Here is a 115343-nt window from a genome sequence, read left to right as displayed (position 1 = left end):
GTACGTACAGGAAGCGTCGATTTCTCTACCACAATCTTATCCGACTTGGCCACCGCAGCAATCTGACGCGCACACAACTCGATAAACTTCAAATCAGCCGCTTGCCCTTTACCTTTACCATAGGTTTTGGTAGGTGTATTTACTGAGATAAAGATCATATCTGCCTCATCAATGGCCTTATCCACATCGGTAGAGAAGAATAGATTGCGACCACGCGCTTCACCAACTACAGCGTCCAAGCCAGGCTCATATACGGGCAGTTTAGAAAGATCTGCATCATTCCATGCCGCAATCCGTTGCTCATTTAAATCAACAACGGTAATTTCTACGTTTGGGTTTTTCTGTGCAATCACAGACATGGTGGGTCCGCCTACGTAGCCGGCACCTATACAGGTTATTTTTTTGATATCTTTCATAATTATGATCGTTTACTTTAGTAAACCTAATTTTTGCTTCATTAATAAATATATGAACTTTGAATTTGTATAAGCGTATCGCTTAAATAAGCGCTTGGGCTCTTGCCCTAGGCGATATAACCATTCTAAACTCGCTTTTTGCATCCAAGCGGGTGCACGGTCTTGCATTCCAATCATGACAGGCAAGGCGCCTCCAATACCTAACATGCAGGCATGAATACGGCCTTTCATCTTCGCCATCCACTTTTCTTGTTTTGGACAACCCAATGCAACGAAGACTAAATGAGCACCAAAATTATTGATCCGATCACAGTCCGCTAGCTCCTCTTCGGTAGTTAAGGCACGAAAGGGGGGACTATGAAATCCACACTGCAAATTTGGATAGTGCTCTTGAATATAGGCTTCGCTGTTTGCTAGCATCTTTTCACTGCCACCATATACAAAGCATTTGAGATTCTCTTTTTCTGCTTCTGCCAGTAAATCCGGCAATAAATCCATCCCCGCTACTCGATCCTGCTCTACACCGTACAATAGTTTAATTGCTTTGGCCAAAGGCATACCATCTGGCGTAACCAAATCAGCTTGGTTTACAATCCTAGCGAAATCGGCATTATCATAGGCTTCAATACACATATGCACATTGGCTACGCAGACGTAGGAAGATATGCTATTCGTACCAAGCTTAATAGCATTATCGACAAAACCTTTATATTTTCCAGCAGAAATCGCCAAACTCACTACGCGATAATTCATATTTAATTAAATTTGAGTTTAACAGTTACAGACGAAAGTTCAAAATCATTATAAGCCATATTAAATTGTAAAATCACCAGCATAGATCATATTCAACTTTTTCACATAGGCTTTGATATCATACGATCCCACAATTGTCTTTACAGCGCTTAATCTAAGCTGAGTTAGATATTCGTGGTCTACGCTTAATAAAGCTGTAATCTTTTCTGCAATATCTTTACCACTTCTCTTATCAACCCGAATTCCATTTTGATTATGATGTACCAAGAATTTCATCGAGGCATCATCAGTCACAATAGGAATTAGACCGGATGCCATAGACTCAAGCAAAGCCATCGGCAAACCTTCTCCATAGCGTGAGGGTAGCAAAAAAAAAGTCACTATCTATAAATGCTGCTACTTTATCTTCCCCCGATACAACTCCTCGAAAATCAAAATCAGAACCCAATAACTTTTCAAATTTACTTTTTACTGATTCCATTAGCGGACCTGAACCGCATAACACAAAACGGAAACTTAATAACTGCTGTTTTAATACACAAAACGCATCGTAAATATCATCTAAACCTTTACTCTCGTGCAATCTTCCCAGGAACAAGAAGACTGGTGGTTCATTAATAGGCTGTCGAAGATTATACAAATAATCACTTACAGCGATGCTATTAGACAATACAATCGCACCGCCAAAATTGTGAAAGCTTAAAAGTGCTGCTTGCTCGAGCTCACTTAGAACCAGAACCTGACGACTATGTTTAAACAAAGCACTACTGAGAAATCTCCAAATTTTCTTTGGATTTTTCTGCATTAAAAATGCTCCCCCATGTATATGCAATACAACAGGAACATTAAAGAGGTAACACCAAAAATTTATAACAGATTCTCGCATTAATCCTTTAGGATCGAATGGCAGATTTTGATGCACAAGCTCTATTTTTTCTCTTTTTAATATAATCGGAAAGAACATCAATTGTCGGATAAACACAAAAAGATATGTCAGGCTATTTGACTGATCAGGTCGTCCCAGCAAATAATGTGTGTACTCATGATCTACATTATTCGCAATAATCGTGTTGACTACCGTCGATATTCCGCTAACATTTTTGGAAGTTTCTAAACTAGGTGCAGTTATTAAGATTTTCATTGAATGTAACTTGATCGTTGAGCGATTAATTGTTCTTTAGAAATACGTTGTTCAGCAGTATAAACGAGCTCTTCATGTTGGAGAATTTCCTCAACAGTAAATCTAAATTTTAAAACTTTAGCCGGAACTCCTCCGATAATAGAGTAAGGGGGACAAGATTTATTAACAACCGAACCAGCGGCAATAACACTTCCCCTGCCAATCTTGACACCAGAGAGAATACTTACGCGTATGCCTATCCACAAGTCATCCTCTAAAATCACATCTTGATCTTCGCCCTCTATCTTATCATCCACTGACTGTTCAAACATGATATGGCCGACCTTACCGACACTATGATTTCCTGAAATTATTGACAAGTACGGAGCAGCACCTACATTATTCCCTATGAAAACCTTTGCATTTGTAGAATATATTACTGCATATCGCGCAATCCGCACACCTGTACCTATATGAATATTCTCAAATCCTTTAAAGTTAGATGTACAAGGCTTAATCATCACAGAGGATCCGCAGGATCCAAATCGACTTTTGTAAAAAACAGAAAGTAATCTATCAGATAATCCCTGCAACCCGAGATGTATATAAACTATACTTCCCAACAATTTTCTTAACATAACAAATCAACATCAATTAAATATCTACTTCATCTTAATAACCTTTGCTGGGATACCGGACACAACACAATTGCTTGCAATATCTTTAACAACTACAGAATTCGCTCCCACAACAACATCATCTCCAATCTTGACTTTGCCAAAGACTCTAGCACCCAGGCCAAAGTATACGTTGTCCCCTATAAAAACCTGACTACCATCATCTTCCAAATTTTTATTGCCGATTACAACGCCGGGCAATAATGTGCAATTACGTCCAATTTTACACAGTTTCTTCACATGTATAAAGTCGCCAGCATGATATATCCTAAGACCAGGTCCTACGGTGTTCGGATATATAGTAAATCGCAGTTTGAATCCTAATCTCTTGTATTTAAAGAAATGATACAGAAAGAGCAATTTCGATTTATTAGTATTCATATAATATTCCACATATCTCAAATGACGTTGATAATGATATATATACCATATTTCATTTGACAATATATAATCCTTAAGATTTGGCTTCCGATCGAAACGCGAAAAATCCGACTTCAAATAAAAATCTAAATCTTGCTTTGAGTTAATCATATTTTCTTAGATTAAGTTTCTAAACAACAATATACCAGATATATATTTTTTTGAAAGAAGCCAATAGAACACTCGAAGCTTTAACTGCATTTCATTCACAGAATATCGACCTAATACTTCTTTCAAATATCCGTTTTTAGCAATGCTTCTTATAACTTCTTTCTCCTCGCCCTTTGGAATATGAGCCCGTAATAGATTTCGTCTCACATAGCCCAAAAACAAACGATCTACACTATCTCTATAATCCATAGGAACTTTCCAATCCATCTCACTAAATAGGCTTAACAGTTTTTTATGCAGATCAATATATCGGAGAAACCTGTCACTTCTATATGTCTTCGTTAACGAAGTTTCATTCAAGCAGTATTTATAAAAGGACGCATCCAATAGAGAAACTCTTTGCGAATAATACAAATACTGTACATGAAATAGCACATCCTCAGATAAGAACTCTCGTTCCGAAAAGAAAAGGATATTAGCCTTTTTGATCACGTCTACTGAATACAGAGCGTGCCAAACAGACATTGAGTACAAACGATCATTTGCCTCTGACGCTGGAGCACCAATCATATTTAATAGATACTGGGCTATCTCATTCTTTGAAGTTAACAAACGATTCTCCTTTATCTCATGGACTGTATCGAAATTTCCTGAATTCGTTTCCAAATCATGGTTACAAAAAACTGTATCCACATTATTCTTGATCGCCTCATTATACATAATGGATAAAGCAGTTGTATCAATCCAATCATCAGAATCTACAAATATGACAAACTCTCCAGTTGCGCTGGATAAGCCGCTATTTCTCGCAAATCCTAATCCTGCATTTTTTTTATGAATAACTTTTACTCTGGGGTCCTGGCTGGCATATTCGTCACACATTTTAGGACAGTTATCGGGAGACTCGTCATCTACCAAGATTATTTCAATATCCTTCAACGTCTGATTTTGTAACGACTGCATACACCTATCGAGATACTTTTCGACGTTGTAAATTGGAACTACCACACTAATTTTGGGGGTAATCATACCGTTTTATCTAAGCTGTACTTTAAATAATTTAGAGATTCTTTTCTAAGGAAATTTAACTGGTCCCACGCTACAATTTCATCATAGACAGGATTTAATCTGTCGAACTCGCTACCAATAGGCACTATACAATTCGTTAATTTTACTTTTGTTAAGAAACTCGACTGCCGATCATCTCCAGAGTTTGCTGATGATACAACTGATAACAGCGGTATTCCAAAATTCACGGCAAAAGCTGTTCCATGAAAGGATGATGTTACGACATAGTTAGCATGTTCGAAATAATGTAAATATTCAGGAATTCCAGAATCACCACAGTAGATATATCGTATTTCGTACTCAGCTGGAATTTTGGTAAATGACAAAACAATCAGACCAGTTTGCTCCTGCCAATATTTTAAAAGCTGATAAATATATGGCCTAGGTTCAAACGCATAGGATAGCATATAAAACAAAATATAGTTCTCTCTATGCAGTCTTGTAGATATTGATTTACTCAAGACTTTCCAATCTTCTTTTGTGAGTACTAAGGTCGGGTCTAAAGTAACTGGGGGCGTTCTGCTTGCAAGACTCTCCACTAGACGAACACCGTTATTCTCCCTTACTGAAATTGCATCGTATTCACTCAAAAGTTCTTTGAAAAGGTTTATATATTGTTCCTCAATTTTGTTGGAAGCTAAGCTGGAGGAGAAAGAGACTTTTCGTCCTCCATTTGAAACAAACCCCAAAAGAAAAGTGGGATCGCCCTTGGTAAAGCGTGCATTCCATGTCTGGTCACTTCCTGTCAAATAGATATCGTATTCAGGGGGGGCACTTTTAATTTCTTCTGGCGAATTATACGCGACTACTGATAAGTTATAATATCTATTCATCGCGTCTATTATTTTTTTTTCCTTCCTGTGTTCACTTATTAAACCAAAAGGTTTCACAAGCTGATGAATCAATCGTTTAAGCTTCCCTCTTCTAATTGAGCCTCGATCATGCTGCCACTGATTTGGATACTTATAATCAATTATTTCACAAACGTAACCTAAACTTCCAATGATTGTTTGTGTAGCGTAGGCCTGCAAAAACGATCCATAATTTATGACTTTATGCATAGTCAATAAACCAACTTTAGTAGTCTTCTTCATAGCGCATTAATTGATAAAATGTAGGATTTCGGTGTTTGCTCGACGTTTTGAAAGTGTAGTTTTAAAATTCTCCTTTGGAATACCAATAGGGACTACGCAGATAACTTTCTCTGCAGGATCAAGATCTAATAGCTGTTTAATCTCGATATCGTCATGCTTTTCCTTTGCCCAATGAGCTGGACAAGCTCCGATATTATAGTAATGCAAAGCATACAAAAGGTTCATTAAAAATAATCCTCCATCAATAAATAATTGATTTCGCTCTCCTACAGAGTAGAAAGTACTTCTATCACATGTTAAAATTAAAACCTGAGATATACCATCGGTAAACCCCTGTAAACCACCTTGTAGTCGAAATACTTCAGCCAATTTTTCTTTATTCTGTATGCAGTAAACTTTAGCTGGCTGCCTGTTACAGACTGAAGGACTAGTTTTTGCAATCTCAACAACTTTGTCAAGAGTTTCGGGACTAACCAATTCTCCAGAAAAATTTCTGACACTCCGTCGCGAACTAGCAAAGTCTTTAAAATCCAGACCTTTTTTAAAGAAAAGCTCTCTAACTTGCTCATGTACTATCTCCTCTTCCTTTTGATTGATATTCCTCAGGAAACCATAATCATCATCGGAAAAATAATCAGAAACATCAATGTTGTTTTTTTGATGTATTTCATAATATTTACACAGACACTCGCAAGCAATCAGCACTTGCGAACTAGTGAGGTACTCTTTCTCGAGATCCTTAATTAAAGACAACAAGATTTGGATACGAGGAATACCGAATCGAAAACGCAAAGAGCTATGCAAAAATGCCTTTTCAATCGCATGATAATGTAATATTATGGTTGCCTCTTTTTTCTTCCACGTATTTTTTTTCACCATGGAGGAGTGACTATGATACATCTTAGCATCATATACGTAATTGACGGACAATAATCTCCATTTATTAAAAAATGTGTACCAACCATTCAAATAAGTTGCTGACTTTTTACCCAAGAATCTGTAGAAATATCCTTTTAATGTTTTCATATACAATTGCTCTAACTTAAGACCGTCTTTCAACCTCTTTAATGAATTCTTCAAAATTTTTGAATTCCGACACATGATTCAATCGCCATAGTTCGAAATTATCTTTCAATCTTTGCTGAACTGGGAACATGGGATAATCTTTATAATTTTCACCATTAATAAAACTTGGAAAATCGTCGACGAAATCTTCTAAAACGGGTGCCCTTTTGTAACGATCCCTTATTGAGATGGCATAATCAATTACTTCCTCAACATACTGTTTCCTTCGCTTTTTGTAATAATCCCCTATAGAGCATATAACCCTAGCCGGGATTCCGACTGCCACAGAATTTGCAGGTATGTCTTTTGTAACCAAAGAACCATATCCAATGATGCAATTATCCCCGATTGAAACACTCTTTAACACTGTGCAATTCTCTCCAAACCAAACATTATTACCGATCGTAACTCGACCATGTGATGGCACAAATTCATGGTACAGGTTCAAAAAAACTCTAGACGAGTAATCGTGCGTCAATATTTTAATCCCCCTGTGCAACAGCACATTATCACCAATAGTAACAAGAGATGGTCTCGTAACATCTATCACTATCGATTTACTATCGATCGCCACCGTTCCTTTTCCAATTGAACATCCTTTCTTGCGATAGTAATTAAGAATAGTTTCGCTATTCCTACTTGCCATTTTTTTTTCGACGTATTTATATAATCTATTAAAGAACATAACTTGTTATTAACTATTGATCCCAAAAAAACACACCCTTTGGATTTAAAAAAATAAATCTTCCCCAGAACATGATTAGATACAACATTATACAGGCAAATATTGGCCAAAAAAACCTCTTCACTTTTAAAAAATTTTTTAGCTTGTTTTTGTCCAACTTCCGTCTGAGCGTCTTATATGGTACTTCTAAAAAAACAAACAAAGCATAGCCTAACACTACAAAATACAACATGACCAGAGGTTGAGCGAACCTTTTAAATATCTCAAAGAGGAAAACTGCTCTTAAAAAGATCAACCCAAAAACCACAGAATTATAGATGTAAACGATTTTGTGGTTTTTTTTAATATAGATACTCCAGTAGCCTAAGTATATAATTGCAACGTGGAATAAGGCAGATGTCACTAAGGCAAGATTACCTTGTTGAAATTGTTCATCCGCCGCATCTTCTCCAAACCAACGGTCCGAAGTATCAATATAACTCTGAAATTGATTGCCTAAGGACAACATTTGAATATAAGACGATAGTACTCCTACCTTACTAACGTCAAAAAAGAATGTAACAAACAAATAAATTGGCACTGTGATTTTCCAGTTGAAAGGACTCCTGAACAAGTATGCGAAAGCTCCCAACATAACTGCTGTTATAAGAGTTGAAGTATGAATAGATATTGCAATACATAGCGAGATTATAATCCCGGGCCAATTCCTTTTATTATAGAAATACAGTCCGAGAAAAATAAAGCTTAATGCTAAGCCTTGTCTGATAATTGAGGTCGGGAATAACAGAGTTGCTGGTATGATAAACGCATACATATACTTCGATGAGATACCATAACTGCGCACCAACAAAACCGAACAGGTGATGAAAATAAAACTATAAACAATATACCCACCGACGTAATTTAAACCAAAAATATCTATTCCTTGATTAAGCCATCTAAAACCAATTTGATCTTCTTTAAATGTAAACGCGTGCTCTAATCGAAATTTGTAAAACATATAGTCTGCTCCCCATCCAAATCTAGAGCCGACAATGACAGAAAATAGCGACACAGGGATTAATGCCAATGCCCAAAAATTTAAATCTGATTTAATTTTATATGCAAAGATTCCCCATAAATAGAATAGGAAAAATAAAAGTGCAAACAAAACTATGTGCTCAATTCCTGACATGCTCAACCTTTAGCTATCTTTGATTTGAAAAGCGACATTAAGGCTACTCGTTCCCCTATTGTTATTCCTATAAAAAATATGGCCGCAAGTAATGCTCCTCCAACTATCAAGAGCCTGATTATCGAATCACCAAAATCGAGTGTCGATTCCCAGCGCATAATATTTGGGATAATCGCAGTTATTAAACTTACTAAGAGAATTGGAAGTAGTACCCGTCTACCAAATTGCACGATCGGAAATCCATCAAGCTTCCTGAGTATTAATAGCCTGAAAAGTAAGCAAAGGATGGAACAACCGATATTAATTAAAAACACGATACTCGGTTGGCCTCCAAAACTCAATAAAATATATGCAATTGGCAAATTGCACAATTTTAGTACTCCAATTGAAGCACTAAAAAGCTTCACTTTTCCAGTAGCTTGAACATGAGCCATTAATGGATACGAAACCACATCAATCAATATTGCTACAAGAATCAATTTCGTGAATTCTACCACATAATCTGGAACATCTCCCAACCATAGTTGAAATAAAAGCTCTGCGTTTAAAAAAAAATGGAATCGTTACTACAGCTAACAGATAAAATGAAAACTTAGAACTACGAAAAACTAAACTTTGCATAGCAGCTAACTCATTTTGAGCATAATATTTGACTATTTGGGGCTTTGTAGCTGTTACAAAATTCAGAACAAACTGGTTTAATGTTACGCTTACCTGATATGCTACACCACGCCCGGCATTTACAAGCGGACCAAAAAAATATCCGAGAAAAATATTCATACCTTGCGTATTCATAACGTTAGCCATAGAATCAAACATATTCCAACCTGTAAAACTTAAAATCTTTTTTTGAACGGATTTGTCCCAAGTTCTAGAGTATTTTATATGTGGATAATTTTTTTGGCAATAAAAAAAGTACAATGAACCTACAATACTTGTTGATAGAAGTAAAATTATTGCATATAGTCTCAATTTATCTCCGACATATAATTGTAATAGAAAAACCGAAATCAGTTTAAAAACAACTTCGAATATTGATATGTAGGAGTAGACATTCATTTTTTCATTGGCAATAATCAAAGCATTGAACGGGACTGAAAGAAGTGATACAACAAGACTTATCATTGAACAATTGAAAACAAAATTTGCTGTGCTCACTCTATCTAATGGAATCGTCGTCAATTTTTCATTTAAAAACCACGAACCTAATAGTTGTCCGATTCCAAATATTATAATCGCCAGAAAAATGTAAGTCCATAATGTGGTGTTAACAATACTAGCTAACATACTACTATTATTTTTACCAATTTCTAAAGCAAAAAAACGTTGGGATGCAGAAGATAAAGATTGACTTAAAAAAGAGAACATTGCAACGACACCACCTACTAAGTTGTATATGCCGTAGTCTTCTGTTCCCAACTCTTGCAGCACAATTCTAACCGTATAAAGGTTTACAAATATTATCAGAAGCATCCTAATGTAGAGAAATAGCGTGTTTTTCGCTATTCTCTTATTATTTGCGTCAATCATTCGCCAATTCTGTTATGATAATACGTCTTATCTATCCTACGATATGTTCCCACTGTGTATTGTAATTGCCTTTCATTAGAGCAATATCAGAAACTACCATTTCGGACACCAAAGCAGCTAGATCGTACTGTGGTTTCCACCCTAGTTTTGTTTTTGATTTCGTAGGATCGCCTAACAATAAATCTACTTCAGTCGGTCTGTAATAGGTAGGATCTACGCGAACAACAACCTGTCCAATTTCAAATTGATACTCATCATTGCTTAGGCTCTTTACCATTGCAATTTCTTGCTCGGCCTCACCGCTAAACTCCAACTCTACGCCTACTTCTTGAAAGGCCAGACGCACAAAGTCTCTAACGGAAGTAGTTATTCCAGTTGCAATTACGTAATCCTCTGGTTCATCTTGCTGTAAGATTCGCCACATGGCTTCTACGTAATCTTTCGCGTGGCCCCAGTCGCGTAATGCATTCATATTCCCTAGATACAAACACTCTTGCTTTCCTAGAGCAATGGCTGCCGTGGCCATAGTGATCTTACGAGTCACAAACGTCTCGCCGCGACGAGGTGATTCATGATTAAACAAAATACCATTGCAAGCATACATATTGTACGCTTCACGGTAATTCTTCGTAATCCAAAACCCATAAATCTTGGCTACGCCGTAAGGTGACCGTGGGTAAAAAGGAGAACTTTCATCGTAAAAGCCTTCGGAGTTTTTATTCTCTTCCAAACCTCCATATAACTCTGAAGTGGATGCCTGATATATCCGTGTTTTATTTTCTAGCTTTAAGATGCGTACTGCTTCCAAAATACGTAAAGTACCTAAGCCATCAACATTACCAACATATTCGGGTGAATCGAAAGATACCTTGACGTGGGACATGGCACCTAAGTTGTAAATCTCATCTGGCTGTACTTCTTGAATAATGCGGATCAGATTAGTCGAATCTGTTAGATCGCCATAATGCAGTTTGAATCGCACGTGCTGTTCATGCTGATCGATGTATAAATGATCTATACGGTGTGTATTAAACGATGATGCTCTGCGTTTGACACCATGTACCATATATCCTTTTTCCAATAATAATTCGGCTAGATAAGAACCATCTTGCCCGGTAATGCCTGTAATTAATGCTGTTTTCATGTATTGTCGTACTTAGTTTCAAATAGGTAGATCGTACAGACTACCGAAAGTTGATATAAATTTTAATAGACTGCTTCGTCGATGCTTTTCTAGCAACGACGGTATCTTAAAGTTTAACTTGTTTATAATCCTTCTGATTCGCCAGAAACCAGTCGTAGGTTTCTGCAATACCGTGGCTCAACCCAATTTTGTGCTTCCAGCCAAGATTATGCATCTTTGAAATGTCCATTAGCTTGCGTGGTGTTCCATCAGGTTTACTGCTATCCCAGATAATATCACCTTGATGGCCAACAGCATTTTGTATAGTTTTGGCTAACGCTTTAATCGTCAGATCTTCTCCTGTACCAACATTGTATAAATACTCTGGCAATACATTCTCCAAGGCAAACAAAACAGCGTTGGCCAGATCATCGACAAATAGGAATTCGCGCATCGGTGTTCCTGACCCCCAAAGTGTCACAGGGACATGTCCATTCTCTTTCGCTTCATGGAACTTACGGATCATGGCGGGTAAAACGTGTGACGTATTCAAATCAAAATTGTCATTGGTACCGTATAGGTTGGTCGGCATTAGGCTAACATAGTCCTTTCCGAATTGCTGACGAATGGCTTGACATGCTTTTACTCCCGTAATTTTAGCAATGGCGTACCACTCGTTGGTTGGTTCCAAGGAGTCTGTTAATAGGTATGCTTCTTTGAGCGGTTGGGGCGCCAGTTTGGGATAAATACAAGATGAACCAAGAAATATAAATTTCTGAACCGCATGCTGATGTGCCGCATCAATCAGATTGTTCTGAATCTGCATATTCTCCATCAAGAACTGATAAGGATAATCATTGTTCGCTAGAATCCCGCCGACACGAGCCGCTGCATCAATAACCACATCCGGCTGCTCTTGCTCAAAAAAGTCCGAAACGGCTTGTTGATTTCGTAAATCCAACTCGAACGAGGTACGTACAATAAGGTTGTTATAGCCATTGCTTTCCAACATTCTTTTTACTGCTGAGCCTACCATGCCTCTGTGCCCAGCTAAGTATATTTTAGCCTGCTTTTCCATGTATTTTATTTACGTTTGAATAGTTGTTGCCAACATTTCTTGCTTTTATCTTCTTGACCATATTCACCGTAGCCGTATCCATAACCATAGCCGTAGTTACTATAATAGCTTCCGGTAGCTTTCACATCGTTCACGATTAATTGAATAGGTGAAATACGTTCTTTTGATACCAAATCATTTGGAATACGCAATTGCTCCTTAAAAGTATGACCATGTCGTACCAAATACAGGCACACGTCGGCATAGCGGTTTAGCAATTGTGCGTCGGTCACCATACCAACAGGTGGAGCATCCATTAGCACATAATCGTAATGTTCCTTTACTGTTTGCATTAATTGCTCTGCCCTTGCGCTCACTAATAATTCGGCCGGGTTAGGCGGGATAGCACCAGCCTGTATTAGATCCACATGCTCATGTACACCGGATGGCGTCAGGACATCCTCCAATCGCATTTCTGGTCGTACGACATAGTGAGAAAATCCTTTCCCAGCAGACAAATTTAGTTTAGTGGTTATGGAAGGCTTGCGTAAATCCAATTCCATAATCAACACCTTTTTACCTAATAAAGCGAGCGACACGGCCAAATTGAGCGCTACATACGACTTTCCTTCACCAGACATCGAGGAAGTAAATAGAATCGTTTTTTTGCTTTGCAAAGCAAACTCCAAGTTGGTACGTATCGCACGAAACTGCTCCGCAATAGGCGAACGCGAGGTTTTGGTGATAACGACTTGGCCTTGTTCATCGGAGTGCGAGACCGTACCGAGTATAGGCAACTTGTTCCCTCGCTCGATATCGTCCATACTCATCACTCGAACATTAAGCAATCCTTTGATGTACAAAATCCCCAAAGGCAGCAAAAGGCCAACAAAAAAACCTAGGACGTAAATGATTTTTTTCTTAGGTGAGATGGGTTCCTGACTTGATCGAGGAGCATCAATTACCTTGGAATTAGATACATTTGCAGTGCGGCTAATGGCGGTTTCTTCCCACTTCTCTTGCAAGAAAATATACTGCGCTTGCTTGATTTGTTGTAAACGCGCTAAATCAATGTATCCCCTTTCAATAGTAGGTACTCGCTGTATTTGAGAGGTTAATTGGTTAGACATTTGAGCCTGTTTGGATCTAGACAGTTCAAGATTACGCTTTGTGGAGGCCAAACTGCTAATCATGTCTTCACGCACACCAGCAATTTGAACGGTAATGTTTTTGACTAATGGATTATCTTCGGTATTTGCTAGCAATAGACGTTCCCTCTGTAACACCAATTCATTATAGCGATTGATTAAGGCATTAAATGCAGCGTCATGCAGCACCACAGAGGCTGGTACAACACGTGGATTACTTACATCCCGTAGATAGTTGGACATAGCGTCCAAGCTAGATAGTTGGACATCAATCTCAGCCAAACTCTTCGTATAACTCGCAGAATTCTCTAGCAAGATGCGACTCTGCTCCGTCATATCAGCCAGCTGTGTCCTCTGCTTGTAACCAGATATACGGTCTTCGACTCCCGCCAACTCTTGTGTTATCGCTGTAAGTCTCGCATTGATAAATGATAAAGTGGAGTCTGCAATGACGTTTTTGTCATCTAGGTTACGCTGCACGTATTTTTGAATCAGCATCTGCAATTGCTCTTCACCTCGTTTTGGCAGGCTACTCTTAAGCACCAGATCGATAGTGGAAACATTTTTATTGGTAACGGATACACTTAGAGCCTGCATAAGACCGGCAACAACCTTCCCTACTGGACGGATAGTAAAGCCATACGGCTGTTCCTTAAGGATCTGACCAACATTGTTGATTTGAAGTAATCCCACTTCATCAATTGCGAAAGGTTTGCCGATTGCTACCTGAAACGTAGTGTCAGGATTGGTTAAAACAAGTTGTCCACCTTCATCTTGTGCTATACCAAGACTTATAATCTCCCGAATAGAATCAGGGTCTGATAATATAGATACCTCAAATGGTGCAGAATATACGGATCTTGCTTTAAAAGTACCCTCAGCGAAGTAGCTTATATAGGAGCTATCAGCGTATACCATCTCTCGCATCAAATCATGTGTCAACAGTACTTCAACCTCGTTATCTACGGAACTCTTACCGCCCATTAATCCCGACAAGTCGCCCATTAGGGAACCTTCAAGAGAACTTCCACCTTTTTTATCATCGGAGACTAATAGTTTTGCCTCAACGGTATACACTGGAACAGTATAACGTAGATAGAAAAAGGCTAATAATATGCCTAATATTCCACACAAGAAAAACCAATACCAATTGGACAGAACCTGCCCCACAAACCTCATCAGTTCTTTATTGTCCGACTGTCTATCTTCAAATTCGAACTCATCATTCCAATCTTTTGCACTCATAAGTATAAATCGTGATTTGAAAACGTGTTTTTTAACTAAACAACTATCTCCATCTTGTTAATAAAACAATAAGCAAGGATAACGATGAACCAATGATCGCATAAGTCTGCGTTCTGGCAGCGTTATTCGCTGCAGCCTTGGCCTTGCCAGGCTCTACGTAGATCACGTCGTTTTGTCGCAAATAATAATAAGGAGATTGAAAGATGTCGCTATCGTTTAAGTTGAGTCTTACCATAGCTTTCTCTCCCTTTTCCTCCCGGATAAGTAAGACATTCTCCCGTTTACCGTAGATTGTTAGATCTCCAGCTAAACCTAGTGCATCTAAGACAGTAACTTTTTCGTTTGGTACGGTGTATGTCGCAGGTCTTAACACCTCCCCTAGTACCGTGATCTTATAATTAGCGAACCGCACCTGTACCGTTGGATTTCGATAAAATTCAGATGCTTTGTTTGTAATGAGTTCTCTCGCTTCGTAGGTGGTGAGGCCGAGCACGTTCACTTTTCCAAGTAACGTCATGTGCACATAACCATCTTTGTCTACTAGAAAACCGGATATAACCTGATTACCCACATTACTAGCGCTACTCGCGCCTACAGCTTGCACAGCTTCGGCCTGATTAACAACACTACTGGTGGTGGGATCTAATGTCTGGATAGTGATGCTCAGTATATCATCCGATTGGATAACGGGCTCTGTGAAGTCGGCAGCTGTTCTCATTATTTTTAACGAATCTGCCGGAAGATCATTGAAATATACAATATTTTTTACCGAGCAACTATCTAATAATAGTATACTTAGCAAGCCGCATAATAGATACCAAAAGGGTGTTCGTGGTAAAGATCTTTTTAAGTTATTAGTCATTGTAATTGTAGTTGTAGGTTTTTAGTATGATTTGTCAGACATCGACCGTGTCGAATAATGCCTGATTTTGTAATTTACATTGCTTCAAGTAGGGCCATAAATCCTCTTTTCCGATCCAGTGTTCGAGCGCTTTGATGTGTCGCATATGATGAACGTCGCTACCGACCAGATCCACCAAACCTTTCTCACTTAATTGCCGCGCTGCCTTTTTTTCATTAGAACCATAATAGCCGTAAAGTGATAGCAGGTTGAGTTGGAGCAAACAGCCTAATTCTCGTAGCCGCTTAATGGCATTTACATTGCCATGATAAAAGACATAGCGTTCAGGATGAGCCAATATGGGTTTATAGCCATTCACTTGTAAGTCAAAAATGGCTTTCTCAATCAGCGTGCTTTCCTGAATATATGACATCTCTATTAAGACATAGTTGTTAGGCAGTGTGATTAAACCTTCTCCATTCTGTATCAAACCAGCAAAATACGTATCGACCATATATTCAGCCGCGTATCCTCCAGCTAACTCGGCGTACTTACTCAGCACGATTTTTTCGTATGCATTTGCAATTGATTGTGCGGTATTGGGGTACATACCTTCGAAGATATGCGGAGTAAAAAAAAACTTCTGGATTCCCAATCCTGATAAACGCTGGATCAATTGTAAACTATCTTCCAATGTTGCAGCGCCATCGTCTAAACTTGGCAAGATGTGAGAATGCATATCAATCTGCATCCATTCTAAATTCTGAAACTTTCTTTTTGCTCGGAAGATGTTTAGCATAGTTTGTATTAGTAAGCCAAATAATTGTAGAAATACCCGGCCGGAGCGACCGTCCGGGATATTTCCCTACAATTACAAGCTAACACTTGTTTCTTTGGTAAACCATACAGATTTTGTTGTCTACGAATCGTATTCGGAGAATTTCTAAAAACCAGATGGAGTACACTATTTTTCACGTTGTATTAATTTTATAAATTCCCACACTCTTCGGTCAAAATAGCCAAGTTGGTGGCACCCGCCTTTTCACCCATGATATCTCCCGGTTGTATACCGACAGTATCAGTATTGTCTACACTAATAGTTTTCCCACCAACAACTTTCACTCGGTTGTTCCAGATTGCTTTAAAGTCATATTTAGTGCCATCAGTACGTAGTAAAGTTGTTCTTAAAAAACCATTGGTAACAGTACCTAAAAATTTGAATTCTCTTGTACCAGTAACACGATAAAATAGTTGGAATGTTGGCAGTAAAGTAATAGGGTCTACCTTATCTGGACAACGTACGTACAATTGCAATGTTGCTACAGCATTGGTAGGATCTCCTGGACTCGGTAGTACTATTTGAGTAATCTGCCCACAAGTAGCCAAAGTACTTTCTGCGATCACAGCGCCAGCAGCATTCTTCACTACGATCGATACATTGTTTGCAGGCAAATTTGCGATAGATATACTTGCATTATTGCTCGACACGGAGTACTGAGCAGATGCGATCACATTTCCACCCCACACGGCCTCAACTGTCACTGGATAAGTTGAACTATTAGACATCCATTCGCCAGAGAAATTAATGATCGACTCATCGGAACAAGCTTCAGCAAACTCACCCGCCAAGAAAAATGTCAAGTGGGTAATTGGGAAGCTAACCTCATAACCAGAGGCGGCCGAACCACCAACGGCAATACTTTGCTCAAATCTCCAAAGACCATCGTCACTGCTATTACTAAAGATGTCAAAATTGCTCCCAGTTGCGATCGTTTGGCCAGTAATCGGACTAATATAATCGTCACTTACTGGTAAACTGACGGTCAAAGGTTGGCTGAACTGTCGGATAGCCACGCCATTAATAACCATATTAATCTCCGTAATGGCTGCCGGACTAAAAGTTCCTGCCGCACTAGCACCTCCAGCTAAGATAACATTGTTACTTCTCAAGCTACCACCTGGAAGTACTGATTGTGCATTTTGGTCACGTCCATTGATGCTACCGACTACTACTTGAAGGTTAGTACCCACAATAATATTTCCTGCAGCATCTCTAAACTGCGTACCCGCCGGAATACTCAATGCTACTCGACCTCCTTCACCATCGGCAGAAGGTAATGAAACAGTAATCGCTTCTGTAGTGGCGCCATTTGCTCCTAGTGCTATATTTTGAGTAACCTGCTCTACACCTCCTGGAACTTGCGTTGGTTTTCTTAAGATAATGGTTTCGATACCTGCAGATGCATCTGTAATAGAAACGGGAACAATTTGCGTGGTGTATCCGCTGGCAGCGATTGAAACCATAAAACGCACCGGATTGGACGCAGAAACAGTTCGTTTAGGATCTAGACCAAAGATTACGAGGTTTTCAGTTGGTTTGAAGTCACGAAAACCATTCATGTTGTAGATGTCTTGAGTATCGCCAGATTCAAGTGTGACAGAAACGCCATTGATAGTATTTCCGTTTTGATCAACGATGCGCAAAGTCGCCGAATGTTTGATCACCTCCGTACTGATGATTAAATCAAAATCCTTTAGTGGGTTTTCACATGCCCCAGTCACACTCAGTAAAATAAGTGCGCATATATAAGTAGCTATTTTTTTCATGTTTGTCAATTGCTAATGGTTGAATAGTGTTTACCAGAAACGGTAACTGAATCCAATTTCAACACGTGGTAGATAACGATAGTTGCGAATGTTATTTTCGATCCGCGACGCATTAGCCACATTTTCTTCCAATAAACCGCTTGCTTCCATACGAACTGACGGCTTCGATAAATAATAAGCTCCTAAATCAATATTCATAGAGAATCGACTATCGATCACAATATTACTCCAACCTATACCTGCATAGGGATTGACAGTCTCTTTCCAATTCACGCGCGTCGTAATTGTACCTACATATTCTGGATCTACCGCAATCTCCCCGTAACGGTATGGATCAGCTAAGCGTGTTTCCAATCTGCCATCTAATTTGAAAAAGTAGGCTCCACCCAATTGCACATTGAAAGAACGAAAAAATCCTGTTCTTGAAGCAAAGGGAGTCCAGCCGAACAATAAGGAAACATTGTGCGCATTAGCAAAAACGTTTGTTCTGGTATCGCGATTACTGTAGTTTCCTTTAATCTTAGTATTAAACGGCATAAAACTACCGGCCAATCGCGCTCCGAAGTGAGTGCCCAACGGCTGATAGTAGTGTACGCCTACGCCGGTTGTTCCGACGTGCACACCTAATCCTACTGGATACGGATAACCGTACTCATAGGCCGATGCAGGGATACTGTCTCGATCGCCACCATTTGCGAGCACGCTTGTGCTGGCGAAAAGGCTGCACAAAGCGAACAGCATCATCACGACTAATGTGAATTTAAATTTCATAAAGGTTGATTTGATATTATAAATAGATGTTAATAAGCGTTTTCTTCCCCTTTTATCATATTAATAGCCGTCATGCATACGATCTTAAAGTCAAGCATGGCTGACCAGTTTCTTAAGTATTCAATATCGTATTCTACCCGTTTGGCCATTAATGCCGGATCTTTAGTTTCTCCTCTGAATCCGTTTACTTGCGCCCAACCTGTAATTCCCGGTTTCACGAAGTGGCGAACCATATAATGTTGAATCAGTTGACTATAATGCTCTGTGTGCGACAACATGTGTGGCCTTGGGCCTACGACACTCATTTGTCCTAGAAACACATTAATAAATTGTGGAAATTCATCCAGATTCGTTTTTCGCAGAAAATGTCCAATCGATGTAATTCGCTTATCACCTTTGCTGGCTTGTTGCGCGTTAGATTGTTTGTTCACCACCATGCTTCTAAATTTATAGCAACCAAAAGCCCGATTGTTTCTCCCAGAACGTGGTTGCTTAAAAAAGATTGGCCCCGGACTTTGAATCTTGATGATTAAGCCAATGATAGGAATCATCCAACTTAGGATGAAGACAATCACCATACTACTGATGAATAAGTCAATTAGCCGTTTCTTAAAACGGTTTTCCATGGTAGACATGGGCTCTTCATGCGATTTAAGCACGGGCAGATCAAACTTGACCTGTGTGGTTTCATTTCCGTTATAAGTTATCCTTGCACTGATCGCTGGAACAAAGTTTAGCTGTACACATTGGAAATCCGCAGCTACAATCAAATCTTCAGTATATGCACTGACCTCGGGCGTAGTTACCAAAAACACGTCGTGGATACCATCTTTGGATACTGTCTCAAAATATTCCTTAAATCGCTGCAAGGTCTTTTCTTTGTTTTGCAGCGCGTCCGGATCTTTGTATCCAATCGTATTGATGCTATAAAAGTCACCTTGTCTATCAAAATATTCTGCTACAGGAGCCAAATGATCGCCATGACCAATAATAGCAACTCGCTTGGACCAATTAAATTTCTTGGCAAATGCTGGATATATGTAAGTCATGAAAAAACGAGACACAATGAAGTAGGCAGCTAGCACTACAGAAAGAATGGCAACAAAAGGCCATGCATGCGCCAACTGAAAACCAGACATTACACAGATTCCAAACGAAATGATCAATCCGGCACCGCCGCGAAGTGTCGCTCGAAACATATTCTCCAAGCGCTCCATCGAAATATCACGGTAAAGATGTGAAAGTAGTGAAGCTAGGACAGCTAATAAATTATACATCATCCATAAGGATTGAAAAGAGGACGATGATTTATCAATATATTTTATCAAATTCAATTCTAACGCCAGATCGAAAGCAAAGAGAAATGCCAAATTCACAAAAACAAAATCTGTTGCTATCCAAAAGGCTCTCAAGTAGACAAGTACTCGATTTTGAACATACCTAAACATACTTATTTAAAGATTTAGTGAATAAATTTTTCAAAACTCTCGTTTTTTACACCACAGCCATTGCATATAAGACTCATTTTCAACAACATTCTGAAAAAAACTATGTCAAACACCGATTCTAAAGTCAAACACTATGAATAATCAGCAATATTATGGAGATATTACGACCACACATGCATTTCAAATCCTAATCTCGATTCGATTCCCAAAGATACATGCAGATTTTCGCGCAAACAACGATTCTCGAAGCAAGAAGGGTAGACAATTAAGGGACAATAATAAAAGAATACGTTTAAACAGGGCTGGGTACGTATTCATTCATGAGAGTGTCCACCTATTGTCCACCCCATGAAGTGATGATAAAAAGATAATATATTATTGCTTTTATTATGAATATGACAAAAAACAACTCGATATGTTAGCAACATTGGTGTCGTAACAACTATTTCAGTTAGCAAGATCTTCCATCTTCTTCTTTAGACGCTGTTTTCCTTTCTTCACGCCATCCATCGAAATACCGAGCAAAGTAGACATTCCCATATTGCTGTAATTCAATTTTATTAGCGCAAGAAGTCGAAGATCACCTTCTGTAAGTCGGGGGTATTTCAGCTTTTTCTTCTTTAAATAATCCGGAAATACCTGATCAAATGTAAGCTTGAATTTGGTCCATCTATCATCGGTCATAATAGGCTCTTTCAGCAACTCATCTAGCGCTTCTGCAGAGCGCACTTTGATGTTGATATTTTCTTTACCAAGTTTTTCTAGATCATTTTGCAGACCCGCGATCAGCGTACTACTTTCTTTTGATTTTTCGTCAGCCTCTTTCCAGGAGTTGGTGATCGTCTCTAACTCTTTGTTCAGCACTTCGCGTTCCATAGCATGGATTAGTTGCTCCTTCTCCAATAGAGTGGATTTGATTTTCAACCTATTCTTGCTTCTATTGAGAAGTAGTATAATGATAATTAGAACGGAGGTCACGAGAAGGCCAAAGGTAAGCTCTAATAGTAAGGTTGTTTTTCGCTCTTCATCAGACGCAGCAAGGGATCGTTGAAAATCGTCTGATTGCCACTGCCAATACGCGCGTTGCAATTCGTCGTAACGTTCTGTAGCACGTAGGCTATCATCAAAATGCACGTAGGCCTTTAAGTACCGTAATTCTTCGGTCTGATTTCCCTTTATACGCGCAATTTCCGAATGCAACTTTGCTATCCGAGTTTTGAAAGGTAAAAAAAAGGGCTTTGCCTTTACATACTGCTCACCGCGCGCAAGATATCCTTCCGCTTCTTGCCACCCTCCAACGTCTATCAATACTTCAGCCAATTTGATCATGGATCGCATCGCATCTAGATGCTCATGGTATTTGACCGACAATCGTACATTTTCTCGTAGCAAGCGAATAGCTTTTGAGGGATTTCCCTTCTGCTCTTCTATAGAAGCAAGATTACCAATGACGATCCCCATCCAAAGACTATCTTGATTACGCTCCGCAACACCCAGCGCTCTTTGAAAATGAACTACTGCTTGGCCAAGTAATTGTTGTTTTTCGCTATATACACCCATGGAGTTTACCATACTGATGTGTAGAGATGTGCCATCTTTACAATAAGGCAAGCCTTCTTGTAATAATTTAATCGCGCCGGAATAGTTACCGATGTACCCGTAGAAAGTAGAGATTTGATGTATATGACGGGCAAATAGAGGTACCGATTTATAATCCACCTGCCCGATCAATTCACCTGCCTGCAAAAAATATGGAGTCGCTGTTTCCAGTTCCCTATACACAAAATAATAGTATCCTTGTCGAATAAGCACTATTACGATAAGCTCATTGTTATCAAGGCGCTTTGCGGATAATAGCGCTTTTCTATAATAAAGGTCAGATTTAGCATTCACCTTGTCCGCCATACGAGAATAATGATCTGCCGCAAGTAAATCATGAACTATCTCGAGTTCAGCACTATTTTTTGTCTTCGCTGTTTGAAGAAGGTTATTAAGGCTTTCGGCTGTCGCTGCGCTATCTTTGGATCGATAAATTTGATCCATTAATACAGACTCTAGAGAAGATAAGCTACCTACGCTATTAGGTTTATTCGATAAGGATTTATGTTGAGCATGTATACTAACATTGCACAACAAAAAAGCTATCACGTAGAGAAAACGGGACATGTATAATGCTGTTCTTTTCAAAGGTTGACATTACAATGATACTTATTGTGGATCGAAAATCAAAAACTTGTTACAAACAATCAGAAAAAACTATTGAGGAAGAAAAAACGATTTAATTTCGAAAGAAAAGCTAAATCTAGGCAGATTTCTCACTCGGAACCACGTTAAGAAACTCGGGATCATCCAATACCATGAATTCTGAGTTCTGCGATTTAAATTCTGGCACAATAGCCTTGATTCTTGACACCAACTCAATATTACAATAGCTTGCAGGCATGCATTTTATATAATTGCATAACTCCTCGATCTCCATATATCTTTCAGCGAGGTCGTCCGTATTGACTTTAGCAATCATGATCTTCTCATGATATGTTTTGATCGTATTTTCACCATTCGCCAACAGTTCCTCAAAAACTTTTTCGCCTGGACGAAGACCAACAATCTTGATATCAATATCAACAGGATACTGAAGTCCCTTGAGGGCAATCATTTTCTTTGCCAGTTCCATAATTCTAACTGGCCGCCCCATGTCAAACACAAACACCTCTCCTCCCTTACCCATAACGGCAGCCTCTTGCACCAATTGACAAGCTTCTGGTATAGTCATAAAATACCGCGTAATATCGGGGTGTGTAATTGTCAAAGGCCCACCTTCTTTTATTTGTCGTTCAAAAAGTGGTATCACAGAGCCATTAGACCCCAACACATTACCAAACCGAGTCACAATATAGGGGGTCTTGGATTTTCTATTCAGTGCAGCAACATACACCTCCGCGATTCGTTTTGTAGCACCCATCACATTAGTAGGGTTTACGGCTTTGTCGGTAGAAACCATTACGAACTTTTCGACCTCATATTTATCCGCTAATCGCGCAATCACCGTTGTACCAACCACATTTGTCCAGACCGCTTCGTATGGATTCTCCTCCATTAATGGCACATGCTTATAAGCCGCCGCATGGAATATGATGTCTGGCCGCTCAGCCTCAAATAGAGCTTCCATAAAAACAGCGTCTCGCACATCACCTACCACAGGCTTTATGTCCTGGGGTCGGTTTAGATGCTTGAGCTCCTGTTGTACATCGTAAAGGGCAGACTCAGCCTGATCTACAATAATCAATTTCTTGCAAGCAGCACGAGCAATCTGCCGCACCAATTCAGCACCAATAGAACCGGCACCACCAGTTACGAGTATTGTTTTTCCTTGAAATGCTTCGGACACGACTGGATTATCGATATTAATCGCTTTTCTTCCAAGCAGATCTTCGATTTTCAAGGTTCGAATGTGCTGCGCTGCGACGGCTCCTTCGATGTATTTGGAGGAAGGCGGAATTACCTTGATTTTCAATGGAAGTTTCTCTGCCACACTAGAGATTCGACTCAGTCGTTCAGGGTCTATATCGTCGATAGCGATAATAAGCTCTTGCGCTCCACCGATCTGCCCTAGCAAATCATACGATAAATGACTTAAGGGGCGAACTGGCAAACCATTTATGTGCTTCCCAATACGTTTGGGATTATCATCCACAATGGCTACGACCCGATACCTATTTCTGGACCCTAAATGCAGCATGTTATACGTATTATGCCCCATATTACCCGCACCAAAAAGTATAACTGAAATCGCATTCTCCTTGTTGTACCAAAACAATTGGTGAAACAATTCACGATATAGCAGTCGCAACCCACTCATAGTAATTCCCACCATCATACCGTGTAAAAGAAGTTGCGTGTGGGAAAAATGAAAAATAGTATGGCTAATTGTACGTGATGATGTCTGATTTAAAAAAAACGAATCGACACTATACGCCGACACAAAAAGAACTAGCATAGAAAGTAATATGCTGTTCCCGATCAAGAAAAGATCATTCAGGCTCGTTCTACGAATAATCCCTTTAAAAGGCCTGTAAACGAGGAAGGAAATAAAATATACCAGCGATACTACAACAGATTGACTCAACATCGTACTGATATTCACCTTTCCTACCAACCGCATGATGAGCAGATAACTCAGACAGAAACAGCTCCAGACAACTACAAAGTCAATGAGCAACACCAACCACCTTGGTCCGTGCATTAATAACTTTGATTTTACATCCGAGCTTAAAAACATCAAGATCTGCCGCTAATTATTTTCACCCACTAGATTAAATAACGGGTAATAAAGACGTAAAGATATGAAAATAAACAGTAAAAGGCCTGCTGATATTTGTAAGACTATTTGTTATTTTCTCCCACAAAATAATTACTCGGCCACAGGTGATCGTCCAATGCCGCATGGTCTACTGGATAATCAGCGTAAACCAATAGCTCAGCATTATTCTCTGTCGCTTGAAAGGCCGTAGCATAGCCTGCTGGGACGTGCAAAATTTGGCCCTCGGAAGCGCTGAGTAAGAACTCGTCGACAGGTAGGTTTGGAGAAGGGCTCTTCCAATCATCAATCTTGACTAAGCGCGCCGAAAACTCGCCTGATACCACATAAAACCACCGCTGTTCGATTTTGTGCCCTCGCCAACCTCGGATCACCTCAAGGTCAGCATTTTGAATAAGGTAAAACCGCTTCACCTGCGTCATGTCAAAGGCATTGACAAAGCGAATCTGCCCGCGGAGGTCTTTTGCGATCCCACCTGCGATAAAACTATAATCTGAATTTTGCATCTTTATCTTTTCTGCTGGTTACTTCGAATATGTTTCTTAATTATATATGTCTTAAGCAAGAGATAAGCTATACTTAGTACCAATAATGACACAACTGAAAACAAAATTTGTACGCTAACATCAAATTTAGTCACATAAACAACTATTAAGCCGAGCATAAATTGAAGAATACCATATATCGCCGAAACCCATAGCTTTGGAACACCCGCTTCATTAGCCAGGTATTGATATAAATGCGATCGATGAGCTTGAAATATGTTCTCCTTTAGATAAAGCCGGCGAATGATCGTCCAGACCGCATCGACTCCATAAATTCCCAAGAAAAGTAGATAAATAAAATTTCCTGTATATAATATCAATTGTGCCAGTGCAAATATTAGTATGAAAGCAATTGCGACCGAACCAACATCTCCAGCAAAGCATTTGGCCTTTTTACGGAAATTGAAGAACGCAAAAGCAAGAACCCCAAGCATGGTATACGACAAAAGATCTGGATCAATAAAGCTTACAGTATGATTGACCAGCATCAGAAGCCCTCCGACTGCCAAACTATATGCCGCCGTGATGCCATTGATACCATCCATAAAGTTATATGCATTGATAACACCAACAACCAGTACAAACGTTGCGAGTAAATAAAACCACGGCATAGCAAATAATTCTAATTGGTATGCCATCAATAGAACCGATAAAAAATGGATTACTAATCGTAGTTTGTTGGAAAGCGTTAATAAATCATCTGCAAAAGAAACGGCGGTCATCAGAGTTAGACCCAGAAAAAACCAAGGGTATGAAAATCCCGAAGCGACAAAATATACCAGAGCTGCAAAATAAAACACTACACCTCCACCGCGCAGGGTTATTTCTGTGTGCGACGATCTTTCATTGGGTTTGTCAATGATATTAAAATGATCGGCAATACGAAAATACAGTAATTCAAATACGATAAATGCAGCTAGTAGCAGAATGTAGGGCATGTTAAATGATGGTGTTTAGCGAAAATAGCAGAATTACTCCTTACTATCTACAAATGAGCGGATTGTTTTTTCCATTCCTTCTTGAGCAGTAAGCGGTAGTTTGTCTATGCCCAAGGCATCCTTAATTTTTTGATTGGATACCACGTACGATTCCGTCAACTTTTTAAGTCTTTCAGAATTCAGAGGCAAAGAACAAGCATCACCCATTTTGGCCAATAGTTTTACAAGACCTTTAGGTGTTTTCCATAGTTTCACTTTTTTACCTAAAGCTCCAGAAGTAATCGTAATGACATCATTGGTAGACAAGACAGTATCGTCCGCAAAATTATAAATACCCGAGGGTATTTCCGGTTTATTAATTATTTGGTCAATGAGATAACAGAGATTATCTATACTGATAAAGGATCGCGCATTATGGAAGCTCGCTAATGGCCAGGGCAACCCCTTACTTACTACCTTATACAAGAGATTTAGATTTCCCTTATTCCCTGCCCCATGTATCATGCACGGCCTGACGATAAATAATCTTTTCCCTTCTGGCAACGGGGTTTTCAACAGGATAGTTTCGGCTTCCAGCTTGGATTTTCCATAAGGTGTAAGTGGATTAGCTATAGCGTCCTCTAGTAAAACAGCATCAACCGTATCTGCTACCGCTTTTACGGAAGAGAAATAAAAGAAATCGCGGATATCGGATTGCAAGAATTTTTCAAACACTTCAACTGTTAGATCACGGTTTATCTCATAATACTTTTCTTCAGCAGAGGTGTTAGTAGTATCATGCGCTTTGCCGGCCAGATGAATAATGGCGGTAGGATTTGTCCAATTCTGCGACTGCCACGCTACATCGCGAAGCAAGATGGCACTAGTCTTATGACCTTTCGCCCGGAGGTATCTTGAAAGATTTGTTCCAACGAAGCCAGAAGTTCCCGTAATATATATCATATCAGTTGCTATTCGCCTATCGCGTAATAGGAGAATCCTATTTTCTGTAATTCAACCCCATGAAGCAGTTTCCGACCATCGAAAAGGAATGCAGGACGTTTCATATTTTCTTTAATCTTCGCCCAATCGTAGTGCTTAAACTCATCCCATTCCGTCAATATGGCCACTGCATGCGAGCCATTTACTGCTTGATCCGCTGTACTTACTACTGTTACTAAACGGCGATTCTCCTCTGGAGAACGCGTACCTAAATAATCCAAATCACGGTAGATCTGTTCGGCAGATACTTTTGGATCGTAGACGATAATGTTTGCCTCTTCGTCTAACAGATGATCCGCCACATAGATAGCCGCCGATTCACGTGTATCGTTAGTATCTTTTTTAAATGCCCAACCTAAGAATGCGATTTGCTTTCCATTAACGGTATTGTACATGTTTTTAATGATTCGCTCGGCGAAGCGTGTTTTCTGATGATCGTTTAACAAAATCACCTGTTCCCAATAATCAGCCACTTCGTTTAGGTGATAAGAACGCGCGATGTAGACTAGGTTTAGAATATCTTTCTGGAAACATGACCCGCCAAAGCCTACCGATGCTTTTAAGAACTTAGAGCCTATACGACTGTCTTTACCAATAGCATGTGCTACTTCATCGACGTTTGCACCGGTGACTTCACACAACTCAGAAATGGCATTGATACTGGAGACTCGCTGCGCCAAAAATGCATTGGCCACCAACTTAGAAAGCTCGGAAGACCATAAATTGGTGGTTAAAATGCGCTCTCTCGGCACCCAAGCTTCATAGACCTGCACTAGCGCTTCGATCGCTTCGGCATCTTCGCCACCAATCAATACGCGATCCGGATTATGCAAATCGGTTACCGCCGTACCTTCTGCCAAGAATTCAGGATTAGAAAGAATATGAAAGTTGACACCATTGCCGGTATGATCCAAAATACTTTTTAGTGCTTCTGCAGTTCGTACAGGTAAGGTCGACTTCTCTACCACAATCTTGTCTGATTTGGCTACTGTAGCAATCTGACGGGCACATAATTCTATATATTTTAAATCTGCCGCCTGTCCTTTGCCTTTACCATACGTCTTTGTAGGCGTATTGACAGAGATAAAGATCATATCCGCCTCATCAATAGCCTTATCTACGTCGGTAGAAAAGAACAAATTCCGGCCACGTGCTTCCCCAACTACTGCATCCAGACCGGGTTCATAAACCGGAAGATTCTCCAAATTTTCGTCATTCCAAGCGGCAATCCGTTGCTGGTTCAAATCCACAACGGTAACTTCGACATTGGGGTTTTTCTGCGCTATCACAGACATAGTGGGACCGCCGACATAGCCGGCACCTATACAAGTAATTTTTTGTATGTTAATCATGATATATCTATTTAATAGACCTGACTTATTTAATGAAATCTAAACTTTGCTGTAAGTTGAACAGAGGCGTGTAGTAAAGGCTATAATTAAAAGCGATAACCTATAGATAACCCAAACCTAGCACCAGCCCATAGACCATTAGTGCGAATTGATATTTGATCACTTTCCGCATCAACTCTAACATTCGCAAGTGGTATGTCAAACTCATTTGGTTTATTAATAAAAACTTGTTGCTCGTAGTCATCCAAAGGACGATTATTTCTGTTAATCCCCACTATATTTCCACTATTTATACCGAAACTAGCACCTAGAATTGTCCAATCTAGATAAAATGCCTTTCCGAACCTCCACTGCCGACCAATTGATGCACCAGCAGTATATGTATGGATTGGCCCTTTGAAATCAAACTCAGAGGGATTGACTCCATTTCCACGCCCTGTGTAATCAATTTGCATGTCGACTCCAAAATTGGCATATTGAAAGTATGTACCCAAATAAAAGCCTCGCAACGCACTAGATGGCGTGAAGTAGTAACGAAACTCTGGAACAATAGAATATTGTGATACCATGAGGTTGCTAAGGCGTACATCATTATCCGTATAATAACGCTCAACTTCAGATTGAAATGGAACACCTTGACTTGGGCGAACATTAACACCTAAAGCAAAGGACCAATGATCGCTAATAGTCGTTTCATAAGATATGTTATAGCTTCGCAGCGCAATCGGAAGCAAGTTAACTTTAAAAAGGTGCGTATCAAACAGTTTCTGCTGAGCCTGAACCGAGACTGACATTAGCAATAGTAAACTTAAGAATGAAACCTTTAAGTTATAGTTCTTCATGTTCATCTTATAGAATTCATTAAAAATCATCAAACCTCTATATTTAGCAGGTCAGCAATAAGCTTTTTTTGTTAAAAGGTAATTTATAATTTTATTTTGTCATACTCAACTAAATATGTCATATGACTAAATGTCGACTCAGTTCTCAATCAAGGGAAGTCTTTCGTAGATTGTAATCAATCACCGGCATCATTACCAATCAGATTGAATCTACGAATTTACCATATCTATAACACAATCTTTTCGTTCGTAAAACAAATAATGTTAAAATTTCAGGAGTAAAAACACTTTTTAGAAACACAAATTAACATACCTAGTTGCGTGAAAATTAACGTCAAATATAACGGTTATTTTTTTAAAACTCTTTTAAAGAAAATGGAAAATCAATAGCCCTTCTTACAGCCTTTTCAGCATTGTTTGCAACATTTTGCGAAATTGTGCTGGGCCGATAAAGTTTCGCTAAAGAAGTGGAATGCCCTTTATCAAAAAGAGTATAATACCAAGTAGCAGCAGCAATGTATCTCCCCAAAGCATTGAGGTGCTGAGTATCTCTCGTTAAAATGCTACTTTGAATATTTTGGCGGTAGTTCTGAATACTGGTTCCGCTAGGAACAACAATAGCATTAGGAAGAAGTTCGGCTTGAGTCCTCATATATGCTCCCGCAATAGCCTCATACATAACCAACGAATTGTTTTTGTATCTATTAAAAGCTAAGTGTGGCGAGCCGTCGCTGTAGGACCACGTTTGGTGCAAAATATACTTTGTCGTTGACCTGTCATTTCTCATATTGACGAAGTCCACTAGCTTTGGAAGGCCATTAACAAATGTTTCATAAATACCAGAGTCATCACTTCTTTGCTGAAAACTTATATAATCCCAGTAATCATCGACGATAATTTCTTTCAGTGACATACCTTCCGTAACCGTTCGTTGTCCCGAAGCTGAGATTTTTCTATAACTGTAAGATCGAATGTCATTTTGTGCAGAGTGCACATGAAAATTAAAGTCTGCCCCGGTATAAAATGCATTAGCTACAATAATTTTCTTCTCATTTGCAGATGCTAATTGATAAAGATTTTGTTCTAATGCATCTTCTGAAAAGCTATTACCAATAGCTAAAATGCGTATTAAATCTTCTTGATGAACATTGATAATACATTGTGATTCAAAACCTAAAGATGGAATACCGACAGAAATCTTTGCTTGACCAGCAGCCTTGGGCTTCAAGAGCACCGTATCACCTTTGATCGCTAATACTGTCAACACAGCTCTGTTATCAAGTTTCCAAAAAACAGAATCTTTCTTTACCTTCTGTGAAATGTTTCTCACATATAGTTTCAAAGTATCTTGTCTACCTAAAGAGACCTGTGTTCTATTTAACTCAACAGTTAGATCTTCAGGAAAATCTACATTGTCTTTTCTGCATGACACACATGATAAGATAACAAAAAAGAAAAAAAACCGAAGGAAAGAGATTACACTCATTGATGCTTAAACAGTAGATTTCAGAATAGCACGAAGTTACTTAATTTCATTTAATACGTAAGCAAAAAAGGACTTGATCTAGCCAATCGATTTGCTAATGCTACGTGATCCGCTTATATTTGAAACCAATAAATCTTTATGCACAGAAACGAAACTATTGACATTGCCAAGGGGATCAGCATTCTCCTGATGACTTTGTCACACTTTACAATAAGTGACACCTATGAATCTATAAGCACTTTCAATTCCTACTTGATTATTTTTAAAGTTCCACTTTTTCTTTTTATTTCAGGATACCTGTTCAGCTTTTATCCCGATTTAAAAGCATTTATAAAACATAAAACAAATGGTTTACTGAAACCTGCTATAGTACTTATAGTTTCGCTTTTTCTATTCTACTCCGCAATCAAGCCTAGCTTTCGCAACGAAGCACTTGAAGCATTAACAACATTGAAATTTAAAGATTTTTTGCTACCAATGTGGTTTCCTATTAGTCTCTATTTTGGATTAGTAATTTTCCATATCATATTGTCCGCATGGGAATCCCACAGTAAAAAAAATTACTGTATGCTATTTTAGCTTTGATTGGAGTTTTTCTTGCAAATGGATTCAAGATAGATTATCTATATGCTTACACTTATATTTACGTCGTACTTTTTTTAGCTATTGGATACACTTTTAAAAAACATAAATCTCTCCTTAAAGATTATTTAGTAAATAATAGCGTAATATTTCTTATAATCTTATTCAGCTATGGACTACTTATGTACTTTAAAAATACGTTGAACATCCGTTTAAATATCGTTGCAGATATCTTCGGGAATACCTTTTTCACCCTTTTGTCAGTCGCATGTGGAATATATCTAGTGTTTTTTATTTCCAAACACGTATTACGCCGCATTACTCCACTAAAATTAGTGTTTGTAGCTTGCGGAAAAGCAAGCCTTTTCATTTTATGCTTTCACGCTCTTATAGAACCCAATTTATACAAGATTTCTAGGAAATTTATCCCTCAATCTAGCTATAAGCTATTAGTAATAGCAGATATTGCCAATTTCGTTTTCACAATAGGGTTATGTATTCTTATTTATATTGTGGCAAAAAGAACACCAATTATAAATAGTGTGCTTTTTTACAAGCAAAAGAAACCTATTTAAGAGTTCTTTCTATCTAAAAATTTTTCTTGAAAAATAGTAAAGAAAATCTCGAAGATCTAAATCCTTCCTATAATAAGAGTATAACGTTCTGGATTTTGCTATATTTTTTTCTTTTATTGCAAACCTCAATAGATGAGAAATGATAAACAGTGTGTAGTATTTGCGCTCTTTGTCATTCGTAATTCCGCTTAGATTGATATTATACAAAAAATCCTTTTTAACAGGATGATTTCGAAGAGTTTCTTTGTTTTCAGAATCCGATATATAGTAGGTTGTTGCGTAAGGTATAAAGTATACAAAATATTTGCGTCCAATACGCGAAAAAAGCTCATTATCTTCCCCGAGGGACAAATTTTCATCAAACGAATCAGCACGCAAAATTTCTTTGTGGATACACACACTCGAGGTGTGGACTGCAAACCCATTCATCGAAGCCACATCGAAATAATTGAATAGCCCTCGCTTTGGCCAAATAATTGATTTAGACACCTTCAAATCACCCGTAGCGATTCGGAATCCCGTTGCCAAAAAATTTTGATGCGATTCCTTTCTTATAATCTCGACTAAGTGCGTTAGATGATCACTTTCCCAATAATCATCTGCATCTAAAAAACACAACCACGGATATTTTGATTGTTGTATCCCAATATTTCTTGCTTTAGAGACGCCTTCATTTTGTTTGTCAATAATAACAATTCTGTGATCTTGAATGCTGCGAACTCGTTGTAAGCTCTCATCTGTTGAACCATCATTTACAATGATGATCTCGAAGTTTCTTACGTGTTGATCAAGCACCGATTGAATCGTGATTTCTATTGTAGTTTGCTTATTGTACAAAGGTATAATCACCGAAAAGGCAACGGCATCTTCTTGCATTGAAAATAATATTAAGATAAAGACTGGAAAAAATTTGCTTGTTGCTGAACAAAATTATTACGACCTAAAGAAGGACGCTCCTGTTCTATATTTGCTTTGAACTCATTTATTAAAGCTCGGTTACTCATAACTCTGAAGAGCTGTTTTGCGATCTCTTCAATAGTATTCTCTTTTAAAACTATTCCGTTCTTCCCATCTACAACTAAGTCTGCGCATCCCCTAGAAGAGGTGGTTATAATCGGAACACCCATCGCCAAAGCTTCGATAATACAGACCGGCATCCCTTCCTTTTCACTAGGGAAAAGAAATAAATCTGAAATACTCAAATATTCTTCTACTTTTTTTGTGAAGCCAATGCATTTTACATGTTCACTTTCATGAATCCAGCGTTCTTCTTTTTCATTTAAGCCACTTGGATGTGCACGATCGTTACCTCCGATAAGCAACAGCTTTACATTTGCCTCAGGATGATCCTGCATGACTTTACTAAAAGCACGAACCACCTTATCAAAACCCTTGAAAAAAACGAATCTCCCGGTAAAACATACTACAAAATCTTCTGATTTAATCCCTAGCGTATCTCGTAGCTTCCGGTCTTGCACATCGGTAAAATTTGCTTTATTAAATCGTCCTAAATTACATCCTAAACCCTTTGTTTTCAAAAGGTTTATATCTATTGTTGGAAACTCATTTTTTACAAGGTCGTAATCAGACCTATTTAGTACCCAACTTTGATCAATTCGTTTCAACGAATGCGATTCAACAATTTTATAGATAGCTCTTTTTATAAATCCTTCTACTGCCGGATAACCCAGCCCGTGAAAGGTTCCAATAGTTCGCACGTTCAATCTAGATCGAAAAGTTGTAGTAAAAATACCGGTCGTAAAATGAATGGAAACAACATCAGGATTAAACTTGGCGATTAGTTTGTGGATAGACCTTGAAGCTTGCCAGTGTTTCCAAAGATTAAATCCTCGCGGAAAATCCACATAATCGAATAAAATTCCCTCCCCAAGATAGTCGTAGTGATCTTCTACATCTATCACCCTATCTAATGAACATACCACCTGTACTCGATGGCCAAGATGTATCAAATGTACCGCTACATCTCCTAGAAAATTATTAAAACTTCCATAATCGGTAATTACGAACTGAATTTTCATGTAACTATTTATATTGTAGCAGAACCTATATTAAAGAACTATTTAAAGATTGCATCTATCACACCCTTAATAATATTATGCTTCATGGTCGAGGACCTTTTGGAATGAGCATCCATTTTACCAAAATCAGATGCAAGATTCGCCGTCGTACTAAAATTACAATTTTCGAAACTCGAAGAACGATTTGGTTTACTGTATTTGGTGAATTGAAAGTCAGAATTTTTATAAACGACGGTTATTTCGTTATTCCGAAAAAAGGTGTTCGACTGTATTTTGCAATTGGTTACAAATCCTTTGTTATTATTAGCATACGCCGTGACAATTCCTTTAGCTCCCCCAAAAAATGAATCCACATTATTAATGAACTTCGAGTTTTTTATATAAACATCTTTTGCTGCAAAACCATAGACGAAAACGGCGCTACCAAAACGTTCAAAGGTAGAATTATTCACATCCAATGCTGTCTTCGACTCCTCTATATGAATAGATCTATGATAACCCACCATTTCAGTATTTTCTACCGTAAGTGTAAGCAAATTCGTTTTGTTATATTCTGCTACGATGCCACAACGTGAAAGATTCTCTTTCCAACCACCAAGATTTGGTGATGCTGGATACCCCTCCAGGTGGCTATTTTTAATTATTGCCACCGCATTATCTCGAGCATATGCTAAATAAATAGCGTCACCAAACGCATCAAAATCGTCCGTTTTATACCATTTACCGCCGACTCTATTGAACTTCAAATTATTGGCTGAAAACTTCCCAAAAACATTAATTCTTGCTCCTGCACCATAGATGTTTGACATATTTATCGCATCTAAATTCACTTCGCCAATTCGCTCCGTAAAAATTGGCACTGCTAAAATCAATTTTGAATAACTCTTACTATCAAATTGCACTGGATTTTGCGATCCATCAATGGTAACATTGTTAATACTGAAAACTGCTTTGGCGTTATACTCTTTGGATTGAATGTGGAAAAGATATGACAATTGTTTTCCAGAATTTGCGAGGAAATCAATTTTTGAACCATTGCCATTAATCGTTAATTTCTGACCTGCGGATAATACAACTTTTTGAATTGCTTTATCTACTTTGTAGGTCCTACCTCTTTCAAGGTTCACAGGTGTTTGATTTTTAACTGCAACAGATATAAGTTGATTTAGCTCTTCAGCATCGCTTTTATACTTCTGTACGGCGATTGCCATCAAATTGATTAATACCAATAGTAGTGTCAGTAAGTTTCTCTTCATTGTCAAGTTATATTTTATTTTTAATTATTCGAGATATGGCATTCATATCAAACAAATAGAAAAGCATTAAAAGGAATAACAGATAGAAGTTAGCTCTATATCGTATTCCCGACCCAGGATTTAAAAAACCAAATGGGTAATGCACGAATAAAATACCTACAATAATGATACCCAAAGCAAAATAGATACGGGGATTAAAAAGTCCTTTGTTCAGAAAATATGTCAAACGTTTGTAACATAAGAGCATGAAAAGCAAAAGTAAGAAACCACTTTCTATTCCTGCAATCAGTTGTACTGGTTTGGATACCATCTCTTTCACAGTTGGACCCCAAAATGCAATAAACATACCGTATGGTGCTTGTTTAAAAAAACCATATTGCTCTAACCAAGGATCAGCCGATCGTGTACTTTTAGCCATTTCTGGATCCTTATATGTAAAGTGTAGATACATCCCTTGTGCCAAGGTATCAATCAAATCTCGCAACAAATACACGCCTACAAGATTTAATGTAAACATAATTACGCCTAACAAAAATGTGGCAGTAGGACCCATTTTAAAGAATGCAATTAGTCGTAAAAAAACCAATGCTTGAGCAATAAACAAAAGATACTGAGGCTTAAATAAAAGACAGAAGTAAAGTGCGATTAAATATATAAATCGGATTTTAAAATCTTCATTTAGGAAACGGATAATCATAACAGCTAATACGCCGCAGAAGAAACAAGCAACCGCCTCTTTAGAATGTATACTGGTCCATACAGCAAAATTTGGCAATGATAATCCTACGAAAAGCAGAATGGGATATCGATAAAGATTTAAGCGATCTACAGCGTAATAAATACCATAAAACGATAGTAACATAAGGGGTATACTAGCCAACACATCAATAAAGAAGATCGTTTTAAATATGCCACCCAGGAAAAACATCATGGAAGTAGACGAAAAAAAAACTTCTAAACCGAACGAGATGCCCTTGTTTAAATAGGACGACGTATCTCCCAATGTCGTAAGCTTACCGTAAACAAAGAAAGCAAAAAAAAGGTAAAATACTTTAACAGAAAAATAAGATATCCAAAATTTCCTAAATGCCATTTAATTAAATTCCATACAAATCTAACCACTTTTTAATTAAGCGTTGTATATCATAACGTTGCACAATATAGTCTCGACCCGAAGTGTTGCTTACGCGTTTTTCGTTCAATGATTCGCTCATAACTTTGTAAAGGGATTCGGTATCTCTTGTTGGAATCAATTTACCATGTCCACCCAGTACTTCCTTTACTCCTCCCGCATCTGTTGCGACGACAGAGAGTTCACACGAAAGTGCTTCGGCAACGACAAGGCCGAAGCCCTCGTATGCAGAGGAAAGCACAAAGCAATCTGAAGCACTCATAACTTTTGGTATATCTGTACGTATACCCAGCATACTTATATGTGCACAAAGATCTAAACTAGTAATAAGATTTTCTATCTCTTCTCGCTTATCCCCTATACCTACTATTAATAAGTGTACTTTTTCATTATCTTCTACAATTTTCTTGTAAGCATACAGTAAATTAGGGTAGTCCTTTTGATCGTGTAATCTACCAACCGCTAAAAAAACAAATTTATTAGCGTCTAGTTCCAACTCTTTTCTGATGGATTCTCTGCCAAATGGATCATAACGAAAGTACGTAGTGTCAATAGCATTGGTGATAAGAACTGCCTTTTTTTTACTAAAATATCCTCTCTTAATATACTCTTCCAGAGCTTCTTTACTAACATTTGTATTCGCATCAGAAAGAAAATCAGTGTAATGATACACATTCATCATAGCTCGTCCGCCCTCAGATATATTGTGGGCAGTGCAAATTAATTTTTTAATTGGACAAAAAATACGAGCAAATCGAGTAAAGAAATTTGCATGAATCATGTGACTATGCACTACGTCTGGTTTTTCTCTATAAATGATCCTAATTAACTTTAATAGTCCGTTTATAAGTGAAGCTTTACTTTTACCCCCTAGTTCATAAACTTTTGATCCACATCGTTTAAATTCAGGAATCAGAATTCCATTGGGCTCCATCACAGCAACACTAACACTATAGTCTCTTTCGATCAACGCTTTTGTTAACAACAAACACTGCATCTCGGCTCCGCCCATCCGCAATCCGGTAATGACGAATAACACATGTTTTTTCTCCTCTTTCTGCTTCCCCAGCGTACTCTTTCCTCTTTTCTCCATACTGAAAAAATTAACCCTTTCCTAAAAAGGACAAAATCTTAAAAAATAAATTATTGAAAAGTTGATAAGAGCTGAGTGGGCTTCTGATGTATAACGCTGTAATGTTTTTTAAGACACTAAAATTACTATTAATCGCTCCCCAAAGTTTATATTCAATTAGTTTCTGTTTAAATGAATTGGATAACTTTTGATAATCCTTTGCATTCAGCGTTTTCACATCGTAAAGCGCCTTATAGAAAGAGGCAACTTGTACTAGAACATGTTGTAAAATTAATCGGTTTTCACTACTTCGATTCGTGTATAACCTCATGTTTTCTATAAACTCTCTCAACATGATTATATAATTATTAACCATCTTTTGATCTGCCGTCCGCATTATAGATGTACTTCTTACCAAATAATTTAAGAGTGGCCTCCTACTTACCAAAACCTGGTTAACATTTTTTGTAGTAAAAAAAGTAAATATATGATCTTCAAAGTTTACACCTACCTTAAATATGAATGGAGAAAATTGCACTAAGAAATCACGCGCAAAAACTTTGTCAATCACTGTAAAAGATATATTGCGAAAGCTCAGCAGACTGTGTAATACTTCATGATGTTTAAAAATTTTTTCTTCTTCCTCAAATTCGTATTTGACAAAACTACGCTGAATCGGCTTGTACGCTTCGTCGACATAATTTCTGGCGAATGCCATGTAATCAATATTAGAATAACTTTGCAACTTATCAAACAAGTATGAAAGTGCATCTGGTTGCAGATAGTCGTCACTATCTAAAAAGAGTATAAATTTTCCAGATGTATGAGTAAAGCCGACATTTCGCGCAGCACTTAATCCTTGATTGGATTGCTCTATGAGTTGATATTGAAACGAAACGCTTTCAAGCTGATTCTTTAACTGTATTAAACTTCCATCTGTGGAACCATCATTGATAAAAACAACTTCAAAGTCTTTAAAAATCTGCGACTGTAGCGAGTCGACACACCTATAGAGATATTTCTCGACATTATATATCGGTACAATAATTGAAAAAAAAAAAATTAATTGGCATTATTTCCATCACTACTCTTTTTTATAAACACGCACGTAATCAATCTCGAAATCTACAGGAGTATTCCCGAATGTGTTGATGAAGGGTAATCTATCTCCAACTTCACAGCTAAGAATCATATATTGTTCTCTATGTGAAATTGGTCCTCGAACTTCCCAAACCATCCTTCGATCAACAAAAAAGCGATAGTAATCTGGAGTCCACTCCATCGAATAGAGATGGTATTGAGCACCATCAAACCTCGAGTCTGATAATATATTATTGCTAGACATCATGTGATTCTGTGCGTATCCATTCCAATGAATCGCTTGACTAACTTGATAAGGATAACCGTGTACAAATTCCATAATGTCTATTTCAACACCGTCTACTTCTGGATTGAGAGTTTTACCAATATCTGGAGATTGCAGCCAAAAAGCTGCCCAATATCCGTAGGCTATTTGGCTTATGCGAGCACTGCATTCAAAATACCCATATTGTTGTTCGAATTTTTCTTGCGTGCCAATCATACCCGTAAATATTGAATCGTTCCTCAAGAAAGTACGAATTGTTAATGTCCCGCGCTCTTCGTTGGGTATAATACATTCCCTTGTATTAAATCCACTTCTACGCCTACCCAACTGCCTGAATGACCACTTTGTGGAATCAAGAAGTGCTTTATCAAATTCATCCTCCCAAGCAAGTGTGTAGCCTTGTGGTGGCAATACGACAGTAGGTAAGCCTTCAATATTAAGATCTGGCTTTCTACAGGCCATCAACAAAAAGAAGCACGACAAAACCAATATAAAATTGGTGAGGTTAACAGCTGGAATCATTTTACTTTATAGACATTAAAAATAGAATTTATCACCCTGCTTGGATGACGAAAAAGTCTTACAATCATAGCAAAAACTTCTTTACTTCCACCATTAAATGTATAGATTAGCAAAAATTTGGATGCTTTAAAATATCTCTTTTCAAGCATCGCCATGTGAAAATCACACTTATACAGCAACGTTCTCAAATTTTTAAATTGCTCCGTAAATTTTTTGTCAGTCAGTCTTCGTAAAGCAGCTTTCTTTTTTACACGATAATGTTGATAAAGCGCTGGCATAGCATTTGAGAAAGTTGAAATGCCGCCACTGTGAATACGGTAATTATATAGCACCTTATCTACAAAGAAAATTGTACCCATATCATCCAAAAGATAGAACAAGTCTTGATCTACAGCCTTTGTAAACTCCGGAGATAATCCAACAGTTTGTCTATATAATTCATTTCTATACACTGCAAAATGTGTCACTCCTAAACCTTCATACAAAAGATAAGAACCCTTATCATGTACATCTTGAGAATACGGATTTACTTCGATAACATTCATATTCTCATCACAAAAAACATTTTTAGAGTTAATCATCGATGCAGCGGGAAATTTCCGAAAAGCATCTACCATTACTTGCAGAGCATCTATCGTCAATGAATCATCAGGATCAAGAAAACCGCAATAAGTACCAATGGCTTGCTCAGCACACCGCATTTTAGTATAGCCACAACCTCGATTCTTATCGTTTCTAAAAAGCTTGATTCGAGAATCGTCTAAATACGGTTTTACAATCTCTAAAGAATTATCGGTAGAAGCATCATCAACAATAATAACTTCCCAATTCTGGTAAGTTTGTGCATAGACGCTTTTCAATGCTTCTTCGATGTATAAAGAGTTATTGTAATTTGCGATTAAAATTGAAAATAGCATGTTTACTAGTATCTATGTTTATTAAATCGGATTACGTCCAAGCGATAATTTTCTTTGCAAAAACTGACACGTCCTCCTTATGATTAAGCTCTGCTTCTTCAAAAAATGATTGAACGTACTATTATACATATTGTATAAAGTGTACTGAAAGATTGTAATAATTTTCTTGTCTTTAAGGCGCTTTTGGAGAAGATCCAATTTTGTAAAATCACAAAAATCCACAAAATCGAAGTAGCTTTGCTCAAAAAATGTGCGCAAGTTTAGCTTAGCTTCGTCATTTAACGTGACACCATCTAAGTAGTATGAGAATACTTCTAATCGATCTCGAAAAATATTTCCATTTTTCAAACTCATCTTTGTAGTATTCCCGCTATGTGAGCGCATGTAGTTAAGTGGTTCATCAAGGAATCGTATGCCGTAATACTGTGCAATTCCTATATAAACAAAGCGATCGCCTGTATTTTTAAAAGTTTTGAGAATGTCCGAATCTATTTTAAGGAGGGCAGCTTTATCGATAAGTGCACTACTTGCATTCGTAATAATCATATCTAAAAAAAGGTAACGTGTCAGATTATCTGAGTTAATAATATAATTATCTTTTTTTAATGCATTAAAAGCGCTCTCTTTATCCAGACTATTTCTATCGATTATATGATTATCCTCATTAATAATATAACTATCTGTAAAAACCATTTTGAGATTAGGATCTGCCTCCATAATTTGGAGTGTTTTTTCAAGAAAATAAGGATCTGTACAATCATCACTTTCTGCTATCCAAACATATTGACCCGACGCCAGACTTAATCCTCTTATCCACTGTCGGAATACCCCACCACTGTTCGTTTCATTGAAGATAATAGAAGAAACTTTATCGTGTTGTCTATATTCCTCTATAATTGCCCTACTGTCATCAGTGGAACAATCGTCCAGTATAATGACTTCATAATCGTCGAATGTTTGGTTTAAAACTGCATCAATACGCTGTTTCAAATATTTTGCATGATTGTAATTCGGTATAATTATCGAAACCTTCATATGATGATGATAACACCTGTTACGGCAACTTATAAATTGTAACTGATAAAATATATTTAAACACTGAATTTTTTGCCAATCTTTCAATAAAACTCTGCGGCAACAAAACAAGTGTTCTAAGCAATACTCCCAAAAACAGATAGTCTCTCTGCTTGGAAAATAAAAATATGACACGTCTAGCTAAAACAGATTTTTTCCCTTTCTCTATCAAAACTTCCAATGTTCTATTAGTTAGAAGTTCGGCTGATTTCTTTGGAATTTCAGTAATATAATCAATGGCCTGATTACCATACTCATCGACTAAATCGGGTTTGCCCTTTTTTATGAAACGGATATTTTGCCTCACAATCACAGCTAGCAAGGATTGTAGCAATCGTTTCTCAGGAACAACTGATGCACCGTCTCTCCGCAAATACCGACGGTATAGTACCTCAGGAATAGTGAAAAATTCACTATGTATGGCCATTCTGGTCCATAAGTCGTAGTCTTGAGTAAACTTAAAGAAGGAGCGATACCCTCCTGCTTGGTTATATAAAGCACGCTTAAACATAACTTCTCCGTGGGTAAACAAATTTTGTTTGTTTAAAAGATCGATGCATTTGCCTGTTACATCATGCTTCCATAATGTAACACGCTCAAAACCCATATTAAGTTCGATATTTTCAACATAACAACCAACCAAACCAATACTTCCAGATTGATCCAACACTTCCACCTGCTTTTCAATACGTTCAGGAAGAGAAAAATCTCCTGAACCATGGATCGCAATATAGTCACCTTTCGCAATTGCTACTGCATCAATTATTCCATTAACAAAACCTTGATTCTGTTCATGCAAGATGAGTACAATCCTACTATCAGTCGCAGCCAACCTCCTTAATTTTTGACGAGTCGAGTCTGTTGAACAATCATCAAAAATAATAATTTCGAAATCAGTAAATGTTTGGTCAAGTAAACTTTGAATGGACTCTTGAACATAATCTTCACGATTATAATATCCTGAAATAATACTTACCTTAGGTTTTTGTAATTCCATCAATTAAATAATTCGCTGTTCAACATTTAATCGGAAGCCATATTTGTTTTCAACACATTGCTGTATGTGCTCAATAAGTGCCATAATATCTTCTCCACTCGCTTTATTGTAATTGACAATAAAGCCGCCGTGTTTTTCTGAGACTTTGGCTCCGCCTATCGAAACACCTTTCAGTGAAAGTTCATCCATGATAGCGCCAACAAAATAACCGGCAGGGCGCTTAAAGACGCTACCAGCATTTGGAAAGTCTTTTGGCTGTTTGGCCCAACGTTGCTCTTTTATTGTTTGCATTTTCATTTTAATAAGCGATGCAGATCCTTTGGAAAGTTTAATTGTTGCTTCAGTAATAACCAAGTGGGGGTTCTGTTGAAAATAACTATCTCGATAACCTCTAGATATATCAGCGGAATGTAGCTCAATAAACTCATCTTTATTTGGATCGTAGTAACGAGCATTTAAAATTAAACTATGAATATCTTCTCCATTAGCACCAGCATTCATTACTATTGCACCTCCTAATGAACTTGGTATGTCGTAAAAAATTTCCATTCCTGATAATGATTTAGACAAAGCGAATTCACTAAGCTGCAAAAGGTCGATTCCCGCCTGGGCGTGTATTGTTTGATCATCTATTAGCTTAACAGAATCAAAATTACCATTAAACACCATAAAATCTTGGTCGTAAAAGCTCTTGGAAAGAATCACGTTATGACCACTTCCCAACATAATTATAGAACCATTTCCATGCTCTTGTAAAATGTCACGAATATCCTCTTCACTTTCTGGAAAAAAAGCCCTTTTACACCTTGACGCTACACGATAAGAATTGTAGGCCGTCAAATCCAAATTTTCGATAATCTTCATGGGTAGTTCATTAATTCGCTTTAGCTTGTCACCTGAAAGTCTACACCCAAACTTTTAAGCTTCGCTTCTAAATTATTGTATCCTCTTAGCGCCATTTCAACATTATGAATTGTTGACTCACCATCTGCCAGTAATGCCGCCATTACGACCGCCATACTGCCTCTTAGATCTGTCGATTCGGCCGTAGCCGCTAAAGGCGGTGTCCCTCCCTGAATTTTTATAGTCCCTGGAGTAGCCTCGATGCTATTCGGAAAAAACTTGTTAAGTTCATAACAATATTTGATACGCTCAGGGTAGCGATAATCGAAAACGCGACTTGTGCCGTTCCCAAATAATCCAAGCAAAGTATAGAAAGATTGCATATCAGAAATAATCCCTGGGTGAGTCCCACAAGCCAATTCGAATGGCTGTATTTCACCATTTACAAGACACTCGGGCGAAATTATCACGTTATTGGAATTCCGGTACAATTCAATACCCGCATGTTTTAAATGAATAAGAGGGATTTCCATAGTATCAAATGGCACATCCTCTACGGTGATTTGTCCACCGGAAATAATACCGTAAACGATCCATGTGATCGCCTCAATCCGATCTGGCATTACATCAAAAATTGATCCACGCAGATATTTTGCACCCTTAACTTTAATAAAACTATTGCCTACTACATCGATATGTGCACCCATCGTTCGCAAAAACTCGATTAAGCTATATACCTCTGGACTTATATATGCATTTTTTATAATAGTTTCATCGGAAATCGTAGAGGCGGAGATTAAAGCATTCTCCGTACCACCAATGGTCGATATTGGAAAGTCAATCACGCCGGCTTGAAATCCTTTAGTGGCAGTTACTTCAATATACCCTTCCTTCTCCACAACTTTAGCTCCAAGCCTCTCCCATACCATAATGTGGAGATCATATCCTCGATCACCAATTTTGCACCCTCCTGGATAGGGAATTCTCGCCACACCCGATTTTTTGATTAAACCGGCTACTAATAAGTAGGTGGTACGGATCGGATAATCATAATCATCTAGCGGCAAAGTACCAAGCTGTGAACTATCTATCGTAATTTGTTCAGCCACAGCATCAACAAGTACTTTCCCACCACTACGATTGATAAAATTAATCTTATGCTTAGCATCTACAAGCTCTGTGGGAAAATTATTTAAAACGACGGGTTCGTCCGCAATAAGTGATGCTGCAAGTAAACGTGTGCTCGCATTTTTAGCCCCACTAACTCTTACGTTACCTCTAGGAACTTGTCCGCCTCTAATAAATGCTGTTAAATTCTTCATATTGTATTTGTTTTTTTCAAATAAAGGACCAAAATTACTCCAGATGTTTTCACAGATTCATCGGGATTTAAATTTATTCTTAATCACTTCAACTGACCTCAAAAGGACCAATCTTTCTCCGTGATTGCAACCAACCAGTATAATAACAAACATTCCAAACGACATAATTACACAGCTCGTTATGAAAAGCATAACAATAGAATCTGCCTTACCAAAGAATGCAAAATAACCAACCATGAATAAACCGGTAAAAACACTTACCAAAAGTATGGGGATCAAGACACTACACACATAATCTTTCACGTTCAATTTAATCATTTTTCGCAAAAACAACAATCGAAAAATCAAAGTTAAGAATGCTATAAAAATAGAAACGTAAAGAAATGCAACCGGATTATTTGTAAACTTGAATGCAATATAGCTTATAGGTAGGTTTAGCAATAAAATACTCCCTACCACTATTTGATACCACTTAATTTTCCCTGTTGACAAAGCTCCGGTAATGAGCGCTCCGGAGACACACTCTATCAATAAATTTATAAGTGCGTACTTTATGAACACGTTAGAAAATTCCGGAGGATTTTTTAGCCAGAAAACAAGTAGATAATCAATGTTATAAACGATTGGACAGATCAAAATGAACAACAGAAAATAAGAAAACTTCGAACTTCTAAACATAAGTCCGTGCATTTGGGAGAGCTTATTTTCTGCATATAGTTTATAGATCTGAGGATTAACAGCAATCTGGAAATTTAGGACAAATGATTGCACGGCTGTTTGTGCTTGGATCATAATTCCATATGCTGCATTTAAAAGTGTTCCAAAAAAAACATTAAGCAAGATGTTTACCCCCTGTCCTTTACCAACGGTGGCTATATTACCTATCAAATTCCATCCCGAATATGAAAGAAGTTCCCCATAAAGAGCCCATTCTTTCACAATCATAAATTTGCTTTCTTTAAACGATCGGAGACAGTAGACTTTATAAAATGTGGAAATAACTAAGCTAACAATAAACAATAATACTGAAAAACTAACCAGTTTTGAATAAGGAGCGCGTACCAATATATAGACGATTATTAATCTCAAAAAGGTTTCTGCGACACTTATCATAGCAAAGATGCTCATACGCTCTCGTACAATAATTAAAGCATTAAAGGGGACTTGTGTTACACCAATGATACTTGAAAGCACAGAGAACTGATACACTATATTTACTTCAGTCATTCGTTCGGCAGGAAAATTTAGTCGATAGTTGACGAACCACAGACCGACCGACTCGGCAATAATTAATACTAGCACAGCTATTGCTAAATGAATGGCTAGAGCTGTATTAAAAGTATACTGCAAATTTCCTTCAATTTTTCTACCAAAATCTATGGCTAAAAAACGCTGTGTAGCCGACGACATCGATGAATTAAAGAAACTGAAAAGCACCACTACCCCGCCAACGACACTATAGATGCCATAGTTTTCGACACCAAGAGTAGAAAGCACTAATCTAGAGGTATAAAGCGCGACTCCCATGTTTAAAAACATACGGAAATAAAGAAACATTGTATTCTTTGCAATTCTCCTATTATCGACCACTCTGCAACTCTCTATATTAAATTTATAACCGTTTAGCTAAGGAAGTCATACAAATTGTTTATAAAAAACCGCTTCACAGCCATTACAACTTCTATATTTATAACCTATTACATTTAATTTTTACAAATCGAAATTTTAGGAATTCAAGATATGTCTAATCACCTTTAAGCAGGAAAGTATCATTATGATGAGGAAGGTTCCCCCAAAAGCTCCAATCAATCCGTATATAAATGTACTCGCTTTTATCTTAGGTAATGGGTAAATAACGTTGTCAACAATTTTAATAATCGGCCCATCTTTACTCAAAGTTAGCTTTGCTTGTTCTAGATTACGCATTAAATCTGCAAGTACAGACCTACTGGACTCTGTTGACACTTCAGCCTGTGCAATCGGCACACTACGAAGTGATTGTCTTGTAGGATTTAAATTTGGAGTATTATCAGTAGTGCTTTGCGTAACAGAGATTGCCCCAAAAAGCACATTCCTAACCGAATCAACTTTGTATTGTAACATTTTAATATTATCAGTGGACCTGCCACTTTTTACTTGAAGATAAAAATCATTCACATTGTTAACCAACTCTTCATTGAATCTCTTTGCGAATTCTTCATCTTCAGCAGATATTGTCACATATATAATATTCGCTTTTTTATTTAATTTATCGACTTCAATATAATCAGACTTAATACGGGAAACAACCTTGGTCAGAATAGAATCTCGTATTCTTTCGTTCAACGAATCACTCTCACTAAAAAAGCTTCGATTCTCTATCAACTCTTTTATGTCAGGTCTGCTATCGATACTTTTCCTAAAATCGTCGTTTATCTTATAAAAGCGTTGTACAAATAATTCTCTATCATCAATTAGTTCGAGTAATGTTTTTGCCAAAATCGCGCGCGATTTGTATAATTCAAAAAGACTTTCTCCTTGGAAAAGAGACTCTGTTCCACCTATTCCAGACATTCCCAATCCACCTAAAGCCGACAATCCGCCGCTCTTAACTCCCTCATTGCTATTTTCTAAAATAAATGTAGTAGTTCCACTAAAAAGCGGCGTACTGTTTTTTGCATACAAATAGCCTATAGTTGCGCCTATAGCACCAAATAAAAACAATAGATACCACTTCGAAAAAAGATAGTTAGTTCCTTTACCTATGTAAATAAATAATTGTTTTAAGGATATTTCTTCCTTTGAATTCTCCGTAATCATATTAGCGTAAAAGACTTAAGATAATAGCCATGGTAGAAACGGCAGCAGATGTTAGACCGATAAGGGCTCTCGCACCCATTGGTTGCTTAACAGGCTTCTGCGGCACAATAATTTCTGCGCCCGGTCTTATTTCCGGATAAATCCGACCTAGACCAACAACTGTACTTTTAACTTCTCCATTAGCATATTGGACAAAAGTCTTTTTCTTATGTGCACTTGCCGTAAATCCTCCTGCTTGGTTAACATAGTAAGTTAACGGCATTCCCTTTTTATAGACAATTCGATTGGCGTTAAGCACCTCTCCTCTTACCACGATAGTTTGCAACTGCCTTGGCACAATAATGATATCTCCATTTTCCATTAAAAGATCACGACTAGAATGCGGCTTATCCAAAATTTTAGGTAATTGAATTCCAACATAGTTACTCAAAGCCAACGAGGTATTCTTTGCTCGTACATCCTTATTGATGGTCAGCACTCGTCCTTGAACTGAGTCATCCGCATCCACAATCTCATCAATAACTGACTGCACGGAATCCGAGGCGTGATTATTATCTAGTGCTATTCTAGCATCAGAAATTGTACGTTGTAAAGAGGCTCCTTCTAAATAGGCATAATCCGTTACACCCCCAGCTCTTTTTATAATGTCAGAGATTGTCTCATCTTTTGACACTAGCGTGTAAACTCCAGGATAATTAACCTCTCCTTCTACACGCACTTGCTTTTGAAATTGATAGCCTGTGCTAGTTCGAATATTTATGATATCGAATGGTTGTAAGACAAAATCGGATTCCAATGCGGATTCTTTATCGGGAAAATTCACCACTAATAGCTCAGATAGTACAGAATCACGCTCATTTATGTTTCGTCGGATTCTTCTAGCAATTTCAATACGTTCAATATTAGCCGCATCAGAAAGCCCACCTGCCATGTGAATAACATTTCCTAAAGTCATATCCTCTGCGTATTGAAACTTCCCGGGTTTTCGCACTTCACCATCTACATTTATGCTGTACTCTTCACGTAAATCGAAAATAGAAGAAACAATTAGTCTATCTTCTCTTCTAAGATCAATATCGGCTGTAGTACCGTCTAGTAAAGATTGCAAATTGAAAGAAATAAGCTTCTGCGTATTATCAGCATTAAGCCTATTGATATAGGCTCTTGTCATAAAAGCATCTTCCTTAATCCCATCTGCCTTGTTGAGTAGGTCGCGAGCTGTTAAGCCTTCAGACAATTCATAATAGCCTGGCCTAAAAACTGCTCCTTCTATCTGCACTCTGTTTTCGTACCGGTCGAGAATCTCTTCCACAATATAATGATCCCCGTTTTTAGGAAGGTAAGAATCAAAATCAGCTGCATAAATATCTCGTATCCGACGATCTCTGTCTGTTGTTTCAAATACTCTAATTTTTGCACGGTAAGCCTTTGAGGTGAATCCACCAGCATATCGTAATAAATCGCTGAAACTCTCACCATCTTTGGTTTCAAAAAAACCTGGTCTATTCACCAAGCCCTCGATCTCTACTTGTTTTTGTTGTACTGGAATGTGTATAACATCTTGGTCTACTAATCGAATATTACCAGATTGATATCCATTGACTAAAAAGTCATAAGCATCGATAGTCCCGACAATACTATTATTCTAATAATCTGGATATTACGAAATGTTCCTTTATCTGAGGGCCCACCAGCAGCATACAACGCGTTAAAAACACTTGCAACAGATGGTAGAGTATACGTACCAGGCTGTGTTACGAAGCCAGTTAAAATTATTTTAATAGATCTAATATTTCCTAGACTCAATGAAAGATTTGTTCTTCCAGAACGAAGAGATGGATATGTACCTACAAATCGATTGAAGAGCTTCGCTTTTACTTCATCTATCGTTAGCCCAGCCACCTCTACAATACCAACATACTCTACCCTTATTGTGCCTTCGGCATTTATTGGAAGTTTATAACTAGCCTCGTTATCACCTGTAAGCTCGACCAGTAACTGATCGCCTGTTCCCACGATATAGTTTGATGGGGTTGGAATATTTAGGTTCGGCTCGAACTTTATATTACCATTGTTAAATAACGAAGAGCCAAAGATTCTCGAACTGTCGTCTTTTTGAGCGTCTTCTCCTGTCGAAGTATCAATTAAATCACTTTCCTTACTAACACTTCTCCCTTCCTCGCTTAGGTCTACGAGCGAAGATAACTTTTGATTACCGACTTTTTCTTTACGTATTTTATTTACTCGAGACCGCAGTTTTAACACCTCAGAGCTTGACATTCCTTGCTCCGTCAATGTGTCGTACATCTCATTAGGAGTTAATCCCTGTTCCTCAGCACGAGTGATCATTTGTAAAATCTGATCATCACTCAATGACTCCGCTTTTACTTTGGAATAGTCTAACGATTGTGCACTTACAGCATCAATTCTCATAGAAAATAAACCAATGATTAGAAACATTATAACGCAATACAAATCCTTCTTCATAGTACTATTTCGCAATTACTTTTAAATACTCTCCATACCCACTCTTTACCAATGGTTCTGCCAAACGTAACAACTGATCGCCATCAATATAACCCATTCTAAAAGCTACCTCTTCAATCGCTCCTATTTTTGTTCCAGTTCGCTCTTCAATCACCTGAACAAATTGACCAGCCTGCATCAAAGATTGAATTGTGCCAGTATCTAGCCAAGCGGTACCACGATCGAAAACGCCAACTTGCAATTTTCCTTGTTCTAAATATACTTTATTAATGTCTGTAATTTCTAATTCGCCACGATGAGACGGTTTTATGCTTTTGGCAATCTCGACGACCTCATTATCATAGAAGTATAATCCAGGAACTGCATAGTTTGATTTAGGATTTGCAGGTTTTTCTTCAATGGAAACGACCTTCTTGTCAGCGTCAAAATCGACGACACCATATCTTTCTGGGTCGTGCACTTGATACGCAAAAACACAACCACCATTCGGATTAGCATTTGACTGTAATAACTTGGACATGCCAGAGCCATAAAAGATATTATCGCCCAAAATTAACGCTACCTTATCGTCACCTATAAACTCCTCACCTAAAATAAATGCTTGAGCCAATCCGTCTGGAGAAGGTTGTTCCTTATAACTAAACGAACATCCTAATTGTGAGCCATCTCCAAGTAACTTTTCGAAATGAGGCAAATCCTGCGGCGTGGAAATTATGAGTATGTCTTTTATCCCTGCTAACATCAGTGTCGACAAGGGATAATAAATCATAGGTTTATCGTAAACCGGCATCAACTGCTTGCTTACGGCCAATGTTAAAGGATGCAGACGTGTACCGGAACCGCCGGCAAGAATTATTCCCTTCATAAATTTATATTATAATAAAGTCAAATTTGGAGTTCATAATTTTCCCACCATCAACCTCAAGCTTTCTTCCCAATTTGGGATTTCTATTGCAAAGGTATCCTTTATCTTCGTCTTGTCCAAAAGAGAATATCGTGGACGTTTGGCGGGTGTAGGATATTGTTCTGTTGAAATTGGCTTAATCCTACAGTCTAAAGATCTCACGTCACGAATAGCTATAGCGAAATCATACCAAGAAGTTTTACCTTCATTGCTATAATGATAGATACCAGCATTCCATTTGTCACTGTGCGCAATAGTCAAGATGACCATAGCTAGATCGTAGGCGTAAGTGGGCGAACCAATTTGATCTGAAATAACCGAAATCTCGTCGCGCTCAGTCATCAATCTAATCATTGTTTTCACAAAGTTCGCACCGTAGGTAGAATAAACCCATGCAGTGCGGATGATTACTGCATCAGCACCAGACTGCAAAATAGCTTGCTCTCCTTTTTGCTTGGAGGAACCATAAACATTGATCGGATTTGTTTCTTCACTCTCCGTAAGTGGTGTACTGCTATCCCCTTGAAACACATAATCTGTGGATACGTGAATCAATTGAACGCTATGTTGCTTTGCCCATTTTGCCATGCTAGCCACCGCTTGATGATTCACTAGATCCGTCAATTCGAGTTCGGACTCTGCCTTGTCAACCGCTGTATAAGCAGCTGCGTTGATGATAAAATCCGGATTGTGATGATCTAATACGGAGTTAATTTGTGCAGGATGGTTCAAGGGCATTTCATCCCGACCAACAAAGATAAAAACATCTTGAGGATAGTGTTTCGCTACGACTTGCAACTCTTGGCCCAACTGTCCGTTAGCTCCGGTAACTAAAATTTTCATAAAGCTATTCTAATACCCCTCTTCTTTGACTATTTACCACCAAACACTTCAGCAAAGGTTGGTAATACACCGTCTTTGTCGGAAACCAAAAGAGACCCGTGTGGCAAAATCCAATCTATGCCCAATGTATCATCATCAAAACGCACACCTTGTTCGGCATCCTTATGATAAAAGTTATCGCACTTATAAAAGAAGGTGGCCGTATCGCTTAACACTACAAAACCGTGCAAGAACCCACGTGGAACAAATAATTGCAGATTATTTTCGGCCGACAACTCCACAGCTACGTGCTGGCCAAATGTGGCAGAGCCTTTTCTTGCGTCAACCGCTACATCTAATACTTTTCCAGATAATACGCGTACTAACTTAGCTTGTGCATATTCGCCTGCCTGTGCGTGCAAACCTCTCAATACACCTTTCGTAGAATACGATTGGTTATCTTGCACAAACCGAGTTTGGGTTTTCGTGACCTCATTAAATGTTTGCTCGTTGAAGCTTTCGAAGAAGTAACCGCGGCTATCTCCGAATTTTTTGGGTTCTAAAATGAAACAGCCTTTCAGCTTGGTTTCTGTAGCCTTCATATTATCTTTCGTACTGCGTTTCGTAATAGTTTTGGTAATCCCCACTGGTTACATTCTGCAGCCATTCTTTGTTATTCAAAAACCAATCGATCGTCAGTGACAGTCCTTGTTGGAAGGTTACAGATGGCATATATCCCAATTCTTTATTAATTTTTGTAGCATCGATCGCGTAACGGAGATCATGCCCTGGCCGGTCTTTCACGTAGGTAATTAGGCTTTCGGAAGTTCCCTTAGTTCTGCCTAATTTGTCGTCCATTTGTTGGCACAATTCCTTAACCAAATCAATATTTTGCCACTCATTGAAACCTCCCACATTATAAGAATCCCCATTTTTACCTTTATGATAAACTAAATCAATAGCTTTCGCATGATCGATTACGAATAACCAATCCCGGGTATACTTGCCGTCACCATATATTGGCAAAGGTTTGTTGTTCAAAATGTTATGAATACACAACGGAATCAGTTTTTCTGGAAAATGGTTGGGACCATAGTTGTTTGAGCAATTCGTTAGTACTATCGGTAAGCCATATGTATCATGATAAGCTCTTACAAAATGATCTGACGATGCCTTCGACGCAGAATACGGCGAGTGTGGATCGTATTTAGTATCTTCTGTAAACAAACCTGTGCTACCCAATGCTCCGAAAACTTCGTCTGTAGATACATGGTGGAAACGCTTCCCTTCAAAATTATCCTTCCAGATTTCTCGGGCCGCATTTAGTAAGTTAACAGTGCCGATAACGTTGGTCATCACAAAAGCAGAGGGATCCGTGATCGAACGATCCACATGAGATTCTGCAGCCAAATGAATCACACCGTCTGGTTGGTATTCTTTAAATACTTCTAGAATATGAGCTGCATCAGTAATATCCGCTTTTACGAATGTATAATTGGCCTTGTCTTGAATATCTTTTAGGTTCTCCAAATTCCCTGCATACGTCAACGCATCCAGATTGACAATACGATAGTCGGCATATTTAGTAACAAATTCCCTTACTACATGAGAACCAATAAATCCGGCTCCGCCGGTAATCAATATCGTTTTTGACATAGCTCTATTCGAATTAGAGTAATATACTGCTTTTATTTATTATTTTTTGCAGCTTCTTTTTCTGCAACAATTCTCCTCAAACCCGAACTGGAGAAACGGTGATCGCGACTATTAAAATAGAGTTCTATCCCTTTCTGCTCGCAGTAGGCACGCCCCGTAAAGTCTTTATCTTCATACTCATCCCCAACTATGCGCACATCCAATTTGAATGATTTTAAGATATCTTCCAAGTCTTGCTCTGTAGAGTAAGGCACTATTTCGTCTACATACTCGCAACCTCGCAACTGAATATAGCGCTCTACTACAGTCTGCGTAGGTGCATTCTTTTCAGGGCGATCTAATGTGGGATCCATTTGCAAACCACAAATTAAATAATCACACTGTCTTTTTGCTTCTGCCAACATCATGATGTGACCAGCATGCAGTAGATCGAAGGTTGAAAACGTAATGCCAACACGTGGCCCAGGATTATAGTCTTGTTTCTTCTTTTTTTCCATAGCGAATGATTGCTCTGATTATATGATTTCTTAATATATTTATATATCCCTAAACTACAATTGGACTACGTCGAAGGGTAGGTGCTACACACAGCGCCGATTCTTCAAAAAATATGCCAAGCAGGCTAACAGTCTTCCTATTAGAGCCGAGCATCTACGATAGCCCTATCTAGCACTCCTTTAATATCGAAAACGACCACACACTCTTTACAGAAACTCGTCAAATCCATTTTTAAAAATTCTTGATGCGACACCGCCATTATCACGGTATCATAACCTCCAGATTGCATTGCTTCGTCCACAGTTTTTAATCGTAAACCATATTCATGCGCCACTTCTTCAGCATTCGCCCAAGGATCGACAACATCAGCTTTTACACCGTAATCTTCCAAGGCAGCATGCAAATCCTTAACCTTCGTATTCCTTATATCTGGACAGTTTTCCTTAAACGTGATTCCTAAGATGAGCGCTTTAGCTCCCTTTACCGCAATATCTTTTTGAATCATGAGCTTGACCACCTTGGAAGCGATAAACTCTGCAACAGAATCATTGACACGGCGGCCAGAAAGAATCACATTTGGATGATAACCTAATTGTACTGCTTTGTGAGCTAGATAATAAGGATCTACCGATATACAGTGCCCGCCAACTAAACCGGGTTTGTATGGCAGAAAATTGAACTTAGTGCCTGCTGCCGCCAATACATCTTGTGTATCAATACCTACTCGATCGAAAATCAACGCTAATTCGTTGACAAAAGATATGTTCACGTCTCGCTGCGCATTTTCAATCGCTTTGGATGCTTCCGCCACCTTGATACTCGGCGCCTTGTGCGTACCCGCAAGAATGATATTCTGATAAAGCTGATCTATTTCTTCTGCTATAGCTGGCGTAGAACCCGAGGTTACTTTTACAATCGTAGCCAATGTATTGATCTTGTCTCCCGGATTAATGCGCTCTGGTGAATATCCCGCAAAAAAGTCTTGATTGAATATTAATCCAGATTCCTGTTCCAGTATCGGCACACAATCTTCTTCTGTACAACCTGGATATACCGTCGATTCGTAAATAACGATATCACCCTTTTTTAAAACTTTGCCCAACATACGGGTGGCCGCATGTAGTGGTTTAAGATCCGGCGCATTAAATGAGTCGATGGGCGTAGGTACCGTAACAATATAGATCGAACATGAACGAAGATCCTCGAGTGCAAATGAAGCTTTATAACCTTTATCACCATCTGAGTTGTTCCAAAACAGAAGAGCCGAACTTAGGATCCCTGAATCTGCTTCTTTAGTCCGATCAATGCCCGCATTCAGCTCGCCGACGCGCAATTCATCGATATCAAATCCAATTACTTGCGTGTGCGAAGCAAACGCCAACGCTAGAGGCAACCCAACGTATCCTTGTCCGATAACGGCTATTTTCTTCATTCTGCACGAATGTACTAAATAGTCTGATAATTCAGAAAATTCAAAACTCGTAATCTTCCATTAAAGTACTTAGGAGCGGTGTCTTGCACCAGCTTCGCAGCAAATTGCAACATAGTTTTGACCTGGATAAACAATGAAGTTAATTAATTTAAATCCTTCTGCATTTTGTTATCCCACACTGTTTTCCCATATTTGTGATTGCTTATAGAGAAAGGCTGAGGGATTAGACCCGCAGACGCCTTAGCAACCTGACACACGTCAAGGTGCTACAATCTACCCGTTCACAACGAAGGGAATGATAAGCGAACTGGAGCAATTACCAGCACCTCTTCTCTGCAAGCCTTCCATTCAAGAAACAGATACATATGAAGATCATTGATCATATCAAGAATGCACAAGGAAAAACCTTGTTTTCGTTTGAGTTGCTACCCCCTGCCAAAGGTCAGGGAATTCAAAACATCTTCCAAACGATGGATGAACTCATGGAATTCAACCCGCCTTTTATCGACGTGACTTATCATCGGGAAGATTACTTGTACAAACAACATCCGAACGGCTTGTTAGAGCGCGTTTCTTATCGTAAACGCCCAGGCACGGTAGCTATTTGCGCGGCCATTATGAACAAATACAAGGTGGATGCGGTGCCGCATTTGATTTGTGGTGGGTTTACCAAAGAAGAAACGGAAAATGCCTTAATTGATTTGGATTTTCTTGGAATCGACAATGTACTCGTTTTAAGAGGAGATGCGCGTAAAGGCGATGCTGATTTTATTCCTACAGAAGGTGGCCATGCTTATGCGACAGATCTATTGCAGCAAGTGAAGGATATGAATAATGGCAAATACCTGCATGAGGATATTATGACTTCATCAAAAACAGATTTCTGCATTGGTGTAGCAGGTTATCCTGAAAAGCATTTCGAAGCACCAAACGCGCAGACCGATTTCAAATGGTTGAAAAAAAAGGTAGATATGGGCGCAGAATTTATTGTAACTCAAATGTTTTTCAACGTGGAGCGTTATAAAGAATTTGTCACCAAATGCCGTGAGCATGATATCCATGTGCCTATCATTCCTGGCTTGAAACCCTTAACTACCAAAAAACAGCTGATCACGTTGCCGCGCATATTTCATCTCGATATACCCGAAGAACTGTCCGACGCGGTTGAAAGTTGCAAAAACAATGCGGACGTGAGAAAAGTAGGAGAAGAATGGCTAGTACAACAATGCCGTGAACTCATTGCCTTTGGTGCGCCCGTACTACATTTCTATACGATGAGTAATCCCGGACCTACTAAAAACATTGTGCAACAACTGGCATAACTAAACAATCGCTACTAATTCCTGTTTAGGTAGTTATATGGTCAAACATCTACCTAAAAACATTGCTATCGTTGGCTCAGGAGCTAGTGGTGTAGCCTGCTTCATCCAACTGGTGCAAAAACACGTCACACAAGGAAATCCCTTCCCTATTTCCATCACATTGTTTGAAAAAAGGAAGGAATTTGGTGATGGATTGGCGTTTGGCACCGAACAACAAGGTCATCTCCTCAATACGAAAGCCGGTCTCATGGGTATTTTCCCAAAAGAACGCATGCATTTCGTGCAATGGATGCACCAAAATAGTGAGTGGATCGAAGATAATTATCCGCAGGTAAGTACACACCCAGACAGCTATCCACCGCGCATGTTATACGGAAATTATGTACAGACTATGTTTGACACATACCGAACCTGGGGAGCTGATAAAGGCATTGAAATCCAAACGGAATCAACGGAAGTAGTCGCCGCAGATGTAATCGATCGAAATAATGTCGTACTACATACCGCCGACGAACGCCAATTACCATTTGACTTCGTGATACTAGCGACAGGGAATCCCGAATCCTCTACATTCGCTAAACTGAAAACGACAGATCATTTCTTTTGCTCACCTTGGCCTACTAGCCGATTGCTACGAGAGATTAAAGACAAGCAGGCGCGTGTAAGTATCGTGGGCAGCAGCCTAACGGCAATTGATGCGTTGATAACCCTGGTAGATAATGGTCATGAAGGGCCGATTCAATTTTTCTCACTCACTGGCCTATTGCCTCGCGTGCAGACGCCTTCTGAGATGCCCTACGAACGAAAAGTATTGACTTTGTCTAGCATTCGTAGCATCATTCGCCAACAGCAGAGAACACTCCGCATCATTGATCTTATCCGACTTTTCCGTTCGGAAGTTGAAAGTGCACTCCAACAACAAGTTGATTGGAGCAACGAAGACCGCATCAACAAGGATCAGTTAACCTTGTTGGAAAAAGATATTCAGGAAGCGACGGGCGACGGCAATATTTTTCAAACGATATTATATTCCTTGCGAGAAGACTCCTACAGCATCTGGCGTTTGCTCCCACCGGATCAAAAAATGCTTTTTGGCAAATGGGTAAAACCTCATTTCGATATCAACCGGCACGCTATTCCGCTGGAGAATGCGATCAAGATCCGCAATATTTTACGTTCTGGGCAGTTAGAAATCATTGCGCATACCGACGACATTGAGTGGAAGGGTGATCGGTTTATTCTCAAACAGCAAGATGGTAAGACGCACGAAGCAGATTATGTCATCAATGCTTCTGGACCCTCCAGCGATATCGAAAAGATGCAAGACCAACCTATTTGGCCAGATTTGCTTGCAAAAAAATACATCGAACAGCATCCTATTGCCGGCATATTAGCAGATTTGAACACTATGCGCGTATGGACTTCCTCCCGGAATGAACTATCACCTTTCTATGTAATCGGCCATCAGCTTGCAGGCGCACAACTAGACATTAATTCACTTTGGTTCAACGTTGAACAAGCAGATCTACTAACCAACGATTTACTTTTACAACTCGGTCATGGATATCATTAATGAACTGGCGACTCGTGTACTGCCGCTCTATGGGTTTATCCTCATAGGCTGGTTAGCACACGCCAAATGGAATTTGAAGAGCAAGTGGATTTCCAAGGTACTGCTTTTCGCATTGATTCCGATTTTGATCATTGAGAATCTGTTGAAGGCAGATCTTGCCGAAACAGCGGTATCCGGCTCCATGATCTTTTTGCTAGCGCTAGCGATGAATATTCCCGCGATAATCGCCAAGCGCAGCTTTGGTTCGGAATATGATGGCAGCCTTTTAAAGGGATCTTTTTCTTACTACAATATCGGCTGGTTTGGCATACCCGTCGTGATGGCATTATTTGGCGAGGAGCAAATGCCATTGATTATCTCGGCGTATGTCGGCAATGCATTGTATGGCGACACGGTGGGATTTTTCCTGATGTCGCGCACTAAAGATGTGCCGACCAAAGAAGCTGTCAAAAAAGTATTTCAAATTCCGGCTGTATATGCATGTATTGTCGCGATTGGGCTCAACTTGTTTTCAGTAGAACTCCCTGAAAGTGTCGAACCAGTCGGAAATATAATTAGCTGGATCGTTTCTGCTTTGGGCATGCTCATTATCGGCGTTACACTCGGTGGTATTGACTATAAAAAGGTAGCTTACGCCACGTTCAGTAAGATCTTAGGTTTGCGCTATGTAGCTGGCGCAATCATCTTAGGCCTTTTTGTTTTCGCTGAAGCGCAGTGGGTTGGCGTATTGGATGATGATCAGTCGATGTTGATGTTGTTGATGGCCAGCTTTCCGATTGCTGCCAATCTGGTGGTATTTGCCTCCTTTTTAGAGACAGAGGAAGAAAACGCCGCCTTGCTGGTAGGAATTTCCTCCATTGTATCGCTAATCCTAGTTCCGATCGTCAGCGTACTATTGTTCTAGCCGGCTTTAGTATTCCTTATTCATAGTCGTTTTCACTTAAATAGCTGTTTTTGCAACTCATATCGTAAAATAAACAGTTCATCGACATTTACTTGTTGCGCATCGCATCGCCGACTACTTTCGGTCGAAACGATGCACTATGCGGTACTTATTTATTTTCATTTATCTTTCTCTAGCCCTTCTTGCGTATTCGCAAGAAAGCACCTCACCCCAGATTGTACAAGGTTTTGTTCAGAATACTGAAAAAGCGGGTATTGCCGGCGCTAATGTCTTTATTGATGGCAGCTATGATGGTGCAACTACAGATCGTAATGGTCATTTTAGCTTTTCTAGTTCACAAAAGGATTCTATTTTACTTCAGGTGACGGCTATGGGATTTCTAGCAAAATCTATTTGGCTTCAAATCCCATTATCAGAATCGCTCATTATTACCTTAATTGAAGATCAGCACATCATCCCAGAAGTGGTGGTAAAAGCAGGAGAATTTCGGATTGGGAATCAAGCAAATGCAGCGCTAAGTGCATTGGATATTGTATCTACAGCAGGCAGCATGGGCAATATTATTGCCGCTTTGCAAACCTTGCCCGGAGCGCAAGTAGCTGGCGAAAATGGACGATTAATGGTACGAGGTGGCGATCCGCATGAAACACAAACCTATATCAATGGCATTCGCGTTGGACAACCTTATACGATATCCGGGAATAATCTGCCAGTACGCGGGCGCTTCTCTCCTATGCTATTTCAAGGCACAAACTTTTCTACAGGAGCTTATTCTGCCGAATTTGGCAATGCGCTTTCCAGCATCCTAAACCTCAAGACATCTCCAGAACCCGAAGATGCCAAAACAGATCTTTCTGTATCCGCCTTGGGACTGGCGGCAGGACACACCAGCCGAAAGGGAAAAACATCTGTCAGCATCAATACAAACTATATTTCCCTAAAGCCATTTACGAAAGTATTCTCGCAAAATATTGATTGGACGCATCCTTATGAGCAATGGAGTGGCGAAGCTGTCGTTCGGCAGCGTTCCGAAAAGCATGCGCTTAATGTATATGCTTCTTTTGCCGGAGAAAGAGTCGGTTTTCGAGATTACCAAGTCGATTTTGGCCGCGATGTGGAAATCCATGTACAATCCAATAATCTTTATACGAACGCGAGCTATACGCGTTATTTGCCCAACAACTGGAAATGGGATCTTGGCCTTGGCGCAGGATACATGCAACGAACCTCGACCGTGGACACATTACAGATCCCTAATAAAACAACCGATTTACACATCAAAAACAAATGGTCTAAGTCCGTAAACAATACCTTCCGCTATTTCTTTGGCCTAGATTACTTTTTCCAAAACTATCTCGAGAAGGTTTCCTTTGGATCATTCACCACACCAAAATATGGCTTTACCAATCACCTAGCAGCTGGGTATGGTGAACTGTCTTATCGAATATTCCCGAAATGGTATCTGGACGCGGGAATGCGCTACACACTTAATACGCAAGCGGTATCTTTTTTTGACCCGCGCGCCGCATTAAGTTTTCAGTTGGATAAACAACAAACCGCATCCTTATCGTACGGCATTTTTCATCAGCAACCAACCGAAGAAGTACAAAAATTCCAACCCGACCTTCCTTGGCAAAAGGCGAATCATCTCATATTACAATACAGCTACGCCGCTGTGGGCAAACAGCTTCGACTGGAACTATTTCACAAATCGTACGCGCAACTCGTGCGTTTCGAGCGCGCAGATCCCAACATTGCTCAAGCATATAACACAGATGGAAATGGCTCTGTTAATGGACTCGATGTATTTTGGCGAGACAACCTTTCTATTCGGAATTTGCAATATTGGATTTCTTATTCTTGGACACATGCCCGCAAGTGGGAACGAGATTATGCGTTCGCGGTACAACCACCTTATGTCGCCGAGCATTACGGCTCGCTGGTCGCGAAATACTGGATCAGTTCCATACGATCTCAAGTTGGCATCACGAACGCAATCACCGCTGGCCGCCCGTATCACGACCCGAACCAAACTGGTTATGTTCAAGAATTTACCAAACCGATTAATACCTTATCCATAAATTGGTCGTATTTGATAACGCCGCAGAAGATTATTCACATCGCGGTATCTAATGTATTGGGAAATGAGCCCATATACGGTTATCAATACGCACAAAACAGAAATACCGCTGGCATCTTCGATCGGCAAGCGATGATGCCTACTGCCAAAAGATTTGTCTTTGTCGGATTCTTCTGGACAATCAGCCGAAACAAAAAAGACAACCAATTGGACAATTTGTAACGTTCAATTTTACAACTCATCCCAAGAATTCGACAGTTCATTACGATAATTTTCGCCATCGCGAAAAGTGTCCCTAATTTTCGATAACAAATAAATGAAACCTTAATCAGTCACAAAACATGAAAGCACTATTTATTATCCTGTTCACTTTTTACAGCTATGGCAGCTTTGCACAAACTGCTTATGAAAAAGCCATGAGCGAAGCATTGCAACTTTGGGAAGCAGGCAACAGCACAGAAGCTGCCGCAAAATTAGAACGTATTGCGGCAGCAGAAAAAACACAATGGCTTCCGGCCTATTATCAAGCGCTGATCCTGATTACAGAATCATTCCGTGTCGAAGATGCCACACAAAGAACGCAATTACTACAACGAGGGAATACCATTATCACGCAAAAAAGGACTGTTGGTGCTTCATCGGAATGGCTGGTACTAGAAGCCTTAGCGCTCACGTCGGAATTGGCGGCCGATCCGATGAATTTAGGACAGAAATTATCTCCGAAGATCATCAACACCTATCAGCAAGCGGTGAAAGCTGACTCTGAAAATCCCAGAGCGATCGCTGGATTAGCGGAATTTCAGATACAAACCAAAAAGTTTATGGGTGGCAACAGCGACAAAGAGTATAAAGACTTGCAGAAAGCCTTATCTTTATACGAGAACGATCAGCACAGAGAGCTTTTCTACCCAACTTGGGGCAGAGACAGAGCCGAAGCAATGATTCAAAAACAACCTTAGATTACAAAAACCTACTGTGAACGCCCGAAAATTAGTTCCCGATCTATTGATATCATTACTCTTCGGATTGGTGATTATGCTGATTATTTCGATGCAGGAATGCGGATGCAATATCTCCAGCATTCCGATAGAATGGTTAGCATTCACTCTATTCCTGAGTACATCATTGTACTTAATCAATAAAAATTTTGCGATAGCACTGCAAAGGTACCTTGAAAAGAGATGGCATCGTTTCTTTGTGTATCTCTGTGCAAGTCCGGTTGTTACTGCTGTAGTACTTTTCCTCATTCGTTTTTTAATTTTCGGGCGCGAATCGAACTATCGACCTGTGGCATTCTTGCAGGAAGAATCGTTGCAGTTTTATCTATTAAGTGCAGCCATCGCATTAGTTACTGGCGGCATTTTTTATGCTTTCAATGCATTAAAGGCATTGAAGGATGCACAGATCACGACAGAAAAAGCAAAGTCGAGTCTTTCGGAAACAAAATTTATTCATCTTAAAAACCAGATTGATCCACATTTCTTATTTAACAGCTTAAATGTCCTGAGTGGCCTAATTGAGGAAGATGCAGCGAAGGCTTTTCGCTATACGAATAGCTTATCGGCTATTTATCGGAGTATGTTGAGTCAAAAAGACAAGGATTTGGTGCCATTACGAGAAGAATTGGCAACGGGCAAAGATTTTCTATATCTTTTGCAGATCCGTTTTGAAGGCGCATTGACCTACGAAATAGCAGCCGGATTGGAACAAGAGCAGAAGTTTGTGGTGCCGCTGTGTCTGCAATTGTTATTGGAGAATGCGGTAAAGCATAACGAAGCTTCGGAAGCTCGCCCACTGCACATTAAGATCTTCAGCAATTCGGATTATTTGGTGGTAGAGAATAATCTGCAACCGCGCAATTCTTTCGTTGAATCCAACAAGCTAGGCTTGTCGATCATCACCGAACGGTATCGAAATCTGACAGATAAGTCGGTTCGAATAGAAGAAAATGAACAAATATTCCGAGTAGCACTTCCATTAATAACAAAGATTTAATCTCATGCATTTTCTAATAGTTGAAGACGAAAAATTAGCGGCACGCCTCTTACAACGCAAACTGGAAAACGCTGGATATCATTACATAAGCATGGTACATTCTGTGGCAGAGGCCGATTCATGGTTGGCTAGCAACAAAGTTCCAGATCTGATTTTCATGGACATCCAATTATCGGACGGCACGGCTTTCGATTTATTAGAAAAGCGCGACATTCCCTCGGCCATTATCTTTACCACGGCCTTTGATGCGTACACACTCCGCGCTTTCAAGGAAAACAGCGTGGACTATCTACTCAAGCCTATTATCGAAGAGGAACTGACTAATGCGATTGACAAGTACTTGTCGCGCACATCGACTGTTTATGATTTTGCCGAAATCCGAAACCTACTAACAGCGAATCATTCGACATATAAAGATCGCTTCACCGTCAAGATTGGACAGCTATTGCGCCCAGTAGAAGCGAAAAATATTGCATGTTTCTACAGTGCACACGGTGGCACTTTCCTGCGCACTATCGATGAACACGATTACTTGATCGACTATACACTCGATCAATTATCCTCCATGCTAAATCCTAGAGATTTCTTTCGGATCAACCGCAGCCATATTGTTCAGCTATATTGCATTCAAGATATTGCGATCCACTCCAATTCCCGTTTGAAAGTGAGCTTGCTAAACTTATCGAATTCGGATCTTATCGTTAGCCGAGAGCGGGTCGGGGCGTTTAAGGATTGGTTGGGGTGAGCTAATTATATGGTAACAAAAAATTTGGTTAAACCAGAGGTATTTACACCAGCATCATTTGCCCAATTTTTAGGCGCCAAAACGACTTTACTAAGATAAGTATTCAACCAAGCTGCCCACCAGCTAAGCGTATTGTTAGCGATGATTTGGTGATTACACAAACTCATCAACTGCATATCAACATAGCTATCATTGCCTTGATTAAGCTCAAAAAAGTGAGCTTCCAAATATGAAAAATGTTCCTTGCACCAAGAAATGTCATCAGAGAAAAAATAAAAGACAGGATTTTCAACATATTTCTCGATGTAAGAAATACTCCTAAGGTAATAATTTAGGTCACAAACATCAGCCAAGTGTGGATCTATGTTCTTGCGATTGACATACACAGCAATACTTTCGCTTTTCGAGATAATTTGAGCAATATTTTGATGGTGCTCTTCTTTCAACACGGGAAACTTAAAGAGGTTTTTAACCTCATCTTTTACAAACTTCATGTAGTCCAGATGCTGCCAATATCCTGAATAATATGCCGCAGAGGGATAGGTCAGGTAGTAAGCATGAAAAGAAAATGGGGGCTGGTCGATTTTAAAAGCTTTCCTAGTACCGAGTATTTGTCTTTTCATTTTCCAGTAAATACTTTCACCTTCCTGTTTAAGAAAAAGTTTGCGCTTCTCATCAGTAATGTATTCTGGTCTGATGGAAAAAACATGCTCCAACACACATGGATTTTGCGCTGAGTTAATCATCAAATTGTCAAGGTCAGCTTTTACTGTATGTCCTTGCTGCTTAAGCGCTAGCAGAAAAACATATTGAAACATTTGATCGCCAAGGTTGCCCATTATTTTCACTACTTTGTCTTTATTTATGGCTGTTGGCAGCACTGATCGTTTGAATGCTTTACGCAATTGGGAAAAGGAATAATAACTCCTTCGGTTATAAGGCAACTTAAAAAGCAGAGATAGGGCCTTATGTCGCGATTTGTTCATTACGACATCATACCATATTTGGTGAATTGCTTTATCATAATAAGTTGGGTTATACGTCTTGTATTCACGATTGTGTAAAATGAGTTTTGACAAGAATCCCAAATATTCCTGAACATCAAAAGTATTAGGTTGATAATAGTTTATCAGCATCTCAGATTCATCCTCCGTCCCCTGCATGCCCAAATGGATAAGTTGATCCTGCTTTACGTGGTGCATCATAGACAAGACCTTCAACAAGCCAGTCTTCGTGATATTACTATCATGCCTGCGATATTGGCAAATAAATTCATCAAGATTATCGACCTCATACTTTTTTGCAATTTCAATGTATAGGGCAAGATCTTCTACAACTGGATACTTCAAAACGGGATAACCGCCAACTTCGCGAAAGATCGACATCCGCATCATGACACTGGAGTGTACAAATGGATTTTCAAAAAATAGAGCAGCTTTATTCCGATCTGAACCTGATGGACTATGAGGAATTTCTCCTCGCAAATTACCCAGATCGTCGATAACATACGCACGACCTCCCAACAGGGCTAAATTGTCCCGATCTTTAAAAGCATTCAACTGTCTTTGCAATCGGTCGGGAAGCGCTAAATCGTCGCTATCTAGTACTGCCAAAAAATCTCCTCGCGCTTCCGTCAATGCCAAATTTCTACTATATACAATCCCTTGGTTTGTAGTATTGGTGAGTACCCGAAGCCGCGAATCATTAATTTCGGAAAGAACTGCTTGGGTATTGTCAGTAGATCCGTCATCGACGACAATCACTTCGAGGTCTTGCATCGTTTGGCACAAAACGCTTTGTATAGCCTGATCAATATACCGTGCGCTATTATATGCTGTAATAAAAACTGTAACTAATGGCATTTTAAGAAAATAATTAAATACACTTTCACTTACATATATTTACCTTGGATTTGAGATAGTAGCATTAAAATGATCTATCTAAAGGTCTTTGTATGTCTTAAAAAGCCCTAAACAATGTCCTAATTTAGCCCATCGCGATTTTTTAACACGTTTTACTAGATCTTTTCGGGTGAAATGAGCTAAAAATAAATCTTCTAAATTGGTACCCGTTCTTTCAGACATTTTTACCAGCGCCACCCAATGCCAGTAAAAAGCACGGTCCACATTCACATTTGTAGACATACCCATTTCGTGTATTCGGTACAAATACAAAGATTCGTTGATATGTTTAACAGGAGCAACTTCACATAATTTCATGTAAAGATCTTTATCTTCTGCCCGCTTGATAAAAGGATCTATGCCTGAGGTTTGTTTATAAAAAATTTTCTTGAAGGCGGCAAAATGAGAGATTTCGCCTTTGAAATTATAATATGCTTCTTCGTACGGCGTATCGATCTGTACTGCTTGATGATCCCGAATCGAAACCAAATTGGCATCACACCAGGTGAAATTACTGTACACCAAACCAACACTTTCATTTTCGGCATGGACTTGCAATGTCTTCTCCAACGCAGTGGGACGGAGTGCGTCGTCTGGATCCAACCTAGCTAATATCGGCGCTTCCGATAATTCAATTGCTCTTATTGTGCTTCGTTGGTAACCCATATTTCGCTCGTTCTTGTAGAATCTAAAACGAGCGTCGACTCCAATACACACTTCGATTTGGCTAATTGAATCATCCGTAGAGCAATCGTCGATTATGATCGCTTCCCAGTCTTCCTCAGTCTGAGATACCAAGCTCTTGAAGCAATCCTTAAAATATTGACCGTTGTTAAAATTCGATATCAGTAAACTTATTTTGGGCATTCTATCTGCTTAAACTTTAATCCAATTTTGAGGAACTATATGATCGATATCAAAGTCTACAACTTGCGCATTGAACCACTCTTTTGGCGCAATATTGATTCCTCCTTCTTGCGTAGATAGCCAAGCTCCCCACCAACTAAAAGAGCTATTGGCAATGATATGATGTGTACAGCACGACATCAGTGCCATGTCTTTCCACGCTTCATGATCATTTCCTTCAACGATAACTGCATTGCTAAAACTCTTAAATTGAGTTTGGGCAAACGAAACGTCGTCAGAAAAAATATATAGCCGTAAATTTGGGACTTTTGCGTGTAAAATATCTAAGGCTTTTTGATAATAATCCTGTGGTAGCAAGCCGTGGTAATTCGCAATATGAGGTTTCATATAATCGCCTCGCCGAATATGTATCGATCCGCTATGAAAACCATCGTCCAGGATCTGTTTTTTTAAATTCTGATTTATCGCATCCAGTTCAGGAAACTGATAGATCTCCAGAAGCTTCTGCCTATCATTGAGGAAATATTTTTCCGACTGAAAAAAACCATCTAAGTATATATGCCTCGCATCTGGAATGTGCACAAATTCATTACCTTCTTGCCTCACAATAACTGCCTCCCGTAGCTTTCTACTAATTTTATGAAAAAAACCTCGTGATAAGAAAAACTTTCTATCTGATCGTTCGAGCTCCTTGAACTTTATTTTTGGAAACAGTTTAAGCTCAAACGATCTTTGAGTAAACGTGTCGGATGTGGGCTCCTGTGATGCTAAAAAATCGAAATCTATATATACATTAGGCATTTGCGCATATGCCGTAGCATACTGAAACAGCTGATTGCCCAATCCTCCTTGCAATTTTACCGCAATCATTTATTGAAGAGTTTTTGGTGATTTTTTTGAAGACTTGAAACAAATCTGCCCCACAGGCCTTTTCGTTTGAAAGGAGAAGGTAGTAAAAATGGATTAGCGTATTCCTTACGGAAATCTTCACCGTAGTGTTTCACCTTATCTCGTATTAAGATTTTTACAGCGAAAGGGAATTCTAGACCTTCTGGAAAGCCATAACTGGAGGGCATTATCAAAACGTCCTTTTGAAGAAAATAGGCATTAATATGTGACTCATCGTGAAAACATGCAATGATATTATTTTTCTCATCTAACTTGATATTGGCGCTACAATCTCTACATAACGTCATAAAATTTGTCGTCCGACCGCCATTTAGCCCACCCATGAAATAATGATATTTTACACCTTCAATGTTCGGAATATAGGCTGTGGACCTTGGGTCTCGCTCGTAAGGAAACTTTTCTTTAGATACATTGTAGTAACCTGGATGTAATGTTCCCGTAAGACCCGACTGATTATCCAAAGGCAATATTTCGCGACCAACATGATCTAAAAAGAGCATATTGGAATTAAAGAAAAATACAAAATCCATAGATTTCAAATCTTCTTCTATCGATAGAAACATATCGAACCTACCAATCGAATCCGCAGGAAAACCTTCGGAAGTTTTAAAATAAGTGTGGATAAAGGGACTGGCCTTGATGTCCTGTGAATCGGTAAAAACAAAATAATGCTTTTCCAAATCGGGATCAACCATGAAATACTTTTGCGAGGATTCATAAAATCCATCCCAAAAGCTAACATACTTCCCCGTACATATATATAGAATTCCTATTTTCATTTTTATACTTTCTATACTTTTATCGCGACCAACTTTTTTGCTATTATTCACTTGCTAAAGTGAATAATAGCAAAAAAGCCTGTCATATTTAGTACGCATCTTCTTACCAATACGATACAAGCACGCTATGATTAAACTGCTATCAATAAAAAGGAGTAAAATCTTTTCTGATTTCATGTCGACATTACAGACTAAAATCTGGATCGTTTCATCTTTTTATGCTGTTTCTAATAGTTCAAATAACTTCATCTATTCCAATTTTCAATCTTAAGCCTTGGCCTAAAAAAACCTCTAAACGTATTTTTAATCTTCTTCCGTATTGATCTATCGTTTTTTCTATATGATTCATACAGAGTTTCTCTACGATTCAAAGCTTCTAAAGCGAATCGTTTAAAAAAGATTTCTCTGTAATGCGCGTCAAGTGAATTATAGATAATTAAAGCTGTCGCAAGTTTTTGTTGAACCATCAAATTCATATCTGCTGTGATGCTACTAGAATGTATTCTATAGTAGACCAAAAATTTGTCAATATATTTCGATCTCGGAGATCGTTTAAATACTTGAAGCCAAAACATCCAATCCTCACCAGCACCCACGTTCTCGTCGAATTTTAGATTTTCAATGATATCCCGACTAAATGTTGCACAATGAATAGGTATGTTAAAAGTGTCATCCCATTCAACCAAAATGCTGTCATATGACAAGTACTGCTGTCCGAGATTATGTTTAACTTTTTGTACTATTTGATTTTTCAATAGTTCGAAATTTGAAACGACTAATTGCATGCCTTGTTTATGCTCAGTATAAGCAAACTCAAGCTTTTCTGGTTTGAGGATATCATCACAATCTAAAAATTGGATGTACTTTCCAACAGCATATTTCAATCCTAAATTACGTGCGCTACTTAACCCGCCATTTTCCTTTCTGAAAAGTTTGATTCTACTATCTCTTTCAACCCATTTTTGAGCAATTCTAGCTGTATCATCTGGCGACCCATCATCGATAATGAGACACTCCCAGCTTTCTAAAGCTTGATATATTAATGATTGTATCGCATCTTCCAAAAAAGCGGCTTGATTGTAACAAGGAATTATAATCGAAAAGACTGGTGACATAGATTTTTTATTCAGTATTATTTTTAAAGACCACTAAAGGTAACAATTAGATCGATTTAAAAATTTCTGGAATCCGTTAAAATCTTATCCAACCTCGCTATCTTCTCCGGGTCGATGTAAGTAAGTTTGTGCATTCCAACTTTATTAAAAAGCTCTTTAGTGGAAATAGGGTATGAATCTCCATAAACCAGCACCCGCAAGATATGCGGTAAAATATCAGACACAATAGGAGGTTTTACGTGGTTCATTTTCCCATTGATTAACTCATCGTATAGGATCTGAAAAAAGAAGTAATCAATAATCTTATTTTGTGTTTGCCAATAATGCAACATTAAAGAAAGCATGGTTTGGATCATTACACTATCTTTTTTTGCAAAGATGATGCTGTTCAGCATCTTGACGCGATAACCTGGATTCCAACTCCAATAGGCCGTATGAGGTCCCTCCCAAAACGCTTTGTCAGATTCTTCGGGATCACGCTGAAAGACGAAATGATCCAGATTGATGTAATCTTTTGTGAGCGGCTTAGTTAGCAAAACAGTGGCATCCAGCCATACTCCCCCATAGGTATGCAACAAAGCTAAACGCAATAAATCCGAAAAAAAACTACTGGAAATTTGCATTCTCCATTGTGTTTCCAAATAAAATTTGGAAGCGTAACGTATTCTGCGACATTGCCATCATGTAATCTTATAACTTCGTGCTCTGTAGCATATTTGTCAACAGAATCAAAACACCGTTGAACAATAGGTGGCAAATCTTCGTAGGGTAGATCTTCATTCCAATATTGCCAAAGAATCGGTTTATCAAACCGTTTTAAAGGTATTAAATTGACTAGATCAGCATCTTCCTTTTCGAGATATTTTTTGATTTCTTGCTTCCAAAACTTTGCTACTTTTGCATGCCTACGCCTCACAATACTATTCCTGATGGGAAACCAAATTTTATCAGAGATGAATTTTATTACAATCTTCATTGATTTTCTATTTTTGCATCATTACAGCCACCACAACAGAGACCGTTCATAATGTTTGGACGTAATGCTACTAGCTTTTCAATTCAAAGTTACGAAAGTGCTGTAAACGATAACGTATCGGCAAGCATTATACTGGTTTGCATGCAACACTTGTTACATAATCATTCCTGTACTACCCTAGACGGTAAGTTATTTTAACGCTAAATAGCAATGTCGTAACTTGTAGCATATTATAGAGGAGAACCGTATTATAAATGTTCGTCATTCAATAATGAATTTAAAATTTAGTCAATTACACAAAACATTACATGTAGTGTAATTGTCATGAGTAATAAAAACCGGACTTAAACTATTTTATTATTTTTACACTTGTTATAATTAGTATTCTTGGTATCTATCATTATTCCGAACTTCAATCATGCTAAGTTTTTAGAACAGAGAATCAACTCAGTTTTGAATCAAAGCTACTTGGACTTTGAGCTCATCATATTAGATGACGCTTCATCCGATGGTAGCCGGCTGGTAATTGATCGGTATAAAGATCATCCAAAAGTTAGCCATATTATATATAATGAGAAAAATTCAGGATCTACCTTTAAACAATGGAAGAAAGGACTCTTGCTTGCGAAAGGCGAATTGATATGGATAGCGGAAAGCGATGATGTAGCAGACCCAGATTTTCTTAAAACTCTAATTGAGCGGATTAAGACACACCCTAAAGCTGTCATTTCTTATTGTGGATCGAATGTTATTGATGAGAAGGGAGTATTCATTGAAAAGGAAGCATGGGCAGTGGGAAGCAGTAAGCGAAATTGGGACCAAGACTTCATCTCAAATGGATCCGATGAAATCAGAAATGAAATGTATTTTAAATGCTCAATACCTAATGCTAGCGCTGCTGTATTTCAAAAGAGTAAGGTGGACATGCTGGTGTTTAATGAAATAGAGTCCATGCATTTCGCTGGCGATTGGTTATTTTGGATTCGGTTGATGGAGAAAGGTGATGTTTTATATACTGCCAAGCGGTTAAACAATTTCCGCAAACATGCCTCAACGACCAGAAGTCTTCAGAATCCAGCTTTAGAGACTCGACGTATTAACGAATATTTGAAAGTCATTAATTACCTAAGATGTCGCTATAAATTAGCTTGGAATAGAAAAAAACATAGATGGATGATTACCGAGTGGGCAGATAAATATTCAACTGTCACTGGATCAACATTTGCTTTTTTTAGATCTGATTTCCCGCCAGCATATAATATGCGGCTAGTAGTACGTGTGGTCAAAAATTTGATTTTCTCTTCTACCAATAGATGATTTAAAAGAAGCATTCATTATGAAAATGAAGTTAAAACATTGGGCGAGGTATTGGTGGCCATCGCTAAGATCAGGAACTCCTGAATTAAGGGATGTATATACAAAAACATGGGGGGTGGCTGATAAAAGTGTTTATCAATCAAAGCAAATCCCGAGAAAAATATGGATTTATTGGAATAACCACCCGATTGATTCTCCAACCGTGGAGATTTGCTTAGCGGAGATTAAAAGACTACATCCCGACTATGCCGTTCTAGTTTTAAATCAAGAAACTTTATCGGAGTATCTGCCTAACTTTCCTCTGGAAATTTTAAAATCTCCAGCACTGAGTTCGGATCTGATTCGACTCAAACTATTGGCAGAACATGGCGGATTCTACTTAGACGCTAGCACGCTATTGTCTGAAAATCTAGATTGGGTGAGCGCGCTACAACAGCAGGATGGATCTGAAGCCGTCCTATATTATACCGATGAGAATACTACTAGCAAACAACATCCTATGCTAGAAAGTTCTTTTATTGGTGCTATTAAAGGCTCAAGATTTATCAAAGAATGGTTGGCCGAATTCGAAAAATGTTTATCAGAGCACTCTTCAATTGAGTACATGAAAAAATTTGGCAACTTTGATATCGCAGAATTTCCGTTAGATCTTGACTATTATCCAGTCTACCTTACTGCTCAGGTATTAATGCGCAGAGATCAAAATTTTCGGCTAAGCATAATAAGAGCAGAAGATGACTTCTTCCTTTACTCTCTTGGAGTTAAAAAAAAGTGGGGGGAAGTGGAGATGGCAGAAATATTACTCTTAAATAAAACTCCCGATCCGAAACCCAAAACCGTGAAACTCATTCGCTATGCGCGAAGAAGACTAGACTTTTATATCAGAAGAGGCATGTATAAAGAAGGTTCTTGGATGGGAGATCTTATCTTAAAAAAACAGTCATAATAACCTACCGAAAAACCTTTCGCAACAAATAAGCAAATCTTCCAGTATCTATTCCCGGTATTTTAAGGTTATGCTTGAGCGCAAATTCTTTTCGAAACGCTTTGGCGTGCGACCAATCCAACCTTCTCTTCTCTCGATGTGCTTTATCTTTTTTGTTCATGATAGAATTCTCTCGATGGTAGTAGATGTACTCCGTACCCGGAACTACCACGACACTCTGCGCGTAGTAAACTGCTGGAAGAGAAAAAGTCAGATCTTCAATAAAACGCCCTTCTTCAAAACGTAAACCTTGCTCTTTGATAAAATCCAAACGGAATAGATAACGCCAAACATAACCCCATTTACCAACAAAGGTTGCTTTTAACTTTTCCTGAGCGGTATGATATACTTTTTGTTTTTTAAAACGCCAAGTTTTATAGCTATGCTTCTCATTAAACATCCCTCCGCATGCAATATCTGCTTGAGTAGACACGACCGCATCGGCCATCTGTTGATAATATTCAAGATTAATCGAATCATCGACATCCATAAAATGAATGTATGTACCCGAGGCAGCATCAATGCCTGTATTTCTCGCTGCTGACAAACCTCGGTTCTCATCCAAGCGAATCAGTTTTACCGGGTACTGCAACGCAATCTGACCAGATCGATCGGATGAACCATCATCTACTACAATAATCTCCAGATTTTGGTAGCTCTGAGCAAACATATTGTCCAAACACGATTTGACATACTGCTCCCCGTTATAAACGGGGATAACAACAGAAATCAAAGGCCCTTGCGTCATAAAAGGATAAGCTAAATTATGATAAACGGTCAGCCAGCTCAAACTGCGACGGCTGCGGTAGAATACTTTGGAATGATTTTTCGATTTCCATCATCGTCTGATCGAAGTTGGGCATATGCTCATTGTCATTGATACATACCAAGGAGTAAGCTTGCTCTCGAATAGCCTTGATCGCTTTTTTGGCGCGGAACAATAAGGGAAACATTTTGGTATCTTGGTACGTATTGTATGCTTCGAAGTTACTTTGGCAGATCTGCCAAGTTCTGAAAAGCTCTTGCGTGAAGTCGTCAGGAGAACGAAATTTATGTTTAGACATTTCCATCAATTCTGCTTCTGCGTAATTCCAAACCTCGTTGAAAGTTGTTTTCGTATAGGGTTGCGCATTGTGCGGCGTGCGCAGCGTAATGAATTTGTGGTACCAAGATAAAAGATAGGTCAATCTTGCTTTGCTACCATAGATCGGATTGTACCATTTCTCGTGATCGCGCTTCATCACCGATGGCTTGTCAAAGCGCTGATTGATCAGTCGGATATTATTTTTCAAACACTTGCTCCACAAAGACATACCCATATTCATACGGAAAGCGGCAATATCCTGCGGAAGTCCGTTTTCAGTAAAGAAGCGATTAGGCTTTAAATTGTTGATAATGAAAAAATCGTCGTTAAAATACACAAATTGCTCTGCGAGATCAGGGATGCGATGTAGATGCACCTCTAAAACGCTCGAATTGAATAATGGCAGAAACTGTTGCGGAATATAATCTTCGTGATGCACAAGGTTCAGCTTAGGATGATTGGCATCGAGCCAATCTGGCTTTTGTCCGCAGGTCACAAAATGAATTTTACGTACCCATGGAGCAAATTTTTCGACGCCGCGAAACCAATATTTTAAAAGTCCATGGTCTCGAAAACGCGCTTCCGAAACCTCATTCTTCGCATTGTTGATCTTTCCTGAATGTTTGGCAAAGCTTTCTTGCCAGATTGGGTCGTTCATATCGACCCAGGTGATCACAAAATCTATGTCCATAGCGCGCTCCTGTCTTTCACTTTTTTTGGAGTCTGTAAAGATAGATATTTTCCTTCAAATGTATTCTAAGGCCTAGAAATTATGCCTATATTCGTTTCTCACCAACATGTCGTGAAATACAGTGAAGCAAGCCTTTCCTAAACGTATGCTAATTACGGGTGCAGCCGGTTTTTTGGGTTCGCACTTGTGCGATCGGTTTATTCGTGAAGGGCATCAGGTGATTGGAATGGACAATCTGATCACCGGAAGTTTGCGCAATATTGAACATTTGTTCCAATTGCCCAATTTTGAATTCTACCAACACGATGTCTCTAAGTTTGTCCATATTCCTGGGCATCTTGATTACATTCTTCATTTTGCATCGCCAGCCAGTCCTGTAGATTATCTGCGTATACCAATACAGACGCTTAAAGTAGGCTCATTAGGAACGCACAACCTTTTAGGATTAGCTAAATCAAAGAAAGCAAGAATCCTGGTAGCTTCTACATCAGAAGTATATGGCGATCCCTTGGTTTCACCGCAGGCGGAGAACTATTGGGGAAATGTAAATCCTGTAGGTCCGCGAGGTGTTTATGATGAAGCCAAGCGTTTTCAAGAAGCAATGACGATGGCTTATCATAATTTTCATGGCGTAGACACACGAATAGTCCGGATATTCAATACATTTGGACCAAGAATGCGACTAAATGATGGTCGTGCGTTGCCAACATTTATTGCGCAGGCGCTTCGTGGCGAAGATTTAAGTGTTTTTGGTGACGGGCAGCAAACACGCTCATTTTGCTACGTGGACGACTTGGTCGAAGGCATATTCCGCTTGCTACATGTCGATTATGCGAAGCCGGTCAACTTGGGTAATCCAGATGAGATTACTATTACGGATATCGCTAGGCAAATTATTGAACTGACAGAAAGCTCGTCAAACGTAGTGTTTGGTGATTTACCAGTTGATGATCCGCAACGGCGGCAGCCAGATATTGCATTAGCAAAAAGCTTATTAGACTGGGCACCAAATGTGTCTCGAGTGGAGGGCTTACTCCAAACGATCGCTTATTATCGAGCGATGGACAAAATTGATTTACAAGAAACAACTCAAATATATTTCAAAAGAAATGCGTAAAATTTTAGTAACAGGCGGCACTGGGTTCATTGGTTCACATACCGTAGTAGAATTGTACCAAGCTGGCTACACTCCCATTATTGTTGACAACCTATCGAATTCAAGCATTCGGATTTTGGATCAGATTGAGAAAATCATCAATTACCGACCAGAGTTTCACCAATTTGATTTATGCGACGAATCTGCCGTAAAAAGTTTTGTGCATAACAACCCCGACATATCGGGTGTCATCCATTTTGCCGCTTCCAAAGCAGTTGGCGAATCGGTAGTGAAGCCTTTAAAATATTACCACAACAATTTTTTCTCCTTGATCAATCTGCTGAATGCTTATCAAGGTGCTCCGGTCAATTTTGTATTTTCGTCCAGCTGCACGGTATATGGACAGCCAGACGAATTGCCTGTTTCGGAATCGGCGCCAGTAAAAGCGGCCGAATCGCCTTATGGAAATACGAAGCAGATCGCCGAAGAAATCTTACAAGAGACTGCACAGGCACACGACAATTATCAAATCATATCCTTACGGTACTTTAATCCGGTTGGCGCGCACGCATCGGCACTTATTGGTGAGCTACCGCTTGGCGTTCCACAAAATCTTCTCCCATTCATCACACAAACGGCGATTGGCAAAAGGGAAAAGCTAACGGTTTTTGGTGGCGATTATGATACTCCTGATGGATCTTGCGTACGTGATTATATCCACGTTGTAGATTTAGCAAAAGCACATGTCGCAGCTATTCGCTTGTTAGAAAATAAAAATCCAGCCGGAAGATACGATGTATTTAATATTGGTACCGGAATCGGCTATTCGGTATTGCAAGCCATTGAAGCGTTTGAAAAAGCATCCGGACAAAAACTGAATTACGAGATTGGCCCACGAAGAGATGGCGACATTGTACAGGTATGGGGCGATGTTAACAAATCTACTGAAAAGTTGGGTTGGAAAGCGGAGCTGGGTATCGAGGAAATGATGTCATCAGCATGGGCTTGGGAGAAATATATGCAAGAAAATCCGTTAGTGGAATAATCTATGTCTGTACACCAACAGCCGGAACTCAAAGCGGCCATCCTAGCTCTTCCAAACAAGGAAAAAGACAAGCTACTAATCCGATTAATCAATAAAGATAAGTTGCTGATAAAAAAGCTTCATTTCGAGCTACTGGAAGACGAGGCGGATTTGCAACTGCGTGTTGATAATTTGAGAGACCAATTGAGAGAGCTCTTCGCTAACGCGGCCAAGTTATTGACAAATAAAAATAGCTTAAGTAATATCATAGCCCTAAACAAGCTGGTACGCCAGACGAACGGTATGGTGAATGAGCATGAGAAGATCACCAAAGACAAAGTAAGTGAATTAGAATTTCGATTATTGATATTGGAGGAGGCACTCACACGATTTGCCCATATCATTGACCAGGATCATCTGCACGCTAGCCACAAGCTACACCAGTATTTGGCGGCACGAATAAAATTCGCTTATGGCAAATGGCAGAAGCTGCATGAAGATCTCCGGTTTGACTTTCGGGAAGATCTGCAAATGATCATTTCTACTGCATACGAAAGTCCGCTTGCATCCTATTTGAGATATCATCACATTCCTGAAAATATTGAATAATTTCACCTCAAAGCGAAAAAAAACTATTTTTTACCTCTCACCTGTAGTGTTTTGACTACATAGTTTAAAAAAAAGAGGGTTTTGTCTCAATTGATCAATATATTTGCATGGGATTGGTCACCGATGTATTTCAAGGTTTTTTGAAAACCAAGTTCTCATGAGTGATCATAAAAAATAGTGCACCATACCAAAACATCCATTAGCAATGAAATATACATTCATTTTAATCATGGGAATTGTGACTTCCATGTCCGCTTCAGCCCAAACTTATGAGATTCGTCGTGACACAACGACTATTGTACACGATGATAAATACAAAGTAGAAACCAACCGTTTTTTTCAAAACTGGTTTATCGGTGTTGGAGCCGGTGCGCAGATTTATTACGGTGACCACAACAAGCAAATGGAGCTTGGGGATCGTATCACTCCTGCTTTTGAAGCGTACTTAGGTAAATGGTTTACACCAGGTATTGGTGTGCGTTTAGGTGCTAACGGATTTAAAGCAAATGGCCTTACTCAAAATGGCAGCTATGTTGTTGGCCCGTATGATAAGCTTCCGTGGGAAGGTTATGAGCTTGAGAGACAAGAATTGAATTTCATTCATCTTCATGGAGATGTGTTATTTAATCTATCAAATCTACTTGGCGGATACCGCGATAATCGTTTTTACGAAATCAGCCCATATGCTGGATTGGGTTTAATGATAATGACTAAATATGCCGATGAAAATCCTGGCAGTGGTAGAGAAGTAAGTGCAAGCATCGGTGTATTAAATACCTTTCGCTTGAGTCCTGCATTTCATCTTACCTTAGATGTTCGCGGATCGATGGTCGGAGATCGTTTTGATGGTGAGGTTGGAAACCGCTTAGAAGACGGATTAGGAAGCGCTACTCTTGGCATTAGATACAATTTTGGAAAGAAAAGAGATTGGGATAAGCCAAAAACTACCATCATCAAATATAACGAAGAAGATCTTAGCGCATTACGTAGCGCAGTTAACAAATTGGCTCAAGATAATAATCATTTGAGAAAGCAGTTGGCTGAAGCTAAAAATAGCACAATTACCGAAGTACAGATCGAGCGCAACATGCTTGTAGCTCCGATCTTGGTAACCTTCCAAATCAACAAAAGTATCGTAAGCAATGAAGCTCGAGTAAACCTAAGTTTCTTTGCTGATATGATTAAAGAAGGTGATCCTAACATCAAATATAGCATTACTGGATACGCTGATAAAGGTACTGGTACTGCGAAAATCAATGAACGCCTAAGTAGAGAACGCGCAGAAGCGATATACAATGTCCTTGTTAGAGAATTCAACGTATCTCCTTCTCAATTAGTAAAAGAATACAAAGGTGGTGTAGATAATATGTACTATGATGACCCTCGATTGAGCCGTGCAGTAATTGTTATAGCAGACTAACTGTATTTCATCAATACAACTACTTTAAATAGCCGGTGTCGATCATTCGACACCGGCTATTTTTGTTATCTTTAGTGCATTAATTAACCGAAACTACATATGTTAAAAACAGTTTTACCTTTTATAATTCTTTTAGTGGGTCAAACTTTTTCCTCACATGCGCAAGAGGAAACACTGCTGCTACGAAACCCGAGTATTAGCGACAAACACATTTCTTTCGTGTATGGAGGAGATATTTGGCTGGCCGACAAAAATGGAAACAACGCCCGTCGTCTTACCGTAAATCCCGGCGTGGAGCAGAATCCTATATTTTCTCCTGATGGCTCTCAAGTAGCCTTCACAGGCAATTATGATGGGAATACTGACGTGTACGTTGTACCTATTCAAGGAGGTGAACCACGCCGTGTAACGCATCATCCTGCTGCTGATGTTTTGCGAGGATGGTTAAATAATAATGAAGTTTATTTTACGACATCTCGAGAGTTCACCTATTCTCTTGGATCGCGTTTATATAAGTCGGACATCAACAAAGGCGTAGATCGGCCATTGAACATGCCTGAAGCTTATCAAGGATCACCTTCGGCGGATGGCCGATATTGGGCATATATCAAAAACGGAGATCCGACTGAGCGGGATCGTGTAGCTTTCAAACGATACCGAGGAGGTGGTATGCCGTCGATTTGGATATTTGATTCGAAAACCCATCAGGTAGAGATCGTGCCTGGCGAAAACTGCAATGACGTAAAACCAGTGTGGTTAGGAGATTATGTATATTTCTTATCAGACCGTGAAAAGACAGTCAATATATTCAGCTACCATGTGAAGACGAAAAAAGTAGAGAAAATAACAAATTTCTCCGATTATGATGTTCGTTCTTTGCAAGGAAAAAACCATGAATTGGTTTTTGAATACAATGGCAAGATCAACCTGTTGAATACAAGTTCCAAATCTGTCACTCCTTTAACCATTGAGATCTATCCCGATGCACTGTATACCCGTCCTCATTACGTGAAGATGAAAGATGGCATCCGCGGGTGGAATATCTCTCCTACCGGTCAGCGTGTATTATTCGAGGCGCGGGGCGAGATATTTTCGATTCCAAAAGAGAAAGGCGATGCGAGAAATCTATCTAACTCTCCTGGTACGCATGAACGCTTTCCAGCTTGGTCACCAGATGGAAAGTGGATTTCGTTTATTTCCGACAAAAATGGGAAATATCAATTAGTACTGCGTGACCAGAAAGCTGAAAAAGACCCAATCTATATGGATCTGGGTGAAACTGCTTTTTACTTTCAACCCACTTGGTCGCCAGATAGCAAGAAACTTTTCTATAATGATGCGCATTTGAATTTGTATTACATCGATATCGACACCAAATCGCGTGTGAAAGTAGATGATGATTATTTAGCTTCGCATACTGGCCGTACATACAACCACTTTCAACCGAGCTGGTCTAGCGATTCCAAATGGATCTCCTATATCAAGGCTTTATCAAATGGCGTCACTGCAGTATTCATGTACAATCTCGAGTCCAAGAAAACGCAGCAAATCACCGATGGCATGAGCGCAGTACGTCAACCAATATTTACGCGTGATGGTAAATATCTTATTTTCCAAGCTAGCACTAATACCGGACTGACAAATTCGGGCTTGCATATGACCGCATATGATCGTAGTCCAGCGTTCAACACGTATGCTTTTATCCTTTCAAGTGACACACCTACGATCTTCAAAAACGAAAGTGATGAAGAGACGGTAAAAACAGATTCAGCTAGCAACGACACCAGCAAGAAGGGCAATACGGATAAAAAAGATTCTAAAGACAAAGAAAAGGATAGTAAAACTGCAACGAATAAAGATATAAAGGTCGATTTTGTACAGATCAATAATCGTATCATAGCGCTAGACATCTCCCCGGGAGTTGGCCAGCTAAGTGGCTTGGTCGACAACATGTTGATATACACACGCGGCCGTAGTATTTTCTCCTACGATCTTAATAAACTCGAAGAAAAGAGCCTGATTGACAATGCCTATAACTTCGTGATAAGTGCTGATGGCAAAAAAATGGTTTATTACAATACAGGCGGATATTATATGGTAGATGCTGGTAAAAAGCCAAGCGGGACTCCGGAAAAATTAAAAATCGATGAGGTACAACAGCTCGTCGATCCTAAAGCAGAATGGGATCAGGTATTCAATGAAGTTTGGGCGATGCAGAAAGAGTTTTTCTACGTCGAGAATATGCATGGTGTGGACTGGGATGCGATGAAAATTAAATATGCTAAATTCTTACCTTATGTAAACCATCGCGCAGATCTTGGATATCTGCTTAACGAGATGATGGGTGAGATGGTAGTTGGCCATAATTATATCTATCCGGGCGATGAGCCGTCTACGCCATCTGTATCTGCTGGTGTGTTGGGGGCTGATTATGAGATCTCGAATAACTACTATCGCATTGCGAAAATCTATACGCGTATGGATTGGAATCCGTCATTCAAGGCGCCGTTAGCAGAACCAGGATTGCATGTCAAGGAAGGTGATTATATATTAGCTGTAAACGGAAAGGATCTGACAGCAGATATAGATATTTACAGCTTATTCGATCACACGGTAAACAAACAAGTGACGCTCAAAATAAACTCCAAAGCGTCCAAGGATGGTGCACGCGATGTCATTGTAAAACCAATCTCCTACGCGAACGAAGTAAGCTTGCGCCGGCAGAACTGGGTGGAGCAAAATCGCCAAAAAGTAGATGCAGCGAGTAACGGACAGATTGCTTATGTATACATGCCTAATACGGGACGTGAAGGTTATGATTCTTTCAACCGATATTACTTCTCGCAAATGGACAAAAAAGCCTTGTTGCTGGATGAGCGAAATAACGGCGGCGGATCTGTAGCTGATTATGTAATTGATTTGCTTTCTCGCGAACTGATCTCAGGCTGGGGAATCCGTGATGGCAAAAGCTTTACGACTCCGGGAAATGGCATTTATGGACCAAAAGCGATGATCATTAATGAGAATGCGGGATCTGGTGGCGATATGATGCCATATATGTTCCGTTTCAAAGGTCTGGGAAAATTAGTAGGCCGTACTACGATGGGTATTTTGGTCGGGATCTCGGGTTATCCGCCACTGCTGGATGGCGGAAGCATTACCTCTCCTAACTTCGGTGTATTCGACCTAAAAGGAAATTACATCATTGAAAATGAAGGAGTCGCACCAGATATTTTTGTGGAGCAAATGCCAAAAGACTTATTGGAAGGAAAAGATCCACAACTAGATCGTACCATCAAGCTATTACTCGAGGAAATGAAAACCTATCCTTATCAAGAAATGAAAAAACCGGCGGATCCAGTTCGGGTCAATTAAGCTTTGATGTTTTTTTGATTTGCTACAGGGCTGCCTACATAAGTAAGCAGCCCTTTTTATGAAAGATTTTGTCTATTTTCGGATTATGCAACCACTCAAATCGCCAAACAATTCACCTGGTATTTCTCTTGTCATTCTATTTGGATTGGTACTGCTTTGTTCCTTCTCTTTACAGCTAATCGCGCTACTAGGATATGCTGCACTATTTACAAACGAGGGCGATCTGCTTCATAATGTACAGCATACGATGGCATTTGGAAGTGGTAGTAGCACTGGATTTATGTATACCATGCTCGCCACTAGCAGCATATCAACTTTTTTATTACCGCCCATCATCTTACAATTTATAGAGAGAAATAGCGCGATTGAATACCTGCCTATGTCAGGCCGCACGCCAGCACTGTTTTTCGGATTGGCAGTCATATTCTTAATTACTTTTAGTCCCGCACTAAATCTTATCGGTGAATGGAACAGGGCGATGCAACTTCCCGAAAGCTGGAATGCCGTAGAAGAATGGATGCGACTGAAGGAGGATGAAATGGCATTACTTACTAGCAATCTGGTGATGAGCGATTCACTTTCAAGATTAGCATTAAACCTTCTGACGATTGCCGTATTACCTGCCATCGCCGAAGAATTTTTCTTCCGCGGAGCTATACAAAACATTCTGGGACGCTGGATCGCAAACCAACATGTGGTCGTTTGGATTACGGCCATCGTTTTTTCCGCGATCCATGTTCAGTTTTTTGGTTTTTTTCCTAGACTGCTTTTAGGTGCCATCTTTGGCTATATGTTGTTACTAACACGGAATATATGGATTCCGATTTTAGCCCATTTTGTCAACAATGCGACCGTCGTGATTGTTGCTTTCTTCTACACCAAAAAAGGTTATACTTATCAGCAGTTGATGACAGAGGATACTTATCACCTCAGCCTTTATTTTGTGAGTTTAATTGCGAGTGTCGCAGTAGGTTGGTATTTTTATAGGCAATCAACAAAACTAAAACTCAAACTATGGAACCAGGCTGGGTAAAAATAAACACGTATAGCATTGTGGTGGAGGCCGAGATTGTAAGACAGATGCTCATCGAGAATGATATTCCGGCTGTCGTGGTCAACAAACAAGATGTATATGTCCGATTTGGCAACGTAGAGCTGTACGTGCAGCAAGAAAATGAAACTGCCGCCTTAGAACTGATTGATCAACAATCCAATAATCCTGTAGATTAATGCTTAAACGTGCCATCACGGGAGCGGTATTCATTGCTGTATTAATAGGATCCGCACTATCTGGAGCTACTTTTTTCACTATTTTCTTTTCTGCAATCGGTGTATGGTGTTTGTACGAATTTTTTGGTATGGTGCGCCAGCAGCAAGACGTGATTCCGGTTACCACCGTCGGAATTTTGACCGCCATATTCTTAGGTGCTGTTTTGGCAATGCATCATCTACAAGCACTGCCACTGCGTTATGCGGCACTCCTTATTCCCTTTATTGGTCTAATTTTTATATTCCCACTTTATCGCGGCAATGCTAAACCATTCCACGACATTTCGTATACATTGACTGGGATTTTGTATACGTCCTTTCCATTTTTCTGCTTTGTAGCACTAGGTTTTATCCGCGGAAGCTATCAGGCACATATTCCGCTTGGCTTCCTGTATATGTTATGGAGTAATGATACCGGCGCTTATTTGGTTGGTCGCAGCATCGGTCGCACTAAACTATTTGAACGTATTTCTCCGAACAAAACTTGGGAAGGATTTGTTGGTGGTGTTGTTTTGGCTATGGTTGTTGCCGCTTTATTATCGCACTTCTATACCGTGTTGCCGCTTTGGCAATGGCTTACGATGGGATTCATGATCGGTACGTTAGGCACTTTGGGAGATCTGGTCGAGTCGATGCTGAAACGCACATTAGGCGTGAAAGATTCAGGCAATATCCTTCCTGGACATGGAGGGCTATTAGACCGCTTTGACGGCTTGCTAATTGCCGCGCCATTAGTCTGGATATTTTTACTATTAGTATAATATGACAACGCTTATTTATCCTGCCACTTTTGCCTTCTTGGCAGAATTGGCAGAAAACAACAATCGGGAATGGTTCCAAGAAAACAAAGCGCGTTACGATGCTGCGCAGCAGAATATGAAGGAATTTGTACAAGCTCTTATTGCGCGTCTTTCTGAAGTAGATCCACATATCCATCAGGATATCAGCCCGGCCAAATGCTTATTTAGAATATATCGCGACGTTCGCTTTTCGAAAAATAAAGCGCCATACAAAACTTGGTTAGCAGCTGGTATATCTGTTGATGGAAGGAAGTTGGATGGCCCAGAGTATTACATTCACATCGAACCCAACAAGATTTTTCTGGCAGTCGGTTATTGGCGACCAAATAAAATTCATCTGGATTTAATCCGCCAGGAGATTGATTATAATGCCGAAGAACTGCATACCGCATTGGCAAAAGGGCAGTGGAATTGGACCGATTTAGGAACAGAAGATAAGTTGGTTAGGCCGCCGGCAGGATACGAGGCCGATCATCCACATATCGATATACTCAAGCTGAAAAGTTTTACGCTGAGTAGCGAAGTGCCCCAAAAAACGATGGAAAGCAAAGATGCACTAGAAGAAGTAGTGAAGATTTACTCATCTTGCCTACCGTTCAAAAATTATATTCATCAAGCGATCGATCAATAGGGAAAGCTTATCTTGCCCATACAGACGGCTGGTGCGCCCGCAATATGTGCTACATTGGCTGGTGCTCCGACAATCGTTTCGTTTGCCAGTACAGCAAATAAAGCAGCTTCTTTAGCATCGGGATTAAACGCAATCTCCTCAAATGATTTTACACCTTGATTGGTTAGTCCTTTCCGAATTCCGTCAACCAAATATGGATTGTGCAAACCGCCGCCACTGATATAAATTGTGACGTAGTCAATCTGTTGAGTTACACGCCTGATGCCATCGACAATACTATTAATCGTTAATTGTGCCAGCGTAGCTAGTATATCAGCATGATCGAAGTTTGTTGCTTCTACTTGTTCCATAGCTTGGTCTAATAATGACAAATTGAACAATTCTGGGCCAGTTGTTTTCGGAAAATCGTGCTTTAGAAACGGTGTTTCGAGCAGCACTTTTAAAAGTTCATCGTGAACTACACCCCGACGTGCTAATTCACCATCACGATCCATCTCTTCATCCAAATGCTTCTGCATATACTGATTCATCAAGGTATTTCCAGGCCCTAAATCGGTCGCATAAGCAGATAATCCGGAAGATTTCTTCGGAAGAAAGGTGAAGTTGGCCATGCCGCCGATATTTAATAAGACGCGATGCTCTTCTTCGGAAGTGTATAATAAAGCATCGCCATAAACGACTAATGGCGCGCCATCGCCGCCTACGGCAACATGTTTTTGTCGAAAGTCGGAAACAGTGATAATTCCGGTTTTCACCGCGATATGATCGCCATCTCCGATCTGTAATGTACTGTTCAGTTGATGACAATGGCTACTTTTTGGCGCATGAAATACCGTTTGTCCGTGACTTGCGATGAGGTCAATATCATCGCTCATCAATCCCCAAGAGGTCATGCTCGAAAGTACGAGATCGGCATGTACTTGTGCTACCTTCACATGCAGCGTACTCCAAAGCAAGTGATCTACTTGTTTCTGCGCAAATATTTGTTTCACCTCATCACGAAACTTGGCAGAATAGTACGCTGTAGTAAAGTTTAACAAGCGAAGTTGCGTATTTGTACCGCTGCCTGAGATCTGACATAACGCGATATCCAATCCGTCGAGCGACGTACCAGACATTAAACCGATGATCAATCGCTCTTTCTTTTGAGCGATCTGGTAAAGCTTTTCGATCTGCGTATTCATTCAAATAAAGTTACACTTAACTTTTGGATTGTCGACCGATAATGATAAATTTGAAAAAACTATAGAGAAATAATGAATTTTCCAGCAGATTTAAAGTATACAAAAGATCACGAATGGGTTCGTGTGGAAGGTGATGAAGCCGTTATCGGTATTACGGATTTTGCACAACGTGAATTGGGCGATATCGTTTTTGTAGACATCAGCAGTGTTGGCGAAGAGGTAGCAGCGAATGAGGTTTTTGGAACAATTGAGGCGGTGAAAACGGTTTCTGATTTGTTTATGCCTGTTCAGGGAACGGTACTCTCTGTGAATGAAGCTATTGACGCTTCTCCAGAATTGGTAAATAATGATGCTTACGAAGCTGGATGGATTATTCGTGTTAAATTAAGTAATCCAGAAGATGTAAATAGTTTATTATCTGCTGAAGAGTATAAAGCAGAAGTAACTTCTTAAGAACCGATTAATCGGTTTATTATAAAACAAGAGAGAGCGGCATCTTCAGATGCCGCTCTCTTTATGTTTATAAATATCGTGCTGCTTATTGCTTTTCCATTACGGTCTTATTCGTAATCGAAGCACCTTGTGCATCTACCTTCGACGTAACCTCTGACTTCACGACTACGAACGTAGTTGGGTCGTACAAGTTGTATCCACTTGCGGTGATACTCATGGCACCAGCTTCTTCTACAGGTTCAGACTCTAGATTAATTCGAATTAAATCGCCCTCTTTACCAGCATAGGTCAATTTATAATTCAATTCTACTCCCAACTGCTCATTTGGTACAGACATCGACCAGCTTTCTCCTTCTGCAACGGGCTGCTCCGGAAAACTTGCCGCACTAAACATCGACTTAATATCACCTATTCCAGCAAATGCTTCTGCATCTGCTACATCAATTACCTCAGCGCGATCATTGATTTTGACATGGATATCTTTCTTCAATAACGGAGCAAACTGCTCACCCATCTGTTGCGAAACAGGGTTGCTATCATCCGGATTCTCCGAATCATACGACATCATCATCATTTGCATATTCATGTCCATTTTGATAGACTCGATCTGTGATACGATATTGAATACTTGGTCGGCTCCTTTGTCTTTCGCAGTTTGTGTCATGACCATATTGATATCCATAATCATAGACTGCTCTCCTTCTATATCCATATTCATAGCCGTACTATAGACTAATTTTTCTCCGATAGGAGGATTATATCGAAAGGATACTTTTTCCTGCGCCTGCACGCCTAGCGCTACGGCTAGAAACAAACAAACACTTAATTTTAATTTCTTCATGTTGAATTACTAAGTACTTATAATAGTTAAATATAGCAATTATGGATGGTATTTTCACTAAAAAAGGAAACCTCCATGTTTTCTGCATGGAGGTTCCAAATTATGTTATGTAAAGTCTTACTTTTTGATGTAAGATACTTCTTTAATTGCTTTTACGACTTTCGTGATGCTTGGAAGCGAGGCTTCTACCAAAGTAGGCGCATAGCCCAAAGGCACATCGGCGGAAGTAACACGTGTAACAGGCGCATCTAAATAATCAAATGCATCTTTCTGCACGCGGAATGTGATTTCTGAAGAAATCGATGCCAAAGGCCATGCTTCTTCTACCACGACTAATCTGTTCGTTTTCTTAACAGAATTAATAATCGCTTCGAAGTCAATCGGTCTTACGGTACGTAAATCGATCAACTCTACGCTGATACCTTCTTTTTCTAATTCTTCTACTGCAGGAATTACTACACGTGGAACCATTTTACCGAAAGAAACTACCGTTACATCAGTACCTTCTTTAACCACTTTAGCTTTTCCGATCTCGATGTAGTATTCTTCCTCAGGCACCTCGCCTTTATCGCCATACATCACCTCAGATTCCATAAAGATTACTGGATCTGGATCGATGATCGAAGATTTCAATAAACCTTTTGCATCATAAGGATTAGAAGGAACTACTACCTTCAATCCTGGTGTATTAGCATACCAGTTTTCAAAGTTTTGGGAGTGTTGTGCCGCCAATTGACCAGCATTACCAGTCGCACCGCGGAATACGATCGGACAAGAAAATTGTCCGCCACTCATCTGGTGAATCTTTGCTGCTGCATTGATTACCTGATCTATAGCTACTAGGGAGAAGTTAAACGTCATGAATTCAACGATTGGCTTCAAGCCGTTCATCGCCGCACCCACGCTGATACCTGCAAAACCAAGCTCTGCAATTGGCGTATCAATTACACGTTTAGCACCGAATTCGTCGAGCATACCTTGACTTACTTTATAAGCGCCATTATACTCTGCGACTTCCTCGCCCATTAAAAATATCGTTTCATCTTTGCGCATCTCTTCGTTCATTGCTTCACGAAGCGCTTCTCTGAATTGTATTTCTCTCATCAGTATTAGTGAATAGTCTGTTTTTCCATGGCAAAGCTACTACAATTTATCGAATTATGGTAGTGGGATTCAAGTATTTTACTTCATCAACGCTGCTGCGAAATTAAGTATCCGCGCAACCATTCGTGTAGCTTTTGAATCGCTTGTGGTATATCCCAAAGACTTGTATCTCTAGGCTCTACATAATTGGAAATCGCACGAACCTGTATCACAGGTGTGTTTCTTTTATGCGCAGCATGCAGTACAGCTGCGCCTTCCATCGATTCAATGGTGAGATTTTCAGCCAACCGCTTACGAATGGCTTCGATAGCGATGGCATTACCATGCACTGTATTGACGGTGATGCCATGTACTTGCCGCAAACCAGTTGGCGCGATAGTGCCGGCGATTGAATTCGAAAAAAATAAGGATTGGCCAAACCCCATTTCTTCTATGGAGAGGAATTCTTCTCGGTTTTGAGCTCCCAGCTCGATGAATTGATCTTGCGTCACTTCGACCACACTGCCAAGTGGTAGATCTGGAGAGAAAGATCCGGCAATGCCTACATTTAGTAGCAAGTCATATTTCTTTGTAGCTAGCCTTTCGCCCAAAGCGAATGCGGTTTCGACCATACCGACACCTGTAATCAGTACGTCGATCTCCAGCTCCTGCAAAATGGGTAAAGACGGTTTTATCTCTCGCTCTGTGGCCGCGACAATTAATATCTCCATATGAAATTTCGGTAATAACGAACAGACAAAGTAACTGTTTTTTGATGTATATTTGGCATATGGTCTATATCACACGTCGCGAACGTTTTAGTGCTGCGCATAGGCTTTTTCGGGCTGATTGGTCAGACGAAGAAAATTTGCGCGTATTCGGCAACTGCTCCAACCCACATTGGCACGGCCACAATTACGAGCTATTTGTTACCGTAAAGGGTGATATCAATCCTGCGACGGGTTTTGTAATGGATCTCAAGCAGATGAAGGCAATAATTCACGAATTTGTGATTCGACACGTGGACCATAAAAACATCAATCTTGAGGTCGCTTTTATGAAAGGTAAAATGGCTTCAACCGAGGTGATCGCACAATCCATATTTGAAGTACTAAAACCTCCTTTCGATCAGGAAAATGTAATCTTACACTCTGTGAGGCTACACGAAACAGAAAATAACTATGCCGAGTATTTCGGCACAAATACCCCAATAAAATAATTGACATGAACAATTTGCACCATTTGGATGACGACGACGACGAAGTGGAAGGATACCGCAAAATCGATCAATACAACACCAAAGACGTGGAACGTATCGCAGCGCATTATACAGATATATTGGATGCTTTGGGTGAAAAACCAGCTCGCGAAGGACTCATAAAAACACCCGAACGAGTGGCAAAAGCGTTGCAGTATTTGACGCACGGCTACAATGTGAACGCTGCAGGACTATTGCGCAGTGCCATGTTTGAGGAAGAATATAGTCAAATGGTCGTCGTGAAAGATATCGAAGTGTATTCTATGTGTGAGCATCATATGCTTCCGTTTTTTGGAAAAGCACATATTGCCTACATTCCAGATGGCCATATTGTTGGTCTTAGTAAGATTCCCCGCGTTGTGGATGCCTTTGCCAGAAGACTGCAAGTACAAGAACGCCTAACCAACGAGATTAGAGACTGTATTCAAGAAACTTTGCAGCCGAGAGGCGTAGCGGTTGTAATGGAATGTAAACACATGTGTATGGCGATGCGTGGCATCCAAAAACAAAACTCAGTTACAACAACATCGGCCTTTACCGGTGAATTTCAAAATGATGTTACCCGGTCAGAATTCCTACGTCTGATCACTGCATCATTAGATTAAAAATAGTTGAATATCCGATCAGGTTTGCCTACGGCAGACCTGATTTTGTTACCTACCCACCCTTCACAAAACGCTGCACAACAGTCGATTAACAATTTTTAACTTGTCTATGTGGCGGGAATAAGTATATTTGTCGCGATGAATATGCCTGATGAGAAATATAGCGAGTACCTAGAAAGCACCTGTGATCAGGAGCCAATATTACTTCAAAAAATCAATCGGGAAACGTATTTAAAGGAGACAAAGGCACACATGCTATCTGGTCATTTTCAAGGTCGGGTACTTTCCATGTTAAGCAAGTTAATCGCTCCGAAGCAGATTTTGGAGATTGGCACATTTACCGGATACGCGACATTGGCTTTAGCAGAAGGTTTGCAAGCAGAAGGTATTATTCATACGATTGACATTGATGAGGAACTGCAAGAGCGAGTGCAACACTATTTTGAGCAGTCCGAGCAACGACATCAAATTTGTTATCATTTAGGTGATGCGGTAGATGTGATCCCCACTATTGAAGGGCAATTTGATCTCGTTTTTATCGACGCCGATAAAAAACGAAACAAAATCTACTATGAGATGGTTATAGACAGGATTCCTTCTGGTGGATTGATTCTGGTGGATAATGTGTTGTGGAAAGGTCGTGTATTAGATGATACACCCGACAGTCAGACGAGACAAATTTTAGAATTAAATACATTTTTAGCGGCAGATCAACGTGTTGAAAAATTGATCTTGCCCATTAGAGACGGGCTTTTTGTATTACGCAAAAAGTGATGGTTGAACCAAAAAAAGCACTATGTTAAAAAACTGGATGAAGGTACTAAGTGTACTTTTTGTCATGTTAACAATCGGCACATCTTTGTGTACTGCACAGAAAAAATACACACCGACGAGTTATCTGGAAAAACACAGCAAAGCTGCTAAGCAGCTGATGAGAGAGACGGGAGTACCAGCTTCTGTTATCTTAGCAATCGCAATTCACGAAAGCGCTTATGGCAATAGTCGAATTGCTACGTACCTAAATAATCATTTTGGCATCAAAGGCAAAAACAGCAGTAAAAAGATTAGGTCTGCTTACAAAGGTTACGATTCTACACTCGCCTCCTACCGCGATTTCGTAGAGCTACTACAACGAAAAAAATCCACACAACCCCTTTTCTTAAAACACGATTCAGAAGATTATCAATCTTGGATAAAAGGAATCGCCCGATCAGGATACTCTACATCAGGAGATTGGTCTCGCAAAGTTTTGGCAACTATCGATCGTTACGATTTAGATCAATATGACGAAAAATCGTCCCTTAACTAAATAAACCCTCGTACATAATCAGGCAACATTTTTCTTCGATTGAGCAGTGGGATATAAGTTTGGATTTATTATGTTATTTAGCATTTTCCTGATCTTCACGAGCTGTAGCTCAAGAAGATCAGGAACCTTGCGCTCCTCCAAGAAATACCCCTCGACAACTACTAATAGACCCAACTCGAACAATAAACCCGTAGGACAAACCTACGGCAGTAGCCACTCCTACATTGATCGCTACAAGGCCATTGCGATTGCTGAGATGAACCAATATGGTATCCCGGCTAGTATCAAACTAGCTCAAGCATTGTTGGAATCGGGCAACGGCAACAGCTATTTAGCAACACAAGCTAACAATCATTTCGGAATAAAATGTGGAGGCGTTTGGAAAGGTCGTCGTATTTCACGCCCTGATGACGGCCCAAATGATTGTTTCCGAGTATACAATAACCCTGATGATTCCTTTAGAGATCATTCGCAGTTTTTGCTCCGCAAAAGATACGAAGCACTTTTTACCCTCCGGAAAGACGATTACAAAGGTTGGGCACACGGACTTAAGAAGGCTGGCTATGCAACAAATCCTCGTTACGCCTATCTGCTTATCGATCTTATAGAACGATACGATTTACAGCAATACGACAGAGCAGAAAGCTACGTTGAACAAGAAAGACGTGAGGTAGAGGTCGAAGATATCATTAGAGAGAAAGAAGTATCAGAAGAAATTGCGACACCAGAGGAAGTTAAGAAACCAGTAGCCATGATTATCTATCAGGTAAAGGCCAATGATACACTTTATAGTATCGGTCAGCAATATGGCCTCTCGGTCGCCGAACTAATCCAAATCAATGCGTTGGAAGATGAAAATCTAGCCGTCGGACAGCTTATCATTGTATCCAAATAAGGCAACATCTTCAAAAAGATGTTAAATATTAGTAATCTTCTGTGTGAACATGTAGTTTTATAGCAGTGAACCTATCCTTCTATATCATCGCATTTTGCCTAGCAACTCTACCTTTTTACTTGCAAGGTCAGGTTCGCTTGGAGGGCATCGTATATGATAAAGAATCCAAGGATCGATTAGGAAGAGTACAAATCTACAATACCCGAACTCATCAACGAATTTTCAATAATGCCAAGGGCGAGTTCCGTATAGACGTGGAACCTACCGACACGCTAGTCTTTTTAAAAGATGGTTTTCTTAGTGATACACTCGCAGTACCCCGCAAACAAATCTTGGTGCACTCGATGTTGCGAGATTTTCGGTATATTGAGACGGTAAAAGTAAATGCTCGTCGATCTCCAATTGAGATTTATGAAGAATCAAAACGAGAGTATCACGACGCATATAAGTTGGCTGATCCAGGATCTTTGATTAGCGTAGGACCAACCGGAGCTGGACTAAGTATTAATGCAATATATAACTTGCTAAGTAAAGAAGGTCGCAATGCTCGTAGATTTACCGCTTACATGCAGCAAGTCTATGAAGATAATGTGGTTGATTCTATATTTACGCCCGATCTGGTGCACAATTTACTTGGGCTTGAAGGCGAGCAGTTGCAAAATTTTATGATTCGATATCGGCCGTCCTATGCTTTTGCCACGCGAGCAAGTCATTATCAATTGACACAATACATAAAAAGTAAATACAATATGTTTAAAATATTGCCAGATTTGCGACCTTTGCCAGTACTACCTAAGGTAGACTTTGATGTAAAACAAGATAATTAAGTATGAAACAGGTAATTTGCTTAGTTGCGCTAGCTATGTTTGTAGGTATGGGGAATGCCGCCAAAGCGCAAGATTTAAAAGATCTTCGTGCTCGGCCAGACACCAGTATCGTCGATAGCCGTACGACAAAACCATTAAGCATTCGCAATGTAAAAGTACCTATTCCAGAATTGGGTTTATCTGTAGATTACTGGAAACACTGGACAAAAATCGGATTCAACCTTAACCAAGCTTCATTTAGTGAATCTTGGCGTGACGGTGGTGTCAATTCCATGGCATGGGCAACTACTGCATGGCATAAGTCGGAATACAACCGTAATGACTTTAACTTCACCACTGAATTTGATTTACGATATGGTGTGTTAGCCAATCAGGATCAACGCGCAAGGAAAAATGTTGACCGTATTCTTTGGGATAATAAGTTGGCCTATAAGTTTTCTAGTAATTGGTCTGTATTTACTTCTGTTTCATTCGAATCCATCTTCGCCCCAGGGTATGAAAATCCAGCCGCGGAAGATCGAGGTCTGATTAATACCCGGTTTATGTCACCAGGCTATTTAACAGAATCACTGGGTTTGGAATATAAGCCAGACAACACCTTTTCCCTACGTTTTGGTACAGGTTCTGCTAGACAGACTTTCGTACTAGACTCTGATATTCCGCCAAATGGACAGAGAGATGGTGTAGATACTCGTTTTGGCGTGCTACCTGGCCGAACTGTACGAAACGAACTCGGTTTTCAATTACTAGCAAATTTGGATCGAGATTTAACAAAAAATCTCCATATAAAATCTAGATATATGTTATTGGCAGATTATACCGAGGTAACCAATCCGGATCATCGATTGGATGTTACATTGACTGCTAAAGTCACGAGTTTTATTAGTGTAACTGCCAATGGAACAATGGTATACGATAGAACATGGAAGCCTGACCCGGATCGTGGTGCTCCAATGCAATACAGTCAAGCATTGGCAATGGGTGTATTATTTAATTTCCCAAGACAATAAAGGATTGGTTTTCCCAGGACTAGATAGACAAGATTGAAGGATAAGTTCAAAATGATGAAATTTAAATGGCTTGCGTGTGGAATGATTTTGTTAGCAGCGATTACGCAAAGCTGTTCTAGCTCCAAGAAAAAAACTAAAGCAATCGTTTCTCCAGCGGTAGTAACGGCAGCACCTTCTTCTGAGTCGATCGTGATCGATATTGAAGAGCCGCGCGTAGCGGAAAACAATACCGCTGTCGCACAGTCGCAGACCACTGCAATACCAAACACGCCGTTTGAAAATATCTCCCAACCAGTATCCACACCAGAGCGAGAGGTAGCAGAATTGCATGCAACTGGTATTCAACGCAATTATGACTTTGCCCCCACCATACATTACGATCTACGCAAGCCTCAATTTGTGATGATCCATCATACTTCACAAAACAGCATTGCGCAAACCATCAGAACCTTTCAATTAGCGCACACACAAGTAAGCAGTCACTATGTGATCGGTCGAGACGGGCAAGTTGTACAAATGCTTAATGATTATCAGCGTGCTTGGCACGCCGGAGCCGGAAAATGGGGAAATATCACTGATATGAACTCCGTATCAATCGGAATAGAATTGGATAATAATGGCAGCGAGCCCTTTCCAGATTTGCAGATCAATGCTTTGTTGATTTTGTTGAACAATCTCAAAAGCAAATACCGTATTCCGCAAACCAACTTTATTGGACATTCTGATTATGCTCCCGGTCGTAAAGATGATCCAAGCACCTACTTTCCATGGGAAACCTTGGCCGACCGCGGATTTGGAATTTGGTACAATGCCAATTACCTTGCACCTCCACCAGCGACATTCAACAGCACCGACGCCTTGCGTATTATTGGTTATGATACTTCAAATCTGCGTACTGCGGTGCGTTCTTTTAAAAAGAAGTATATCCGTACCGATCTATCTTCAGAACTAACACCCTACGACATCATGGTTCTGTATGATTTGTACCGCAAATTTTATTAGCAAATATTTTCTCTAAATACTGTTAGCTGGTTCGCGTTCATATAATTCTGGACGGAATCGAAAAGATGGCGTCATCCAGTATAGCAATACGACACGCGAATAACGGTAATTAAAAGGCGCTAAGATAATAACCGCTGCACAAGCCACAATTAAGTATAACCACGGTGACTCTGCATTGCCCGTAATTACATAAGTGGCTACGCAAGAAGCAATGAGCTGTGCCACCACAAAAACGTAGCTCACATACATTGCTACGTAAAAATATCCGGGTTCTTTCTCAAACACAAGCTCACAATGTGGGCATACAGCTCGCATTTGCCGAGCAGAACTGCTAAAGCTAAAAATTGACCCCTCAAACATATTTCCGCGACGACAGCGCGGACATTTGCAATTCCATGCACTTTCAATAATACTGGGAAACTTTGTTTCGGTTGTATTCTTCATAGCAATTCTCCTTTTCAGCACTGCGCTATCTCACAAATTTATTATAAGACTCGCTCATTCCTCAAATATACCACTTAAAGTAGTATCGTGGTGATAGGCTACGAACTTTCAGATCAATTCGGATCTCGTAATAACTTCCTATGATAGCGCACGCCTATTAACGAAACTGGCATAAATCAGCCCATGTTATATCATTCTCTTAAATAAAAACTATTTTCGTTGCATTTTTTAAACAAAATACTATATTTACATTACGAAACAGATAATACAAATATAAAAATACAACTAACTAACCATGTTGTTAACATCGCGTGATGCTTCGGCAAAACGTACAAAGGAGTCTGCCATTGAGTACGACTCCTTTGGTATTTTTAGGCCGTTCAACTGCGTGATTAAATATACGGTAGTTGCATGCATCGGTAAGGTTTTTGTACATTCGTATTCAAATTGGTAATACGAGTGGATATTCAAGAGATCATCAAAAAATATGGCGGCTCCGAGCAGCTAACTACCTTAGGCAAAGAGATTACTAAAAAAAGTCCAAAAATTCATGCAAAAGGATTGATCGGATCGTCAGACGCAGTCGTAGCAGCAAGTCTGTACGAATTACAGCAACGTCCATTTGTCTTCATCCTCCCAACACATGAGGAAGCGTCCTTTTTCTTGGCCGATCTCGAAAGCTTATTTGATAAACAGATTTTATTTTTCCCATCCTCCTACCGGAAAGCATACGATTTTACACAGCTCGATGGCACACACGTATTGCAACGAGCAGAAACATTGAGTTCGCTGCACCATGTTTCGGAATTGCCTAAGATCGTTGTTACTTATCCAGAAGCTATTGCCGAGAAAGTCATCAATAGGGATGATTTGGAGAAGAATACCTTAGAGATCCGTGTCAATACCAAGTTAAGCATCGATTTTATCAACGAGTTCTTGTACGAATACGATTTTGAACGTGTCGATTTTGTGTATGAGCCCGGGCAGTTTGCGATCCGTGGTGGTATTGTTGATATCTTTTCTTTTTCCAATGATTTGCCTTATCGCGTAGAATTTTTTGGAGATGAGATTGAGACGATACGCACCTTTGACATCGAAAGTCAGGTGTCAGTGAAGAAAATCAATTCGGTCACCATCGTGCCCAATGTGCAGGCAAAGTTTCTGTCCAATAACCATATTTCTTTATTAGAATATATTTCCAATGACGCGGTGATTTGGATTAAAGATGTGCAGTTTACTTTAGATATATTGCGTGAAGGCTACCTGAAAGCCGCTCAATTTTGGAAAGCACTGTCCGAAGACGATATCAAAAACAATCCCGAGTGGGTAGATCCGCGTTTTACATTTTCCGATGATAAAAATGTGAATGCGATGCTTTTTGAATTCCCTATCATAGAGTTTGGCAAACAGTTCTTTTATAATGCCGATATCACGGTACAATTCGACACGCATCCGCAGCCTTCTTTCAACAAGGATTTCAACCTGTTGATTCATAATTTTAAGGAAAATGAGCAAAAGAAGATTACTAATGTGATTTTTTCAGATTCGAACAAACAGATTGAGCGTATTTATGCCATTCTGGATGATTTGGACAAATCCGTACAATTTACACCTGTTTACAAAGCGCTTCGCGAAGGTTTTCGCGACGACAGCATTCGAGTGGCCTGCTATACCGATCATCAGATATTTGATCGCTATTACAAATACAAGCGCAAAAAAGGCTATGAGCGCTCTCAGGCCATCACACTCAAAGATCTACGCGATCTAAAACCGGGTGATTTTATCACACACATCGACCACGGAGTCGGCAAATATGCCGGATTGGAAAAAGTAGAAGTTAGTGGCAAAACGCAAGAGATGATTCGGTTAATCTACGCCGATAATGATCTGCTTTATGTCAACATCAACTCCCTGAATCGTATTTCCAAATACACGGGCAAGGAAGGTGCGATTCCCAAAATGAATAAGCTCGGCACCGACACTTGGGAGAAGCTCAAGAAAACCACTAAGAAAAAGGTAAAAGATATTGCTCGTGATTTGATTAAGCTTTACGCGAAGCGAAAAGCACAAACCGGGAATGCGTTTAGTCCTGATACCTATTTGCAAAAAGAATTAGAAGCGTCCTTCATTTATGAAGACACGCCAGATCAAGAGAAATCTACGGCCGATGTAAAACGAGATATGGAATCACCGCATCCGATGGATCGTTTGGTCTGTGGTGATGTAGGCTTTGGGAAAACCGAAGTCGCGATTCGCGCGGCATTCAAAGCCGTGGCAGACAGCAAACAGGTTGCTGTATTAGTTCCAACAACGATCTTGGCATTACAGCATTATCGCACTTTCTCCGAGCGTCTAAAAGATCTGCCCGCAAATATCGACTACATCAACCGATTCAAGACCAGTAAGCAGATCAAGGAAACCTTAGCTCGACTGGCCGAAGGCAAAGTCGACATCATTATCGGCACGCATCGCTTGGTGAGTAAAGATGTGAAGTTTAAGGATTTGGGCTTAATGATTATCGATGAAGAACAAAAGTTTGGCGTATCGGTCAAAGAAAAGTTGAAGCATATGCGTGCTAACGTAGATTCGCTGACGCTTACTGCGACTCCAATTCCACGAACGTTGCATTTCTCTTTGATGGGTGCGCGCGACCTGAGCATTATCTCCACGCCGCCGCCTAATCGCCAACCTGTACAAACGGAGTTACATGTTTTCAATGATGCACTCATTCAAGAAGCCATATCTTTTGAGCTAGATCGTGGCGGTCAGGTTTTCTTCATTCACAATCGTGTGGCGGACTTAAAACAGTTGGGTTTATTGATCCAAAAGCTCGTGCCTAATGCGCGCGTTGGCGTGGCCCACGGTCAGCTAGAAGGCGACGATCTGGAAGACGTGATGCTCAAATTCATTAATCACGATTACGATGTTTTGATCGCGACCACCATTATTGAAGCGGGATTAGACATTCCAAATGCCAACACGATCATCATCAACCAAGCGCACATGTTTGGCTTGAGCGATTTGCATCAGATGCGCGGTCGTGTTGGTCGATCCAACAAGAAAGCATTTTGCTATTTGTTAAGCCCGCCATTATCCACCTTGACCAACGAAGCCTACAAACGTCTTTCGGCTATTGAAGAATTTTCGGAGTTGGGTTCTGGTTTCAACGTAGCGATGCGCGATTTGGACATTCGTGGCTCCGGAAACTTACTGGGCGCCGAGCAATCGGGTTTTATCGCCGAGATCGGCTTCGAAATGTATAACAAGATCTTGGACGAAGCCGTGCAAGAATTGAAAGATGACGAGTTTGGCGAACTATTCGCCGACGACCAAAATCGTACCTACGTATCGTTCACCCAGATCGATACCGACCTGGAAGTATTGATTCCGGACGAGTATGTCACAAATATCTCGGAGCGTTACAATCTGTATACTGAATTGTCGAAGTTGCAGAGCGAATCAGAATTAGAGAATTTTGCAAAAGCATTAGAAGATCGTTTTGGTCCGATCCCCGCCCCTGTTTTCCAGTTGTTCGATACGCTCCGTCTGCAATGGTTGGGTAAAGAAATAGGCTTGGAGAAGATCACGTATAAGAAAGATACGCTGAAAGGTTTCTTTGTATCGAATGCGAAATCCAGCTATTTTGAATCACCACAATTCGGCCAAGTGCTCACCTTTGTACAACAGCACGCAACGATCAGTAACCTGAAAGAAGTAAAAGGACAGTTGCGCATCGCAATTAGCGGCGTTAGCTCAATTGAATATGCACTCCATCTCTTAAGAGAAATGCGCTCGGTACCTGTTTAAATAAAAGCTACCGTAATATGTAAAAGGGATCTGTGAATTATCACAGATCCCTTTTTGTTTATTTCATCATGCTGAGGCTATCAGCGAAAAAGTGCGAATTACCAGCGACCACTTGCGCCGCCGCCGCCAAATCCTCCACCACCAAATCCGCCGAAGCCACCGCCGCCGCCGCCGAAACCGCCACCAAATCCTCCGCCTGAGCTTCTACGGCCGCCGCCGCCGCCCATTTGGCTCAACATTGTCCACCAGAATAAATCTGAAGCGCCTTTGCCGTTCATCATCTTTCCGCCACCACCCTTGCCGCCTCCTTTTGAGAAAATAGATACGAGGATAATGATGATAAAGAAGATCACGATTACCGGAACGCCACTCCCATCTCTAGCATTTCCTCGAGCCTTTGGATCAGCTTTGTATTCGCCCTTCGTATACGATATAAGTGCGTCAACACCGTTATCGATTCCTTGACCATATCGACCACTTCGAAAAGCCGGTTTTATTTCGTTTTCAATAATACGATACGCAATCACATCTGGCACGGAGCCTTCGATTCCATAACCTGTACGAATCGTAACGGCACGATCGCCTACTGCGACTAAAAGCAATATGCCGTTATCGTACTTCTTATTACCAACGCCCCAGTGTTTTGCCAAACGATCGCCATAATCAGCAATATCATATTCTCCGGTAGATTGCATAACCACGACAGCAAGCTGAATCGAAGTAGAATCTTCAAAACTCAATAACTTTTGCTCGAGCTGGCGTACTTCGGATTGACTTAGTACACCAGCATAGTCGTTAACCAAACTCTTCGGCTGTGCCGGAAAATCTTGCGCGATCGCAAAACCAACAACACATAGACTCAAAATTATGGAGCAGAATACCGTTTTGAAAAGCGATGTAGAAAGCTCTTTTGTTTTAATTTTCGCCAAAGTGTATATCATCTGGAAGTTCATTAATATCATCTTGTCCCTTCGGAAAATATATTCCTAATTGTTCACCCGCTTCTGTGATACCAGCAATCAGGCCACGTGCTACGTTACCTTCCTTGAAATGATCCAGCATATGAGAAGATACCGTCTCCCAGAAGTCAGCAGGAACTTTATCGTGAATACCAGAATCGCCTATAATCGCATAGGCATGATCGTCGTGAGCCAAATAGATGAGTACGCCATTATGCAAGGTCGTATCATCCATCTTCAGCTTGTTAAAATAATAGGTAGCACGATCTAGCGCTTCACCTTCTTTGAGTGCGCGCTCCACGACGAGGCGAATCTCACCGGAAGTGTGGCTCTCGGCCAAGCTGATAGCCTGAACTATCGCATCCTGTTCTTGCTGTGTAAAAATCTCCATAATTTCTCTTTCGCTGTGATTTATCCTAAAAACGCTTGCTAGGGATGGCAGCAAGCGTTAACCATTTAGAAAGAGACTGTTGGTGCTTTGTCCGATCCCTCTGCTGCTTTAAAAGTTCCCTTTGCTTTGAATCCAAACATCCCAGCCATGATATTGTTCGGAAAGCTCCTAACTGTGGTATTAAAATCCTGTACCGCCTCGTTGTACGCACGGCGCTCTACCGAAATTCTATTTTCTGTACCTTCCAACTGCGCTTGCAATTCACGAAAGTTTTGGTTGGCTTTTAAGTCTGGATACGCCTCCACACTCACCAACAAACGTCCAATGGATTGTGAAAATGCATCTTGTGTTTGTTGAAAATTGGCAATTTCCTCTTCCGAAAGATTAGACGGATCTACCGATACCTGCGTTGCTTTAGCTCGAGCTTCGACCACAGCAGTCAACGTACTCTCCTCATGATCAGCGGCTCCCTTTACGGTCGACACCAAATTCGGAATCAAATCAGCCCTACGTTGGTACGCATTCTCTACTTGCGCCCATTTACCTTTGACGTTCTCATCTTTAGAAACCATCGTATTGTAGCCACATGAGCTTAAAGATACTGCCGTAAACAAACTCACAACAGTCAGCATTAAAAATCTTTTCATCTGTAATGTTTTTCTTTTCTATATGGCTAAATATACAAATTTTGCGATGTATTTTCTCAAAGTATTTTGGCTACATCCTCCTAATACCAGATTCTGTATCTTTGTACAAAAATTTGGGATAGCAACCCAACAGCCGTATTTATGCAAAAAGAAATTGAATTAGCCGTAAGCCCCGATTTGATCCTCGATGAGGCCGCGATCCTACGGATGGGCGCGAAGAAAATAGGCGTAGCAGCCAGCAGAATTGGCGGAATCCATATCCGCAAACGATCTATTGATGGCCGAAGCAGACAAGTCGTGTACCGACTTCGGGTAATTTTTTACATTGATGAATCCCCTACGCCATTCACCTACACGTCCAATCTCAAGAAAGTAAAAGATGCTAAACCTGTGATCATTATTGGCGCAGGTCCGGCAGGATTATTTGCTGCTTATCGATGTCTGGAGCGTGGTTTTAAACCGATTGTATTGGAGCGTGGCAAAGCTGTACAAGATCGCCGCCGCGATTTGGCGCGCATCAATCGGGAAGGCGTGGTCAATCCAGAATCCAATTATTGTTTTGGCGAAGGCGGCGCTGGCACGTATTCCGACGGCAAATTATATACTCGCTCGGACAAGCGCGGTGACGTGCAAAAAGTGTTGTCCATCTTTGTGGAACATGGCGCAGATGAAGATATTTTGGTCAATGCGCGACCACATATTGGCACTAATAAATTACCGCATATCATTCAGCTGATGCGTGAGCGCATTGTGGAGCAGGGTGGCGAAGTGCATTTTGATGCGAAAGTGATCGACATCTTAACTTCAGGCGGCCAAGCCACAGGCGTAAAGCTCGCTGATGGCTCAACGGTCAACGCCAATAACATCATTGTCGCTACTGGACATTCAGCTCGCGATATCTTTTATTTATTTCGCGACAAAGGTTGGTTGTTAGAAGCCAAACCTTTTGCATTGGGCGTGCGTATCGAACATCCACAATACATTGTAGACAGCGCTCAATATCACTGCGTCGAAAGACACGAAAACTTACCTCCAGCGTATTATAGCTTGGTGGAGCAGGTAGATGGTCGTGGTGTATTTTCTTTCTGTATGTGTCCTGGCGGAATCATTGCTCCTTGCGCGACGGATCAGGAAGAGATCGTGGTCAACGGTTGGTCGCCATCCAAACGAAATAATCCACATGCCAATTCGGGCACGGTCACACAGATCAATTTGGAAGATATTCCGGCAGCGATAAACAATCCATTTGCACTGCTAGAATTTCAGCAAGCGGTAGAACAAAAAGCTTTTCAAGCGGGCGGTGGCGCCTTAGTTGCGCCCGCACAGCGCATGGTTGACTTTGTGGAAGGCCGACTTTCTAATGACCTTCCGAATCACTCCTACAAACCGGGCACCAAATCAGTAGAACTGAAAGAAGTGCTTCCTGATTTTGTACATAAAGCGCTTCAAGGTGCATTGCCACGCTTTGGCAAAAAGATGAAAGGCTATTATACAAATGAAGCGATATTAGTCGGTGTAGAATCGCGCACTTCTTCACCGCTACGCATTCCAAGAGATAAAGACAGCTTACAACATCCGCAAGTCGCTGGTTTATACCCTTGTGCTGAAGGCGCTGGCTACGCAGGCGGTATTGTTTCGGCAGCGATCGACGGGATGAATTGTATCGATGCGATCAATTAATACACTTTTTTTTACAAAAGTGTTGACATATACCGGTGGATATATTACCTTTGTTCCACCAATGCGAAAGTAGCTCAGTTGGTAGAGCACGACCTTGCCAAGGTCGGGGTCGCGAGTTCGAATCTCGTCTTTCGCTCCAGCAAAAAAGTCCATCAGCAATGATGGACTTTTTTCGTTTATGACAACTCCGAAGCTTCCTTAGGATTTTAGTAAGACGACCTGTCGCAATCTCACGTATTCCCCCAAAAAAAACGAGCCTTTCATATGTGGAAGGCTCGTTTATTGATAATATTCAAAAAGCAAAGAGCTACTTCACAAATTGCTTATGTTTTCTTTTGCTGATTTTATCGGCGTTGACTGGCTGAGGCACTTTTACATAATAGCCTGTACCGTCGTACTCGCGCTTGCGCGGATGCGTCATACATACTGGCGAGCAACAGCCTTCTAATTGTTCGCCGCAGGCGTCACATTGCGTAAAATGCTCATTGCAATCTGGGTTAGCACAATTGATCATTTTGGCAGTTATTGTTCCACAATTGCGGCAGGTAGATACTACCGATGGATTCACCGAGTTGACATCTACCGTTACACGGTTATCAAACACATAACATTGTCCGTCGAAATCCTTTCCACCAGCTTCTTTTCCGTACTTGATGATACCGCCGTGCAGTTGGTAAACATCTTCGAAACCTTCTTTAAGCAACAAAGCAGAGGCTTTTTCGCATTTGATACCTCCCGTACAATAAGTCAAAATCTTTTTGCCCTTATATTGCTCCAGCTCTTTAATCTTCTCTGGAAACTCACGAAAGTTTTCGATATCTAAGGTAACTGCATTTTTGAAGCGACCGACCGAATGCTCGTAGTTAGAGCGCACATCCAGCACCACCACATCATCCTGATCTTTCATCTGCATGAAATCCTGTGGCTCCAGATGTACACCAGTTTGGCGATTCGGATCGATATCTTTAGGATTTCGCAATCCCGAATGCACAATCTCAGGCTTATAACGGCAATGCATTTTGATGAAAGATAACTCCTCCACCTCATCAATCTTAAACTCCGTTTTCGCAAAGCGAGGATCGGCATGTACCGCCTCCATATAAGCTTGACACGATTCTGGCGAGCCCGAAACTGTACCATTCAGACCTTCGTCTGCCACAATAATACGACCGACTAAATCCAATGATTTACAAAAATTTAAATGATCTACAGCAAACTGTGCTGCATCTTCGATAGGGCTGTAACAGTAGTACAGCAAAGTATTGTATTTTCCCATGAGCATTGATACCGCTGCAAACGGCGTTTAATGAATTGCGGCACAAAGATACAAATATTCTATTCTACCTCTTGTTCCAGTTGGAGTAATTCTTCGTAATTCTTATTCAATCGCTTCAACAGCAATCCGTAAACGATTCGGTAGTAGAAACGCACCACACGAATAAACAGATAGGAAATAATCGCCGTTAGCACTGCAAACAACACGATATGAACGATCAGAGTTCCTATACTATTTTCGGAATCGGCCGCCACTTTTTCGTACAGCGTAAAACCACTTGCTGTCAAAAATCCGAAGTAGAAATAATAGATATTAAATTTGATATAACGCTCTACGTGAGCGCGCGTATCGATGATTGAGGTAAGCAAAGATTTGGTATCCTTCGTATTGCGAATGGTGCGAAAACTAGCAAAAAAACTGATAAATAAAGTAAATAATAACGCCGTAAAAAATGAACTCTAGCGCCGTGACAAACACCTCTTCAAAAGTAGATCGGAAATCAACCGAAGGCAAGAAAAAAGATATTACCCCTCCTAAGAAAAACTCCAGAATACTGATCACAAAGATCCATTTTACGACAGAAGAAGAACTTTTGTGCGCCATGGCCTGAATTTCCTTCGCCTTTATCTGCGGGAAACGCTGCTCCTTCTGCCAATGATTTTTTAAGAAATCTAATTCGTCCATTATAATGCTCCTCGTTGGCTGAGTATGACTTTCAATTTTGTTTTAATACGGTTCATCCGCACGCGCGCATTCACCTCACTTACCCCTAGTGTCTCCGCGATCTCTGCATAATCTTTATCTTCCAGATACATAAACACCAATGCCTTCTCAATATCATTCAGTTCCTGCACTGCAGCATAGAGATAGCTCAACTTATCTTCCTCTTCCGAACTGTATTCTTCATACTGTATATTATGTACGGTATAATCCCAGGTTACGGTTTCCACACGCCGCTTTTTTACGCGGTAAAGCGAGATCGCGGTGTTCAGCGATACGCGATAAGCCCAAGTCGTAAACTTCGATTGACCTTTGAATTTGGGATACGCTTTCCACAACTGAATCACCATTTCCTGAAACAAATCCTTGTGCGCATCACGATCTGCAGCATACAGCTTACAGATCTTATGAAGGATATTTTGGTTTTCCTCCAAGAGAAGCACAAATTGTTGTTCAAGCTCTGGGTTCATTTTCTAGGTATTTGACGACAATACTACTGCTTTGTTACGGTTTGTCCTTACTTTTTTTCTAAATTCGTGCAATGGCGAAAACTAAATCTGCTTATTTCTGTCAAAGTTGTGGCTACGAATCGCCCAAATGGCTAGGTCAATGTCCATCCTGCAAGCAATGGAATACCTTTGTAGAAGAAGTAGTAGACAAGGGTTCGTCGCGCGTACCTGAATGGCGAAGTTCCACCGCTGCTGGCAGTCCGAAACGCACGAACAAAGCGGCCGTGATTCACGAAATCGTGTACAGCGAGGAGAAACGCATCCTAACGCCAGATGATGAATTTAATCGCGTGCTGGGTGGCGGAATTGTTCCAGGTTCGCTCGTATTGATTGGTGGCGAGCCGGGGATTGGCAAATCGACGCTGATGCTTCAATTGGCTTTATCCATACCACAGGTAAAAACCTTGTACATTTCCGGTGAAGAGAGCGAACAGCAGATTAAAATGCGTGCCGAACGATTGAACCAAAGCAGCAAGGCGAATTGCTTTATCCTGACGGAAACTTCCACCCAAAATATCTTTAAGCAGATCGAATCGGTGCAACCCGATGTCATCGTGATTGATTCGATCCAGACTTTGCACTCTTCGCAGATCGAATCGGCTCCCGGCTCGGTATCGCAAGTGAAAGAATGTACCGCTGAACTTTTGCGCTTCGCGAAGGAAAGCGATACGCCCGTGCTGATTGTCGGGCACATCACCAAAGATGGTGCGATTGCCGGACCAAAAGTATTGGAGCACATGGTCGATACCGTATTACAATTCGAGGGCGACCGACATCACGTGTATCGCATCTTGCGCGCGGTGAAAAACCGATTTGGTTCTTCTTCCGAATTAGGTATTTATGAGATGCAGGGCAATGGTTTACGCGAAGTATCCAATCCGTCCGAGATTATGCTTTCACAACGCGAAGAATCGATGAGCGGCGTAGCTATCGCTTCTATGTTGGAAGGCATTCGTCCGCTCATGATCGAGGTGCAAGCATTGGTAAGTCCTTCGGCTTACGGCACGCCACAGCGTAGCTCGACCGGTTTTGACACCAAGCGACTGCACATGTTGTTGGCGGTATTAGAAAAGCGATTTGGCTTTCGATTGGGTACGCAAGATGTATTTCTGAATATTACGGGCGGCTTGCGCGTCGAAGATCCAGCGATTGATTTGGCGGTTATTGCCGCTTTAATATCATCGCAACAGGATATCCCGCTCCCGGGGACTTCGGCATTCGCCGGAGAAGTGGGTTTATCAGGCGAAATTCGCGCGGTGAATCGCGTCGAGCAACGCATTGCGGAAGCAGAGAAACTGGGTTTTGATGGTATTTTTATCTCCAAATATAATCTAAAAGGAATCGATCCAAAGAAATACAATATTGCCATCCGCCCAGTGGCCAATCTAGAAGATGTGTTCCGTTCGCTATTTGGATAAAACGCGCCGAATTCTTCGGTTGCTTTTCTGGAATATACTCACTATCTTAGGTTTAGTATAACCCTAAACATCCTATAAAAGACTTTTTTATTATGACAACATCTCCCGGCTTCATCTGGAAAGCCTGTATTGCGCCAATCGCGCTAGCCATTACCCTAAGCTCTTGTAATCAAAATGCAAATACCGCGAAAGAAACAACAGCAGACAGCATAAATGTCGGTGTTTCTGCTGCTGACTTTACCGGATTGGTTGGCCAAGATTCCGTAAATCTATATACGATCAGTAACGGTACAATTACCGCAGCGATTACCAATTATGGTGCGCGCGTGGTGAGCTTATTAGTGCCAGATAACCAAGGTAATCCAGTCGATGTCGTATTGGGCTACAAAGATTTAGAAAACTATCAGAAAAAAGGCGAAGGCTTCTATGGCGCTATCGTCGGTCGATTTGGAAATCGTATTGCTAAAGGACAATTTAAGCTGGATGACAAACCGTTTCAACTGGAGTTGAATGATGGCGTGAATACCTTACATGGCGGTGAAACAGGTTATTACACAAAAGTGTGGACGGTGAGTAAAATAACCGACAACAGCATAGAATTGCACTTATTATCACCAGATGGCGATGCCGGATATCCAGGCGCTTTGGATATTTATGTCACGTATAGCATTACATCAGATAATGGATTGGATATTGCGTACCGCGCAACTACCGATAAAAAGACCATCGTGAACTTAACTAATCACGCTTACTTCAACCTGAGTGGTGAAGGAGCGGAAACCATCACCGATCACGAATTGATGGTAAAAGCGGATAAATATACGCCAGTGGACAAAACCTTAATTCCTACCGGAGAATTGGCATCTGTAGAAAATACCCCGTTTGATTTCCGTACGGCCAAAGCTATCGGCCAAGACATTGATGCAGACGATGAGCAACTTAAAATTGGCGGCGGTTATGACCACAACTTTGTGTTGAACAAGGAAGAGGGCTTGCAGCATATTGCCACTGTAACCAGTCCGAAAACAGGCATTCAGATGGAAATCCTGACGGAAGAACCCGGCTTGCAGTTCTACAGCGGTAATTTCATGAAAGACATTAAAAATGCTAAAGATGATAAAACCTACGGCTTGCGTTCGGCATTCTGTCTAGAAACACAACATTTCCCAGACGCGCCGAATCAAGCGAATTTCCCATCTACCGTGTTATCGCCAGGCGAGACATACAAAACACAAAGTACCTACCGCTTCACGACGGTAAAGTAATATCTTAAACGTAAAAAACGGTCTCCTTCTTTATCAGAAGGAGACCGTTTTGCTTTTAGCTACATGGAACTCGAACAGCCTTATGGCTGCGGAATAAAATGCAAGAATGAACTAAACTTATCCTTATAGGTTTCTTGATCCAACTTGTAATAGAAGGCTCCTTTGCGGGAACCTTCTTTATCTTTATCAGCTTGCTTCACCAGCAAACCTGTAGAACGCAATTTACGCATGAAATTGCGCTTATCGAGTTCCACATTATATACCTGTTCGTACAGTGCCATGATCTGTGGAATGGTAAACTTTTCGGGCAAAAGCTCGAATAAGACCGGATGCAGCGCTGCTTTGTAGCGCAAGTGCACTTTCGCGGCAGCGACCATCTCATCGTGATCAAAGATCAACGCCGGCACATCCTTCAACGGAATCCATTCTGCACGGTAAGCATCGCTCAGTTGTGTTTCGTACTCCTTGATATTAATCAGCGCGGAGTATGCCACGCTGATCGTGCGCTCCACCGGATCGCGATTTGGCCTGCCAAATACCGAAAGCTGCTCCATATAGACATCTTTCAATCCAGTCAATTTGTACAACACGCGAGATGCCGCATCGTTCGGATCTTCTCCTTCTTCTACAAAACCACCCATCAAGCTCCAATTGCCGATCTGCGGCTCTAATGCGCGCTGAACGACCAGCAACTTCAACTCCGCGCCATCGAAACCGAAGATAATACAATCGACGGCAATAAGAACGCGGTGTTGTGCTGAATATTTGGCCATCCTGTTAGTTTATCTCGTAGAAATAGTTGGTAGTGAAAAAATCACTACCAGAATTTAACATATAATGCTCCTACCACTAATAGTGTAAACACAATTAGGATCAATGTAGAAGGATCTACTTTAAACATTTTTCTATCGATCTCGAATGCTTTAGGATTGACTTTCGGGCCAGCTAAACTTAAAATCACCATGAGTAATACCGCAAAGACAAACGCCCAACCCATACAAATCAAGAATGGAATCTCATATTTGCCATTAGCATTCTGGAATGCCGTGTACAACCACGTTTCTGGACCAAATACCGCTGGTGCAAATTCATTGAAGAATACAGAAAGTAAGAATCCAGATAATAGACCGACAATCGCAGCAGTACCAGTAGTACGTTTCCAAAACATACCTAACAAGAACATAGCTAATACGCCTGGACTAACATAACCGGTATATTTTTGAATGAAAGTAAATCCACCTGCTCCACCAATACCCAACACGTCGTCCCAAGTAAGTAACAGCGCTAATAACATCGACACGACAATGGCAACCTTTCCTACCCAAACCATTTTGGTTTCAGAAGCGTCTTTGTCTAGGTATTTTTTATAAATATCAAGCGTAAAAATTGTCGCAATACTATTTGCCTTTCCTGCTAATGACGCTACAATCGCAGCCGTCAATGCGGCTAATGAAAGTCCTTTCATGCCATCTGGTAAGAAGCTCAAAATCGCAGAATACGCATTATCGGCATGAAATTCACCTCCTGGTGCCATCTCTTGTTGTAATGCACCATTTTTGTATAGTACATAAGCAGCGATACCCGGCAACATCACCACAATCGGCATCAATAATTTCAAGAAACCGGCAAATAAGATACCTGTTCTCGCAGTTTTAAGATCTGCTCCTAGCGCACGCTGTGTGATGTACTGGTTACAACCCCAATAATTTAAATTCACAATCCATTGCCCTGCAAAATACATCGCAATACCCGGCAACATTAAGTATTTATTAATTTCTTCCTGCGTGGCCTCAGGTCCTGGTTTCTCGGCAATCATCTGGAAGTGCGTCGGAGAATCTTTCATCATCGCCTTAAAACCAGCAATAATATCGGATCCTAAACCAAAATGTTCACTCACTAAGGTAAGCGCTACATATGTCGTGGCTAATCCACCAATAATTAATACCAATACTTGAATCACATCGGTGAAACCGATTACTTTCATTCCGCCCAGCGTGATAATAATAGCAAACACACAAAGGATCGTCATAATGACCTCAAAATTTTCGCCGCCAGCGAAGTTATTGATTGCCATGGATCCTAAAAATAAGATCGAAGTTAGGTTAACTAGAATATAGAGAAACAACCAGAAGATCGCCATGATCAATGCCGTCGTCTCGTTGTATCGAATCTTGAGAAATTGTGGCATGGTAAATATGCCGTTCTTGTGATACATCGGTATAAACCACACGGCCACAATAATCAAGGCAATAGCAGCAAACCATTCGTATGCGGCCACGGCCATACCCACGGTAAAACCATTTCCGCTCATACCAATAAATTGCTCCGCAGAAATATTGGATGCAATGAGTGAAGCACCAATAGCCCACCAGGTAAGCGAACCTTCAGCTAGGAAAAAATCTTTGGTTGCAGAATCACTTTTGGTTTTACGACGGTAAATCCAGTAACCGTACCCCGCGACAATCACGAAATATATCAGGAATATAACGTAATCAATTGTTGAAAATCTAGTCATTTGTTTGAATAAAATTGGTTAGAAAAAGAGCGCAAAATCGCGCTTCCTCTTATTGCACTATAGTTTTTTAACGATTAAGTTTATAAAAAATGCTACGCTGACGCAGCACGGTATTACACAGGTATTCAGATTTAATGTTCCAAATATTACAAAAAAAAATGTCAAAATGACATTTATGTTTAAAAACTTTTTGTGAAATTCATGAAACCCTGATAACGGCTGGAAAACTTAGCGTTTTACTAAAGGTTGTAACAGGTATTCGAGGCCATTGAGCTTGATTTCATATAAGGTAGCCAATTGCACTCCGAGCTTTCCGGGCGGAAAACCTTTGGCGCGAAACCAATTGAGATACGATTCTGGAAGATATCGCAGATACGTATCTTTATATTTCCCAAAAGGCATCTTCGCATTGGCTACTTCGACCAACAGTTGCGGGTTAAGCAGATTATTCTCTAGATTTTCCATGTTGCAATCGATAAAATACTAATCTAACACCAATAATCAGATGGTTGAAGATATTGGTGAGCGCCCCATAATGTTTTTTGAATATTTCGTAGCGCTCTTTCAAGCTTTGTCGATGCCGCTGCTGCGACATACCGCCAACAAGATATTTCGCGACGACAGTGTGCACATTTTGAGTAGTTTTAGCTTTTTTCGCTGCACGAATCACCCAATCAATATCCGAACTTAATTGATAGCTCGTATCATAAGGCGAAGTGATACTTCTACGCACATATATCGCCTGATGGCAAATACTCATCCCATAGCGAAACGATCGCCAATCGAACTTTTCCGGAGCTTTATGCCGACGATCGCCAATGATGCGACGATCTTCATCCACCAATTTGGTTTCTCCATAAATGATATCGGCACCATTGCCACGCTCCACGACCGTTCTTAATGTTTCTGCATCACACAGCGTATCGCCAGAATTGAGAAACAAGACATAATCGCCTGTGGCACGAGCCAACCCTTTGTTCATCGCATCATAAATGCCTTTATCTTTCTCCGACACCAGAATATCAATATGCTGCGCATATTGATGAATCACATCCAACGTGCCATCCGAAGATGCGCCATCAATCACAATGTATTCGACCTCCCTGTAACTTTGCCCCGCCACAGAAGCTAAAGTATACGCGATATCCCGCACATTATTATACACGATCGTGATAATAGAAATGGTTGGAAGTGAAGGAGATTGATCTGACATGGTTGTGGTCAATAGCGAATGAATAAACGTTTAGCGCAGCTTATTAATCGCAAAGCGGTATGCGCGTTGAAATAAATTTCCTTTTCGATGTTTAAAGAAATGGCGCAGCGCGGCATATCCAGCCGGATTTTCTGTCAAATCCATTGGAAATCGGGTTATCGGCGTGGATCGTATCGATGTTTCAAACATGGTGTTGATTCCCGAATGCACACCCGAGCCATCGTGACCGATGTTTTCGATGAGCGATTGGCTAGGTTCGATCGCCAAACCACCTTTTAAGAACACACTGGCATACCAGCGCACCGCCCAAGAATCGACTTCTCCCTTTTGCTGTTGCAATATGGTTCGCCAGAAATTCATGGTATGATCAAAGGTAAAAGCCGCGATTTTGGCCTCATCAAATTGTGCGATGATCTGATCGATATTCGGTTCGAAATGTTGCCAAGCGCGTGACCATGTTGCCCAAGCTTGGCTGGCCACATATCGCGTTACGAATGTTTCATCCAGCCCAGAGCGATCCAGCTCATACATGAATCCACCAACGTGCATGATCTTTTCTTCCTTTTCGTAGCGAATTAATGCTTCATTGAAGTATTGCAGCGTGTGCGGTGCAAATAGCACATCGTCTTCCAATACGATCGCGCGGCCATGTTCTTTCATCACCTGCCCTACGCCATCCATCACATTATTGGCTAATCCCCAATTGCGATCGCGCGCGATGATATGCACCGCTTTGAAGGCCCATTCTCTTTTCAGCACATCTCTTACTTGCTGCACGCTTTGCTTGGCGCCATCATGCTTTGCGCCATCCGCAAATACATATAAGGTGCTTTCCGCAGCACCGACATTTTTCTGCAACGCTTCTAATGCACGCTGCGTGTGTTCGGGTCGGTTGTAGGCAAAAAGAATAATTGGACTTAGCTGCTGCATGGATGTGTTAAATGAATAGACGAAACTCGCCAAAAAAGTCTGCATATGCAAATACGCAGCAACGAGCAGATCGCATAATGATTAAGCGTTTCGTTTCCTTGTCCGAATAACGGCAGCTGTCTTCGCCAAAACCTGAAAAGCAACAGAAAAATACGAAGCGAATCCATGATAAGGTGTGGCGGAAGGCCGCTGAAACGCTTTTTTGATCGGAGCTAGCACACCGTAGCCAAACGCTTTCGGAAAGGAATGATTCACATTGGCATACTCCGTCAGGAAATAGATAAATTCTCTTTTAAAAAATTGCGCGCTGGAAACGGCCTTTCGCGTTTGCCGATCATGATAGGCAATGGCTTTGGTGTTGACCATAATTTTCAAGCCATGGTGCTGTATACGGTTGGCATAATCGCTGTCTTCGCCATAATGATAGAAGATCGGTGAAAATTGTCCCACTTCTTTGAGAACGGAAATTGGAATCAGCCAGAATGCAGCATTCACAAATGGTACAGCAAAATGATCAAGATGCGCTTGTTCTTGCTTCACATATCCAGCAAAACCTTCATCCAATTGCAACCCCGTACCATCGTAATGCATCGGCGATATAATTCCTACGTTAGATCCATAATCTTCTTCCATCAAATACGCTAAACATGCTGGATCCACCCAAGCATCTTGATTGACTAAGAAAACAGCATCATACTGATTCGCGATCGCGTAATCAAAACCGATATTATTGGCACGGCCAAAGCCGAGATTCGTACCGCTTTCATGCAAGATTACTTGCGGATAATTTTCGTTAATTCGGACGACTGTATCATCGCTTGAAGCATTATCGACTACAAAAATATCGGCGGGATAAGTCGATTGTAGCAAGCTATCTAAGCATTTGGTGAGCCAAGGCTCAAAATTGTATGAAACGATAATGCTGAGGACCTTCTTCATAGCTTGTTGCGAAAGAAATTTTGAATTTCTTGAAAAGTTTCTCTGGAAAATAGATAACAAATCCCCAGATACACTGCACCCATGGATAATACAGACACCGCTAATCTTAATGCCGCATGGGGCAAAATGTCTATCCAAAAATAGGTCGCGAGAAATCCAACCATGGCGCTAAGCGCGTAAGCATATACATCGCGCCACATGAAGCGATAACTGTATTGCAGGCTTTTCTGCGTGATGAAAAACCAAGTATTCAACCAAAGCAGATTCATAGTTGCATAACCCAGTACAATGTAAAGTACGCCCAAGTGTTTGAGCGCAAAGAATAAGCCGACCTGTAAGATGCCAAATACGATCATATTCCACATGTAGGTAGTAGATCGACCCTTGCTCAAGGTATAGTTGGAAAACGCATTGCTCACGACAGCGAATGCGCCTCCAAATGCCAAAACGCGCAGGTAATCGGCACTTTCGAGCCATTTGGCACCACCAGCAAGCAAAAGAAAATCAGGCGCGATGAGTGCTAAACCAAACATCAGCGGAAAAGTGATGAAAGAGATAAAGGAAAGCAGCTTGCGGAAGACACGAATTTTGCGCTCTTCTTCGCTGTGCGATACCTCCGTCATCAGCGGCTGGATAATGGTATTGGAAATGCTCAAAATCAGATTTTGCCCCATGAGATTCCACTTATTGCCCGAAGTATATTGTCCGACTTGCGCTACGGGCACATATTTGCCCAGAATGGCGGTCAGGAAATTGTTATTGACGTGAAAGAATACATTGGTAATGATCAGCTTGCTGCTGTACGACAACAATGGTTTGACGGGACGAATATTGATTCGCCAAGACGGACGAAAATGAGAAAAGTACCAGAATAGCGATGCGGAAATCACGCAGTAAGTCAAATTTTGTATGACCAAAGACCAGTATTTAAGCCCTTGTAGCGCCGCAATCACCCCGATGATATTACTGATCAAAACTGCGAAAAGAAGCGCAGTAGAACGCTCTTTCACCATTAAGTTACGCGTAAGGTAGGCACTATGCGCGACGCCAAAACTACTGATGAGGAAGTTCAAAAAGGAGATTTTAGCCAATGGCTCTAATTGGGGCAACTCATAAAAATTGGCAATAAACGGACTCACGGAATACAAAACCAAATAGATTCCGGCGCCTGAAAGCACACAAAACCAGAATACGGCATTATAGTCTGCTTTCGTAACGTCCTTCTTAATGCTAATTGCACTCACAAAGCCAGATTCTGTCAACGCGGCCGCAATAGCAGAAAAAATGGTGAGGATTCCGACCAGACCGTAATCTTTAGGATCCAGCACGCGCAACAGCACCAGGCCGAAGATCAACCCAATAACCTGTTGCAATCCGTTGGATAGGCCGCCCCACAAAAATCCTTTGGCGGCTTTCTTTTTTAAACTTTCTTCTGGCGCGGGGTTTACTGGATCCATTGCTTTCGTTCGCTACTGATCGTCTTTGGGCTTGCTAGGCTTGGTTACGCCAGCCTTGAAGCGCGGTTTGAAGCCAGCAGGTTTACTAACCGGCGTAGTCGATTCTTCAGTTGCTGGCTTTTCTTCTGG

The 115343-nt window shown here is 40.2% G+C and carries 107 protein-coding genes, 1 tRNA gene, 2 pseudogenes and 1 riboswitch (1 of these 111 running past the window's edge); of the genes and pseudogenes, 33 read left to right on the top strand and 77 right to left on the bottom strand.

The window, feature by feature from the left end:
- The 28 genes and pseudogenes from A0125_RS08240 to A0125_RS08100 all read right to left on the bottom strand — a co-directional run.
- Positions 1–416 carry the 5' end (the start) of a nucleotide sugar dehydrogenase gene (locus A0125_RS08240; RefSeq protein WP_066754521.1) on the bottom strand. It extends 967 nt beyond the left edge of the window, so only the first 416 of its 1383 coding nucleotides appear in the window; the start codon lies at positions 414–416; its stop codon lies beyond the left edge, outside the window.
- Positions 417–428: 12 nt separating this feature from the next.
- Positions 429–1169: a WecB/TagA/CpsF family glycosyltransferase gene (locus A0125_RS08235; protein ID WP_066754520.1), complete on the bottom strand. Its 741-nt coding sequence runs from the start codon at positions 1167–1169 to the stop codon at positions 429–431.
- A 60-nt stretch (positions 1170–1229) separates the two neighbouring features.
- A complete protein-coding gene (locus tag A0125_RS16390; protein ID WP_066754519.1) occupies positions 1230–1505 on the bottom strand; it encodes a glycosyltransferase in 276 nt (91 codons plus the stop codon).
- Positions 1492–2310 (bottom strand): glycosyltransferase, encoded by an 819-nt coding sequence (locus tag A0125_RS16385; protein WP_066754518.1) that lies wholly within the window; start codon positions 2308–2310, stop codon positions 1492–1494. The genes A0125_RS16390 and A0125_RS16385 overlap by 14 nt, the downstream gene beginning before the upstream one ends.
- A complete protein-coding gene (locus tag A0125_RS16130) occupies positions 2307–2927 on the bottom strand; it encodes an acyltransferase (RefSeq protein WP_082784971.1) in 621 nt (206 codons plus the stop codon). The genes A0125_RS16385 and A0125_RS16130 overlap by 4 nt, the downstream gene beginning before the upstream one ends.
- A 24-nt stretch (positions 2928–2951) precedes the next feature.
- On the bottom strand, positions 2952–3497 hold the full coding sequence (locus A0125_RS08215; protein ID WP_066754516.1) for an LbetaH domain-containing protein: 546 nt from the start codon (positions 3495–3497) through the stop codon (positions 2952–2954).
- A 6-nt stretch (positions 3498–3503) separates the two neighbouring features.
- Positions 3504–4526 (bottom strand): glycosyltransferase, encoded by a 1023-nt coding sequence (locus tag A0125_RS08210; RefSeq protein ID WP_066754514.1) that lies wholly within the window; start codon positions 4524–4526, stop codon positions 3504–3506.
- Positions 4523–5659 (bottom strand): polysaccharide pyruvyl transferase family protein, encoded by a 1137-nt coding sequence (locus A0125_RS08205; RefSeq protein ID WP_066754512.1) that lies wholly within the window; start codon positions 5657–5659, stop codon positions 4523–4525. The genes A0125_RS08210 and A0125_RS08205 overlap by 4 nt, the downstream gene beginning before the upstream one ends.
- 6 nt (positions 5660–5665) lie before the next feature.
- On the bottom strand, positions 5666–6685 hold the full coding sequence (locus A0125_RS08200; RefSeq protein ID WP_197464831.1) for a nitroreductase family protein: 1020 nt from the start codon (positions 6683–6685) through the stop codon (positions 5666–5668).
- Between the two features lie 295 nt (positions 6686–6980).
- Positions 6981–7370 (bottom strand): annotated as a pseudogene (locus tag A0125_RS16640) (DapH/DapD/GlmU-related protein); the annotation flags it as partial.
- 52 nt (positions 7371–7422) lie between these two features.
- Entirely contained in the window at positions 7423–8583 is a 1161-nt protein-coding gene (locus A0125_RS08190; protein ID WP_066754507.1) for an EpsG family protein, read from the bottom strand.
- 453 nt (positions 8584–9036) lie between these two features.
- The gene (locus tag A0125_RS08180) at positions 9037–10113 is read right to left on the bottom strand and encodes an oligosaccharide flippase family protein (RefSeq protein ID WP_066754504.1); all 1077 of its coding nucleotides are present in this window, start codon (positions 10111–10113) and stop codon (positions 9037–9039) included.
- A 31-nt stretch (positions 10114–10144) separates the two neighbouring features.
- On the bottom strand, positions 10145–11257 hold the full coding sequence (gene gmd, locus A0125_RS08175) for a GDP-mannose 4,6-dehydratase (protein WP_066754502.1): 1113 nt from the start codon (positions 11255–11257) through the stop codon (positions 10145–10147).
- A 106-nt stretch (positions 11258–11363) separates the two neighbouring features.
- Positions 11364–12314, bottom strand: coding sequence for a GDP-L-fucose synthase family protein (locus tag A0125_RS08170; RefSeq protein ID WP_066754500.1), 951 nt, complete (start codon positions 12312–12314; stop codon positions 11364–11366).
- 5 nt (positions 12315–12319) lie between these two features.
- Complete coding sequence (locus A0125_RS08165; protein WP_066754498.1) at positions 12320–14686, bottom strand: GumC family protein; 2367 nt, start codon at positions 14684–14686, stop codon at positions 12320–12322.
- A 43-nt stretch (positions 14687–14729) separates the two neighbouring features.
- Entirely contained in the window at positions 14730–15404 is a 675-nt protein-coding gene (locus tag A0125_RS08160) for a polysaccharide biosynthesis/export family protein (protein ID WP_231863180.1), read from the bottom strand.
- Between the two features lie 178 nt (positions 15405–15582).
- Positions 15583–16326 (bottom strand): tyrosine-protein phosphatase, encoded by a 744-nt coding sequence (locus A0125_RS08155; RefSeq protein ID WP_066754495.1) that lies wholly within the window; start codon positions 16324–16326, stop codon positions 15583–15585.
- Between the two features lie 188 nt (positions 16327–16514).
- Positions 16515–18134 (bottom strand): hypothetical protein, encoded by a 1620-nt coding sequence (locus A0125_RS08150; RefSeq protein WP_066754494.1) that lies wholly within the window; start codon positions 18132–18134, stop codon positions 16515–16517.
- A gap of 30 nt (positions 18135–18164) precedes the next feature.
- Positions 18165–18905, bottom strand: a complete 741-nt coding sequence (locus A0125_RS08145; protein WP_066754492.1) for a hypothetical protein — start codon at positions 18903–18905, stop codon at positions 18165–18167.
- Between the two features lie 29 nt (positions 18906–18934).
- Entirely contained in the window at positions 18935–20353 is a 1419-nt protein-coding gene (locus A0125_RS08140; RefSeq protein WP_066754490.1) for an exopolysaccharide biosynthesis polyprenyl glycosylphosphotransferase, read from the bottom strand.
- A gap of 447 nt (positions 20354–20800) precedes the next feature.
- On the bottom strand, positions 20801–22396 hold the full coding sequence (locus tag A0125_RS08135) for a tetratricopeptide repeat protein (RefSeq protein WP_066754488.1): 1596 nt from the start codon (positions 22394–22396) through the stop codon (positions 20801–20803).
- A gap of 259 nt (positions 22397–22655) precedes the next feature.
- Positions 22656–24632 (bottom strand): nucleoside-diphosphate sugar epimerase/dehydratase, encoded by a 1977-nt coding sequence (locus A0125_RS08130; RefSeq protein ID WP_066754486.1) that lies wholly within the window; start codon positions 24630–24632, stop codon positions 22656–22658.
- A gap of 104 nt (positions 24633–24736) precedes the next feature.
- Positions 24737–25177, bottom strand: coding sequence for a cupin domain-containing protein (locus A0125_RS08125; RefSeq protein WP_066754484.1), 441 nt, complete (start codon positions 25175–25177; stop codon positions 24737–24739).
- Between the two features lie 2 nt (positions 25178–25179).
- Positions 25180–26154 (bottom strand): MraY family glycosyltransferase, encoded by a 975-nt coding sequence (locus A0125_RS08120; protein ID WP_066754480.1) that lies wholly within the window; start codon positions 26152–26154, stop codon positions 25180–25182.
- Positions 26155–26187: 33 nt separating this feature from the next.
- Positions 26188–27096 (bottom strand): NAD-dependent epimerase/dehydratase family protein, encoded by a 909-nt coding sequence (locus tag A0125_RS08115; protein WP_066754478.1) that lies wholly within the window; start codon positions 27094–27096, stop codon positions 26188–26190.
- Between the two features lie 8 nt (positions 27097–27104).
- Positions 27105–28487, bottom strand: a complete 1383-nt coding sequence (locus tag A0125_RS08110) for a nucleotide sugar dehydrogenase (RefSeq protein ID WP_197464829.1) — start codon at positions 28485–28487, stop codon at positions 27105–27107.
- Positions 28488–28573: 86 nt separating this feature from the next.
- Positions 28574–29329, bottom strand: coding sequence for a DUF3575 domain-containing protein (locus A0125_RS08105; RefSeq protein ID WP_262507285.1), 756 nt, complete (start codon positions 29327–29329; stop codon positions 28574–28576).
- A gap of 355 nt (positions 29330–29684) precedes the next feature.
- Positions 29685–30761: a DUF4886 domain-containing protein gene (locus A0125_RS08100; RefSeq protein ID WP_066754472.1), complete on the bottom strand. Its 1077-nt coding sequence runs from the start codon at positions 30759–30761 to the stop codon at positions 29685–29687.
- A 192-nt stretch (positions 30762–30953) separates the two neighbouring features.
- Here A0125_RS08100 and A0125_RS16635 point away from each other — a divergent pair, with 192 nt between their 5' ends.
- Positions 30954–31394: an acyltransferase family protein gene (locus A0125_RS16635; RefSeq protein WP_066754470.1), complete on the top strand. Its 441-nt coding sequence runs from the start codon at positions 30954–30956 to the stop codon at positions 31392–31394.
- A 587-nt stretch (positions 31395–31981) separates the two neighbouring features.
- On the opposite strand, the gene A0125_RS08085 is transcribed toward A0125_RS16635, so the two are convergent.
- From A0125_RS08085 to A0125_RS07980, 22 genes are all read right to left on the bottom strand, one after another.
- Positions 31982–32848: a glycosyltransferase family 2 protein gene (locus tag A0125_RS08085; protein WP_066754466.1), complete on the bottom strand. Its 867-nt coding sequence runs from the start codon at positions 32846–32848 to the stop codon at positions 31982–31984.
- Between the two features lie 11 nt (positions 32849–32859).
- Positions 32860–34011 carry a glycosyltransferase gene (locus A0125_RS08080; RefSeq protein ID WP_066754464.1) on the bottom strand — a complete coding sequence of 384 codons (1152 nt, stop codon included), beginning with the start codon at positions 34009–34011 and terminating at the stop codon, positions 32860–32862.
- Between the two features lie 38 nt (positions 34012–34049).
- On the bottom strand, positions 34050–35267 hold the full coding sequence (locus A0125_RS08075; RefSeq protein ID WP_066754462.1) for a hypothetical protein: 1218 nt from the start codon (positions 35265–35267) through the stop codon (positions 34050–34052).
- Between the two features lie 7 nt (positions 35268–35274).
- Positions 35275–36042 (bottom strand): hypothetical protein, encoded by a 768-nt coding sequence (locus tag A0125_RS08070; RefSeq protein WP_156472483.1) that lies wholly within the window; start codon positions 36040–36042, stop codon positions 35275–35277.
- A gap of 322 nt (positions 36043–36364) precedes the next feature.
- Positions 36365–37492 (bottom strand): glycosyltransferase, encoded by a 1128-nt coding sequence (locus A0125_RS08065; protein WP_066754458.1) that lies wholly within the window; start codon positions 37490–37492, stop codon positions 36365–36367.
- A 10-nt stretch (positions 37493–37502) separates the two neighbouring features.
- Entirely contained in the window at positions 37503–38516 is a 1014-nt protein-coding gene (locus A0125_RS08060; RefSeq protein WP_262507293.1) for a glycosyltransferase family A protein, read from the bottom strand.
- A gap of 39 nt (positions 38517–38555) precedes the next feature.
- Positions 38556–39359, bottom strand: a complete 804-nt coding sequence (locus A0125_RS08055) for a glycoside hydrolase family 16 protein (protein WP_082784967.1) — start codon at positions 39357–39359, stop codon at positions 38556–38558.
- Positions 39356–40276, bottom strand: a complete 921-nt coding sequence (locus A0125_RS08050; RefSeq protein WP_066754452.1) for a glycosyltransferase — start codon at positions 40274–40276, stop codon at positions 39356–39358. The genes A0125_RS08055 and A0125_RS08050 overlap by 4 nt, the downstream gene beginning before the upstream one ends.
- 21 nt (positions 40277–40297) lie before the next feature.
- The gene (locus A0125_RS08045; RefSeq protein ID WP_066754450.1) at positions 40298–41311 is read right to left on the bottom strand and encodes a glycosyltransferase family 2 protein; all 1014 of its coding nucleotides are present in this window, start codon (positions 41309–41311) and stop codon (positions 40298–40300) included.
- Positions 41312–41330: 19 nt separating this feature from the next.
- A complete protein-coding gene (locus A0125_RS08040) occupies positions 41331–42347 on the bottom strand; it encodes a glycosyltransferase family 2 protein (RefSeq protein WP_066754448.1) in 1017 nt (338 codons plus the stop codon).
- A 3-nt stretch (positions 42348–42350) separates the two neighbouring features.
- Positions 42351–43211: a UDP-N-acetylmuramate dehydrogenase gene (murB, locus tag A0125_RS08035; protein WP_066754446.1), complete on the bottom strand. Its 861-nt coding sequence runs from the start codon at positions 43209–43211 to the stop codon at positions 42351–42353.
- A gap of 20 nt (positions 43212–43231) precedes the next feature.
- Positions 43232–44512 carry a UDP-N-acetylglucosamine 1-carboxyvinyltransferase gene (locus A0125_RS08030; RefSeq protein ID WP_066754444.1) on the bottom strand — a complete coding sequence of 427 codons (1281 nt, stop codon included), beginning with the start codon at positions 44510–44512 and terminating at the stop codon, positions 43232–43234.
- A 57-nt stretch (positions 44513–44569) separates the two neighbouring features.
- Positions 44570–46039 carry an MATE family efflux transporter gene (locus A0125_RS08025; RefSeq protein WP_156472482.1) on the bottom strand — a complete coding sequence of 490 codons (1470 nt, stop codon included), beginning with the start codon at positions 46037–46039 and terminating at the stop codon, positions 44570–44572.
- Positions 46040–46237: 198 nt separating this feature from the next.
- Positions 46238–47311: a GumC domain-containing protein gene (locus tag A0125_RS08020; protein ID WP_066754440.1), complete on the bottom strand. Its 1074-nt coding sequence runs from the start codon at positions 47309–47311 to the stop codon at positions 46238–46240.
- A 1-nt stretch (position 47312) separates the two neighbouring features.
- Positions 47313–48821 (bottom strand): SLBB domain-containing protein, encoded by a 1509-nt coding sequence (locus A0125_RS08015; RefSeq protein ID WP_066754438.1) that lies wholly within the window; start codon positions 48819–48821, stop codon positions 47313–47315.
- Between the two features lie 92 nt (positions 48822–48913).
- Positions 48914–49798 carry a polysaccharide biosynthesis/export family protein gene (locus tag A0125_RS08010; protein WP_066754436.1) on the bottom strand — a complete coding sequence of 295 codons (885 nt, stop codon included), beginning with the start codon at positions 49796–49798 and terminating at the stop codon, positions 48914–48916.
- A 4-nt stretch (positions 49799–49802) separates the two neighbouring features.
- A complete protein-coding gene (gene rfbA, locus A0125_RS08005; RefSeq protein WP_066754434.1) occupies positions 49803–50663 on the bottom strand; it encodes a glucose-1-phosphate thymidylyltransferase RfbA in 861 nt (286 codons plus the stop codon).
- 33 nt (positions 50664–50696) lie between these two features.
- Positions 50697–51545: a dTDP-4-dehydrorhamnose reductase gene (rfbD, locus tag A0125_RS08000; RefSeq protein ID WP_066754432.1), complete on the bottom strand. Its 849-nt coding sequence runs from the start codon at positions 51543–51545 to the stop codon at positions 50697–50699.
- A 29-nt stretch (positions 51546–51574) separates the two neighbouring features.
- Entirely contained in the window at positions 51575–52126 is a 552-nt protein-coding gene (gene rfbC / locus A0125_RS07995) for a dTDP-4-dehydrorhamnose 3,5-epimerase (RefSeq protein WP_066754430.1), read from the bottom strand.
- A gap of 1 nt (position 52127) precedes the next feature.
- Positions 52128–53180, bottom strand: a complete 1053-nt coding sequence (rfbB, locus tag A0125_RS07990) for a dTDP-glucose 4,6-dehydratase (RefSeq protein WP_066754425.1) — start codon at positions 53178–53180, stop codon at positions 52128–52130.
- A 32-nt stretch (positions 53181–53212) separates the two neighbouring features.
- A complete protein-coding gene (locus A0125_RS07985) occupies positions 53213–53677 on the bottom strand; it encodes an adenylyltransferase/cytidyltransferase family protein (protein ID WP_066754424.1) in 465 nt (154 codons plus the stop codon).
- Between the two features lie 140 nt (positions 53678–53817).
- Positions 53818–55110, bottom strand: a complete 1293-nt coding sequence (locus tag A0125_RS07980; RefSeq protein WP_066754423.1) for a nucleotide sugar dehydrogenase — start codon at positions 55108–55110, stop codon at positions 53818–53820.
- A 199-nt stretch (positions 55111–55309) separates the two neighbouring features.
- A riboswitch (SAM riboswitch) is annotated at positions 55310–55415 on the top strand.
- 60 nt (positions 55416–55475) lie between these two features.
- Here A0125_RS07980 and metF point away from each other — a divergent pair.
- The 7 genes from metF to A0125_RS07945 all read left to right on the top strand — a co-directional run bounded on the left by metF (position 55476) and on the right by A0125_RS07945 (position 63729).
- Positions 55476–56432, top strand: coding sequence for a methylenetetrahydrofolate reductase [NAD(P)H] (gene metF, locus A0125_RS07975; protein ID WP_066754422.1), 957 nt, complete (start codon positions 55476–55478; stop codon positions 56430–56432).
- 37 nt (positions 56433–56469) lie between these two features.
- On the top strand, positions 56470–58005 hold the full coding sequence (locus tag A0125_RS07970) for an FAD/NAD(P)-binding protein (RefSeq protein WP_066754420.1): 1536 nt from the start codon (positions 56470–56472) through the stop codon (positions 58003–58005).
- Positions 57992–58909 carry an AEC family transporter gene (locus A0125_RS07965; protein ID WP_066754417.1) on the top strand — a complete coding sequence of 306 codons (918 nt, stop codon included), beginning with the start codon at positions 57992–57994 and terminating at the stop codon, positions 58907–58909. The genes A0125_RS07970 and A0125_RS07965 overlap by 14 nt, the downstream gene beginning before the upstream one ends.
- Positions 58910–59048: 139 nt before the next feature.
- On the top strand, positions 59049–61211 hold the full coding sequence (locus tag A0125_RS07960) for a TonB-dependent receptor (protein WP_066754415.1): 2163 nt from the start codon (positions 59049–59051) through the stop codon (positions 61209–61211).
- A 119-nt stretch (positions 61212–61330) separates the two neighbouring features.
- The gene (locus A0125_RS07955; RefSeq protein ID WP_066754413.1) at positions 61331–61948 is read left to right on the top strand and encodes a hypothetical protein; all 618 of its coding nucleotides are present in this window, start codon (positions 61331–61333) and stop codon (positions 61946–61948) included.
- Between the two features lie 16 nt (positions 61949–61964).
- A complete protein-coding gene (locus A0125_RS07950) occupies positions 61965–62984 on the top strand; it encodes a sensor histidine kinase (RefSeq protein ID WP_156472481.1) in 1020 nt (339 codons plus the stop codon).
- Between the two features lie 4 nt (positions 62985–62988).
- Positions 62989–63729 (top strand): LytR/AlgR family response regulator transcription factor, encoded by a 741-nt coding sequence (locus A0125_RS07945; RefSeq protein ID WP_066754410.1) that lies wholly within the window; start codon positions 62989–62991, stop codon positions 63727–63729.
- Positions 63730–63734: 5 nt separating this feature from the next.
- Here the strand turns inward: A0125_RS07945 and A0125_RS07940 are convergent, their stop codons facing one another.
- The 6 genes and pseudogenes from A0125_RS07940 to A0125_RS16120 form a co-directional block, all read right to left on the bottom strand.
- A complete protein-coding gene (locus A0125_RS07940; RefSeq protein WP_082784965.1) occupies positions 63735–65591 on the bottom strand; it encodes a glycosyltransferase in 1857 nt (618 codons plus the stop codon).
- Between the two features lie 78 nt (positions 65592–65669).
- Positions 65670–66497 carry a glycosyltransferase family 2 protein gene (locus tag A0125_RS07935; RefSeq protein WP_066754404.1) on the bottom strand — a complete coding sequence of 276 codons (828 nt, stop codon included), beginning with the start codon at positions 66495–66497 and terminating at the stop codon, positions 65670–65672.
- A 9-nt stretch (positions 66498–66506) separates the two neighbouring features.
- Positions 66507–67367, bottom strand: coding sequence for an alpha-1,2-fucosyltransferase (locus A0125_RS07930; protein ID WP_066754402.1), 861 nt, complete (start codon positions 67365–67367; stop codon positions 66507–66509).
- Positions 67364–68236, bottom strand: coding sequence for a family 6 glucosyltransferase (locus tag A0125_RS07925; RefSeq protein ID WP_066754400.1), 873 nt, complete (start codon positions 68234–68236; stop codon positions 67364–67366). Before A0125_RS07925 ends, A0125_RS07930 begins: the two co-directional genes overlap by 4 nt.
- Before the next feature lie 194 nt (positions 68237–68430).
- Entirely contained in the window at positions 68431–69300 is an 870-nt protein-coding gene (locus A0125_RS07920) for a glycosyltransferase family 2 protein (RefSeq protein WP_066754397.1), read from the bottom strand.
- A gap of 56 nt (positions 69301–69356) precedes the next feature.
- Positions 69357–70276: pseudogene (locus tag A0125_RS16120) on the bottom strand (capsular polysaccharide synthesis protein).
- Between the two features lie 387 nt (positions 70277–70663).
- On the opposite strand from A0125_RS16120, the gene A0125_RS07905 reads away from it, so the two are divergent.
- Together A0125_RS07905 and A0125_RS07900 are read left to right on the top strand one after the other, a co-directional pair.
- On the top strand, positions 70664–71593 hold the full coding sequence (locus A0125_RS07905; RefSeq protein WP_066754390.1) for a glycosyltransferase family 2 protein: 930 nt from the start codon (positions 70664–70666) through the stop codon (positions 71591–71593).
- 19 nt (positions 71594–71612) lie between these two features.
- Complete coding sequence (locus A0125_RS07900; RefSeq protein WP_066754388.1) at positions 71613–72539, top strand: glycosyltransferase family 32 protein; 927 nt, start codon at positions 71613–71615, stop codon at positions 72537–72539.
- A 4-nt stretch (positions 72540–72543) separates the two neighbouring features.
- Here A0125_RS07900 and A0125_RS07895 read toward each other — a convergent pair whose 3' ends face one another.
- Positions 72544–73326, bottom strand: a complete 783-nt coding sequence (locus A0125_RS07895; protein WP_066754384.1) for a glycosyltransferase family 2 protein — start codon at positions 73324–73326, stop codon at positions 72544–72546.
- 16 nt (positions 73327–73342) lie between these two features.
- Positions 73343–74353 carry a Stealth CR1 domain-containing protein gene (locus tag A0125_RS07890; RefSeq protein WP_066754383.1) on the bottom strand — a complete coding sequence of 337 codons (1011 nt, stop codon included), beginning with the start codon at positions 74351–74353 and terminating at the stop codon, positions 73343–73345.
- 145 nt (positions 74354–74498) lie between these two features.
- Between A0125_RS07890 and A0125_RS07885 the strand changes: the two genes are divergently transcribed.
- The 9 genes from A0125_RS07885 (at position 74499) to A0125_RS07845 (ending at position 84577) form a co-directional block, all read left to right on the top strand.
- On the top strand, positions 74499–75470 hold the full coding sequence (locus A0125_RS07885; protein ID WP_066755646.1) for a UDP-glucuronic acid decarboxylase family protein: 972 nt from the start codon (positions 74499–74501) through the stop codon (positions 75468–75470).
- A complete protein-coding gene (gene galE / locus A0125_RS07880; protein ID WP_066754382.1) occupies positions 75463–76494 on the top strand; it encodes a UDP-glucose 4-epimerase GalE in 1032 nt (343 codons plus the stop codon). Before A0125_RS07885 ends, galE begins: the two co-directional genes overlap by 8 nt.
- 3 nt (positions 76495–76497) lie before the next feature.
- Positions 76498–77082, top strand: coding sequence for a hypothetical protein (locus tag A0125_RS07875; protein WP_066754381.1), 585 nt, complete (start codon positions 76498–76500; stop codon positions 77080–77082).
- A 205-nt stretch (positions 77083–77287) separates the two neighbouring features.
- Positions 77288–78502 carry an OmpA family protein gene (locus A0125_RS07870; protein ID WP_066754379.1) on the top strand — a complete coding sequence of 405 codons (1215 nt, stop codon included), beginning with the start codon at positions 77288–77290 and terminating at the stop codon, positions 78500–78502.
- A gap of 99 nt (positions 78503–78601) precedes the next feature.
- Positions 78602–81877: a S41 family peptidase gene (locus A0125_RS07865; RefSeq protein ID WP_066754377.1), complete on the top strand. Its 3276-nt coding sequence runs from the start codon at positions 78602–78604 to the stop codon at positions 81875–81877.
- 58 nt (positions 81878–81935) lie between these two features.
- Entirely contained in the window at positions 81936–82910 is a 975-nt protein-coding gene (locus tag A0125_RS07860) for a CPBP family intramembrane glutamic endopeptidase (protein WP_082784964.1), read from the top strand.
- Positions 82892–83107: a DUF2007 domain-containing protein gene (locus A0125_RS07855; protein WP_066754373.1), complete on the top strand. Its 216-nt coding sequence runs from the start codon at positions 82892–82894 to the stop codon at positions 83105–83107. Before A0125_RS07860 ends, A0125_RS07855 begins: the two co-directional genes overlap by 19 nt.
- Entirely contained in the window at positions 83107–83907 is an 801-nt protein-coding gene (locus A0125_RS07850) for a phosphatidate cytidylyltransferase (RefSeq protein WP_066754371.1), read from the top strand. The genes A0125_RS07855 and A0125_RS07850 overlap by 1 nt, the downstream gene beginning before the upstream one ends.
- Position 83908: 1 nt before the next feature.
- Complete coding sequence (locus A0125_RS07845; RefSeq protein ID WP_066754369.1) at positions 83909–84577, top strand: DUF2461 domain-containing protein; 669 nt, start codon at positions 83909–83911, stop codon at positions 84575–84577.
- On the opposite strand, the gene A0125_RS07840 is transcribed toward A0125_RS07845, so the two are convergent.
- Entirely contained in the window at positions 84571–85761 is a 1191-nt protein-coding gene (locus A0125_RS07840; protein WP_066754367.1) for an anhydro-N-acetylmuramic acid kinase, read from the bottom strand. The two genes, A0125_RS07845 and A0125_RS07840, sit on opposite strands and share 7 nt — an antisense overlap.
- 72 nt (positions 85762–85833) lie before the next feature.
- On the opposite strand from A0125_RS07840, the gene gcvH reads away from it, so the two are divergent.
- Positions 85834–86214, top strand: a complete 381-nt coding sequence (gene gcvH / locus A0125_RS07835; protein WP_066754365.1) for a glycine cleavage system protein GcvH — start codon at positions 85834–85836, stop codon at positions 86212–86214.
- An 85-nt stretch (positions 86215–86299) separates the two neighbouring features.
- On the opposite strand, the gene A0125_RS07830 is transcribed toward gcvH, so the two are convergent.
- From A0125_RS07830 to mqnB, 3 genes are all read right to left on the bottom strand, one after another.
- Positions 86300–87055 carry a DUF6263 family protein gene (locus A0125_RS07830; RefSeq protein ID WP_066754364.1) on the bottom strand — a complete coding sequence of 252 codons (756 nt, stop codon included), beginning with the start codon at positions 87053–87055 and terminating at the stop codon, positions 86300–86302.
- 117 nt (positions 87056–87172) lie between these two features.
- A complete protein-coding gene (locus A0125_RS07825; protein ID WP_066754363.1) occupies positions 87173–88159 on the bottom strand; it encodes a pyruvate dehydrogenase complex E1 component subunit beta in 987 nt (328 codons plus the stop codon).
- Between the two features lie 86 nt (positions 88160–88245).
- Positions 88246–88869: a futalosine hydrolase gene (gene mqnB, locus A0125_RS07820; protein ID WP_066754361.1), complete on the bottom strand. Its 624-nt coding sequence runs from the start codon at positions 88867–88869 to the stop codon at positions 88246–88248.
- A gap of 59 nt (positions 88870–88928) precedes the next feature.
- On the opposite strand from mqnB, the gene A0125_RS07815 reads away from it, so the two are divergent.
- The 8 genes from A0125_RS07815 to A0125_RS07780 all read left to right on the top strand — a co-directional run bounded on the left by A0125_RS07815 (position 88929) and on the right by A0125_RS07780 (position 95044).
- Complete coding sequence (locus A0125_RS07815; protein WP_066754359.1) at positions 88929–89357, top strand: 6-pyruvoyl trahydropterin synthase family protein; 429 nt, start codon at positions 88929–88931, stop codon at positions 89355–89357.
- Between the two features lie 5 nt (positions 89358–89362).
- Positions 89363–90001: a GTP cyclohydrolase I FolE gene (gene folE / locus A0125_RS07810; protein ID WP_066754357.1), complete on the top strand. Its 639-nt coding sequence runs from the start codon at positions 89363–89365 to the stop codon at positions 89999–90001.
- Positions 90002–90139: 138 nt separating this feature from the next.
- Positions 90140–90775 carry an O-methyltransferase gene (locus tag A0125_RS07805; protein WP_066754355.1) on the top strand — a complete coding sequence of 212 codons (636 nt, stop codon included), beginning with the start codon at positions 90140–90142 and terminating at the stop codon, positions 90773–90775.
- A 37-nt stretch (positions 90776–90812) separates the two neighbouring features.
- Positions 90813–91310, top strand: coding sequence for a glucosaminidase domain-containing protein (locus A0125_RS07800; RefSeq protein ID WP_231863179.1), 498 nt, complete (start codon positions 90813–90815; stop codon positions 91308–91310).
- A gap of 70 nt (positions 91311–91380) precedes the next feature.
- On the top strand, positions 91381–92205 hold the full coding sequence (locus A0125_RS07795) for a glucosaminidase domain-containing protein (RefSeq protein ID WP_066754349.1): 825 nt from the start codon (positions 91381–91383) through the stop codon (positions 92203–92205).
- Positions 92206–92270: 65 nt separating this feature from the next.
- Complete coding sequence (locus A0125_RS07790) at positions 92271–93032, top strand: hypothetical protein (protein ID WP_156472480.1); 762 nt, start codon at positions 92271–92273, stop codon at positions 93030–93032.
- Between the two features lie 2 nt (positions 93033–93034).
- Positions 93035–94042 (top strand): DUF3078 domain-containing protein, encoded by a 1008-nt coding sequence (locus tag A0125_RS07785; protein WP_066754346.1) that lies wholly within the window; start codon positions 93035–93037, stop codon positions 94040–94042.
- 51 nt (positions 94043–94093) lie between these two features.
- On the top strand, positions 94094–95044 hold the full coding sequence (locus A0125_RS07780) for an N-acetylmuramoyl-L-alanine amidase (RefSeq protein WP_231863178.1): 951 nt from the start codon (positions 94094–94096) through the stop codon (positions 95042–95044).
- Positions 95045–95056: 12 nt separating this feature from the next.
- On the opposite strand, the gene A0125_RS07775 is transcribed toward A0125_RS07780, so the two are convergent.
- Positions 95057–95488 (bottom strand): DUF983 domain-containing protein, encoded by a 432-nt coding sequence (locus tag A0125_RS07775; protein ID WP_066754342.1) that lies wholly within the window; start codon positions 95486–95488, stop codon positions 95057–95059.
- A gap of 459 nt (positions 95489–95947) precedes the next feature.
- Here A0125_RS07775 and mfd point away from each other — a divergent pair, with 459 nt between their 5' ends.
- A complete protein-coding gene (gene mfd / locus A0125_RS07770) occupies positions 95948–99295 on the top strand; it encodes a transcription-repair coupling factor (RefSeq protein ID WP_066754339.1) in 3348 nt (1115 codons plus the stop codon).
- A 98-nt stretch (positions 99296–99393) separates the two neighbouring features.
- Here the strand turns inward: mfd and A0125_RS07765 are convergent, their stop codons facing one another.
- The 3 genes from A0125_RS07765 to A0125_RS07755 all read right to left on the bottom strand — a co-directional run bounded on the left by A0125_RS07765 (position 99394) and on the right by A0125_RS07755 (position 101292).
- A complete protein-coding gene (locus A0125_RS07765; RefSeq protein WP_317038808.1) occupies positions 99394–100224 on the bottom strand; it encodes a TPM domain-containing protein in 831 nt (276 codons plus the stop codon).
- On the bottom strand, positions 100211–100645 hold the full coding sequence (locus A0125_RS07760) for a TPM domain-containing protein (protein WP_066754337.1): 435 nt from the start codon (positions 100643–100645) through the stop codon (positions 100211–100213). The genes A0125_RS07765 and A0125_RS07760 overlap by 14 nt, the downstream gene beginning before the upstream one ends.
- Before the next feature lie 65 nt (positions 100646–100710).
- Positions 100711–101292 carry a LemA family protein gene (locus A0125_RS07755; RefSeq protein WP_066754335.1) on the bottom strand — a complete coding sequence of 194 codons (582 nt, stop codon included), beginning with the start codon at positions 101290–101292 and terminating at the stop codon, positions 100711–100713.
- 141 nt (positions 101293–101433) lie between these two features.
- Here A0125_RS07755 and A0125_RS07750 point away from each other — a divergent pair, with 141 nt between their 5' ends.
- Positions 101434–102972 (top strand): NAD(P)/FAD-dependent oxidoreductase, encoded by a 1539-nt coding sequence (locus A0125_RS07750; RefSeq protein WP_066754333.1) that lies wholly within the window; start codon positions 101434–101436, stop codon positions 102970–102972.
- 63 nt (positions 102973–103035) lie between these two features.
- A tRNA-Gly gene (locus A0125_RS07745) sits at positions 103036–103111 on the top strand.
- A gap of 168 nt (positions 103112–103279) precedes the next feature.
- On the opposite strand, the gene trhO is transcribed toward A0125_RS07745, so the two are convergent.
- From trhO to A0125_RS07725, 4 genes are read right to left on the bottom strand one after another with little or no spacing between them, the layout of a single operon-like run.
- Entirely contained in the window at positions 103280–104248 is a 969-nt protein-coding gene (gene trhO / locus A0125_RS07740; RefSeq protein ID WP_066754331.1) for an oxygen-dependent tRNA uridine(34) hydroxylase TrhO, read from the bottom strand.
- A gap of 59 nt (positions 104249–104307) precedes the next feature.
- Positions 104308–104616 (bottom strand): hypothetical protein, encoded by a 309-nt coding sequence (locus A0125_RS07735; RefSeq protein ID WP_066754329.1) that lies wholly within the window; start codon positions 104614–104616, stop codon positions 104308–104310.
- 37 nt (positions 104617–104653) lie between these two features.
- Complete coding sequence (locus A0125_RS07730) at positions 104654–104932, bottom strand: hypothetical protein (protein WP_066754327.1); 279 nt, start codon at positions 104930–104932, stop codon at positions 104654–104656.
- Positions 104932–105438: an RNA polymerase sigma factor gene (locus A0125_RS07725; RefSeq protein WP_066754326.1), complete on the bottom strand. Its 507-nt coding sequence runs from the start codon at positions 105436–105438 to the stop codon at positions 104932–104934. Before A0125_RS07725 ends, A0125_RS07730 begins: the two co-directional genes overlap by 1 nt.
- Before the next feature lie 71 nt (positions 105439–105509).
- Between A0125_RS07725 and radA the strand changes: the two genes are divergently transcribed.
- Together radA and A0125_RS07715 are read left to right on the top strand one after the other, a co-directional pair.
- Complete coding sequence (gene radA / locus A0125_RS07720) at positions 105510–106895, top strand: DNA repair protein RadA (RefSeq protein ID WP_066754325.1); 1386 nt, start codon at positions 105510–105512, stop codon at positions 106893–106895.
- A 92-nt stretch (positions 106896–106987) separates the two neighbouring features.
- Positions 106988–108160 (top strand): aldose epimerase family protein, encoded by a 1173-nt coding sequence (locus A0125_RS07715; protein ID WP_066754323.1) that lies wholly within the window; start codon positions 106988–106990, stop codon positions 108158–108160.
- Positions 108161–108240: 80 nt separating this feature from the next.
- Here A0125_RS07715 and A0125_RS07710 read toward each other — a convergent pair whose 3' ends face one another.
- The 7 genes from A0125_RS07710 to A0125_RS07680 form a co-directional block, all read right to left on the bottom strand.
- Positions 108241–108933, bottom strand: a complete 693-nt coding sequence (locus A0125_RS07710; protein WP_066754321.1) for an NUDIX hydrolase — start codon at positions 108931–108933, stop codon at positions 108241–108243.
- A gap of 44 nt (positions 108934–108977) precedes the next feature.
- Positions 108978–110675 carry a sodium:solute symporter family transporter gene (locus A0125_RS07705; protein WP_066754319.1) on the bottom strand — a complete coding sequence of 566 codons (1698 nt, stop codon included), beginning with the start codon at positions 110673–110675 and terminating at the stop codon, positions 108978–108980.
- 228 nt (positions 110676–110903) lie between these two features.
- Complete coding sequence (locus tag A0125_RS07700; RefSeq protein ID WP_197464826.1) at positions 110904–111140, bottom strand: DUF3820 family protein; 237 nt, start codon at positions 111138–111140, stop codon at positions 110904–110906.
- Complete coding sequence (locus A0125_RS07695; protein ID WP_066754318.1) at positions 111121–111888, bottom strand: glycosyltransferase family 2 protein; 768 nt, start codon at positions 111886–111888, stop codon at positions 111121–111123. The genes A0125_RS07700 and A0125_RS07695 overlap by 20 nt, the downstream gene beginning before the upstream one ends.
- 30 nt (positions 111889–111918) lie before the next feature.
- Positions 111919–112818 carry a glycosyltransferase gene (locus A0125_RS07690; RefSeq protein ID WP_066755643.1) on the bottom strand — a complete coding sequence of 300 codons (900 nt, stop codon included), beginning with the start codon at positions 112816–112818 and terminating at the stop codon, positions 111919–111921.
- Between the two features lie 81 nt (positions 112819–112899).
- Positions 112900–113757, bottom strand: a complete 858-nt coding sequence (locus A0125_RS07685) for a glycosyltransferase family 2 protein (RefSeq protein ID WP_066754314.1) — start codon at positions 113755–113757, stop codon at positions 112900–112902.
- Entirely contained in the window at positions 113754–115214 is a 1461-nt protein-coding gene (locus tag A0125_RS07680; protein WP_066754312.1) for a lipopolysaccharide biosynthesis protein, read from the bottom strand. The genes A0125_RS07685 and A0125_RS07680 overlap by 4 nt, the downstream gene beginning before the upstream one ends.
- Between the last annotated feature and the right edge of the window lie 129 nt (positions 115215–115343).

The sequence above is a fragment of the Sphingobacterium populi genome (genome assembly GCF_001586775.1).
Classification (GTDB): domain Bacteria; phylum Bacteroidota; class Bacteroidia; order Sphingobacteriales; family Sphingobacteriaceae; genus Sphingobacterium; species Sphingobacterium populi.
Note: the sequence above shows the minus strand (reverse complement) of the source record. Positions and strands in the feature narration are given on the sequence as shown.

Bases quoted from the DNA above. Each gene is read 5' to 3' on its own strand.
- A0125_RS08235 (WP_066754520.1), bottom strand. From the start codon at position 1,169: ATGAATTATCGCGTAGTGAGTTTGGCGATTTCTGCTGGAAAATATAAA.
- A0125_RS16390 (WP_066754519.1), bottom strand. From the start codon at position 1,505: ATGGCTTTGCTTGAGTCTATGGCATCCGGTCTAATTCCTATTGTGACT.
- A0125_RS16385 (WP_066754518.1), bottom strand. From the start codon at position 2,310: ATGAAAATCTTAATAACTGCACCTAGTTTAGAAACTTCCAAAAATGTT.
- A0125_RS16130 (WP_082784971.1), bottom strand. From the start codon at position 2,927: ATGTTAAGAAAATTGTTGGGAAGTATAGTTTATATACATCTCGGGTTG.
- A0125_RS08215 (WP_066754516.1), bottom strand. From the start codon at position 3,497: ATGATTAACTCAAAGCAAGATTTAGATTTTTATTTGAAGTCGGATTTT.
- A0125_RS08210 (WP_066754514.1), bottom strand. From the start codon at position 4,526: ATGATTACCCCCAAAATTAGTGTGGTAGTTCCAATTTACAACGTCGAA.
- A0125_RS08205 (WP_066754512.1), bottom strand. From the start codon at position 5,659: ATGAAGAAGACTACTAAAGTTGGTTTATTGACTATGCATAAAGTCATA.
- A0125_RS08200 (WP_197464831.1), bottom strand. From the start codon at position 6,685: ATGAAAACATTAAAAGGATATTTCTACAGATTCTTGGGTAAAAAGTCA.
- A0125_RS08190 (WP_066754507.1), bottom strand. From the start codon at position 8,583: ATGTCAGGAATTGAGCACATAGTTTTGTTTGCACTTTTATTTTTCCTA.
- A0125_RS08180 (WP_066754504.1), bottom strand. From the start codon at position 10,113: ATGATTGACGCAAATAATAAGAGAATAGCGAAAAACACGCTATTTCTC.
- gmd (WP_066754502.1), bottom strand. From the start codon at position 11,257: ATGAAAACAGCATTAATTACAGGCATTACCGGGCAAGATGGTTCTTAT.
- A0125_RS08170 (WP_066754500.1), bottom strand. From the start codon at position 12,314: ATGGAAAAGCAGGCTAAAATATACTTAGCTGGGCACAGAGGCATGGTA.
- A0125_RS08165 (WP_066754498.1), bottom strand. From the start codon at position 14,686: ATGAGTGCAAAAGATTGGAATGATGAGTTCGAATTTGAAGATAGACAG.
- A0125_RS08160 (WP_231863180.1), bottom strand. From the start codon at position 15,404: ATGAGAACAGCTGCCGACTTCACAGAGCCCGTTATCCAATCGGATGAT.
- A0125_RS08155 (WP_066754495.1), bottom strand. From the start codon at position 16,326: ATGCTAAACATCTTCCGAGCAAAAAGAAAGTTTCAGAATTTAGAATGG.
- A0125_RS08150 (WP_066754494.1), bottom strand. From the start codon at position 18,134: ATGAAAAAAATAGCTACTTATATATGCGCACTTATTTTACTGAGTGTG.
- A0125_RS08145 (WP_066754492.1), bottom strand. From the start codon at position 18,905: ATGAAATTTAAATTCACATTAGTCGTGATGATGCTGTTCGCTTTGTGC.
- A0125_RS08140 (WP_066754490.1), bottom strand. From the start codon at position 20,353: ATGTTTAGGTATGTTCAAAATCGAGTACTTGTCTACTTGAGAGCCTTT.
- A0125_RS08135 (WP_066754488.1), bottom strand. From the start codon at position 22,396: ATGGATCAAATTTATCGATCCAAAGATAGCGCAGCGACAGCCGAAAGC.
- A0125_RS08130 (WP_066754486.1), bottom strand. From the start codon at position 24,632: ATGTTTTTAAGCTCGGATGTAAAATCAAAGTTATTAATGCACGGACCA.
- A0125_RS08125 (WP_066754484.1), bottom strand. From the start codon at position 25,177: ATGCAAAATTCAGATTATAGTTTTATCGCAGGTGGGATCGCAAAAGAC.
- A0125_RS08120 (WP_066754480.1), bottom strand. From the start codon at position 26,154: ATGCCCTACATTCTGCTACTAGCTGCATTTATCGTATTTGAATTACTG.
- A0125_RS08115 (WP_066754478.1), bottom strand. From the start codon at position 27,096: ATGATATATATTACGGGAACTTCTGGCTTCGTTGGAACAAATCTTTCA.
- A0125_RS08110 (WP_197464829.1), bottom strand. From the start codon at position 28,487: ATGATTAACATACAAAAAATTACTTGTATAGGTGCCGGCTATGTCGGC.
- A0125_RS08105 (WP_262507285.1), bottom strand. From the start codon at position 29,329: ATGAAGAACTATAACTTAAAGGTTTCATTCTTAAGTTTACTATTGCTA.
- A0125_RS16635 (WP_066754470.1), top strand. From the start codon at position 30,954: ATGCACAGAAACGAAACTATTGACATTGCCAAGGGGATCAGCATTCTC.
- A0125_RS08085 (WP_066754466.1), bottom strand. From the start codon at position 32,848: ATGCAAGAAGATGCCGTTGCCTTTTCGGTGATTATACCTTTGTACAAT.
- A0125_RS08080 (WP_066754464.1), bottom strand. From the start codon at position 34,011: ATGAAAATTCAGTTCGTAATTACCGATTATGGAAGTTTTAATAATTTT.
- A0125_RS08075 (WP_066754462.1), bottom strand. From the start codon at position 35,267: ATGAAGAGAAACTTACTGACACTACTATTGGTATTAATCAATTTGATG.
- A0125_RS08065 (WP_066754458.1), bottom strand. From the start codon at position 37,492: ATGGAGAAAAGAGGAAAGAGTACGCTGGGGAAGCAGAAAGAGGAGAAA.
- A0125_RS08055 (WP_082784967.1), bottom strand. From the start codon at position 39,359: ATGATTCCAGCTGTTAACCTCACCAATTTTATATTGGTTTTGTCGTGC.
- A0125_RS08050 (WP_066754452.1), bottom strand. From the start codon at position 40,276: ATGCTATTTTCAATTTTAATCGCAAATTACAATAACTCTTTATACATC.
- A0125_RS08045 (WP_066754450.1), bottom strand. From the start codon at position 41,311: ATGAAGGTTTCGATAATTATACCGAATTACAATCATGCAAAATATTTG.
- A0125_RS08040 (WP_066754448.1), bottom strand. From the start codon at position 42,347: ATGGAATTACAAAAACCTAAGGTAAGTATTATTTCAGGATATTATAAT.
- murB (WP_066754446.1), bottom strand. From the start codon at position 43,211: ATGAAGATTATCGAAAATTTGGATTTGACGGCCTACAATTCTTATCGT.
- A0125_RS08030 (WP_066754444.1), bottom strand. From the start codon at position 44,512: ATGAAGAATTTAACAGCATTTATTAGAGGCGGACAAGTTCCTAGAGGT.
- A0125_RS08025 (WP_156472482.1), bottom strand. From the start codon at position 46,039: ATGGGAGTCGCGCTTTATACCTCTAGATTAGTGCTTTCTACTCTTGGT.
- A0125_RS08020 (WP_066754440.1), bottom strand. From the start codon at position 47,311: ATGATTACGGAGAATTCAAAGGAAGAAATATCCTTAAAACAATTATTT.
- A0125_RS08010 (WP_066754436.1), bottom strand. From the start codon at position 49,798: ATGAAGAAGGATTTGTATTGCGTTATAATGTTTCTAATCATTGGTTTA.
- rfbA (WP_066754434.1), bottom strand. From the start codon at position 50,663: ATGAAGGGAATAATTCTTGCCGGCGGTTCCGGTACACGTCTGCATCCT.
- rfbD (WP_066754432.1), bottom strand. From the start codon at position 51,545: ATGAAAATTTTAGTTACCGGAGCTAACGGACAGTTGGGCCAAGAGTTG.
- rfbC (WP_066754430.1), bottom strand. From the start codon at position 52,126: ATGAAGGCTACAGAAACCAAGCTGAAAGGCTGTTTCATTTTAGAACCC.
- rfbB (WP_066754425.1), bottom strand. From the start codon at position 53,180: ATGTCAAAAACGATATTGATTACCGGCGGAGCCGGATTTATTGGTTCT.
- A0125_RS07985 (WP_066754424.1), bottom strand. From the start codon at position 53,677: ATGGAAAAAAAGAAGAAACAAGACTATAATCCTGGGCCACGTGTTGGC.
- A0125_RS07980 (WP_066754423.1), bottom strand. From the start codon at position 55,110: ATGAAGAAAATAGCCGTTATCGGACAAGGATACGTTGGGTTGCCTCTA.
- metF (WP_066754422.1), top strand. From the start codon at position 55,476: ATGAAGATCATTGATCATATCAAGAATGCACAAGGAAAAACCTTGTTT.
- A0125_RS07970 (WP_066754420.1), top strand. From the start codon at position 56,470: ATGGTCAAACATCTACCTAAAAACATTGCTATCGTTGGCTCAGGAGCT.
- A0125_RS07965 (WP_066754417.1), top strand. From the start codon at position 57,992: ATGGATATCATTAATGAACTGGCGACTCGTGTACTGCCGCTCTATGGG.
- A0125_RS07960 (WP_066754415.1), top strand. From the start codon at position 59,049: ATGCGGTACTTATTTATTTTCATTTATCTTTCTCTAGCCCTTCTTGCG.
- A0125_RS07955 (WP_066754413.1), top strand. From the start codon at position 61,331: ATGAAAGCACTATTTATTATCCTGTTCACTTTTTACAGCTATGGCAGC.
- A0125_RS07945 (WP_066754410.1), top strand. From the start codon at position 62,989: ATGCATTTTCTAATAGTTGAAGACGAAAAATTAGCGGCACGCCTCTTA.
- A0125_RS07940 (WP_082784965.1), bottom strand. From the start codon at position 65,591: ATGCCATTAGTTACAGTTTTTATTACAGCATATAATAGCGCACGGTAT.
- A0125_RS07935 (WP_066754404.1), bottom strand. From the start codon at position 66,497: ATGCCCAAAATAAGTTTACTGATATCGAATTTTAACAACGGTCAATAT.
- A0125_RS07930 (WP_066754402.1), bottom strand. From the start codon at position 67,367: ATGATTGCGGTAAAATTGCAAGGAGGATTGGGCAATCAGCTGTTTCAG.
- A0125_RS07920 (WP_066754397.1), bottom strand. From the start codon at position 69,300: ATGTCACCAGTCTTTTCGATTATAATTCCTTGTTACAATCAAGCCGCT.
- A0125_RS07900 (WP_066754388.1), top strand. From the start codon at position 71,613: ATGAAAATGAAGTTAAAACATTGGGCGAGGTATTGGTGGCCATCGCTA.
- A0125_RS07895 (WP_066754384.1), bottom strand. From the start codon at position 73,326: ATGACGCAAGGGCCTTTGATTTCTGTTGTTATCCCCGTTTATAACGGG.
- A0125_RS07890 (WP_066754383.1), bottom strand. From the start codon at position 74,353: ATGGACATAGATTTTGTGATCACCTGGGTCGATATGAACGACCCAATC.
- A0125_RS07885 (WP_066755646.1), top strand. From the start codon at position 74,499: ATGCTAATTACGGGTGCAGCCGGTTTTTTGGGTTCGCACTTGTGCGAT.
- galE (WP_066754382.1), top strand. From the start codon at position 75,463: ATGCGTAAAATTTTAGTAACAGGCGGCACTGGGTTCATTGGTTCACAT.
- A0125_RS07875 (WP_066754381.1), top strand. From the start codon at position 76,498: ATGTCTGTACACCAACAGCCGGAACTCAAAGCGGCCATCCTAGCTCTT.
- A0125_RS07870 (WP_066754379.1), top strand. From the start codon at position 77,288: ATGAAATATACATTCATTTTAATCATGGGAATTGTGACTTCCATGTCC.
- A0125_RS07865 (WP_066754377.1), top strand. From the start codon at position 78,602: ATGTTAAAAACAGTTTTACCTTTTATAATTCTTTTAGTGGGTCAAACT.
- A0125_RS07860 (WP_082784964.1), top strand. From the start codon at position 81,936: ATGAAAGATTTTGTCTATTTTCGGATTATGCAACCACTCAAATCGCCA.
- A0125_RS07855 (WP_066754373.1), top strand. From the start codon at position 82,892: ATGGAACCAGGCTGGGTAAAAATAAACACGTATAGCATTGTGGTGGAG.
- A0125_RS07850 (WP_066754371.1), top strand. From the start codon at position 83,107: ATGCTTAAACGTGCCATCACGGGAGCGGTATTCATTGCTGTATTAATA.
- A0125_RS07845 (WP_066754369.1), top strand. From the start codon at position 83,909: ATGACAACGCTTATTTATCCTGCCACTTTTGCCTTCTTGGCAGAATTG.
- A0125_RS07840 (WP_066754367.1), bottom strand. From the start codon at position 85,761: ATGAATACGCAGATCGAAAAGCTTTACCAGATCGCTCAAAAGAAAGAG.
- gcvH (WP_066754365.1), top strand. From the start codon at position 85,834: ATGAATTTTCCAGCAGATTTAAAGTATACAAAAGATCACGAATGGGTT.
- A0125_RS07830 (WP_066754364.1), bottom strand. From the start codon at position 87,055: ATGAAGAAATTAAAATTAAGTGTTTGTTTGTTTCTAGCCGTAGCGCTA.
- A0125_RS07825 (WP_066754363.1), bottom strand. From the start codon at position 88,159: ATGAGAGAAATACAATTCAGAGAAGCGCTTCGTGAAGCAATGAACGAA.
- mqnB (WP_066754361.1), bottom strand. From the start codon at position 88,869: ATGGAGATATTAATTGTCGCGGCCACAGAGCGAGAGATAAAACCGTCT.
- A0125_RS07815 (WP_066754359.1), top strand. From the start codon at position 88,929: ATGGTCTATATCACACGTCGCGAACGTTTTAGTGCTGCGCATAGGCTT.
- folE (WP_066754357.1), top strand. From the start codon at position 89,363: ATGAACAATTTGCACCATTTGGATGACGACGACGACGAAGTGGAAGGA.
- A0125_RS07805 (WP_066754355.1), top strand. From the start codon at position 90,140: ATGAATATGCCTGATGAGAAATATAGCGAGTACCTAGAAAGCACCTGT.
- A0125_RS07800 (WP_231863179.1), top strand. From the start codon at position 90,813: ATGAAGGTACTAAGTGTACTTTTTGTCATGTTAACAATCGGCACATCT.
- A0125_RS07795 (WP_066754349.1), top strand. From the start codon at position 91,381: ATGTTATTTAGCATTTTCCTGATCTTCACGAGCTGTAGCTCAAGAAGA.
- A0125_RS07785 (WP_066754346.1), top strand. From the start codon at position 93,035: ATGAAACAGGTAATTTGCTTAGTTGCGCTAGCTATGTTTGTAGGTATG.
- A0125_RS07780 (WP_231863178.1), top strand. From the start codon at position 94,094: ATGATGAAATTTAAATGGCTTGCGTGTGGAATGATTTTGTTAGCAGCG.
- A0125_RS07775 (WP_066754342.1), bottom strand. From the start codon at position 95,488: ATGAAGAATACAACCGAAACAAAGTTTCCCAGTATTATTGAAAGTGCA.
- A0125_RS07760 (WP_066754337.1), bottom strand. From the start codon at position 100,645: ATGGAGATTTTTACACAGCAAGAACAGGATGCGATAGTTCAGGCTATC.
- A0125_RS07755 (WP_066754335.1), bottom strand. From the start codon at position 101,292: ATGAAAAGATTTTTAATGCTGACTGTTGTGAGTTTGTTTACGGCAGTA.
- A0125_RS07750 (WP_066754333.1), top strand. From the start codon at position 101,434: ATGCAAAAAGAAATTGAATTAGCCGTAAGCCCCGATTTGATCCTCGAT.
- trhO (WP_066754331.1), bottom strand. From the start codon at position 104,248: ATGGGAAAATACAATACTTTGCTGTACTACTGTTACAGCCCTATCGAA.
- A0125_RS07730 (WP_066754327.1), bottom strand. From the start codon at position 104,932: ATGGACGAATTAGATTTCTTAAAAAATCATTGGCAGAAGGAGCAGCGT.
- A0125_RS07725 (WP_066754326.1), bottom strand. From the start codon at position 105,438: ATGAACCCAGAGCTTGAACAACAATTTGTGCTTCTCTTGGAGGAAAAC.
- radA (WP_066754325.1), top strand. From the start codon at position 105,510: ATGGCGAAAACTAAATCTGCTTATTTCTGTCAAAGTTGTGGCTACGAA.
- A0125_RS07715 (WP_066754323.1), top strand. From the start codon at position 106,988: ATGACAACATCTCCCGGCTTCATCTGGAAAGCCTGTATTGCGCCAATC.
- A0125_RS07710 (WP_066754321.1), bottom strand. From the start codon at position 108,933: ATGGCCAAATATTCAGCACAACACCGCGTTCTTATTGCCGTCGATTGT.
- A0125_RS07705 (WP_066754319.1), bottom strand. From the start codon at position 110,675: ATGACTAGATTTTCAACAATTGATTACGTTATATTCCTGATATATTTC.
- A0125_RS07700 (WP_197464826.1), bottom strand. From the start codon at position 111,140: ATGGAAAATCTAGAGAATAATCTGCTTAACCCGCAACTGTTGGTCGAA.
- A0125_RS07695 (WP_066754318.1), bottom strand. From the start codon at position 111,888: ATGTCAGATCAATCTCCTTCACTTCCAACCATTTCTATTATCACGATC.
- A0125_RS07690 (WP_066755643.1), bottom strand. From the start codon at position 112,818: ATGCAGCAGCTAAGTCCAATTATTCTTTTTGCCTACAACCGACCCGAA.
- A0125_RS07685 (WP_066754314.1), bottom strand. From the start codon at position 113,757: ATGAAGAAGGTCCTCAGCATTATCGTTTCATACAATTTTGAGCCTTGG.
- A0125_RS07680 (WP_066754312.1), bottom strand. From the start codon at position 115,214: ATGGATCCAGTAAACCCCGCGCCAGAAGAAAGTTTAAAAAAGAAAGCC.